The organism is Mesorhizobium sp. M1169 (genome assembly GCF_040318345.1).
In the GTDB taxonomy this organism is placed as follows: Bacteria; Pseudomonadota; Alphaproteobacteria; order Rhizobiales; family Rhizobiaceae; genus Mesorhizobium.
Map to the genome: position 1 here is coordinate 1 of NZ_JAMYME010000010.1, position 112405 is coordinate 112405.

Consider the following 112405-nt stretch of genomic DNA (forward strand, 5'->3'; position numbering starts at 1 on the left):
CCGGCTCGCCCCGCCGCCCGGACCGCCGCATCACCAGCGCCGTTTAAGCGCCCCGCGCAGGATTGCCTAGGGGTTTGGCGGGGGGGTCTATCCGCGGCGGGCCGAACCGGCCAAGGCCATGCAGGAACGCCAGCGCCGCAGCGATCAGGATCGTCAGTGTCAGCGGCAGGAACGGCGGCTCGACCAGGAGCTTGGCGAGGTCATATTTCCGCGCCCCGCCGTGCAGCGTCAGGTCGAACATGACCAGACCCTTGCCAGGCCGCAGCCATTGGATCAGGTCGCGCGCCGCGGCCGCCTTGTCGGCATCTCCAAGCGCGGAATTGTTGATTAGGTCGGGGTCGGTCAGGATGAAAAAGGGTTTGTCTTGGAATTCGATGAGGACGGCCTTGCCGCTGCCTGCCGCAATGATCGGGTGATCGTCGGCAACCCATTGCATGTCTTGCGGCGCGGCGACGAGATGGCCCCGGATCTCGAGTTGCTCGACCGTGCTCCTGCCGACACCGAGCTTGGCCTTGGCGATCCGGCCGAGCCAATCGTTGACTACGGTGTCGGGCAAACGCTCGATTTTCATCTTCCATCCCTCGTGCTGCTGGAGGGGCAAGGTCTGCCATTTGGGCAGCACGAAGAGAGTCTCGCGGTCATCGCGAAGCTCAAGAATGCGGTCAAGCGCCTCCGGATCGCTGTCGGGCGAGATGGTGACGATCAGCAGTATATCTCTGGCAAGATCGTCTTCGGTCCGCGCCATCAAGGGCGCTTCGCCGGTGAGCCGCAGCCATTCCGCCAGGCCGGCGTAGCCGACGCCGCTTTTCGACAGCGGCGTGGCGCCGCCATTGCCGGGTTGCCGGAAATCGGGAGCATAGGTGGACAGCAGGAAGAAACCGGCTGCCGCAAGGAGGCTGGCGAAAATCCCCCAAAACAGTGTCTTTCGATTGAACGGCTCCTGTGCCTCGACCGCCGGTGCACTCACGTCCAGGCATCCCGGAAGGCGAAACGTTCATAGGCGCCGCGCGCCTGCCGCCAGCCTTCCGCGCCGACCGGCCGCCGCGCGAACAGCGCCGCCTCGACGATGCGGGCGATCTCGGTAAACGCGTGGCGCGCCCTTCCCGGCAGGGAAGGGGCATTGGCGATGTCGCGCGCGGTGAGCGACGGGCGCAGGAAGTCCGGCAGCCGGCCGGCAATATCGGCGACGCTGCGCCGAAGCAAAAGGTGAACCGCCTCGTCATAGTCGCCGCGTGCGGCCAGCGCATCCGCTTGCGACAACAGGATCTGCGCGGCGCCGGCGTCGGGGCGCCAGGCTTCTTCGTCTTCGACTTCGGGTCGGGCGCGCTGCCACGGCAGCCGCCAGGCGATGCCTTTCACCTCAAGGAAGACCAAAAGCAGGATGATTGCGACGCCCGATATCACCGCCCCCCAGAACAGATAGATCATGTAGGGACCGAGCCACGACAAAAAATCCTGTAGCGGCTTCAGCCACTCGGGCGGCTTTGGCGGCACATAGGCCGGCAGGTCGAACTGGATCGACTCATCGGCGATCAGCTGCTTGTGCAGATTGGTCAGCCGTTCGGCTTCCGCTGTGCCTGGCTGTGCCACCGCCACCCGCTCCCCTGCAACCTGTGGTTCCCCAGCCGACACTGGCAATGCGGCAAGACAATTGCAAGTGGACTAGACGTCGACCTCCAATGTTGGCACATTTAATGCGGGGATCACCAGCCGATATGCGGTGATTAAGCGGGGGACGCATCATGGTTTCAACGACATTGGAACGGTCGGACAAGTTTCGCATCGGCAGGGTTTTCAGCAACAGTTTTGCGGTTATCGGCCGCAATCCGGGTCTGTTGGTCGGACTAGCGGCTCTTTTTTCCGCCCTTCCGGCACTGGTGCTTAACCTTTGGAATTACAGCAATTTTGCCAACATCAATATTGCTAGTCCCGAAACTATGGCTGTTGCCGATCCCTCGGCGATTCTACGCAACTCGTTAATATCGGTGGCTTTTGGCTTGATATATCTTGTGCTGGCTTTGTTGTTTCAATCATCACTGGTGAGGGCGACGATAGAAGACTTGAACGGCAAGCGCCCGGCAATCGGTGACTGCATCCAAATAGCTTTACGCTGCATATTCCCGACGCTTGGGATCGGGCTGGTGGTCTTTTTCGTCATGGTCCTCGGGGTTGTTGCGATTGCCGTCGCAGGGCTGATTATCCCGATCTTCGGGACGATCGTCGCGTTCGTGATGCTGCTTGTTCCCGGCATCATGTGGTTGCTTGGTATATCGGTTTCCGTACCCGTGCTGATCCAGGAGCGCCTTGGCGTGTTTGGCTCGATGTCGCGGAGCCGCGCCCTGACGAAGGGCAGCCGCTGGTCACTATTCGGCCTTTTGCTGATTCTGTTCTTGGTGGCGATTGCCTTCCAAATGGCATTCGCTTTGGTGTTTGGATTGGCTTTCGCCCTTACCGGCAGCCTCTCGACCGTTGGCCTGATTGTGGGCGCGATTGGAAGCGCCGTTGTGTCAACGGTCGTGTCGACGGTAATATCGGTTGCCATCGCCGTTAGCTATGTCGAGCTACGCCAGGTCAAGGAAGGCACCAGCGTCGAAGACTTGGCGGAAATCTTCTCGTAGCGGCAAGGGATTTGCTGCCTTCATCGCGTCAGGATCGGTCTGGACTGGATAGGTAATATCGTGGCGTCAATAACGCTGGACCAGCCCAACACATTTCGTATCGGCAGGGTTTTCGGCGCCAGCTTTGCGGTCATCGGCCGCAATCTCGCGCTCTGCCTCGGGCTTGCCCTGATTTTCTACACCTTGCCCAGATTCGTGTTTGCGCTCTGGTTCTGGAAATCCGTTACGAATATCGAGCATGGCGTTGCGGAATTCTCGGTTCAACGGCTCGTGCTCACGGTCATTGGCGCGATCGGCTATGTGGTCCTTATGGCTTTCCTGGAGGCGGTGCTGACGCGCGCTGCGATCGAGGATTTGAGCGGCAAGCGGCCGTCGATGCGTGATTGCATGGGGACGGCCGTGGCACTGCTGCTGCCGGCAATCGGCATTTCGCTGATTGTCAACATTGGCTTCACAGTCGGCCTCGTGCTGCTCGTCGTTCCGGGATTTTTGTTGTTGGTTCTCTGGGTTGTAGCGATACCGGTTCTGATTCAGGAAAAACTGGGGGTATTCGCGAGTTTGGGCCGCAGCCGCGATCTTTCCAAGGGCAGCCGTTGGTCTCTGCTCAGTCTCTGGTTCCCCCTATTCGTAGCTTTGGTCGCAACAAATTTCACGTTGGGCCGCGTCCTATCCCACTTAGGCATTCCGCTCGTGTTCTTCCTGGACGCTCTGGCGCGCGCGGTCGAGCAAGTCGTGTTTTCCACTGCCATCGCCGTCAGCTATGTCGAGCTGCGCCAGGTCAAGGAAGGCACGAGCGTCGAAGACTTGGCGGAAATCTTCTCCTGAGGACGGGTGGAGGCTTTTCATCGACGGCTCGGCTCTCGCGTTGCGCTCGAGCAGCCGAGCTTGTTCACAAACCCTGTGTCTGCACCGGCAACGCCGCCGCCAGCCGCTTCGCCCATTCCTCGATGCCGGAGCGGCTCGCCAGCAGGTCCTGCCTGATCTCGATGAGGACCGCGGGAATGCCGCGGTCGTCGCCATGGACCGGTATGGCGTAGTCGCCGTCGCGGCTGATCGCATAAGGCTCGTTTGCCTCGACGTTGAGCGCACCGTCGGCGCGCAGGCCGGCAAGCACTGCCTGGCCGAAATCGACTGCCCGGTCGTAAAGCACGCCGGCGTGCCAGGGCCGCGCAATGCCGAGGAAGACCGGCGTGAAGGAGTGGATCGTCGCGATCCGCGTCGCTCTGCCCTGCTTCGCCCGGTCGTCGAGATGGGCGGCCACGCGGTCATGAAACGGCGCGAACATGATTTCGGCACGCCGGCTTCGTTCCTCCGGATCGAGGCCGACATTGCCGGGGATGCCGGTGTCCTCCGATAGCGCCGGAATGCTGCCGCTGGAACCAAGCGGCCGGTTGAGATCGATCAACAGCCGCGAATAGGAGCTGAGGAAAGCCGGAGCATCGAGCAGTTTCGACAGAGCGCGGGTCACTGCGGCGGCGCCGATATCCCAGGCGATATGGCGCTGCAAATGGCGGCTGTCGAGACCGAGCCGCGCATACTCGGCCGGAATATGATTGGACGCGTGCTCGCATATCAGAACGATATCGGAACGCCCCGTTTCGTTGATTGCGTCGACCGCGGGTGGCCAACCTTCCGGTAGGATGGCGTTGGCAAGCGGCTCAGCCATCAATACAGCGTCCGGTAGAGATCGCAGACCGCCACTGGGTCGAGCCCGGCGAGGCGCTCGGTCTCATGCCGCTTGAGGCCGACAAAAGTCTCGACGAACACCGGCGCGAACCATCCGGTGACGGTCTTGTCGGCAACGAGCGCGTCGAGTGCCGCAGGCAGCGTTTCCGGCAGCCGCACGAGGCCAAGCTTCTTGCGCTCGGCAACGCTCATCAGCGTCGGGTCGCCCGAGACCAGCGGCGGCGCCGGCAGCTCGGCCTTCAGCCCTTCCAGCCCGGCGCGCACGATCGCCGCCAGCGACAAATAGGGATTGCCGGTGGCGTCGGCTGCCCGGTATTCGATGTTGTACTGCCGCGCCGGATCGCGCCCGCCGATGGTCACCGTCGGGCAGATGCGCAGGCTCGCCTCGCGGTCGCGATCGGCAAGCCAGGTGTAGGACGAGCTCCAGCTATGCGGCTTCAGCCGGTAGTAGGACGACACACTCGCCGCCGTCATGGCGGTGATCGGGGGCAAATGGCGGAGCACGCCGGCGCAGAACGAAGCGGCACGGCTGGAAAGGCCGCCCGGCTGTGCCGGATCGTAGGTCGCCGGTTTGCCGGCCTCGTCGACGAAACTGAAATGGATGTGGACGCCGTTGCCGACGGCATCCGGCGCGATCTTGGGTGCGAAGCTCGCCTGCCAGCCGGCCCATCGCGCGACTTCGCGCGTGATCTCGCGGATGGCGACGGCGCGATCGGCCGCGGCAAGCGCATCGGTTGGCTCGCACGTCACCTCGAACTGGTCGGTGCCGAATTCGGCGATCACCACTTCCGGCGCGACGCCGGCTTCCGCCAGCGCCGCCATCAGATTGGCGGCAAACGGGTCGGCGCGGCGCAGTGCTGCCAACGACATCGAATGAGCCGGCCCAAAGTCGCCCTCGATATGGAATTCATGCTCGAAGGCGGCGATGACGGAAAGCCCGGCCGCCGCCTTCAACTCCGCCAGCGCATCCTTGAGCATGGTCCGCGTACAGCCGACCCACGGGCTGCCGTCGAGTTCGACGATGTTGGCGGCGACCATATCGAAGGGCGTCGCCGATCCGGTCAGCGCCGTGCGGAACCGCGCGTTGAGATCGGGAACGAGCCGCACATCGCCTGACGAACCCCACGGATTGGGGTCGACGATGGAGTTGAACGGCGTCAGCGACAGGTTGGCCTGCAGCCAGCCGACACCGGTCGCGGCGATCTTCTGCAGCTTGCTTTCGACGACCGAGCGGCCGCGCGTGATCGCCGAAAGGTCGGTGGTGACGACGGCAACCAGCGGTTCGACGGTCATGCAGCTTTTCCCAAAGCTTCGAAACGGCCCGTAACGATGGCGGTATCAGTGACCCAGCAATAGCCGCCGAAGGCTTTTAGCGCGCCGTCATGACGCTCCTGCGAGGCGGCGGCGCAAGCGTCGGATACGCAGGTAACGAGATAGCCGCGATCGGCGGCATCGCGCACCGCCATGTCGACGCACTGGTCGGTCATGATGCCGGCGACGATCAGATAGCGCACGCCGAGGTTTTTCAAGACATAGTCGATGTTGGTCGAGTTGAAGACACCCGACGATGTCTTCGGCAGCATGATCTCGTCGCCGACCGGCGCCAGCGACGGCACCGGCAGCCCCTCCGGCCGGCTCGGCGCGATATGGATCGGCGTCAGCTTGTGGTCGAGCGAGCAGTCGCGGCCGTCTTCGGTCAGGCTCTGGATGATCGTATGGATCACCTCGACGCCGTTGGCCCGCGCCGCCGCCAGCAGGCGCTCCTGGTTGGGGATCGTTTGCGACGCGGTCTGCCGGTAGAAATAGTGGTCGGGACCGCGCTCCGGATGCGCTGGATCAGCACCCGGCTCCAGCCAGACGCGCTGCATGTCGACCAGCAGCAACGCGGTTTCGCCGGTCCGGAACGGCTCGTTTCGTTTTGGCAGTGCTCGCGCCATGCTTGGGTCCTGTGTGGTGATCACAATCCGGCTGATTTAGCTGATTTTGGTCCACGCGTCCTGCGTGGCGCACACTTATTAGGAGTATTCGAAGTCGCTAATTTGAGGTAAAGTTTGTTTTCGGGAGTGGAGACGGGGGTCTCTGTCATGATCGATTCAGATGTGTTCGACTTTGTCGAACGCTGCAGGAAGCACACTGCAACCGGGCCGCTTCTGGGCGACCTGCTCGAAACCGTGCGAAATCTCGGCTTCGAGCACCTGATCCTGAGCGGCGTGCCGCTCGGTGGGCAGAAGCTTGCACCGATGGTCGAACTGAATGGCTGGCCGGCCGGCTGGTTCGAACGCTATGTCGAGGCCGAGCATGCCGCGGCTGATGGTGTTTGCATTTACTCGGCAAAGACCCTGAAGCCGTTCCTTTGGTCGGAAGTTCCGGCAAGATGGTCGGATACGGAAGGCTCGCGACGCGTCGCCGGCGAGGCGACTGAGTTCGGCATCTGCAGCGGCTTCGCCGTACCGATGCTCAGCGTTCATCATTGGCAATCCGTGCTTTCGTTTGCCTCTTCCGCGAAGGCCTGCGCCCTGTCGCCGCGCCATCAAGTGCAACTGGTGACGATGGCGGTCTACGCGGGCATGTCGATCCAGGCGTTGGCGAATGACGATGATGACCATGAGGGCGTGCTGACCGATCGCGAAAAAGAGGTGCTCTTGTGGGCTGCGGCCGGCAAGACCTCATCGGAAACCTCGCAGATTCTCGGCCTGACCGAGCGTACGGTCAAATGGCACTCGACACGGGCTCGCGAGGCTTTTGGCGTCGCCACGACCACGCAAGCGGTCGTCGAGGCGGTGCGCCGGCGTCTGATCCATCCCTAAACGCGTCAACTGTCCCATCGGACAGGTGACGTATATTAGCGCGACTGCGAGTATCCCGGCGAGAACGATCGGGGGATCGCGCCATGATAACGGCCCACGTAGTCAATGCGCATAACAAGCATCTCTACGAAAACGAATTCGACGAGTTTCTGCGCCGCCGGCACGATTTCTTCGTGCATCAAAAACGCTGGCGCCCTCCGAGCCCGGATGGTCGCGAACTGGATCAATTCGATACAGACGCGGCGACATACCTGCTGGGCATTGAAGACGATCGCGTAGTGACTTCGGCTCGATTGATCCCAACGAGCGAGCCGCACATGGTCTCGGAGGTCTTTTCTCACATGTGCGAAAAATCGGGCGTCCCCAGGCGTCCCGATTGGGCCGAATGGACCCGCACATTCGTCGTTCCCGATAAACGCACTGCCGGACTAAGGGGCACGCTGACGCAGCTGTGCTGCGCGGTAATGGAATATGCTCTCGACGAGGGCCTCAGCGCCGTCGGCGGCATCCAGGAAACCTACTTCATGCCCCACCATGGCGCGCTCAAATGGCGTGCCGAGCCGATGGGCATGGCCAGGGAAGAGAACGGCGAATGGTACATCGTTGCCTATATCGAGGTGAACGAGGCGGCGCTGGCGAGTGTGCGGAAGATACTTGAAATAAATCGTTCTTTGATAGTTAGGCGCGGAATACAATTTCCCTTTGTGTCAAATCGAACGAACAGGACTTCTGATACTACGGAGAAGAGCCACGCTTAACTGATTAGATCTAATATCTAAATATATATATGCAACATGGAGGAAACAAAAATGAGTAATAAATACATCGTGTTATCACTGCTGTCAGCAGTACCGGAAGATATGTTCGGGTGCCACATTATCCCTGAGGGGCAATTGTATCCGATGATTTACCGAATAGCTTACGGTCCGGATATATATTGGAATTGCGCAGAATGGGTCGCGCTGCATTGTAAGCCGATCCAGAAATGGTGGCTGGACGAAAAAGCAGACGCAGAAAAGAGAATGGATACCGCAAGATCCAGAAAAGACTTTGCTGAGTTGCTATTGTCCGAGAATAGAAAAGTTGAACTTGCTCATATTGATGGCGTGCCAGAGTTTAAAGTTGAATGGGAAGGAGGATTCATCAAGTATCCTGTCCTGTATACGCGGACATCAAAAATTACCGCCTATGCAGAATTCTCGGCACCGGACTTAAATAGTATTTGGGGTGACGTTACAAACTGCGCAACCGGTGGCGCCGTGGCGGCCACCCTGGCAGCTATATTTGCCAGCCCGGCAGCGGCACTACCTGCATTCAAGGCGGCCTTTCTGGCGTGCATCGTTCCGAGGGTTGGTGAAAGGGCCAAAGAAATCAGTGTTGCGCTTAGCACGCATCAAGAATCTGGTGACTGGCATCGAGTATAGACGCTATCGGCATTGGGATCGCACCCGCCGGGAACGACGGGTCTTTCTCGTTTGTTGTCCTAAAGTAATAACGTTTCTCACAAACTTAAGTTCGAAATTGACAGGAAGGGGGTTCTACCCCTGGCCGGAGAGTTAGTCTAGCCGGCACTTCGAAAAAGCACTTTGAAGGCGTGAACGCCTTCGCGCCGGGGTAGTCCCAGAAAATTCGTCTAATGGGAGGAAGGCTATGCAATCGCGCATTTATTCAGTTGACAAAGTGCACGTTGAGGGACTTTTGGTAATACCTGAAAATCCGCCGGCGATAGCCGTATCGGCCAGCGGTTGGGTTCCCACAAGCGGGTGGTCGTTGCCCGACCTTACGCCGTGGATTTACATAGTCCCTCCAAAAGATGGCATCCTCGACCTTGATTTTGTGGCAACGCAGCCCACCGGCCGGGTACTCCAGGTCTTCACGAAAATTAGCGTGACCAAGGCGTTTTCGGTCCCGGCCTGGGTGGTAGGGGTCCGAGTTCACACTTCAACCAACGATGTTCAGGCCACAATCGATGGCTCGAATGGGCCGACAAAAGCATCGATGAGCGCAGATGGTATGCCGTCGCCTTGGCCTTTTCCTTTCTGGGCTCCTTGGGGTCGTGACCGATAGCCTGAGTAAGAACTCAGAATCCTACCACACGCGTTCGCCTATTCCTGAGGCCGCCTGGTGTTGGTTGGGGCATGTGGGGCGCCTCGCTGTCACAGCAAGTGGGGGAGTCGGGTAAGATTGGGGAAGGTCATCTCCCTCTGTGTGGTCGGGACACGGCTCTGCCCCTTCTAAAGGCCACTTTCGAGGTGAGTAATTTCACTCGGGAGAAATCCCAATCGATCGGGAAGAGCCGGCCTCATTTGGGCCAACCTGCACAATCTTGTTGCGAAGAAGGATTTCGAAAGGCGGAACGCGAATTACGGTGACAGTGCACTATTTTCTTTTCACCGCCTGCCTCGTTTTTCGGGTTTCACCGCTTTGCCGATTTGCCCGGCGATGCTCTCGGCCCATGGGTGCATCGAAAACCGCGACATCGGCGATACGGCAATACTCGATGAGCAGTTCTTGGGATTACCGTGACAGTGCACCATTTTCTTTTCGCCGCCTGCCTCGTTTTCCGGTTTCATGGCTTTGCCGATTTGCCCGGCGATGGCCCATGGGTGCCTCGAAAACCGCGACATCGGCGACGCGGCAATACTCGATGAGCAGTTCTTGTGGATCACATAGTCTTGGGACGTGAAAACGCTTTGGCTCACCCGTACGACGCCCGCGATGCGGCAGACCGGGAACGCCGGCAAGGTGCACCATGCGGCGGGGGCGACACGGTAAAAAGTGCACTCACCGTAATTCTGATCTATACTCCGGACACCAGCCCGAACGCCTGTGGCAAGGCGAAGGGCGGATGAAGTGCCTGATAGAGTTCTCTTTTTTAGTCATGGGGCGATGTTAAGATGTTAGCCTCCGACCTGACGAAATTTATCGAGCAGGATCATCTGGCCCTGGATGCCTTCGTAAAGGGCGATCCCGAGCCCCTGAAAAACCTCTACTCGCGACAGGACGACGTCATTATTGCCAATCCCTTTGGCCCGCCGGCGAAGGGATGGAGAAAGGCCGCTGAGATCATGGAACGGGCCGCCACCAATTACCGGCACGGCAAGGCCATCGGCTTTGAGCGCATCTCGGAGTATGCGACAGCCGACTTGGGATACATCATCGAGGTCGAGCGGTTCCAATCCAAGGTCGGTGGTGGCAACAAACTGGTGCCGATTGCGCTTCGAGTCACCACCATATTCCGGCGCGAGGAAGGCGCGTGGAGGATCGTCCTTCGTCATGCCGATCCGATAACCTCGGCACGCCCGCCGACGTCCATTGTCGGGGAGTAGAAGGTTGCCGGAGAGGTTTTAGGAATTACGGTGACTGTGCACTAATTTCCTTTCGCCGCCTGCCTCGTTTTCCGGGTTTCGCGGCTTTGCCGATTTGCCCGGCGATGCTCTCGGCCCACGGGTGTATCGAAAAGCCGCGACATCGGCGACGCGGCAATACTCGATGAGCAGTTCTTGCGGAACACATAGTCTTCGGAGGTGAAAACACTTTGGCTCGCCGGTACGGTCCGGGGATGCGGCAGGGCGGGAACGCGGGCAAGGTGCACCATGCGGCGGGGGCGACATGATAAAAAGTGCGCTGTTGCCGTAGTTCGTGGCACAATTGACGTATAGGGGAGGCCAATGCCGCTATCCAGTTCAGACCAGCAGCTTGTGCAAGACATGATAGACTCCGCCACGCGGGCTCAACGGGGAGATTTCAAGGTGAACGCCGAAATGACCCTTTCGAGAGTTAACGCGCTTATGGGAACCAAGCTGTTGTCTGGCCAAGAAAACAAGGCAGGCGAAATCGCTATTGAAATGCTTGTTCGCTTAGAAGCGACGGAGCAAAATAAGCTATTCCGAACAAAAAGGCGCCTTCAACTAGTCCAGATGTATTTGGGAGCGTAGAATGTTCGGGTTTCTCATTGGCAAAGAAGTGAACGACGACGCTGTTCGCCTAAACATGATATGTGAGAATGTTAAGAAAAACATTATGGGCTTATCGGCTGATAGACGGAAGGAAAAAATTGAAAGGGATTTTGAGGAGAAAAATAAAAACCTGGGGGACGATGGAGCAACGGTGGTTTTCGAGGAACTGCCGTCGTTTTTATTTAATTTCCGCTTCAGGAGTCCATTAGAGGACCAGTTCCAGGTAATAGGGCGCGGAAAATACGCCGGATTCTCGTTGCACTGGCAAGAGAATTCAAAAAACGCGAGCGCTCGCGATGGCATTTCATACAGCGCGACCGGCGGTGCTCGAAAACTCGCGCAGGTCATGGCTAAAAAATATGGCTTCACGGATATCTCGCGGATCGTGGACAGGCTGATGCGTCCGTGATCGCGGCCGAATGCCATGTGGATCACACGCTAATATGTAACAGTTGGTGCTTTCTAATATTCTCTAAGTGGTTGAGTCATTGAATAAAAGAAGCTGGCTGGGGAACCTGGATTCGAACCAGGACTAACGGAGTCAGAGTCCGTGGGTCTACCGTTAACCTATTCCCCAGCAGGCGCTTGTCGCGCAGGGTGGGCCGCCAGGCAGCCGCGCGGCCCTTGTAGCCGCCGCCGGAAAATAGTCAACCCTGTGTTGGGGTTCAATCGTCGGCTTCCGGCGCTTCAACTCTCGCTGCGGCTGTATTGCGAGTGCTCGAAGAACAGCACCACACCGAGTGCGATCAGCAGCGGGATGATCAGGTAGAACAGCCGGAATACCAGGAGCGCCGCCAGCACGCCGACCTGGTCCATATGCGACAAGCCTGCCAGGAACACCACCTCGAAGACCCCGAGCCCGCCCGGCGCATGCGAGATCTGCGCGATCGAGAACGACACCAGGAAGACGCCGAGCACGACGAAATAGCCGGGATTGCCGGTGGCGGGCAGGGCGAAGAAGATGATCGCCGCCGCCGCCAGCAGCTCGATCGGGCCGACCAGCAATTGCCGCGCCACGATCGGCAGCGCCGGATAATGCAGCTGAAAGCTGCCGATCCTGAGTGGTCTCAGATGCAGCCAGCTGCCGAATATGTAGGCCGCCACCACGAGCAGCATGGCGAACCCTGCTGCTTGCGACAGCCGGTGATGCGGCGTGCCGGAAAACCGGTCGATCACCTCGGGCTCGAGCAGCAGGACGATGCTTGAGACGAACAGCGTCGACAGCACGAAGGTGATCCAGCAGATCGCCACCAGAATGCCGACGTCCTGCCCGGTCAGGCCCCTGGTGCCGTAGGCGCGGTAGCGGATCACCGCACCGGAAAACACCGAGCCGCCGATATTGTGCGACAGCGCGTAGGTGGTGAACGAGCAGAAGGTGACGAACAGCCACGATACTTGCTTGCCGATGTGCAGCAACGCGATGTGGTCGTATCCGGCGAGCGAGGCATAGGCGATGACCGAACTCAGCGCCGCCAGCACCCAGCCGCGCGCCGGGATGGCGATTATGCCGGCCCAGACATCATCGAGCGAGATGCCGCGCAATTCGTGCAGCAGCAGCCACAGCGAGAACACCACCGCGGCGATGCCGATGACGGGCCAGAAATAGCGCCTCCAGTTCATGGCATGACGATCATGCGTTGCAGCCCGTACCGTTTTCCGGTTCGCAGCAGGCAAACCGCCCGCGTTGCCGAATGATTACCCTCCATTTCAGAAATGCCTCATTGAAGCCGGCTATTCAACCGGGAAGGCGCGCCATCATCGTGGCGAGGGCACTGGCAAGACAATGCCGCCGGCAAAATTCGCCGCGAGCACTCTTGGTGATCCGGCCGTGCGCTGATAGTCTGGCGGCAACTTGAACATGTAAAAGCGCCTGCTGCGTCCGGTCTCCGGTTCGCGCGGCGCCGGAAGGAACGACAGTGGAAGACCACGACGCCGGCGCTGGCGCGCCGGAAGTGGGCGTGTCCAGGGGTTCGCCGACGCCGTCCGGCCAGGCAAATCCATCCACCGGACGCTACGGCCGTCAGGTGCAACCCTGGTCCGGCAACGGACAGGCTGGCGACACGTCCCACGACCACAAGGGCCAGAACGGCTCGCATCAGAACGGCAAACCCAAGAAACGGCGCAAGCGCCGGCGCGGGCGCAAGGTTTTCGCACGCGACGAGACTCGTCCGCTGGCGGCCGGCGCTTCGGTGCCCGCCGCCAACGAGGCCCCGGCCGCGCGCCCGCCCCAGCCAGCGGCTTACGCGCCTCCGCCCTCAGCTCCGCCAAGGCCGGGGCAAGGTGCCCGCACACCGCCGCCGCTGCAGGAATTGCCGGTGTTTGCCGCGCTCGATCTCGGCACCAACAATTGCCGGCTGCTGGTCGCGGTGCCGACGCGCCATGGTCAGTTCCGCGTCATCGATGCCTTCTCGCGCATCGTCAGGCTGGGCGAGGGCCTTACCGCCAATGGCCGGCTCGGCGACGCCGCAATGGACCGCGCGGTCGAGGCGCTGAAGATCTGCGGTGACAAATTGCGCAACCGCAAGGTCAGGAAAGCCAGGCTGATCGCCACCGAGGCCTGCCGAACCGCCGCCAATGGCGTCGAGTTCCTCGAGCGCGTCGAGCGCGAGGCCGGCCTGAAGCTCGAGATCATCGACCGCCAGACCGAGGCGCGGCTGGCGGTGTCGGGCTGCGGTTCGCTGGTCGAGCGCGACACGCAAGGCGTCGTGCTGTTCGACATCGGCGGCGGCTCGTCCGAAATCGCGCTGATCGACCTCACCGGTCAGCGCTCGCCAAGGCTTGCCAACCATATCGTCTCGTGGACGTCGCTGCCGGTCGGCGTCGTCTCGCTGGCCGAGCGTTTTGGCGGCCGCACGGTGACACGCGAGATCTTTGGCGCCATGGTCGAGGATGTCGCAATGCGGCTGCGCGCCTTCGACGGGCGTGATCGGCTGAGCCACCTCCTGGCCAGCCCGAAATTCCATTTGCTCGGCACATCGGGCACGGTGACGACGCTGGCCGGCGTCCATCTCGATCTCGAACGCTATGACCGCCGCCGCGTCGACGGGCTGTGGATGGATCGCGACAGCGTCGACCGCATGGTCGAAAAACTGGTCGGCTGGGATTTCCAGCAACGCGTCGCCAACCCCTGCATCGGCGCCGACCGCGCCGACCTGGTTCTGGCCGGCTGCGCCATACTGGAGGCGATCCGTGCCGTCTGGCCGTCGGAGCGGCTGCGTGTCGCCGACCGCGGCCTGCGCGAGGGCATATTGAGCGAATTGATGGCCGATGACGGCGTCTGGCGGCGAGGCAGAGCATGATCCCGAAAAGTGGCTGCCGGTTTTCGGACAAGATCATGCTCAAACAAGCAATCAAGCAATGACCAAGAAACCGGAAAGACCGAGCTCCGCCGGCATTCGCGTGCTGAAGACAAAGATCAAGAAGAAAAGCGGCTTGAAGGAATCGTCGCGCCGCTGGTTGCAGCGCCACATCAACGATCCCTATGTCCAGCGCTCGAAGGCCGACGGCTATCGCTCGCGCGCCGCCTACAAGCTGATCGAGATCGACGACAAGCACCATTTGCTCAAGCCTGGCATGAAGGTGATAGACCTTGGCGCGGCACCCGGCGGCTGGTGCCAGGTCGCCGCCGCGCGTACCAAGTCGACCGCGGAACACCCGAACGTCGTCGGCATCGATTACCTCGAGATGGACGCCGTGCCGGGCGCCCCGGTGCTGCTGATGGATTTCCTCGATCCGCAGGCACCCGAAAAGCTGGCCGAGACGCTGGGCGGCCAGCCCGACATCGTGCTCTCCGACATGGCCGCACCGACCACCGGCCACAAACGGACCGACCACATCCGCACCATGCATCTTTGCGAGGTGGCGGCCGATTTCGCGCTGTCGGTATTGAAGCCGGGCGGACATTTCCTCGCCAAGACGTTTCAGGGCGGCGCCGAGAACGAATTGCTGGCGAGACTCAAGCGGAATTTCCGCTCGGTCCACCACGTCAAGCCACCGGCCTCACGCGACGAATCGGTGGAGCTGTATTTGCTGGCGAAGGATTTCAAGGGGTAGCGCCCTTTCCTTCTCCCCTTGTGGGAGAAGGTGGCCTCGCGAAGCGAGGTCGGATGAGGGGTGTTCCAGCTTGGCAACACGCTTGCAGTTATCATCGCCTCATTTCTTCCAACACCCCTCAACCGTCTCGGCGCTGCGCGCCGATCCACCTTCTCCCACAAGGGGAGAAGGGAAGGGGTCCTCAACTCCCCGGCGGGCTCACCGGCTCCAGTGTCTTCGGCGGCGTCAACCGGCCATGTCCAGACACGGCATTGCCGGCGTCCGGCGCCAGCCGCATGAACGACAGCGAGGCTGCCGCCGACACCGCCGCTACGATGAAGAAGGCGGTGTGGAAGTCGCTCAGCGTCAGCGGGCCGCCATGGATCTTGGTCGACACTTCGAGGATGCCGCCGGCCAGCGCCACACCGAGCGCGATCGCCAACTGCTGGAACACGGCCGTGATCGGCGTCGCCTTGCTGGTGTCGGCGGCCGAAATCTCGGCGTAGGCAAGCGCATTGATGCCGGTGAAGAACATCGAGCGGATGAAGCCCCCGGCGAGCAGCATGGCGAGGATCAGCCCGTAGGGCGTGTCGGGTGTGAACAGGCCGTTGATGGCGATGGACGCGGCAGCGATGAGCGAGCCTGAAATCAGCACCCGGCGGAAGCCGGCGACCCTGAAGATCAGCGCAGTGACGAATTTCATGCCTATGGCGCCGATCGCCGAGACGAAGGTGATCATGCCGGACTGGAACGGCGTCAGCCCGAAACCGATCTGGAACATCAGCGGCAACAGGAAAGGTACGGCACCAATGCCGATGCGGAACAGTCCGCCGCCGAGCACCGACGAGCGGAACACCCGATTGCGAAACAGCTCGAGCGCCAGCAGCGGGTTCTTGGCGCGGCGCGCGTGCAGCAGGTAAAGCACCGCCGATGCCAGCCCGACGGCAACGGTGATAAAGCCGGCAACTGGCGGCAGAGCCGGCAGGCTGACCACTGACAGGCCGAACACGATGCCCGATGCCGCCAGCCCGCTCAGCACGAAACCGATGAGATCGAGCGGCGGCGTCTGCGCGGCGTCGGTCTTCGGCAGGAAACGCGTGGCCAGCCAGATGCCGATCAGCCCGATCGGCACATTGATCAGAAAAATCCAGTGCCAGGAAAAATAGGTCGTGATGAAGCCGCCGACCGGCGGGCCGACCAGGGGGCCGACCAGAGCCGGGACAGTCAGCCACGACATGGCGGCGACGAGCTCGCTTTTCGGCGTCGCGCGTACCAGCACCAGCCGGCCGACCGGCGTCATCATGGCGCCGCCAATACCTTGCAGGAAACGTGACACCACGAAAGCCGGCAGCGAATTGGAAATGGCGCACGCGACCGAACCGACGATGAACACGGCGATCGCGGCACGGAAGACATTCTTGGCGCCGAAGCGGTCGGCCATCCAGCCGCTGATCGGAATGAAGATCGCCAGCGATACCAGATAGGCGGTCAGCGCCAGCTTGAGCGCGATCGGGCTGGTGTGGATGTCGATGGCGATCGCCGGCAACGATGTCGCAATGACGGTCGAATCCATGTTTTCCATGAATAGAGCGACCGCCAGGATAAGCGGAATGGTGCGGTTCACGATGGATCCGGCCTTGAAATGTGCGTCGCGATTGCTTGCCGGCCCTGGGGCCAAACCGACAGGTAGGGCGGTTATCATGGCTTGGCCCGGATGTCGCATTAATTTGCTGTCACGTTTGTGCGACCGCAAGTCCCGCAGCCCCTGGGGCAAAATGCAGCTTCGCCACTACACAACCATCGGCTTTTCAACGGCCACGGGACGTGTTACGAGCCAGCGCCAATCCTGAAAGGGAAGAAGACGAGTCGGCGCTGTCCATCCAGGGCGAGCGCCTTTCCTGCATTCCGAGGGCTGGCCATGGCAAAAATCATCGAGACGTCCACCGGCGCATTGGCGCTGACCTTTGACGACGTGCTGCTGCAGCCGGGCCATTCCGAGGTCATGCCCGGCGAGACCGACATCCGCACCCGCATCGCCGGCGACATCGACCTCAACGTGCCGATCCTGTCGGCCGCCATGGACACGGTTACCGAGGCGCGGCTCGCCATCGCCATGGCCCAGGCCGGCGGCATCGGCGTCATCCACCGCAATTTCTCGCCGGCCGAACAGGCCGAGCAGGTGCGGCAGGTGAAGAAATTCGAATCCGGCATGGTGGTCAACCCTGTCACCATCGGTCCCGAGGCGACGCTTGCCGATGCGCTGGGTCTGATGCGCACCTACAGCATTTCGGGCATTCCGGTGGTCGAGAACGGCGGCACCGGCGGCCACACGGTCGGCCGGCTCGTCGGCATCCTGACCAACCGCGACGTCCGCTTCGCGTCCGATCCGGCGCAAAAGGTCTATGAGCTGATGACCCGCGAGAACCTGATCACGGTCAAGGAGAACGTCGATCAGGACGAGGCCAAGCGGCTGCTCCATCAGCACCGCATCGAGAAGCTTGTTGTGGTCGATCGGGACGGCAATTGCGTCGGGCTGATCACGGTCAAGGACATCGAGAAGTCGCAGCTCAACCCGCACGCCACCAAGGATGCGCAGGGGCGTTTGCGCGCCGCCGCCGCCACCAGCGTCGGCGATGACGGTTTCGAACGCGCCGAGCGCCTCATCGACGCCGGCGTCGACCTTCTCGTGATCGACACCGCGCACGGTCATTCGCAGCGCGTTCTGGATGCGGTGACGCGGGCCAAGAAACTGTCCAACTCGGTTCGCATCCTGGCCGGCAACGTCGCCACCGCGGAAGGCACCTTGGCGCTGATCGATGCCGGCGCCGACGCGGTCAAGGTCGGCATCGGACCAGGCTCCATCTGCACCACCCGCATCGTCGCCGGCGTCGGCGTGCCGCAGCTCTCGGCGATCATGTCGGCGGTCGAGACGGCGCAGAAATCCGGCGTTTCGGTCATTGCCGATGGCGGCATCAAATATTCGGGCGATCTCGCCAAGGCACTGGCCGCCGGCGCAAGTGCTGCGATGATCGGCTCGCTGCTGGCCGGCACGGACGAGAGCCCGGGCGAGGTCTATCTGCACCAGGGCCGCTCCTTCAAAGCCTATCGCGGCATGGGCTCGGTCGGCGCGATGGCGCGCGGCTCCGCCGATCGTTATTTCCAGGCCGAGGTGCGCGACACGCTGAAACTGGTCCCGGAAGGCATCGAAGGGCAGGTGCCGTACAAAGGACCTGTGTCTGGCGTGCTGCACCAGCTTGCAGGCGGCCTGAAAGCCGCTATGGGTTATGTCGGTGGCCGCGACCTTGCCGATTTCCGCGAGCGCGCCACTTTTGTGCGGATATCCAATGCCGGACTTCGTGAAAGCCACGCCCATGACGTCACGATTACCCGCGAAAGCCCGAATTATCCTGGCGGAGCCTGACCGTCATGCGTCTTGGCGCAATCTGGCGGCAATGATCCTGCGGCTGTCGCGCCACGCGGCCGCACTCTGTGTCGCCACCGTGGTGGTTTTCATCATCATGACGGCAATGGAGTTCCTCTATTTTCGCCAATTGAGCGGCGGTCTGCCGTCGCTCGACATGCGCTATGCCGGTTTCACCCCGGATGAGGGCATGGCCTGGCTGACGGCACTCGGCCGGCGCGGCAGCGAAATTATTCTCGTCTGGCATTACCTGACCTTCGACCTGCTGTTTCCGGCGCTGCTGTCGCTGACGATGGTCAGCCTGATCCTGGCCACGGGCCGGCGGCTGAAGAATTTCCGTGCACTGCCTGCGCAAACCCAGTCGATATTCGCGGTTGTGCTGGTGCTGCCCTACCTGCTTACCGACTATGCCCAGAATATCGCCGTGGCTCGTCTTTTGTCCGATTTTCTGTCGGCCAATCCGGATTCGCTGTCCTTCGCCTCGGCGCTGATCGTCACCAAATTCGCCCTACTGGCGATACCAGTGACCGTCACTGCGGCTTTCACTCTGATGGCTCAGAAACGGTCTTGAAGGCTGGGTGACAGAGACAGGGGGCATCTTGAACCAGACCGCGATCTTCTGGCCGATGCTGGCGCAGGTGCTGCTGGTCTATATCGTCTACGTCGTTATGGGCCGGCGCCGCCATGGTGCGTTCAGATCGGGCGAAGCCAAGGCCGGCCAGTTCAAGACGCGCTCGACGGAGCCTGGTTCCAGCGTCACCGACAATCTGAGCAACCAGTTCGAACTGCCGGTGCTTTTCTACGTCTTATGCTTGACGCTGCACGTGACCAATGGCGTCAATTATCTGACCTTGGCACTGATGTGGATATTTGTCGTCTCCCGCTATCTTCACGCATCGGTCCACTTGACCAGCAATCAGCTGATCCTGCGCAGCAGGGCATTCTACCTGGGCGCGGTGGTTCTTGCACTTGGATGGATATGGCTAGCGCTGCATCTGCTCGGCTTGGTCTGAGCAAGCTCAAGCTTACAAATCGAACACAGCGATCTTGCGCTTGTCGAACCTGATGGCGAGTTCACCGCGCACCAGCTTGAGCGCGGCCTCGCCGAAGACGGCACGCCGCCAGCCTTGCAATGCCGGCACGTCGGCTTCATCGCCCTCGGCAGCGATGCGGTCGATGTCGTCACTGGAGGCGAGTACCTTCGATGCGACGCCTTCCTTTTCGGCAACGATCCGCAGCAGCACCTTCAGCAACTCCGCCGCGGCGCTTGACCCCTCCGGCGGCTGGAAGCTCTTCGGCAGCTTCGGCATCTCTTCCCTGGGCAGGGCAAGGGCAGCGTTTACCGCGCCAAGCAGTGCCGTCGCCGTCGACGAGCGCTCCCAGCCCTTCGGCGTGGTACGCAGCTTGCTCAGCGCCGCAGCGTCGCGCGGCGCCTGCTGCGCCACTTCGTAGATCGCATCGTCCTTGAGCACCCGGCCGCGCGGCACGTCGCGCTCGCGCGCTTCGCGTTCGCGCCAGGCGGCCACCGCCTGCACGATCGCCAGTTCCTGCGGCTTGCGCAGCCGCATCTTGAGCCTCTTCCAGGCATCCTCGGGATGCGGATCGTAGGTCTCGCGCGAGGTCAGCACGTCCATCTCCTCGTTCAGCCAGTGGGCGCGGTTTTCCCGCACCAGCTCGGCGCTGAGATGCTTGTAGACCTCGATCAGGTGGGTGACGTCGGCGAGCGCGTAGTCGAGCTGCTTTTCGGACAGCGGACGGTGGCGCCAGTCGGTGAAGCGCGAGGACTTGTCGAGCCGCGCTCCGGTGATGCGCTGCACCAGCTGGTCGTAGGAGACGCTGTCGCCGAAGCCGCAGACCATTGCCGCGACCTGGGTGTCGAACACCGGATGCGGCACCAGATCGCCGAGATGCACGATGATTTCGATGTCCTGCCGCGCCGCATGGAAGACTTTGACGATCGCCTCGTTGGCCATCAGCCTGAAGAACGGTTTCAGGTCGATGTCGGGCGACAGCGGATCGATCAGCGCGGTCACCCCGGGCGCTGCCATCTGGATCAGGCACAGGATCGGCCAGAAGGTCGTTTCGCGAATGAATTCGGTATCGACGGTGACGAATTCCGCCTTTTCGAAGGCGGCAATAGCGGTCTCGAGTTCTTTCTGGGTGGTGATGACGTGCATCAAATCGCTTTTGGCAAGGGATAGGGTCTCTTTCAATTTCAGCCGCGCGCGCTTTCGTCAAGCGCAAGCACCTCTATCCAGGCTTTGCGGGTTCATCGGGATCGGCATTCCGCTTCGCCAGCCGGGCAAAAACCGTCGAAGTGCGCAAAAGCGCCGTAAAACGGCTGCGATGGGTGGCCGGCACGGCGGAGCGCGCCTGCATCCGGTAAAGGATGACGGCCACGAAGATCGCATAGACGGTGGCGCTGAACACGAACAGCGCGCTCGGCCCGAAAAATTGCATCACCGTCGAGGCTGCGAACGGCCCGCCGATGGCGCCGAAGGAATAAAACAGCATCAAGGCAGCGTTGATCAGCACGAACTCGCCCTTGTCGGCGCGGTCGTTGGAATGCGCCGCTGACAACGAATAGAGCGGCATGGCGAAGCAGCCGAAGATGAAGACGAGCAGGAAGTTGAGAAACGGGCTGCCGCCTGCCACGAATGCCAGCGCCAGTGCCGCCACCATCGCACAGCACGTCGTCATCAGCAGCACCGAGCGCCGGTCCCAGCGGTCGGAGAGATAGCCAAGCGGGTATTGGATGATGGCGCCGCCGAAAATGCCGACGCTGACGAAGGTGACGACGTCGGCGACCGACATGCCGATCTGCTCGGCATAGACCGGCGACAGGGTGCGAAAGGCGCTGTTTGTGACGCCGACGGCGATACAGCCGAAGCAGCCGAGCGGCGAGATCCGCCAGACGCGCGCCAAATCGAGCTTGACGTCTTCCGGCGGCGTCGGATTGGAGCGGTCGCCGAGCGAAACCGGCACCAGCGAAACGGTGATCATCATCGACATGATGGCGAAGATGGCAAAGCCGCCGGCGCCGAAGATCGGGATCAGGAACTGGGCGCCCGTCACCGAGCCGATGTCGACCATCCGGTAGATGGCAAGCACCCGCGCCCGGTCGGTGTTGGTGACGCCGGAATTCAGCCAGGCTTCCATGATGGTGAACAGGCCGGCAAAGCAGAACCCGCCGGCAAAGCGCACGGCGCACCACATCACCGGATCGATGACCAGCACCAGAAGCAGCGTTCCCGCCGAGGCGATCGCCGCGAGTGCCGAAAAGGCGCGCACATGGCCGACGGACTTCATGATGCGGGTCACGGCAAGGCAGCCGAGCAGGAAGCCGGCGAAATAGAACGTGCCCATCAGGCCGATCGAGGAAGCGGGAAAACCTTCCTGCGCACCACGCAGCGCAATCAACGTGCTCTGCAGGCCGTTGCCGCCGAGCAGGATGCCGGCGGCGATCAGGAGGGGGATCAGCGGGCGGATGGAGGACATGAAGGAAAGCCTGTCGTTGATCCTTCTTGAACCATCGGCTTCGCCAATGCCAGCGGCAATTCCCGGTGGCGTTGGGGCCAGCCGGGGGCCTTAATGCATGTCGCGCAAAAGTGCAGCGGTTTTGCGATAACGACATGTATAAAAACAAGGACCTAAAGCGCGTCGCATGAGGCCGATCGAACGCGACACGTTTTAGGTGCATTACCGCGGGAGAACTTGCGCTACCGCGTGGCGCCGGACCCTCCGTGTTGGGAACCAAGGCGTATCTTTGTAGTTCAGTGCTGGTGGGCGAATACGCGTCTTGTGAGCCGCCGGTGTGCGGAGACGGTGTCAGCATCGACGTCGTTTCTGCTGCCCGGCCTGAAGCTCCAAAGGGAGGTCCGCCATCATGAAATTTCATTCCGCATTTGCGGCATTTGCCGTGGCCGCAGTTCTGGCGGCCGGGCCGGCGCGGGCTGTCGACCTCGCCATGGTGTCAGGAGATACCGGCAACGGCCAGAGAATCCTTCGCGAGATCCTCGATCAATACGAGAAGAAGACCGGCAACAAGGTTAGCGTCGTTCCGCTGCCCCCCTCGGCGACGGACCAGTTTGGCCAATACCGGCTCTGGCTTGCCGCCGGAAGCAGCGACGTCGACGTCTATCAAACGGACATCATCTGGGCCCCCCAGCTTGCAAGGCAGTTCATCGACCTGACCGAAGCGACCAAGGATGTCGTTGGCGCCCATTTCCCATCGATCATCAAATCGCAGACCGTGGACGGCAAGCTCGTCGCCTTGCCGATATTCACCGACGCTCCGGCGCTCTACTACCGCAAGGATCTCCTCGACAAATACGGCGCCAGGGTCCCGGCCAGCTGGGCTGAACTTGCCGATACCGCCAAGCTTGTCATGGATAAGGAGCGCGCGGCCGGCAACAAGGACATGTGGGGTTTCGTTTTCCAGGGCAACGCCTATGAGGGGCTGACCTGCGATGCACTCGAATGGGTGAAGTCGAACGGCGGCGGCCAGATTATCGAGCCGGACGGCACCATCTCCATCAACAATCCGCAAGCAGCTGCGGCGCTGGAAATGGCGAGGAGCTGGGTGGGAACCATCTCACCGCCCGGCGTTCTGGCCTACCAGGAAGAAGAGTCGCGCGGAGTCTGGCAGACCGGCAACGCCGTCTTCATGCGCAACTGGCCCTACGCCTACGCGCTTGGCAACAGCGAAAGCTCCCCCATCAAAGGCAAGTTCGAGGTGACGACGCTGCCGCCGGGGTCTGGTGAGGGCGCGCACCCGGCAGCAACGCTTGGCGGCTGGAATCTCGCGGTTTCCAAATATTCGAAGAACCCGGATGCAGCGATCGAGCTGGTCAAATGGATCGCCTCGCCTCAGATGCAGAAGTACCGCGCCTTGAAGGGGGCATATCTGCCGACCATCCAGGCACTCTATGACGATGCCGACATCGCCAGCGCCCAGCCGGTGATTCCGCGCTGGAAGGAAGTCGTCCTCAACGCGGTGCCGCGTCCCTCGGCCCAAGCCAAGAGCCGGTACAATGAGGCATCGAGCGAGTTCTGGACCGCCGTCCACAACACCATTTCCGGCGAGGGCACAGCCGCCGACAACCTTGCCGATCTGGAGTTCTCCTTGACCAGGCTCAAGGGCACCGCCTGGTGACCTCGCCGCGCTCAGGCTCGCTGCTGGCGCGTCAGCGTGTGCGCTCGGCATGGCTGCTGCTTGCTCCGATGCTCATCGTGCTCGCCGCCGTTGCCGGTTGGCCGTTGATGCGCACGATCTATTTCGGCTTCACCGACGCCTCGCTCGCCGACCTCGAAGCCCGCCGCTGGGTTGGCTTCGCCAACTATTTCTCCGTCGTGCAAATGCCGAGCGGCCGCGTCGTCTATGACGGGCTGCTCGCCGATCCGGTCTGGTGGCGCGCCGTCTGGAACACGGTGCGCTTCGCGGTGATTTCGGTGACCTGCGAGACGGTGCTCGGCATGATCGTCGCGCTGGTGCTCAACGCCAGGTTTCGCGGCCGCGGCATCGTGCGCGCCGCGATCCTCATCCCTTGGGCGATCCCGACGATCGTCTCGGCGAAAATGTGGCAGTGGATGCTCAACGACCAGTTCGGCATCATCAACGACGTCCTGCTCAAGCTCGGCCTGATCAGCACCAAGATCGCCTGGACGGCCAGCGCCGACACGGCGATGGTCGCCGTCCTTGTTGTCGACATCTGGAAGGCGACCCCCTTCATGGCGCTTCTCATTCTCGCCGGCCTCCAGATGCTTCCACAAGAAATCTACGAGGTCGCCAAGCTCGACGGCGTCGGCGCGTGGAGAATTTTCTGGAAGATCACTTTGCCGCTCATCCGACCGGCGTTGATGGTGGCCATGATCTTTCGCGGTCTCGATGCCCTGCGCATCTTCGATCTGATCTACGTGCTTACGCCAAACAACATACACACCAAGTCGATGTCGGTGTTTGCCCGCGAGAGCCTGTTTGAGTTCGACAAGTTCGCTTCCGGTTCCGCCGCCTCGACGCTTCTCTTCCTTATCCTCGCTCTGCTGACCATGCTCGTTCTTTGGCTCGGCCGGATAAGACTGGACAAGGACTATTGATCATGGGGGACTACTGACCATGTGGATCGTCAAGCGCACGGCTTTCTACCTCCTCGTCGCCGTTATCGTCGTCGTCGCGGTGTTCCCGTTCTACTACGCCATCATCACCAGCCTGAAATCGGGGACGGCGCTCTTCCAGATCGACTATTGGCCGAAGACGATTATCTTCAGCAATTACAGGACCGTGTTCACCGAGGGGACCTTCCTGCGCAACCTCGTGAACTCGCTGTTCATCTCGAGCGCCGTTGTCGTCATTTCGCTGTTCCTCGGTGTCACCGCTGCCTATGCGCTGGCGCGCATCCGCTTTCGCGGTCGCTCGGCTCTGCTCCTCACTATCCTGTCCGTTTCGATGTTCCCGCAATTGGCGGTGCTTGCCGGTCTTTTCGAGCTGATCCGCATCTTCGGCCTCTACAATTCGCCGTTCGCGCTGATCTTGTCCTACATGATCTTCACCTTGCCGTTCACCGTCTGGGTGCTCACCGCCTTCGTTCGCGACCTGCCGATCGAGCTGGAGGAAGCGGCGATCCTCGATGGCGCCACGCCCTGGATCATCATCAGCCGCGTCTTCCTGCCGCTCATGTGGCCGGCGCTGGCGACCACCGGGCTTCTCGCCTTCATCGGCGCTTGGAACGAGTTCCTGTTCGCCCTTACGTTTACTTCCAGCAACGAGCAGCGAACCGTGCCGGTGGCGATCGCGCTGCTCTCCGGCAGCTCGCAGTTCGAGATCCCGTGGGGCAACATCATGGCCGCATCGGTGATCGTCACCGTGCCGCTCGTCGTCCTCGTTCTCATCTTCCAGCGCAAGATCATTTCCGGTCTCACGGCGGGCGGGGTGAAGGGGTGAGTGCATAGTTGAACTGCGGGCACAGAGCAGCGAACTCAGATTGACGCCTCGAGCATAAATTGATGCCGGTGGGAAAGGGGCGGGAAGAACGCGAACTCGACCCGGCTGCCGCTTGCCTTGACAAATGCACCCTCTCATGTGCTTTTCGCGCAAATTTTCAGGCTGGGCCATCATGCCTTGGCCGCAACCCAACATCCGGACTTTAAGAATGACAATGCATCGTTACCGCAGCCATACCTGTGCCCAATTGAGGAAGCTCGACGTCGGCTCGACCGTTCGCTTGTCGGGCTGGGTGCATCGCGTGCGCGACCATGGCGGCCTGCTGTTCATCGATTTGCGCGACCATTACGGCCTGACCCAGATCGTCGCCGATCCGGATTCGCCCGCCTTCAAGATTGCCGAGACCCTGCGCGGCGAATGGGTCGTCCGCGTCGACGGCGAGGTCAAGGCGCGCCTCGCCGACACCGTGAACCCTAATTTGCCAACCGGCGAGATCGAAGTCTTCGCGCGCGAGATCGAGGTACTGTCGGCCGCCAGGGAATTGCCCCTGCCGGTCTTCGGCGAGCCGGATTACCCAGAGGACATCCGCCTCAAATACCGCTTCCTCGACCTGCGCCGCGATACCCTGCACAAGAACATCGTCGCGCGCACCAAAATCATCGCCGAGATGCGCAAGCTGATGGGCGAGGTCGGCTTCACCGAATTCTCGACGCCGATCCTGACCGCCTCGTCGCCGGAAGGGGCGCGCGACTTTCTGGTGCCGTCGCGCATCCACCCCGGCACTTTCTATGCGCTGCCGCAGGCACCGCAGATATATAAGCAGCTGATCATGGTGTCCGGCTTCGACCGCTACTTCCAGATTGCGCCGTGCTTCCGCGACGAGGACCCGCGCGCCGACCGTCTGCCGGGTGAATTCTACCAGCTCGACGTTGAGATGAGCTTCGTCGAGCAGGAGGATGTGTTCACCACCATGGAGCCGGTGATGCGGGGGGTGTTCGAGACCTTTGCCGCCGGCAAGCCGGTGACGGAGAAGTTTCCGCGCATTGCCTATGATGTCGCCATGCGCAAATACGGCACCGACAAGCCGGACCTGCGTAACCCGATCGAGATGCAGGCCGTCTCGGATCATTTTCGCGGCTCTGGCTTCAAGGTATTTGCCAACATCCTTGCCAACGATCCGAAGGCCGAGGTCTGGGCCATTCCGGCCAAGACCGGCGGGTCGCGCGCCTTCTGCGACCGCATGAACTCATGGGCGCAAGGCGAGGGCCAGCCCGGCCTCGGCTACATCTTCTGGCGCAAGGAGGGCGAGAAGCTTGAAGGCGCCGGGCCGCTGGCCAAGAACATCGGCGAGGAGCGCACCGAGGCGATCCGACAACAACTCGGCCTCGCCGATGGCGATGCCGCCTTCTTCGTCGCCGGTGATCCGAAGAAGTTCGTCTCCTTCGCGGGAGCGGCGCGCAGCCGCGCCGGCGAGGAGCTCAATCTTGTCGACCGCGACCGCTTCGAATTGTGCTGGATCGTCGACTTCCCGTTCTTCGAATGGAACGAGGAGGAGATGAAGATCGACTTCGCGCACAATCCTTTCTCGATGCCACAAGGCGGCATCGATGCGCTTAACGGCGAGGATCTGCTCGGCATCAAGGCGTTCCAGTACGACATGGTCTGTAACGGTTTCGAGATCGCCTCCGGCGGCATCCGCAACCATCTGCCCGAAACCATGGTCAAGGCGTTCGAAACCGTCGGGCTGGACCGCGCGACGGTCGAAGAGCGCTTCGGCGGCCTTTATCGCGCCTTCCAGTATGGCGCGCCGCCGCATGGCGGCATGGCGGCCGGCATCGACCGCGTCGTCATGCTTCTGGTCGGCGCCAGGAACCTGCGCGAAGTGACTATGTTCCCGATGAACCAGCAGGCCTACGACCTGTTGATGAGCGCGCCGTCGGAAGCCAGCCCGCAGCAGCTTCGCGAATTGTCGCTGCGCGTGGTGGCGACGAAGAAAGAGGTTTAAAAAACGCTCCGAACCGGTGCTGTTGATTCATAAAAAAGCCCGGCATCGCTGCCGGGCTTTTTGCTTGAAGCCTGTCTCGGTCAGTCTTCGTTTGCCGTAACCGTCACGCCGAGCGTTTTCGGCAGGTCGAGCGGGTTGGACATGGCGCCCGCCATGATCAGCGCGAACGGCACCGCTGCCGGCGGCTCGGCCGAGACCTCGATGCTTTGCGGATCGTCGAGGAACTTGTTGACCGCGGCCGAAACCTGCGCGGTCAGTTCCGGATTGTTGAGCTGCGCCATGCCGAAGGGCACGATCGCCTTGGCCTGGTTGGCGATGTCCTTGCCGGACATGCCTTGCTGCTTGCCGGCATAATCGAGCACCTTTTTGGTCAACGAATCGTCGTCGAAGCGGATCGAGGCGCTGTTGAACGAAAGCTGCTGCAGCAGCCCGAGCATGGCCATGCCTTGCGCCGAATTGTCGGCGCCTTCGGGCTGCGCCGCCATCTTCTTCTGCATCTCCTGCAGTGATTTGATGACGTCCAGCGTGTAGCCGCCGAGATCGAAGGTCATGCCGAGCGTGCCGGCATTGTCGACCGATATTTCGTATTTCGACAAGTCCATCCTGCCGTCGGTAGGCTGCCAGGTGCCTCCCATCTCAAGATTGCCTGTTATGTTCTGGTAGCCGAGTGCGTTGATGACTTCCTTGGATTTCGGATCTTCGACCAGGGTCAGGTCGGCAGCGAATTTTTCCGTAGTGCCGGAAAACGCCATGGCCTTGCCGTCGGCCGGCGGCGTGATTGCGATGGCAAGCCCGTCCATCGAGAAAGCAGTTTTGTCAGCCACTTTGACTGTCATGTTGTCGAGCTCGGCCGATTTGTACATCATCAGCGAGCCCAGCGGACCGGTTGCGCCTTCGGCCGGAACCGTCATGTCGTGGATGACGAAGGGGCTGAGATTGAGCGTGACGCCATCTTCGCTGTGTTCGAACGGCGACGTCGATACGGTCGCGATTTGATAGCCGCCACTGGCTTCGGTCACACCTTCGAGCTTGACGTCGCCGATCTTGAGCGCCTCCTTTTCGGCCGCCGGTTTGACCGCTACGCCTTGCAGAACCATGCTGGAGGTGTCGCCGGTTACTCCGGTCCAGGAGAGGTCGACACCCTGCGCGGCGAGGGCAGCCTTCAGCCGGTCGGCGACCGCGGTATCCTGCGCGAACGCCGCATTCAGCGGCAGCGTCAGCAAAAAGGTCGAAAAAGCCAGTCTCTTAATAAGTGTCGAGTGTCTGATCGTCATCGAGAGCTCCCCTGAGAGTGTCCTGAAATTCTTTTCAAATCGTCGCGTCGTCACCATTCGGTGACGAACTGGACCGGAAAAAGGCGGGCCTCGGCACAATGGTCGAAAATCGCGGCCAAAGGCAAACCCGATCCATCAGCCTTGCGATAGAAGCAGGATGTAACGGATTGATGTTGGCCGGCGTCGCGACGCTTCCAATCCTGTTGCATAATGGATGTCGCGCAACGGTTTTGCGGTAACGACATGCATCAAAACAAGGGCCTAAAGCGTCGCATGGGCCGGTCGAACGCGATGCGCTTTAGGAGCACGCATACCGGTGTGCCTCTTGCCGCGAATCACCCGCTCGGCTAGTGCCAGCCCATGGGAAAAAGGCTTTTGCCGCCCGAGAGTGGCGGCGGCGACAATATCGAGCCGGTCGATCTGAAGAAGGCGCTGGAAGAGCGCTATCTCGCCTACGCGCTGTCGACCATCATGCACCGGGCGCTGCCGGACGTGCGCGACGGATTGAAGCCGGTGCATCGTCGCATCATGCATGCCATGCGCCTGTTGCGGCTCAACCCCGACCAGGGTTTTGCCAAATGCGCCCGCATCGTCGGCGAGGTGATGGGCAAATTCCATCCGCATGGCGACCAGTCGATCTACGACGCGTTGGTGCGGTTGGCGCAGGATTTTTCGATGCGCTACCCGCTGGTCGACGGGCAGGGCAATTTCGGCAATATCGACGGCGATAACGCCGCCGCCATGCGCTACACCGAAGCGCGCATGACCGAAGTGTCGACGCTGCTGCTGGAAGGCATCACCGAGGACGCCGTCGATTTCCGCCCGACCTACAACGAGGAAGACGAGGAGCCGGCCGTGCTGCCCGGCGCCTTCCCGAACCTGCTCGCCAACGGCTCGTCCGGCATCGCCGTCGGCATGGCGACCTCGATCCCGCCGCACAATGCGGCCGAGCTCTGCGACGCCGCGCTTCACCTGATCGATCATCCGGATGCGCCCGTCACCAAGCTGATGGATTTCGTGCAAGGTCCGGATTTCCCGACCGGCGGCATCATCGTCGACAGCCGAGCCTCGATCCTCGAAGCCTACGAAACGGGTCGCGGCGGCTTTCGCGTCAGGGCGAAGTGGAGCCAGGAGGACCAGGGCAGGGGCACCTGGAACATAGTCGTCACCGAAATCCCTTACGGCGTCCAGAAGGCCAGACTGATCGAAAAGATCGCCGAGCTCTTGATGGCGCGCAAGCTTCCGTTGCTCGAGGATATCCGCGACGAGAGCGCTGAGGACATCCGCGTCGTGCTGGTGCCGAAGAGCCGCTCGGTCGATCCCGGCATCATGATGGAATCGCTGTTCAAGCTGACCGAGCTCGAAAGCCGCTTTCCGCTCAACATGAACGTGTTGTCGCGCGGCAAGGTGCCGAACGTGCTGTCGCTGAAAGGTGTGCTCAAGGAATGGCTGGAGCACCGCCGCGACGTCCTGATCCGCCGCTCCAAGCACCGCCTCGGCGAGATCGAAAGGCGGCTGGAGATCCTCGCCGGCTATTTGATCGCCTACCTCAACATCGACGAGGTGATCAGGATCATCCGCGAGGAGGACGAGCCCAAGCAGGTGATGATGGTGCGCTGGTCGCTGACCGACACCCAGGCTGAAGCCATCCTCAACATGCGGCTGAGAGCGCTGCGCAAGCTCGAGGAATTCGAAATCCGCGAGGAATTCAATGGCCTGACCGGCGAGAAGAAGCAGATCGAGGCACTGCTTGCGTCCGACGCCAAGCAGTGGGCGACGATCAAGTGGGAAGTCGCCAATGTTCGCCAGAAATACGGGCCCGACACCGAGATCGGCAAGCGCCGCACCGAGTTCGCCGACGCACCCGAGCATGACCTGACCGATATCGCCCACGCCATGATCGAGCGCGAGCCGGTCACCGTGGTCGTTTCGGAAAAGGGCTGGCTGAGGGCCATGAAAGGTCATCTGACCGACCATTCGGCCCTGACCTTCAAGGAAGGCGACAGCCTCAAGCTCGCCTTCCACGCCCAGACGACCGACAAGGTGCTGGTCTTCACCACCGGCGGCAAGTTCTACACGATCGGCGCCGACCGGCTGCCGGGTGGGCGTGGCCACGGCGAGCCGATCCGCATCATCGTCGACATGGACAACGACCAGGATATCGTCACCGCTTTCGTCCATGATCCCAAGCGCAAGCTGCTGCTGGTGTCGCATGACGGCAACGGTTTCATCGTGCCGGAAGAAGAAGTCGTCGCCAACACCCGCAAGGGCAAGCAGGTGATGAACGTCAAGGCGCCCGACGAAGCCCAGCGCTGTGTGAGCGTCGCCGGCGACCATCTCGCCATTGTCGGCGAGAACCGCAAGATGCTGGTGTTCCCGCTGGCCGAGATCCCCGAGATGGGACGCGGCAAGGGCGTGCGCCTGCAGAAATACAAGGATGGCGGTGTCCTCGACCTCAAGACCTTCACGCTGGCAAGCGGCCTGTCCTGGCAGGATTCGGCAGACCGCACCTTCACCAAATCGCGTGACGAGCTTGCCGAATGGATCGGCGCCCGCGCCTCGGCCGGCCGCATGGTGCCGAAGGGTTTCCCGAGGACTGGCAAGTTCGGGTGAAGCGGTAATCTCCCCCCTCGAGGGGGAGATGGCCGGCAGGCCAGAGGGGGTCCCCGCGCATGAAGCGCCAGCCTGCTTTGTTCGTGGTAAGGTCGCGTCAGGACGTCCCGACCCCCTCTGTCGCCTTCGGCGACATCTCCCCCTCAAGGGGGGAGATTAGCAGCGCCACCCGAACATTTGGAATGTCGTGACGATTGCTGCACTATATCAGTGCATAAGCGATGCGATGGGCTAGGGAGAATTGGGCGCTTGAAGGAAATCAGGATCCAGAAGCCGGAGCGGCAACAGCGTCTGTTTGGCCTGTCGACGCCGCTCAGGGCCGCTGTCATTCCGCCGCTGTCGGCGGCGCGCTGGCTCCTGGTGCTGATCGTCGCCGCCGGCGTATATTTTTTCCACGGCTTCCTGTTCCCGGTCCTTGCCGCCCTGGTTATCGCTTTCGCCAGTTGGCCGCTCTATCGGCGGCTGCTCGCAGGCGTCGGCGGCAACCGCACGATTGCCGCTACGCTTGCGATCCTGTTCATCCTGACATTCCTGGTGGTGCCGATCGCGCTTGCCGGCACCTACGCCATCAACGAGGTGCGCGAATGGGTCGGCTGGGCTATCGAGACCAACCGCTACGGCGCGCCGACGCCGCACTGGATCGCCACGCTGCCTGTAGTAGGCGAATGGCTCAATGAACAGTGGACGGTCAACGTTGGCCATCCAGGCGGTATCGGCGAACTGATCCAGCTGATCAGCGGCGCCAATATCGGCAGCATCTATCGCGGCGCGCTTGCCGCCGGCGGCAGCGCCTTCGGACTTTTGCTGACGCTGCTGTTCATGATGATCGCATTGTTCTTTGCCTATCGCGACGGCGAGCATTTCGCCGGGCAGGTCGATCGCCTCGGCGAACGCATCCTGCCGGCCAGATGGGAACGGATCTCACGCGTGGTGCCGGCGACGATCTCGTCGACGGTTACCGGTATGACCGTTATCGCCATCGGCGAAGGACTGGTGCTGGGCATCGCTTACTGGTTGGCCGGCGTACCGTCGCCGGTGACGCTCGGCGCGCTGACCGGCATCATGGCGCTTATCCCCGGCGGCGCGCCGCTGTCGTTCACGCTGGTCTCGATCTATCTCGCCGCCAGCGGCTCGCCGATGGCCGGGCTGGCGCTGTTCGTCTGGGGCGCGGTCGAGCTCTTCATCGTCGACAAGACATTGCGCCCGAAGCTGGTCGGCGGGCCGATAAAGCTGCCCTTCCTGCCAACCTTTTTCGGCCTGATCGGCGGCGTCAAGACAATGGGTTTTCTCGGCCTGTTCATCGGCCCGGTGCTGATGGCCCTGCTGGTCGCAATCTGGCGCGAATGGCTGCGCGAGGTGGAACTGACCGATGAACTCGCTGCCGCCGAACCGGCGGAGCAGGAAGATGCACCGCCGCAGATTGAAATTGTTGCCGAACGCGCCGCCGCGAAAAAGAATCAGGCCGGGTGACTGACGGCGAACGTGGCGCGGCGCTTGCGCCCGTCGTGCAACTGCCAGAGCGAATGGCCGATCAAGGTCATGATGAGGATCGCGCCGCCGATCAGGCTGTTGCGCGTCGGTGTTTCGGCGAAGATCATCCACACCCAGACCGGCGCCAGCACGGTTTCAAGCAGGTAGAACATCGCCACCTCCGGCCCGGAGATGTATTTCGGGCCGTTGGCGAGGCAGAAGAACGAGATCGGCATGATGACGGCACCGTTGAAGACGATCCACCATGGCGCGTTGACGTGAAAACCCACCTTGGAAACCATCAGGGTGGCGACGGCCAGCGGCAGGACCACTCCGATCAGCGCCGTGAAACCCATATCCTTGCCGCTGGCGCGCGAGATGGTGATGGCCGCGGCGATCATGAAAGCCGAGCATAGCGCCATCAGGTCGCCGAAGAGATGTCCGGTTCCAACGGAATCGCCGACAATGATCGTCACGCCGACGATCATAAGTGCCAGCGCTGCAAGCGTCAGGGGCCGTGGCCTCTCCTTCAGGAACAGCCATGACAAAAGGGCCGCGAACATGGTTGTGAACGCCAGGATGAAAACGAGGTTGGCTGTCGAGGTATTGTAGACACCGGTGATGAAGGCGATCGAGCCGAGCCCGTAGAGGCCGGCAACGATGAGCCCTGACCAGCCCGGTACAAGCTGCGGTGCCTTTGCGCTCAGCGATCGCCAGGCGGCCCAGATGATAAGCGTGGCGACGAAGGTCGTGCCGGTGCGCAACAGCAGGATCGTCCACGCCTCGCCGTCGGCGAGCCGGATCAGCGGAATGTCGACGGTCAGCGTCAGCCCGCCGATGGCGGTGATCAGAAGGCCTCTCTGGTGGTCGTTGTGGGAAGACATGCGGCAATTCTCGCGTAGGCTTGGCGGCGCAAAATTGACCCGCCCGGTTTCCCAGCCGATCGGCCGGAAGCCCAGCGGCATCCTCCTCGAAACAATTTAAGAGTGAATACCGAAAGCGAAGATCAGCGCGAAACCGCTTCGTGATTGTAGCGTTCCCAGCCTTTCGGGCCGAGATGCTCCTGCGGCTGGAAGCGCATCTTATAATTCATCTTGCGCGAGCCGTTGACCCAGTAACCCAGGTAGACATGGGGCAGGCCCATCGCCCTGGCGCGGGCGATGTGATCGAGGATCATGAAGGTGCCGAGCGAGCGGTCCTCGAAGTCCGGGTTGAAGTAGGAATAGACCATCGACAGGCCATCGGCCATCTTGTCGGTGAGCGCCACGGCGATCAGCTCGCCCTGGCCCTTGCCGGTGATGAAGCTGTCGGGTCCGCGGCGACGGTATTCGATGACCTTGGTGTCGACATGGGTATCCTCGACCATCATGGCGTAGTCGAGCACGGTCATGTCGGACATGCCGCCACGGCGGTGGCGGGCGTCGAGATAGCTGCGAAACAGCGAATACTGCTCGGTGGAGGGCTCGGCGTCGTGCATGGCGCCGACCAGATCCGAATTATGCTGTATGACGCGTTTCATGTTTCGGCTGGCGGTGAATTCCTGCGCCAGGATGCGCACCGACACACAGGCGCGGCAGGTCTCGCAAGCCGGCCTGTAAGCGATGTTCTGCGACCGCCTGAATCCACCCTGCGTCAGCAGATCGTTCATCTCCGGGGCCTTGTCGCCGACCAGGTGTGTGAACACCTTGCGCTCGAACTGGCCCTCGAGATAGGGACATGGCGAGGGCGCGGTCAGAAAGAACTGCGGCGACTGGGTCGGGTGCTGCGTCATCGAGCCTTGGAAACACTCCTGCGAATCGCTCTACCTTTGGCGCGGACGCCGAAAAATTCAACAGGATTGTGAAAGCCTGGTTGATTGGACGTCTTCACATTTGTGCGCAAAGGCTGCGGCCGCGCTTCAAAAGTCTGCTCAGCGGCCGCTGCGGCTGACGACGGTGCCGAGCAGCAGGTCGTGCAGCGTGCGCTTGCGATCGGAAAACAGGCTCACCAGTAGGACCAGCGGCGAAAGGATGACATTGCCGGCCCAAAACAGCACCGAATGCACGACGGCGGTCAGCCCGTCGATGGGGCTGCCGTCGAGTCGGTCGAGCCGGATGCCCATTATCTTCATGCCGGTGGTGGCCTGGTCTTTACTGCCGAGCGTGTTCCAGATGTAGAGGATGGCGACGGCCGGCACGAGAATGGAAAACAGCATCCAGCCGAGGCCGAGCGTCAACAGCCCGAACAGGAACACCAGGATCGCGAATGGAATGGTGAGCAGCGCCACGATGAAATAATCGATGACGAAGGCGAGAATGCGCCGCGTGCGCACGCCCTCATAGGCGCTGATATCTTCGAGCCTGTTGGTGATGATTTCGCCGTCGAGCACGCGAGCGTTCATGTCATTTCCTCGTAATCGAACCCGGGTTAATGCACGGGGCCGCTTGTTGATGAAATGGTGAAGGTTCGCGGCGGAATCAAGATCGAGCCTTTCGCCGCCGTGTAGATGGCGACAGAGCGCCTGGGGCCGTCTGACTTGTTGAATTCACGGCGCGGATAGCGTTAGTTTGCTGCGGCGCACAAAGCGCGCCGAGCCGAGGGGACGGGGCGACATGGACTACGACATGCTGGTCATCGGCAGCGGCCCATCCGGGCGCCGCGCCGCGGTGCAGTCGGCCAAGCTCGGCAAGTCGGTGCTGGTGGTCGACAGGGGCCGGCGTCTCGGCGGCGTTTCGGTGCATACCGGCACTATACCGTCGAAGACGTTGCGCGAGACGGTGCTCAACCTCTCCGGCTGGCGCGAGCGCGGCTTTTATGGACGCGGCTACCGCGTCAAGCAGGACATTTCGGTCGGCGATCTGGTCGAGCGCCTGCACAAGACGCTCGACCATGAGGTCGAGGTGCTGCAGCACCAGTTCATGCGCAACACGGTCAAGAGTGCGCGCGCCGCGGTAAAATTCCTGGGCCCCAACAAGGTCAGCCTGACCACCGACACCGGCGACTACAGCGAGGTTGGCTTCGCCCATGCGCTGATCGCGGTCGGCACCCGGCCGCACCGGCCGCGCGACGTGCCGTTCGACAAGACACGGATCTTCGACAGCGACGAGATGCTGGAGCTCGATCGGCTACCGCGCACGCTGACGGTGATCGGCGCCGGCGTCATCGGCGTCGAATATGCGACAATCTTTTCGGCACTCGACGTTCCGGTGACACTGGTCGAGCCGCGCAACACGATGTTGGATTTCGTCGACCGCGAGATCGTCGACGACTTCATCCATCAGATGCGCGACCGCGGCATGACCATCCGATTGGGCAGTGCCGTCAAGGAGATCGCCTCGAAACCCGACTATGCTGAGGTGACGCTGGCCGACGGCCGCACCATACGTTCCGAGATCGTGCTTTATGCCGCGGGACGCACCGGCAATGTCGGCAATTTAGGGCTCGACGCCGTCGGCATCGAGGCTGATTCGCGAGGCCGCATCAAGGTCGATCCGCAGACCTTCCAGACCAGCGCGCCCAACATCTATGCCGCCGGCGATGTCATCGGCTTTCCGAGCCTGGCATCGACCTCGATGGAGCAGGGCAGGGTGGCCGCCTGCCATGCCTTCGGCGTGCCCTTGCCGCCCCCGCCCGAAACCTTTCCCTACGGCATCTACGCCGTGCCGGAAATCTCCACCGTCGGGCAATCCGAGGAGCAGGTGCGCGAGAGTGGTGCCGCCTACGAGGTCGGCGTGGCGCGGTTCCGCGAGACATCGCGCGGCCACATCATGGGTGTCAACACCGGTTTCCTGAAGCTTCTGTTCTCGATCGAAACACGCCGTCTGCTCGGCGCCCATATTGTCGGCGAGGGCGCGACCGAACTCATCCACATCGGCCAGGCGGTCATCAATCTCGGCGGCACAGTCGACTTCTTCGTCAACAACACCTTCAACTACCCGACGCTGGCGGAAGCCTACAAGATCGCCGGGCTGGACGCCTGGAACCGCATGGGGCGAGGGTAGCTTCGGGGCTCATCGATCCGACGCTGCAACGGCGACCGCAGGATCCGCCAGCCATTGCCTGACGATGTCGGCGTCCGGATCGCCAATTTCATGGCCGGAGGCGACGGTGTGGGCCTCGACCTTGGCGCCATGCGAGTTCAGTAGAGCGGCCAGCACCGGCGCGAATGGCACGTAGGTCAGGTCGGCGGCGCCGGCGATGATCAGCGCCCGCGCCTTCGACAGGTCGGCCGGCGGCACCTCGTCGAGCACCGGCATCGGACGCAGCAATGCGGCGCGCTCGATGAGGCCCGGATGCAGCAGCATGACGCTTGAAACCAAATTGGCGCCGTTCGAATAACCGAGAAAGGTCGCGCGACGGAGATCGAGGCTGTGGCGCTTCGCGACGCCGGCGACGAAGCCCGCGAATGCCTCCGCCTCCGCGCGGATGCTTGCCTGCTCGAATCGCGTCGGGGTGATTCGCGTGAACCAACGGAACCCGTCCTCCTGAGGAATGCGGCCACGGACCGCAACCAGCACAGCATGCGGCGCGATTTGCCGACCAAGCGGCAGCAAGGTCGTCTCGTCGACACCCGATCCATGCAACAGGAACAGCCAGTCACCGGGTAAGTTGGCGGGTCGAAGGAGCCGGTAGAAAAAGCCTGAATTTTCCTGCAGAATACCGTCTTCGAGGCTCTCCTCGGCCATAGTCACATCCTTTTGATTTCGCGTTACTTTCGTTAATTTGCCGGCTTCAAAACGAAATATTTTCAAGCTCCGCGAAAGTTGATTGAACCGGGCGCATTTCAGTCCGTTTCTTTGCCCATATAATCCCCGCGGGGGGATCGAAGCAGTGTGCGCCGGGTGGTCGCCCGAGTGATCGCATGCCGGGCATAAACAACCAGCTTTAAGGCCTTTTATCGATGACCATGCCAGTTTCGCCGGAACGCGATACGCGTATTGACGTGTTCCGGGCTCTCGCCCTCCTGACCATATTCATCGACCACGTGCCGGGCACCGTTTTCGAAACCCTGACCTACAAGAATTTCGGGTTTTCGGATGCGGCCGAGGCCTTCGTGCTGATCTCCGGCATGTCCGTCGCTCTTGCCTACGGCACCAAATTCCAGCCGGGAAACCGGCTGGTCGCAACGCTGAAGATGTGGCGCCGCGCCGGCGTGCTCTATGTCACCCACATCGTCACGACGATGGTGGTCATGGCTATCTTCTGCGCAGCGGCGGTGTTTGCGAAACGGCCGGACCTTCTGACCCTGATCAACATCGAGCCGCTCGTCAGGAACCCGCCGCAAGTCCTCGTCGGCATCGTCACGCTCGGCCATCAGCTCGGTTACAACAACATACTGCCGGTCTATGCGGCCCTGCTGTTGATGGCGCCGGCCTTCCTGCTGTTCATCAGCTACAGGCCGCTGGCGGCGCTTGCCGTATCCGCAGCCCTTTGGCTGATTGCCGGTATCTACCAGATCGCGCCGCCGAACTACCCGGAGCCCGGTTTCTGGTTCCTCAATCCGCTGTCATGGCAATTGCTGTTCAATATCGGCATGGCCAGCGTGTTGCATGTGCGGCGCGGCGGCACCATCCCGGTCAATCGTTGGCTGGTCGGCGCGGCGGCCGCTTATGTGCTGACGGCGCTCGTCTGGGTGCACAGCCCGCTATGGGGGCATGTGTCATGGCTTGACCTGCCGGTGGTGCTGACCGGTTTCGACAAGACGTTCCTGTCGTTGCCGCGGCTGCTGCACATCCTGGCGATGAGCTATCTGGTCGTCGCCTTGCCCTTCGTCTCGAACCTGTTCCGCACCGGCCGCGACAATCCGCTCGCCATATTGGGCAAACGCTCGCTGCCGGTTTTCATTGCCGGCACGGTGATTGCCATGGCGGCGCAGGTGATGAAGCTGATCAACCCGGGCGGCATTGCCTATGACAGTCTGCTGCTCGCCGCCGGCATCGCCATGCAGTTCGCGCTCGCCTTCTATCTAGAGTGGCTGTCCGCCATCGGCTGGTCCGGCAAGGGCAAGCCGGTCCGCAACGAGGCGCCGCCTGTCCGTCCATCCTTTGGCATCGGTCCCATGGCGGCCAATAGGTAAGATTTGGAGCCGATCTGCCCCAGTCAGCCTGTACTTGGCGGCGGTCCGGACGATGCCCTGACGACAAGTTCGACGTCGAGCGTTTCTCGCCGCACGGTGCCGTCGAAGTCGAGGATTCTTCGCGCTGCCCGGCGGCCGATCTCGGCGATCGGCTGGGCGATGGTGGTGAGCGGAGGCTCGCAAGTTGCGGCTTCAGGCACGCCGTCGAAGCCGACAACGGAAACATCGCGGGGAACCGCGATGCCCCGTGCGTTGAGCCATTCCAATGCCACCATCGCGATCCGGTCCGACATCGCCAGGATGGCGGTCGGCGGTTCCGCCGAGGCGAAGATGGTTTCGACACCGGCCCTTGTGCTCGCCTTATCGTTTTCCGTCTCGTAGACCGGCACCTTGGCGGTGTCGACACCAAACCGGGAAAGCTCTTCGAAATAGCCGAGGAGGCGGTCACGGGTTCCGGTATAGACCGCGGTCCGGACCTGCTCGGGCGAGACAAGACCGGTGCTGTCGTCGGCGAAGGCCAGCGACAGCACGGCGAAGCGGCGATGTCCAAGTTCCGCCAGATGGCGCGCCGCGAGCCGGCCGCCGGCAACATTGTCGATACTGATCGCCGAGACCGTCTCGTCCTGCGAGCCGAGCTCGAGCGCGACGAAGGGGAGCTTTCGTTCGCGCGTCAGCTCAACGAGACGCGGACCGCCCTCGATGCAGAAAAGGATGAAGCCATCCACGAGGGCGCTCTGGATATTCCAGGCAAGTTTTTCCTCGTTGCCAGCCGACACGAGGGCTATCCCCGCGCCGGTGGCGTCGCAGGCTTCCGAGATGCCGGCCATCATCACGCGGGCAAACGGGTCGTCGAAGAAATAGGACAGCGGCTCGGTTGTGGCGACGCCGATTGCATTGACCTTGCCGGCGCGCAGCAGCCGGCCCTTGGGATCCGGGCCGGCGTAGCCCAGCGCCTCGGCCGCCGCCTTGACCCGCTCGCGGACTTCCTCGCGCACGATTTCGGGACGGCTGAAGGCATTGGAGGCAGTGCCGTGCGATACGCCCGCGGCTTTGGCGATGTCCGCCAGCCGGATGGGCCTCCTGCTGCCCTCGGTGGGTGATGTCATTTGTTCGTCTCCAGGACTCCTGTCCGACAGTAGTGCCGATTACCTAACATCTTCCTTGGATCGATTCAAATTTTTGCTTGACATTTATGCTGTGACGCATATTCTTGAATCGATCCAAGAGCGGTTTTGCCCGCACATTGGATCGATACAAGAGGAGAGTGCCATGCACCCCGTCAATTATCTGTTCGAGGACATTTACCGGAACGACTGGAGCATCCGCTCGAGCGCGGAGGCCCGCAAGGGGCGCGACAGGACCGGTCCGTGGATTCGCGACCTGCGTTTCCTCGTAGGACGCAAGCGGAGCTGATCGGCGGCCTATTTTTTGTGCCCGCTGATTGGATCGATTCAAAAAGGAGATTAAGCCATGCACCCGATCAAGCATCTGTTCGAAGACATCTATCGCAATTATTGGGGCATATCGCCGGCCACCGAACGGCCGGAGCGGCGGCGTGTGGTCAAAACGGCCAAACGCGACGGCCAAGTCCGGCCCGAACGTCGCCAAGACTGACAGAACCGGCGAACCCGGCTGCCGCGTCAAGGGCGCGGCCGCACCAGCGCCGAGGCGGCCATCATCAGCCAGCCGCCGATGAGCAACGTGCCGCCGATCGGCGCCGACATCGGGAACAGCCGCGAGCCAAGGAAGTCGCGGGCCAAAAGATCTCCCGAGAACAGCAGAAGCCCGACGAGAAGGATGAGGCTTCCGGTTCGCAGGATGCTATTGCCACCGAGCAGCCCGACGGCAAGGAAGACCGGCGCATGCAAGAGCAGGAAGGATGCGGCCGTACCGACCAAAGCGCCGCCGAGATGCGCCGCCGCCGCCGAAAGCGCCACGCCAGCCGCGCCGCATAGGCCGCCGGCAAAAACCAGAATGCGGCCGCCTGCCGCGTGTTCATCCGTGCTCATGTCCACGCCTCCGTGATTCCTGGCGACCGCCTGAGATAGTGCTGCGAACCGTGTCAGGATTTGCCGGCTTCCGCCAGCATGTCGCGCTCGCGGCGCGACTGGACCAGCCAGTTATAGGCCGCTCCGCCCGCCATCAGAATGGATGTGCCGAGAAACACCGAGCGCATACCGAAATGGCCGCCGGCAAAGCCGCCGAGCAACGGTCCGGCGACCTGCCCGACATATTGCGCCGAGATCGACAAGCCCAGCACATTGCCACCGACCCCGTCGGGCACATTGTGGCGGATGACGCTGGTGATGCAGGGCAAAAGACCGCCAAGCGCTAGGCCCATCAGGAAACGCAGGCCGACGAGTTGCCAGCCCTGGGTAACGAAGGCCTGCGGGATCAGCAGCAGCGCCGAGACGGCGAGTGCGGCAACGATGACGTTCCAGTGGCCGATACGGTCGGCGAGATTGCCGAGCCGCGACGCCGACAGGATGGCGCCGAGCGCTGCCGCTGACATGACGATGCCGGAGACCAGCGTGACCTGGCACTGATCTTCGATGAGCTGCTGGACATAGACGGTGATGATCGGCTCGATCGACATGGTGGCGAAACTCAACAGCATGCCGGTCGCCAGCATGGCGACGACGGGGCGCTTGTCGGGAATCTGCGACCAGCTGTCCTTCACTTTTTCTTCTGACGCGGCCTTGGCGGCAACCGGGCGAGGCGCCTCCTTGATCAGCAAGGTGGTTGCCAGAAAAGCCAGGAAAATGACGCCGCCGGCGAGCAGGAATGTGGCGCGTATGCCAATCAGCGGCGGCAGCGCGCCGCCAAGCAGCGGACCGACCAGGGCACCGGCGGTGATACCGGCCGACAGAACGCCCAGCGCCCAGCCGGAGCGATCCTTCGGCGTCTGCATGGCAACCAGGATGGTCGAGCCCGAAGAATAGCCGCCGGCAAAGCCGATCAGCAGGCGCAAGAGCACCAATTGCCAGACAGTCTGCACCATGCCGGTCAGCGACATGCACAGCGCCATGCCGCAACTGGCGCGCACCAGCATCAGTTTGCGGCCGTAACGGTCGCCTAGCCGCCCCCACAGGGGCGCGACCAGCGCGGCGGCAAGGAAGGTGGCGCCGTAGGCGACGCCCGACCACTGCACGATCGCCGCATGGCCCTCTGCGCCCAGCTGCTCGACGTAAAGCGGCAGGAAGGGCAACAGCAGCGTCATCGCTACAAGCGTGCTGAACGAGCCGGCAAAACACACGGCGAGATTGCGGCGCCAGTGGACGTTGTGCGTGGCGCGGTTGGCGTCTTGCGGCATGTCTGTCCTGTCCGGTCAGCTTGCATGAAACTTGCTGTGGATACCAATCTGGGATACCAACCTGGTATCTGTCATGAACGCAAGCCCCGTCGCTGTCAATGCGGGCCTCTCAAACATGATCGACAAAGGCCGGCGTGATCGGCCAACGCCGGCCAGTGACCCGATTGCCGGAACGAATGACCTGAACGGAACGCCAATGTCGCAGATGCAGAACGTCGAAAAGCAGCTTCGCGAGATGATCCTCGGGCTCGAGATTGGTCCCGGCGAGCGGCTGACGGAGCGCTGGGTCGAAAGCCGCTTCGGCGCCTCGCGCACGCCGGTCAGGGCTGCGTTGCTGCGGCTCGAGACAGAAGGCCTGATCTGCCGCGACGGCCGCGGCTGGACGGTCTCGCCAATCAATCTTGCCGAGCTGGAGCAGATCGCCGTCTATCGCGAGGCGGTCGAGGTCGCGGCAGTCAGGCTGACTTGCACCTTGCAGGACAGAAGTGCCGTCGAAATCATCGAGGCGATGCTCGATTCTTGCGACGACAAGACGCCGCGCGAGGAATGGCATCGCGTCGGCAGGGATTTTCATATCGAGCTGGCACGCCTGTCAGGCAACGAGTTCCTGTTCAGAGCGGTTCGCGATGCGATGACGCGCCTGTCGCGCGCCCGCTGGCTCGAGGTTCGCGACGAGGCAGCGCTCGGCCGCGCCTGGGCCGAACACCATGCCATTCTGTCGGCGGTGCGGGCCGGCGATGCCGATACCGCCGCCCGCCTGCTTTCGGCCCATATCATCGGCAGCCGCGACCGGCTGGTGACCTCGCTGCGCAACGACCGGCGCGGCCTGCGCGCCCGGGGATTTGCCGTCGTCGCTTGAGTGAGGATCGGCTGCCATTGATCACGAAAAGAGCAGATGAGCGAAGAATGCTACTTTCGGTCTCGCTTCGCAAATGCCGATGGCGTAAGAGCGGCGATGGAAAACAACCGATTTGACACACCCGTGACCGTCAAGGGCGCGGCGGGAAGCAATCAGCTCTTGCGTACGGCCCGCGAGGCTTCCGACTACCTCCTCAACAATTGGCCCGGCAAGCGCAGCCCCAAGCACCGCGAAGCGTTGCAAGCCTGTCATGATGCGCTGGCCGGCGACAAGCCGGCCATGAACGCAAGACGGGCCTTCATTGCCGCCGCTCGTGAAGTGAACGTCTTCGTCAGCGACAAGGCGCCTGCCTGAGGCATAGCGGGATTTGACCGAGGCCCGGCCCGCCTGGCAGCCCGGATATCATCACTCTGCCGTTTCGGTTTTGGTTTGGGACTCGCTCTCGCCCTCGGGCTTCGATCGCTCCTTGGCTGCGACCTTGGCAGCCTGCTTTTCCGCCTTCTTGGCAGCCTTCTGCCGGTCGCGTTCCTTGCGTTCCTGACCGTAGTTCGGTGCTCGTGCCATATCGTTTCCTTTCGTTGTGCTTGGCCTTTGCCTAGGAGCATTGGACCGCAAACACAACACCGCAAGGCACGATCGGGCTCCATATCTCGGCGCAGTCCGGAGAGCCCGGCTTTTCAGGCGCCGTCGCGGTCGAGAACGAGATCGGCCGGCCCGAACCGGTCCTTTGCCGTGAATTGCTGGTGCCAGTAGGGATAGAGCACGGGCGGCCTGCTGACCACATCGAGCCGTGTGCGCTCCTCATCGGCAAGCACAAGGCTTGCAGCGGCGATATTGTCTTTGAAATGGGCTTCGGTTCGTCCGCCGATCACCAGCGAACTGACAGCGGGCCGGCCGAGCAGCCAGGCAAGCGCCACCTGCGCCGCCGACACGCCGTGATTATTGCCGATATCGATCAGCGTGTCGACGATCCGCCACAGCCGGTCCTCGTCGCGGATCGGCGGTTCCGACCAGCCGCTGAGCTGGCGGGCGGTCGGCTGGTCACGGTGGTATTTGCCGGACAGCAACCCGCCGGCAAGCGGGCTCCAGACCAGCACGCCGAGCCCCTGGTCGACCGAGATCGGCAACAATTCATACTCGGCCTCGCGCGCTTCCAACGTGTAATGGATCTGCTGGGTGACGAAGCGCGGCTGGTGATGACGGTCGCTGATCCCCAGCCCCTTCATCACTTGCCAGCCGGAATAATTGGAGCAGCCGACATAACGGACCTTGCCCTGCGCGACCAGCGTGTCGAGCGCGGCGATGGTTGCCTCAAGCGGTGTCAGGCCATCCCACTCGTGCAGGAAATAGATGTCGATGACATCCGTCCTGAGCCGCTTCAGGCTCCTCTCGCATTCGCGGATCAGATGGTAGCGCGACAGGCCTTCATCATTGGGGCCTTTGCCGATCCGCATGCGCGCCTTGGAGGCGATCAGCACGTCGCCCTTGCGTTTGCCGCCGAGCGCCTCGCCGATGATCTCTTCCGACACGCCGTTCGAATAGACGTTGGCGGTGTCGATGACATTGACGCCGGCATCGATGCAAAGGTCGATCATCCGGCGCGCCTCGTCGAGGTCGGTCTTGCCGACCGCCGAAAACGCGCCGCCGCCGCCGAACGTCATGGTGCCCATGGTCAGCGTTGAAACCTTCAGCCCGGAACGGCCGAGAGTGCGGTATTCCATGTCGTATCCTCACAATTTATCGGGAAAGGGCGTTGCAGACGACAGCCCTCAATGAACCAGCTATTTGTAGGATAATTCGTTCCGCTTGTCGCCCGTTCCGCAGGGCAAGCTCGATCACATCTTGCGGATTGAAACGCACAGCCAGCTCAGTAGTGGCTGCAATAAAACCGTCATTGCCGGCCTATACTAACATCGGTCCAGCGCTTCGATTTCCGGCCGCCGGGCCGGGCGGCAGAGCGCCTGACAGCGGCCGGCAAGGCCTGTAAGCGGAGCAGCGTAAATGACCGAGATAAAACAGAATTCCCCGGCCAGGGACTGGCTGGAAGCGGAACTCGCCGACACGCTGGATGAAGACTATGAGCTGGAAATCTCGGAGCCGGCGCTGTCGATGGAGATCGCCAAGATCTACAAGAATGCACATCCGCCATCGATCGACCGCCTGCAGTATTTTCGCGATCTCATCACGCTGCAATCCGAGTTGATCAAGCTGCAGTCCTGGGTCGCCTATCACAAGAAGAAGCTCGTCGTGGTTTTCGAGGGCCGCGACTCGGCGGGCAAGGGTGGTGTTATCAAGCGCATCACCCAGAGGCTTAATCCGCGCATCTGCCGCGTCGCAGCACTTCCGGCGCCGACCGAGCGCGAGAAGTCGCAATGGTATTTCCAGCGCTACGTTCCGCATCTGCCGGCCGGCGGCGAGATCGTGCTGTTCGACCGCTCCTGGTACAACCGCTCCGGCGTCGAGCGGGTAATGGGCTTTGCCCAGCCGGATCAGGTCGAGGAGTTCTTCCGCGACGTTCCGGATTTCGAACGCATGCTGGTCCGCTCAGGCATTACGCTTGTCAAATACTGGTTTTCGATCACCGACGAAGAGCAGCAGATGCGCTTTTTGATGCGCATCCATGACCCGATGAAGCAATGGAAACTGTCGCCGATGGACCTCCAGTCGCGCGTGCGCTGGGAGCAGTACACCAAGGCCAAGGAAGAAACGTTCGCCCGCACCAATATCCCGGAAGCCCCGTGGTTCATCGTCGAGGGCAACGACAAGAAACGGGCACGGCTGAACTGCATCGACCATCTCCTCAAGCAGATGCCCTATGAGGAGGTGCCGCACGAGGAGATCACACTGCCGGAGCGCGTCTTCAATCCCGAATACGAGCGCCAGGTACTGCCGCGCGAACTGTATGTGCCGGAGAAGTACTGACTAAAGCGGCGAGGAGGGCGCCGCTCCATGGCGGCACCCTGCAACAAGCTAGGTGCGCTCGATGATGACATGCGTGGCCTTCGGCGTCGCGACCTGCTCGCTGCAGCGATAGCCGAGCTTGGGCATGTCGATGCCGGCAAAAAGGCTCTCGCCGGCGCCTAGCAGGACCGGTGAGATCGCCAGATGCATTTCGTCGATGAGCTTTTCCTTGAGATATTGCCGGATCGTAGAAACGCCGCCGCCCAGCCGTACATCCTTACCGTCAGCCACTGCCTTCGCCTTCTCCAGCGCTGAGTGGATGCCGTCGGTCACGAAATAGAAGGTCGTGCCGCCCTCCATGACAATAGGATCACGCGCATGGTGCGTGAGCACGAAGACCGGCACGTGGTAGGGTGGGTTGTCACCCCACCAGCCTTTCCAGCTGTCATCCGGCCATTCGCCGCGGATCGGCCCAAACATGTTGCGGCCGAGGATCCATGCGCCGACATTTTCGAAGCTGCGTGCCGCGAACGCCTCGTCGGTGTCCGTGGTCCCGCCATCCTTGCCGAGGACCATCTTGCGGAAGGTGCGGGTGCCGAACATCCATTCGTGCAGGGCTTCTCCGCCAACACCCAGCGGGTTCTTCAGGTCTTGGTCGGGACCGGCGCCGAAGCCGTCGATCGACAGGGTGAAAGCGCTGACGCGAAGCTTGGACATGAGAGCCTCCTCGATAACCAATTGTGACATGCAAGCAGTTATCGGGGTAGCTTAACTGATTGCATTTTGCAAGCGGTATTTTTGCTGGCGGAGCAATCGCTTCCAAATCATGTTGGAATAACCAATCTCAATGTCGGCGCCGCCCGTCATCCGCCTGCCGGCAGCTTCTCCCTGTATAGTGACGGGGAGAAGGGGCCGGCCGCAACGTCGATGTTTTTGCAACGCTGGAGATTGGTAAAATCTTTTACGAACGCGTCTTTCTCCCTGCCACTTTACGGGGAGAAATACCGGGCAGGGCAACGAGGGGCAGCGTAAACTTGAAGCGATGTCCTGCGGCGTTCCATGTCGCGCTTTGGACGAACGAACACTACTCGATGTAGACGCTACAAAGGCGCATCACCCCTTGAGCATCGCCGCCACTTCCGGCGCGAAGTAGGTCAGGATGCCGTCGCAGCCGGCGCGCTTGAAGGCGAGCAGCGATTCCAGCATCGCCTTTTCGCCGTCGATCCAGCCATTGGCGGCGGCGGCCTTGATCATCGAATATTCGCCCGAGACCTGATAGGCGAAGGTCGGCATCTGCAACTCGACTTTCAGCCGGCGGATGATGTCGAGATAGGGCAGGCCGGGCTTGACCATCAGCATGTCGGCGCCCTCGGCCAGATCCTGCTCGGCCTCGCGCACCGCTTCGTCGGAATTGGCGTGATCGATATAATAGGTCTTCTTGTCGCCCTTGAGCAGGCCGGCGGTGCCGACCGCCTCACGGTAGGGGCCGTAAAAAGCGGATGCGAACTTGGTCGCATAGGACATGATCGCCACATCCTGAAACCCATTGGCGTCGAGCGCATCGCGGATGGCACCGATCCGGCCGTCCATCATGTCCGAGGGGGCAATGATGTCGGCCCCCGCCGCCGCCTGGATGACGGCCGCCGCCGTCACTTGCTCCACCGTTTCATCATTGACGATAATGCCCTCGCGCAAGATGCCGTCATGGCCATGCGAGGTGAACGGGTCAAGCGCCGCGTCGGTGATGATGCCGATCTCCGGCACCGCCCGCTTGATGGCGCGGGTGGCGCGGTTGATGATGTTTTCCGGATCGAGGATGTGCGAACCGGTCTGATCGCGCAGGCCGAGCTCCACATTGGGGAAAGTGGCGATCGCCGGAATGCCAAGCTTGGCCGCGCGCTCAGCCTCCTTGACGGCGAGGTCGAGCGACAGGCGGAACACGCCGGGCATGGCGGCGATCGGTTCGCGCACTTGTCTGCCGTCGACGACGAAGATCGGCCAAATCAGATCGTCGACCGAGAGCCGGTTCTCCTGGACAAGGCGGCGCGACCAATCGGCCTTGCGCATGCGCCGCAGACGCCGGCTGCCGGTGATCTCGTCGACGCTGCGCGCGCCGGCAGGCTTTGCAGGGGTGAATTTGTTCATCGCAAAAACTCCGGATCGGGCGGCTTTTACCACGAGCCTCCGCTGCTGACCAATGCGACACGATTGTGCCAGGGCCCTGTCGGGCGCTATTCTGGTTGGCCATTGCCCGACAGGATCTGCGCAGCACCCCGCATGGCGACGCGGAATGCCTCGTCGAAGCTGACGCCGCGCACTTGCCAATTGTAGCTCTTGCCATTCAAGGCAAGCCGCCAGTCGGCTATCCAGCCCAGTTCCTTGTCGCTCCAGACGATACTGCCGGCGAGCGCCTGGTCGGCTCCGGCCTTCCTGGCAAGCTGGTCCAGCGTCGTGATATCGGCATGGCGCAGGGCCTGGTCGTCAAGCTTCGAGGCCGACAGCAGTGACGCTTCGGGAAACACAATCGGCATGACCAGCGGACCGGTGGCATTGACGAAGGATTCGCGCATCGCCGCCCCGCGCTCATCGTCGGCGGTCAGCACGAACTGCCTTGTGCCTTGCTCCGCCGCCAGGAAAATTGCCAGGCGTGGCCGCTCGCCAAGCCATGGTTTGCTGCCAAGCGCGGCAAGCACCGGATCGATAACGTCAGGCCTGTACAGACAAGTGAGATCATGCGGCCGGTCATGGGTGCCTTGTTCGTCATGGATTGGAATGCCTTCGAGACGGTCGCGATAGCGGAATTCGGCAACGAAGCTGCCGGCCTTGTCGCGCAGCGCCGCCATCTCAGTTCTCTTCGGCAGCCGCTGATCGCCGGACACACGAACCAGCACCGCATCGAGGCAGGCCTTGAAGCCGATCTGCCTGTTGACCTCGCCCTGGCCGGTGACGATGGCCTGCGATTGATAGAGCTCGTCGACGGTTTCGGCCGATACGGGAGGAGTGTTCGCAGCGATCAGGCCGACCACCATAACAGCAAGGCGCGGCAACCAAGGCATGGTTCAACCTTCCGGTTCAAAGCGCCAGCATTAGCACTGGGTGACGCCGACGACCATGCAGCGGATTGGCCGCCGCCATTGACGCGGCCATGCGCCACGCTTTAGCACTTCACTCCCGGCGGGCGCGGGGAGGGATTCTCTGGCGATGGATTTTGGCGGAGGCGACGAGATTCGCTTCGAAAGATTGGGCAGGGCTGGCGTCGTCACGCTGACGCGGCCGCAGGCGCTCAATGCCGTAACCCACCGCATGGTCAAGGCGCTGGACAAGGCGCTGCGCAGTTGGGAGCGCGACGACGGCGTCGACGTTGTCGTCGTCAAGGCCGAGGGCAGGGCATTTTCGGCGGGCGGCGACATCCTCCACATCTACGAAGCCGGCCGCGCAGGAAGGCCTCCGGTCGATTTCTTCGCCGATGAATACCGGCTGAACGCCCGCATCGCCCGCTTCAAGAAACCCTATGTCGCGGTGATCGACGGCATCGTCATGGGCGGCGGCGTAGGTATCTCCTTCCATGGTTCACAGCGAGTGCTGACCGAGAACGCCCAGTTTGCCATGCCCGAGGTCGGCATCGGCTTTTTCCCGGATGTCGGCGCCAGCCATCTGTTGCCGGATCTCGGCGGCAGCTTCGGCATGTATCTGGCGCTGACCGGCAACCGCATCCGCTATGGCGATGCTTTGTGCTCGGGCCTCGCCACCCATACGATCAAGGCGGAGGACCAGGCCGGCTTCCTCGACCGTCTGGCGGAAAGCGGCGACCCGGAATCGGTGCTGCGCGGCTGCTTCATCCCGGCCAGGCGCGAGACCGACAGGCCGACGCTGGAAGCCATCGCCCGGCATTTCGCGCAGCCGTCGCTGGCCGATATCGTCGCCAGTCTGGAGCGGGCAGCCGCTGCCGACGAGTTCGCGGCGAAGACGCTGGCCACCATCCGCACACGTTCACCGACCAGCCTGCATGTTGCATGGCGCCAGATTAGCGCCGGGCAGACGTTGTCGATGGACGAGTGCATGAAAATGGAGTTCCGTATCCTCAACCGCATGCTTGCCGGGCACGACTTCTATGAAGGTATCCGCGCCGCCATCATCGATAAAGGCTCGACGCCGCAATGGCGGCCGGCAGGTATCGATGACGTCAGCGCCGCCAACGTCGACGCCTATTTCGCACCGCTCGGCGAACGGGAACTGAAGCTGTGAGCGAGGTCGCCTCGAGACGCGTGGTGCTGCAGCCCTCGACGATCGAGGTCATCTTCGCCTGGTTCCAGCGCGTCATCGCCGGCTACTGTCTGCTGTTCGGCATCTTGTACTGGATCCGGCTGATCGGCGTTTACCCCGGCCCGTTGTGGCGCTTCGACCTGATGCCGGTACACTGGCAGGTGGCGGCGGTGGTGCTGGCGGTGTTTTTTCCGTTCGCTGCCGCCGGCCTGTGGATGCTGGCGTCCTGGGGGCCGGTGATCTGGTTCATCTGCGCGGTGACCGAGTGCGTCATGTATGCTGGCTTCCCCGAGTTGTTCGGCCACCGGCCGCTGATCGTCGCCTCGCACCTTGCGGTGGCGCTGCTCTACATAGTGTTCCGCGTGGTGATCTGGATCCAGAAGCGGCAACCCCGGCGATAGCAATTCCGGCCAGGATCGTTGGCTAAATCTTTAGGTTAATTATCCTTGCTCGGGTGACCGTCCGTTAAGCCTCTTTCGAAACCCCTTACCGGTAAGCTCTTGTTAGCCTTGGCGTTTAAGTCGAATTTTATGAGTATTCGATAGTGTCGCGATCAAGGTGAAGAACAAAAAATCACCGGGCGACAAACGAGAGGCAAAGACAATGATCAATTCGCGTCCGGCGGCGAAGACCGCCAACGTATCCGATGACCGCCGCGAGGCGATCCGTTCGCTGTACATGGAATCGCTGCAGCTGGTCGAGCGGCTGCATCGCCGTCTGCTTGATGTGATCAAGGACGAATTCGACCGCAACGGTCGCTCCGACATCAACGCCATCCAGGCGCTGCTCCTGTTCAACATCGGCAATTCGGAGCTGACCGCCGGCGAACTGCGCTCGCGTGGCTACTATCTCGGCTCGAATGTCTCCTACAATCTGAAGAAGCTGGTCGATCTCGGCTTCATCAACCACCAGCGCTCGCGCATTGACCGCCGTTCGGTACGGGTTTCGCTGACGCCGAAGGGCAATGAGGTGGCGGAAGTCGTCGCCGGCCTCTACGAGCGCCATGTCGGTTCGATCGAGCAGGTTGGCGGCATCAATACGGAAGAGTTCAAGCAGATGAACCGCGCCCTGCAGCGCCTGGATCGGTTCTGGAACGATACCATCGCCTACCGGATGTAATCGCATCCGCCGCATCTAGATCTGAGGCTGGACTACGGAAGTGCTGCCGCGGAGTGGACCAAAGGCCGGTGCCGAAAAGCACCGGTCTTGCCGTTTCGTCAGGCCGGCCGATCCAAATTCGAGCAACAGCCACGTTGCCGCCATATTCCAATGGAACCGAAGATGCGGGTGATGCTGGGGCCAAAGCCGTGCATTTGTCCTGTGCTCAAGTCACTTCCCATGTGGTTTTACACCGAAGTGATGCGGGCCATGGTTGGCTAATTGTTAAGAAGCCAACTCTAGAGTGCGGGCGAGACCGCCCGGTGGGTTGAATTGTAGCAAGAATGTCTGGAACGTCCATGAGAACCAGTCGCCGTTTCTTCCTTTCAGGAGCCTCCGCGCTCGCAGCCGCAATGGTCGCCGGCCGCGCCAGTGCGCAGGATGTGATCGGGGATATCCTGAAATCCTCGGCGCGCGGCAATTGGGACGACCAATTCGATGCGCGTGCCAGCGAAGGCGGCAAGGTTGCCTCGACGCTGCCGATCTTCAGCCTGCAGACGGTGTCCTTCACCGAGCAGGCGATCATGCAGTATCAGAATATCGTCGCGCAAGGCGGCTGGGAGCAGGTTCCAGACACCAAGAAGCTGCAGCTTGGCGTCGAGGATCCCGATGTGGTGCCGCTGCGCAGGCGCTTGATGATATCGGGCGATCTGGCGCAGAGCGCCGGGCTCTCGGAAGCGTTCGATTCTTACGTCGACTCGGCGCTTAAGCGCTTCCAGTTGCGGCACGGCTTGCCGGCCGACGGAACCACGGGCAAATATACTTTCGCGGCAATGAACGTGTCGGCGCCGGTTCGGCTTGGTCAGCTCCAGACCAATCTGCAACGGCTGCGTGAGCGGGCCGGCACGCTTGGCAACCGCTATGTTCTGGTCGACATCCCGGCGGCGCAGATCGAGGCTGTCGAGAACGACCGCGTTGTGCTGCGCCACACCGCAATCGTCGGCAAGATCGATCGCCAGACGCCGATCGTCAATTCCAAGATCAACGAAATCATCGTCAATCCGTACTGGAACGCGCCGGTCTCGATCGTGCGCAAGGATATCATTCCGCTGATGCGGAAGGACCCCGACTATCTCAAGGATAGCCATATCCGCCTGTTTGCGCCGGACGGCAGCGAGGTCGACCCAATGACGGTCGACTGGTCGACCGATGATGCCGCCAAATACCGCTTCCGCCAGGATCCCGGTTCCGGCAACGCGATGGCCTCAGTCAAGATCAATTTTCCCAGCCCGGACGGCGTCTACATGCACGACACGCCGCAGCAGAGCCTGTTCGGCAAGCTGATGCGCTTCGATTCCTCTGGCTGCGTGCGGGTTCAGAACGTGCGCGACCTCGTCACCTGGATTCTGCGCGACACACCGGGCTGGGATCGCCAGCATTTCGAGGCGGCGATCAAGACCGGGGAGAACACGCCGGTGCAGGTCACCAATCCGGTGCCGGTTTATTTTCTCTACGTCTCGGCCTGGTCGACAGGGCCGGGCGTGGTCCAGTTCCGTGACGACATTTACGGCCTCGACGGGGCCAACGAGCTGCAGATCACATCCGCGCTCTAAGCAGCTGAGTTCATTTGCAAAAAGGCCGCCGGAAGGGCGGCCTTTTTCGTTGCCGGGGTCTTTCGCGGCAAGCTTTGCTGGACTGATTGCCGGCAAAGAACGCGCGGCGCTGTAGTCGGAAATCGCATCATGCATGTCGCAATGTTCATTCTGGTCGTGCTCATCTTCGTCGCCGTTTCGGGCGCGCTGGTCCGGCTGGTGCGGGTGCCGCTGCCGGTACTGCAGATCGCCATCGGCGCGGCACTGGCTTGGCCGGTGCGCGGAATGCATGTCGAGATCGATCCCGAGCTGTTCCTGCTGGTGTTCATCCCGCCGCTGCTGTTCAGCGACGCCTATGGTGCGCCCAAGCGCGAACTGATCGCGCTGCGCGGGCCGATCCTCGACCTCGCCATCGGGCTGGTCTTCTTCACCATTGTCGGCTTCGGCTACGCTTTGCACTGGCTTGTCCCGAGCATCCCGCTCGTCGTCGCTTTCGCACTTGCTGCGGTGCTGTCCCCGACGGATGCGGTGGCCGTCTCCTCGATCGTCGACAAGAGCCTGGTCCCGGCCCGGCTGATGCACATCCTGGAGGGCGAGGCGCTGCTCAACGATGCGTCGGGCCTCGTGATGTTCCGCTTTGCGGTGGCAGCTGCCTTGACCGGCAGCTTCTCCTTCGTCGCGGCATCCGTGACTTTCCTCTATGCCGTCGCTGCCGGCATCCTGGCCGGCGTGGCTGCCTTGTTCGTCGCCGCCAAGGTGCTGCAATTGCTGAACCGTATCGGCGGCGTGCCGTCCGAGGCGCAGGTGCTGGTCATGGTCCTGCTGCCGTTCATCGCCTATCTCGGCGCCGAGAATGTCGGCGCCTCGGGCATTCTGGCGGCGGTCACGGCCGGAGTGCTCACCGGCGGCTCCGGGATTTTCCGCTTTCTCGGCGTCTCGGCGCGCATACAGACCGTATCGCTGTGGACGACGCTATCCTTCGTCTTCAACGGCGCGCTGTTCATCCTGCTCGGGTTGCAGCTTCCCGACATCATCGGCAACGTGCCGTCTGAGCTCGGCAGCCGCTATCCGGTCATCCAGCCAATCGCCACGGTGGTCGCGCTGACACTATGCCTGATCGGGCTGCGCTTCCTGTGGATCTGGGTCGGCGACATCGCGACGCGCGTCTCAGCGCGATTACGCGAGCAGAAGGCCGAGCCGTTCGGGCTGCGCGTCCGGATCGCCGGCTCTGTTGCCGGCGTGCGCGGTGCCATCACGCTGGCCGGCATCCTGTCGCTGCCGCTCACCATGCCGAATGGTTCGCCCTTTCCGGCGCGCGACGTGGTGATCTTCCTCGCCGCAGGCGTCATCATCTGCTCATTGCTCATAGCCAGCCTTGCCTTGCCCAAGGTGGCACGGGGGCTGGTCGAGCCGGGCGAGGATCCTGGCGCTGCCGAGGAGCGTCTTGCGCGCGTGGGCGCGGCCAAGGCCGCCATCGCCCGCATCGAGAGCATGGCCGGCGCGACCGACGGCGATGAAGGGGAAATACCCGGCGCCCGGCTTGCCGCCGCCGACAGCATCGTCGCCGGTTACCGTCGCCGCATCGCTGCCTCCGACGAGGCCGACGAGGCGCGCGCCGAGGCCCGCGAGGCCGGACGGCTGGAGCTCGAATTGAGGCTGGCGGGCATTGAGGCCGAACGCGCAGCGGTTCGCGCAATGTTTCGCAGCGGCCAGATTAACGACCATACGATGCAGGCGCTGTTCACCGAGATCACGCTCACCGAGGCCCTGCTGAAGGGCCGGCAGGCAAGGAAATAGAGGCTGCCAGTCTCTCTGGCGCAATCCGGCCAGCAAATTTCGCGCTGCAAACGTGGCGGGCCGAAAGCAACTGTGTTAATGGCGCGACAGACCCCGAACCTTGAGGATTTCAGCCCATGGCAACAGCAGCGGCAGTGTCGAACAAATTCGAATCCTTTTTCGAAACCACGCTTGCCGATGCCGACCCCGAGATTTTCGGCGCAATCCGCAACGAACTCGGCCGCCAGCGCCACGAAATCGAGCTGATTGCCTCGGAAAATATCGTCTCGCGTGCCGTGCTCGAGGCACAGGGGTCGATCATGACCAACAAATATGCCGAGGGCTATCCGGGCAAGCGCTACTATGGCGGCTGCCAATTCGTCGATGTCGCCGAGGAACTGGCCATCGAACGCGCGAAAAAGCTGTTCGGCTGCAACTTCGCCAACGTCCAGCCGAATTCCGGTAGCCAGATGAACCAGGCGGTGTTCCTGGCGTTGCTGCAGCCCGGCGACACCTTCATGGGCCTCGACCTCAATTCCGGCGGACACCTGACACATGGCTCGCCGGTCAATATGAGCGGCAAATGGTTCAAGGTCGTCTCCTATGGCGTGCGCCGGGACGATCATCTGCTCGACATGGATGCGATCGAGAAGACCGCCCATGAGACCAGGCCGAAATTGATCCTGGCCGGCGGCACAGCCTATTCACGTGTCTGGGACTGGAAGCGTTTTCGCGAGATCGCCGATTCGATCGGTGCCTATCTGATGGTCGACATGGCCCACATCGCCGGCCTGGTCGCCGGCGGCATGCATCCGTCTCCGCTGCCGCATGCCCATGTGGTCACCACCACGACGCACAAATCGCTGCGCGGGCCGCGCGGCGGCATGATCCTTTGCAATGACGAGGATGTTGCCAAGAAGATGAATTCGGCCGTCTTCCCCGGCCTGCAGGGTGGACCGCTGATGCATGTGATCGCCGCCAAGGCGGTGGCTCTGGGCGAGGCGCTGAAGCCGAGCTTCAAGATCTATGCGGAGAGCGTCGTCGCCAATGCCAAGGCGCTGGCCTCCAGTCTGCAGGAAACCGGTCTCGACATCGTCTCCGGCGGCACCGACAACCATCTGATGTTGGTCGACCTGCGTCCCAAGAACGCCACCGGCAAGCGCGCCGAGGCTGCCCTTGGCCGCGCCAACATCACCTGCAACAAGAACGGCATCCCCTTCGATCCGGAAAAGCCTTTCGTGACATCGGGCGTTCGGCTCGGCACGCCGGCCGGCACCACGCGCGGCTTCGGTCAGGCCGAGTTCCGCGAGATCGGCAAGCTGATCGCTGAAGTGCTGGATGGACTGAAGGTCGCCAATTCCGACGAAGGCAATGCGGCCGTCGAGGCAACCGTGAAGGCCAAGGTGGCGGCATTGACGGATCGTTTTCCGCTTTACCCGTATCTTGGTTGACGCAGGGCGTCGGTCCCCAACTGTGACGGCGCCGATCAACTGGCCACGGCTGCATCTCGGAGACGCTTGATGATGATGCGAATTTTCCGTTTCACCAGTGTTGGCGCTGCCTTGCTCACCTTAGCCACCTCTCAGCTACTCGGCGCGGCCTTGGCGCAGACCGAGCCGACGCCGGCAGCACCCAAGACAGAGACCTTCGTCAGGTGGTCCACCACGGTGGACGAGGTCAACACCGGTGAGGACGTGCGCAAGACCTGCGCCGCCTCGACGGTCTTTTTCGACGCTAACGGCACCAGTGGCACCCTCACGCTGGCCATCTCGAATGGCGACGTACTGCCACCCGAGGGCTATCCGAGCCTCATCATCGCCGTGAGAAACAGTGACTTGCCCAAGGGGGACAACATCCCGGCGGTGTTCCGTGACGTCAACGACAAGATCAAGGCTGGTTTTCATATTATCGCCGACGGACAGTGGATGATGGACAACAAACCCGAGACCACGCTTGCCATACTGCGTGCCATGCGCCGTACCAGCGCCCTCGATGTCAGCTTCGCCGACAAGCCGGTCGCGACTATATCGATGGACGGCTTCACCAAGGCCTATCGCTATCTCGGCACGTCCTGCGGCTTCCCGACCGGCGACGTCGCTCCCTGATTGGCGTATTGCCGTCCAACTGATTGCCGCTCTCGCAATTTTCCTCGTGCCTCGCTATCTCTGAGGCGCGATCGGTCATCGGCCATACTTTGCCATCGTGGCAAAAACCTCTAAGCCGTTCGCACTACGAGAATCGCGAACCGAAGGCTCTCCATGCGCTGTCCCTACTGTCAGTCCGAAGATACGCAGGTGAAGGATTCGCGCCCTGCCGAAGACGGTGCAGCGATCCGCAGGCGGCGCGTCTGCCCGGATTGCGGCGGCCGCTTCACCACTTTCGAGCGCGTCCAATTGCGCGATCTCGTCGTGGTGAAGAAGTCTGGGCGCAAGGTGCCGTTCGACCGCGACAAGTTGCTGCGCTCAGTCGAGATCGCGGTACGCAAGCGCAATGTCGACCCGGAACGTATCGATCGGGCGGTGACCGGCATCGTGCGCCAGCTCGAAAGCTCGGGCGAGACCGAGGTGGCCTCGGGGGAAGTCGGCCGGCTGGTCATGGAGGCGCTTAAGTCGCTCGATGATGTCGCCTATGTGCGCTTTGCCTCCGTCTACCGCAATTTCCGCGAGGCCAAGGATTTCCACGACGTGTTGGGCGAACTCAAAGGCGACGAGCTCAAAGCCGACGAGCCCAGGGGCGAAGAGCTGAAGAGCGAAGAGGACGCCAGCTGAGCATGGCAGGGTCCGGACGCAGCACGGCTGAACAAGAGGTCCTCGATCGCCGCTATATGGCGGCAGCCCTCAGGCTGTCGCGCAAGAATGCCGGGCGGACCTCGACCAACCCTTCCGTCGGCACGCTGATCGTGCGCGATGACGGCGACGGGCCGATGATCGTCGGCAGCGGCGTCACCGCCGTCGGCGGCCGGCCGCATGCCGAGACCGAGGCTTTGGCAGAGGCCGGCGAACTGGCGCGCGGCGCCACCGCCTATGTAACGCTGGAGCCCTGCGCCCATCACGGCCGCACGCCGCCTTGCGCCAATGCGCTGGTCAGTGCCGGCGTGGCGCGTGTGGTCGGCGCTGCCAGCGATCCTGACCCGCGTGTTTCCGGCAAGGGCTATGCAATCTTGCGTGCCGCCGGCGTCGAAGTGGTGGAAAAAGTGTTGGCGGCCGAGGCTGCGGAGCAGATGGCCGGCTATTTAATTCGATCTCTGAAAAAACGCCCGGAAGTGATCCTGAAACTTGCGCTTTCGAGCGACAACAAGATCGGCGTCAAAGGCGAGGGACAGCTCTCCATCACCGGCGATATCGCCCGACGCGAAGTCTATCTGATGCGCGCCGAAGCCGATGGCATATTGATCGGCATCGGCACGGCACTGGAGGACGATCCGGCGCTCACGGTTCGGCTTCCGGGACTGGAGAGCCGTTCGCCGGCGCGCATCGTACTCGACCGTCAGATCAGGCTACCCGAGACCTCGAAACTGGTCGCCGGCGTCGATCGTGTGCCGCTCTATGTCGCTGCCTGCGCCGAGGCCGATCCGCACCGGCGCGCCGCGCTCGAACGTGCCGGCGTTCGCTTCATCGGTACTGAGACCTATGAAGGCGATATTGCGCTGCCGGAACTGCTCGAGGATCTGGCGGCGCTCGGCATGGCAAGCGTCCTGGTCGAGGGCGGCGCGAGGGTGGCCAAGGCGTTCCTCGACGAACAACTGGTCGATCGTATCGTGCTGTTTCAGGGGCCGGACGCGATCGGCGAGGGCGGCATTGTATCGCCGATCGATGCCAACAATATCCCGCCGGGATTTCGCAAATTGCGCAACATGCGTTTCGGCGAAGATACATATGCGGAATGGATAAGAGACATCTAGGACCGACCTGATGTTCACGGGGCCAAACTAATGTTCACTGGAATCGTCACCGATGTCGGCACCGTCGCTGCCGTGAAGCCGCTCAGGGAAGGCGTCGGTTTGCGTATCGACACCGCTTACGATCCGCAGACCATTGCCATCGGTGCCTCGATTTCCTGTGGCGGCGTCTGCCTGACGGTGACGGGATTGCCGGAAGACGGCGCCAACGCACGCTGGTTCGAGGTCGAGGCCTGGGAAGAAGCACTCAGGCTGACGACCGCGATGGGCTGGAAATCCGGCACGCGCATCAACCTGGAGCGGGCGCTGAAGATCGGCGACGAGCTTGGCGGCCATCTAGTGTCCGGCCATGTCGACGACATGGCCGAGATCGTGGCGCGCAAGGAAGAGGGCGACGCCGTTCGCTTCACCCTGGAAGCACCGCGCGACCTGGCAAAATTCATCGCCCCCAAGGGCTCCGTCGCGCTCGACGGCACTTCGCTGACCGTCAACAAGGTCGAAGGCAGCCGCTTCGACGTGCTGTTGATCCACCACTCACTGACGGTCACCACCTGGGGCGAACGCCAGGTCGGCGATCGCGTCAATCTCGAGATCGACACCATGGCCCGCTATGCGGCGCGACTGGTGGAGGCGGCTAAAGAGGGGCTTTGAGGCGCTCGTCCATAAAGCCCATTCCCTGGTGCGACCGCCGCCGAGTTGGCCTTGAAAGTTCCTTCGGCAATCTTCCGCTTGCGATCAAACCGGCTTCGGCCTAAGTCACCGGCGATCCCCGGAGACATCTATGGCAGGCACATCCCAACACGGCAAAGCGTTCATCCGTCCGAAGAAGAAGGCCCACCTTCTTGTCATCGAGGCGCGCTTTCACGACGACCTTGCCGACGCGTTGCTCGAAGGCGCGACAAAGGCCCTCGAGGAAGCGGGCGCGACATACGATGTCGTCACCGTTCCGGGCTCGCTCGAAATCCCGGCGGTGATTTCCTTCGCGCTCGACGGTGCCTCCGAAGGCGGGACGAACTATGACGGCTTCGTCGCCCTCGGCACGGTGGTCCGCGGCGACACCTATCATTTCGATATCGTCGCCAATGAATCCAGCCGTGCCCTGATGGACCTGTCCGTGCAGGATGCGGTCTGCATCGGCAACGGCATCCTGACCACCGAAAACGACGAACAGGCCTGGACACGCGCCAGGCGTTCGGAAGGCGACAAGGGCGGCTTTGCGGCGCGTGCGGCGCTGACCATGATCGCTCTAAAGGAACAGCTGGGAGCGCCCTCGTGAGCGAACCCGCTTCGCCCGGCCAGCCCACGGTGCGCCACGCCAACAAGCGCGGTGCTGCCCGTCTGGCCGCCGTGCAGGCGCTCTACCAGATGGATGTCGCCGGCAGCGGCGTCTTCGAGATCACCGCCGAGTACGAGGCGTTCAGGCTCGGCAAGGAAGTCGACGGCGCGCTCTATCGCGAGGCCGACGCGCAATGGTTTCGCGCCATTCTTGCCGGCGTTGTCGAGCACCAGAAGACCATCGATCCAGTCATCCGACAGGCGCTGACCGAGGACTGGCCTCTGTCGAGGCTCGATTCCACATTGCGCGCCATATTGCGCGCCGGCGTCTACGAGCTGATGCAGCGCGAGGACGTGCCGGTGGCGGTTATCGTCTCCGAATATGTCGACATCGCCAAGGCATTTTACGAGGAAGACGAGCCGAAACTGGTCAATGCGGTGCTTGATCGCGTGTCGCGCCGGGTGCGTGGCGAGGGCCGCGGCAAGGACGCCTCATGACTGCTATCGTCGCCGTTGGGGCGGGCAAGGAAGCGCGTCGCACCGCCTTCATCCTCGCAGCCTCGCAGGCGATCATCGGCTCGGCCGCACCCATCGCCATTTCCATGGGCGGATTGGCGGGGCAGTACCTGCTCGATGCTGACAAGTCGCTGGCAACCGCGCCGATCACCGGTTTCAATGTCGGCGTGGCGCTCGGTTCCTTGCCGGCCGCGGCGATCATCCGCCGGCTCGGCCAGCGCGACGGCTTCATGACCGGCACAGCGGTCACGGCGCTTGGCGGGCTGGTCGCCACGCTGGCGCTGTTTCATGCCAGCTTCTGGCTATTCGCTTTCGGCTTGGCCGTGATCGGCATCGGAGGCGCCTTCGTCCAGCAGTTCCGCTTTGCCGCCGCCGACAATGCGCCGCCTGAATTCAAGGCGCGCGCCATCTCCTTCGTGCTGGCCGGCGGCATCGTCACCGCCATCCTTGGACCGCAGATCGTCATCTTCACCGGCGACCTGTTCTCGCCGGTGAAGTTTGCCGGCTCGTTTGCGTCCATCCTGGTGCTGGCGGCGGTCGGCGCCGCCATTCTCTCTTTGTTGCGCATCCCGGCCAAGGCAACCGACAAGGTGGAAATCGCCGACAGCGACGCCCGGCCGCTCTCGGAAATCGTCACCAGGCCGCGCTTCGTCGCAGCGCTGTTTTGCGCCGTCGGCAGCTACGCGCTGATGAGCTTCGTCATGACGGGCGCGCCGCTGGCCATGGTCGGCTGCGGCCTTTCGACCGACGACGCCACGCTCGGCATTTCCTGGCATGTGATGGCGATGTTCGCGCCGAGCTTCTTCACGGGGTCGCTGATCTATCGCTTCGGCGCTGAGCGGATCGTGGCGATCGGCCTGGTGCTGCTGATTGGCTGCGCCACAGTGGCGCTGTCAGGGTTGGCACTGTGGCAGTTCTGGACGGCGCTGATCCTGCTCGGCCTTGGCTGGAACTTCAGCTTCATCGGTGCCACCGCCATGGTGGCCGACAGCTACCAGTCATCCGAAAAAGGCAAGGTCCAGGGGTTTCACGATTTCGTCCTGTTCGGCTCCGTCGCCTTCGCCTCGCTGATGTCGGGGGCGGTCTACAATGCCTGGGGCTGGGAGATGTTGAACTGGATGATTTTCCCGGTCGTCGTGCTGTGCTTCGTGGCACTGGGCGTGTTGAAGATGACGGGCTTGCGCGCGGCCAGCTGACGTCACGCTGTCGGGACGAGGCAACGGCGGAGTCACTCGCATCCGAACAAAATTATTGCGCCCATCCCCTTTCTTATGAAACCGTGTACCCCGACGGGGCATCGAAGCCATGCTCATATGCGGCAGCCGTATTCCGGTTCACAGCAAGGGATTTGTGAGATGTTTTCAATCAAGGTTCTGGCCGGCGCTGTACTGGCGCTCGGAGTTGCGTTGGCCTCGGCGAGTGCCCAGGTGGTGGTGTCGTCGAAGATCGACACCGAGGGCGGCGTGCTCGGCAATATCATCCAACTGGTGCTGAACGCCAACGATATCCAGACCACCGACCGCATCCAACTCGGCGGCACACCTGTGGTGCGCAAGGCGATTACAGCCGGCGAGATAGACATCTATCCGGAATACACCGGCAACGCCGCCTTCTTCTTCGAGAAGGCCGATGATCCGGTGTGGAAAGACGCCGCCAAGGCCTACGAGACTGCCAAGAAGCTCGACTACGACGCCAACAAGATCGTCTGGCTGTCACCGTCACCGGCGAACAATACCTGGGCGATCGCCCTGCGCAAGGAGGTCGCCGATACCAATAAGCTCGTCACCCTTTCCGACTTCGGCAAATATGTCTCGGGCGGCGGCAAGGTGGTGCTGGCGGCCTCCGCCGAGTTCGTCAATTCGGCGGCCGCGCTGCCCGCTTTCCAGAAGACCTATGGCTTCACGCTGAAGCCGGACCAGTTGATCACGCTGTCGGGCGGCGACACGGCGGCGACAATTGCCGCCGCAGCCAACCAGACCAACGGCGCCAACGCCGCCATGGTCTATGGCACCGACGGCGGCATCGCGCCCTCCGGCCTCGTCGTGCTTGAGGACGACAAGGGTGTGCAGCCGGTCTACCAGCCGGCGCCGATCATCCGCGAGGCGGTGCTGAAGGAGCATCCGGAGATCGAGACGCTGCTGAAGCCGGTGTTCGCCAAGCTCGATCTCGTCACGTTGCAGGAGTTGAATGGTCGCGTGCAGGTTGGCGGCGAGCCGGTCAAGGGCGTCGCCGAGGACTTTTTGAAAAAGAACGGCTTCCTGAAGTAAGGCGATTCCGGCGCTCCGCTTTCGAGGTGCGCCGGATCGGCCGATGGGGGAGGGCGTGCGCATCCGGTTCGACAAGCTCGGCGTGGTCATCGCGGCGATATCGGCCTATGCGGCTTTTGCGGCGCCATTCGCCACCTTCCGCGCCAATCGCATCGTACCCGGCGAGGCGCGCTCGATCCTCGAATCTTTGCCTGCGACGGTCGGTCCGCTGTTGATGGCGATTGTCGTCGCAGCGGCGCTCATTGCGCTGCTGAAAACGCCGCTTGCTCTGCGCCTCGCCGCCAGTGTGGTTGCGCTTGCAGCGCTGGCGCTGCTGATCGGCGTCGCCGGCAGTTTCCTGACACCCGCCGGCAACACCTTCGCCCGTATCTCGCCGGCTTCGGGCTTTTGGCTGCTTATCTTCGCCTTCACGCTTCTGCTCGCCGACGTGCTTACGCGGCTGAACCTGTCGCCGCAGGCACGCATCGGCGTGCTTGTTGTCGCCGCCGCGGCGATCGGGCTGCTGCTCGTCTCGGGAAGCTGGAACAGCCTGTCGATCCTCAAGGAATATTTCAATCGCGCTGATAGTTTTTGGGCGGAAGGCTCCAAGCACGTGACGCTGGCGCTGGGTTCGCTGGCGGCTGCGGTGATTATCGGCCTGCCGCTCGGCATCCTCTGCCATCGCGTCGAGAAATTGCGGGCCGGCGTGCTCAACGTGCTGAACATCATCCAGACCATTCCTTCGATCGCGCTGTTCGGCCTCTTGATCGCACCACTCGGCTGGGTCGCTTCGCATGTGCCGGGTGCTGCCGCGCTCGGCATTCGCGGCATCGGCACAGCGCCGGCTTTCGTCGCTTTGTTCCTCTATTCACTGTTGCCGGTAGTGGCCAACACCGTGGTCGGCCTTGCCGGTGTGCCGCGTGCCGCCAACGACGCAGCGCGCGGCATGGGCATGACCGACCGCCAGCGGCTGTTCGGCGTCGAGTTTCCGCTGGCCTTCCCGGTGATCCTCACCGGCATCCGCATCGTGCTGGTGCAGAATATCGGCCTCGCCACGATTGCCGCGTTGATCGGCGGCGGCGGCTTTGGCGTGTTCGTATTCCAAGGGGTCGGCCAGACGGCGATGGACCTGGTGCTGCTCGGTGCTGTTCCGACGGTGGTGCTGGCCTTCGCCGCTGCCATCATCCTCGATGCAGTGATCGAAATGAGCGCAAGCAAGCGCAGGGTTGAGACGGCATGATCGAGATCGAAGGCATCACCAAGCGCTACGGCGAGACGACAGTCGTCGACGACGTGTCGATAGTAATCGAGCCGCGCAGCATCGCCGTCATCGTCGGCACCTCCGGCTCCGGCAAGACGACGCTGCTTCGCATGATAAACCGGCTGGTCGAGCCGACATCGGGCGTGATCAAGCTCGACGGCGTCGACAACCGCTCGGTCCCGGATTATGAGCTGCGCCGCAGCATCGGCTATGCCATCCAGGGCCACGGGCTGTTTCCGCATCGCACGGTGGCGCAGAACATCGCCACTGTGCCGGTATTGCTCGGCTGGGACGCCAACCGCATCAAGGCCCGCGTCGACGAGCTGATGACGCTATACCAGCTCGACCCGCAAGCCTACGGGCCACGCTATCCGCATGAGCTTTCCGGCGGTCAGCAGCAGCGCGTCGGCGTCGCCCGGGCGCTTGCCGCGGAACCCAACGTGCTGTTGATGGATGAGCCGTTCGGCGCGCTCGATCCGATCATCCGCAACAAGGCGCAGGAGGATCTGCTGGCGATCCAGAAACGCTTCGGCACCACCATCATCCTCGTCACCCATGACATGGAAGAGGCCGTTCACATGGGCGACAAGATCGCGGTGATGGATGGCGGCAAAGTAGTGCAATATGCCGCGCCGGCCGAGATACTGGCGAAACCGGCCAGCGCGTTTGTCGAGACCCTGGTTGGCGCCAGTGAAAAACCGTTCCGGCTGTTGTCGCTTGGCCGGGTGCGCGACGCGGTGGAAAAAGGCACGGCCGAAGGCGAGGCGATCCCCGGTGACGCCAGCCAACGCGACGCGCTCGCCGAACTCCTGTGGTCGGGCCGCCCGGCACTTCCGGTGAAAGATACCGACGGCAAGCCACTTGGCCGCGTCACTGTGGACGGGCTGGTTAAGCGAGCGGCGAGGCCGGCATGAAAGCCTGGCTTCCCTTGCTGCTCAGGCTTGCCCTGGTGGTGGTGCTTATTGCCTTCGTCACCAATCCCGGCTGGTTCGAACCGCTGCTGAAGCCGCTGACAGAGAACAACGCGCCGGTAATCTACAATCAGGGCAGCCTTTTGACGTTGACGCTGCTGCATCTGCGGACCGTGCTGATCGCGACCGTTGCCGCGACGGTCGTTGCGGTCGCGCTGGCCATTCTGGTCACCAGGCCAGCCGGCGCCGAATTCCTGCCGCTGTCGCGCAGCCTGGTCAATATCGGCCAGACCTTTCCGCCGGTGGCGGTGCTGGCGCTTGCCGTGCCGGCCGTCGGCTTCGGCGAAAAGCCGACGCTGATTGCGCTGTTTCTCTACGGACTGCTGCCGATCTTCGAGAATGCGCTGACCGGCCTGACGACGCTGCCGGCCAACGTAGTCGAGGCGGCGCGTGGCGCCGGCATGACCGGTTGGCAAAGACTGGTCAAGGTCGAGCTGCCGCTCAGCGCGCCGATCATTCTCGGTGGTATCCGGCTGTCGGTGGTGATCAGCCTCGCCACCGCGACCATCGGCTCGACGGTAGCGGCGAGGACACTGGGCGAGGTGATCATCGCAGGCCTGCTGTCGAACAACCTCGCCTTCATCCTGCAGGGTGGCCTGATCGTCGCCGCCCTTGCCGTGCTGATCTATGACGGGCTGTCGGCGGTCGAGCGCTACACCGCCCGGCGCATGGGACGCGAGCCCGAGTAGCGTCTCGGGGCGAAGTTCGCTCTTTTTTCAGTGGCCGGTCGACCGCGTCGGATGATCGAGCGTCAGTTCCAGCGTTGTGCCCGTCTCGCCGGTGATCCAGCGGCGGCGGATGATGGCGAAATCGTGCTGTGTGTCGGCTCTAACCACAGAGACCAAGTCGCCCACCGCGCAATCACTGTCGAGATCGAGGGCTTCGACAGTCTCGGCAATGTCTTGCTTGCCGGCATAATGTCTCGCGATGGCTGTGAGCACGATGATCACTGGCCCACCCGTTGCGCGATCTTCGGGACTCGGCGATTGATGAGTGCGATGCCCCGATCTTTCAGCAGGAGTTCTTGCCATGACCGCGCGTTTCTCCAAGATCGTCATGTGTTTGTGTCTGGCGGCTTTCGCCTTCCTCGTCGCCTTCGGCAACATCACCGATTACGGCTCAAACTTCGCCTTTGTCCAGCATGTGCTGAGCATGGATACGACCTTTCCCGGCAATGCACTGATGTACCGCTCGATCATCAACCCGTCGCTGTGGACGGCTGGCTACTGGCTGATCATCATTGGCGAGGCTCTGACCTGCCTGCTTTACCTAATCGCCGCCTGGCAACTCTGGCAGGCGCGCAACGCCAGCGGACAGGCTTTCAACGATGCCAAGAAGTTCGCCATCATTGCCGCCACAATGGGCTTCCTCGTTTGGTATTTCGGCTTCATGGTCGTTGGCGGCGAGTGGTTCGCCATGTGGCAGTCTTCGACTTGGAATGGTCAGGAGGCGGCGTTCAAATTTTACATCACCATGCTGCTGGTGCTGGTCTTCGTCGTCCAGCCGGACGGCGACCCGCGTCAAGCCTGACCACTGTTCGCCGATTTCAACCGATCTAACCGGATGGCAGTGTCGACAGGCGCTGCCGTCCAGCCTTTTGGGCGAAACCCGGGATCTTTTGGGCGAAAGCCGGACAGGAACGGAACAATATCTTGACGTTCCGAGCCCTGTTTCGCATAAGCCGCTGCGAAGGGACGGATTCCGGTTGCGGAAAATTCGTCCCCTGTCTCAACGGCCCGGGGAGGGGTTCTTTTGGGCCACCAATCGAGGAAAATTCGGCAATGACCATAATTTCAGCTGTCATCGCCTGCGGTCTGCTTTCAGTCCTTTACGCCATCTGGGCGACACGTTCGGTCCTCGCGGCCGATCAGGGCAATGCACGCATGCAGGAAATTTCCGCGGCCATCCGCGAAGGCGCTCAGGCTTATCTGGCGCGCCAGTACACCACCATCGCCATCGTCGGCGTCGTGGTCCTGCTGCTTGCCTGGTGGCTGCTTTCGATCACCGCCGCCATCGGCTTCCTGATCGGCGCCGTTCTATCGGGTGCCGCTGGCTTCATCGGCATGCACGTCTCGGTGCGCGCTAATGTGCGTACCGCGCAGGCGGCTTCCAACAGCCTCGCTGCCGGCCTCGAGATCGCCTTCAAGTCCGGCGCCATCACTGGCATGCTGGTTGCTGGCCTGGCCCTGCTCGGCGTCTCGATCTACTACCTGATCCTGACCCAGTTCATGGGTCTGCAGCCAAACGATCGCGTCGTCATCGACTCGCTTGTTTCGCTCGGCTTCGGCGCCTCGCTGATCTCGATCTTCGCCCGTCTCGGCGGCGGCATCTTCACAAAAGGCGCCGACGTCGGCGGCGATCTTGTCGGCAAGGTTGAAGCCGGCATTCCCGAGGACGATCCACGCAATCCGGCCACCATTGCCGACAATGTCGGCGACAATGTCGGCGATTGCGCCGGCATGGCCGCCGACCTGTTCGAGACCTATGCGGTGACCGTGGTCGCCACCATGGTCCTCGCCGCCATCTTCTTCGGTGGCACCGACGTTCTCGGCGCGGCCATGCTCTATCCGCTGGCCATCTGCGGCGCCTGCATTCTCACCTCGATCGTCGGCACTTTCTTCGTCAAGCTCGGTTCCAGCGGCTCGATCATGGGCGCGCTCTACAAGGGCCTGATCGTCACCGGCCTGCTGTCAATTGTCGGCCTTGCCGTGGCCACCTCGGCATGCATCGGCTGGGGTGAGATCGGCACCGTCGCCGGCATGACCATCACCGGCACGAACCTGTTCATCTGCGGCCTTGTCGGCCTTGCGGTGACCGGCCTCATCGTGGTGATCACCGAATATTATACCGGCACCAACAAGCGTCCGGTGAACTCCATCGCCCAGGCCTCGGTCACCGGTCACGGCACCAATGTCATCCAGGGCCTCGCGGTCTCGCTGGAAGCGACGGCGTTGCCGGCGATCGTCATCGTCGGCGGCATCATCTCGACATACCAGCTCGCCGGCCTCTACGGCACGGCGATCGCGGTGACGACGATGCTTGGCCTCGCCGGCATGATCGTCGCGCTCGATGCCTTCGGCCCGGTCACTGACAATGCCGGCGGCATTGCCGAAATGGCCGGCCTACCCAAGGAAGTGCGCCAGTCAACCGACGCGCTCGACGCTGTCGGCAACACCACCAAGGCGGTAACCAAGGGCTACGCCATCGGTTCGGCCGGCCTCGGCGCGCTGGTGCTGTTCGCGGCCTACTCTAACGACCTGAAGTTCTTTGCCGCCAATGGCGACAAATACCCCTACTTCCAGGGCATGGGCGACGTCTCCTTCGACCTCTCCAATCCTTACGTCGTCGCCGGCCTGATCTTCGGTGGCCTGATCCCGTATCTGTTCGGCGGCATCGCCATGACCGCCGTCGGCCGCGCCGCGGGTGCTATCGTCCAGGAGGTGCGCAAGCAGTTCCGGGAGGATCCGGGCATCATGGCAGGCACCTCGAAGCCGAACTATGCGCGCGCCGTCGACCTTCTGACCAAGGCAGCGATCCGGGAGATGATCGTTCCGTCATTGCTGCCGGTGCTGGCGCCGCTGGTGGTCTATTTCGGCGTCCTCCTGATCTCCGGTTCGAAGGCATCCGCCTTTGCCGCGCTTGGCGCCTCGCTGCTCGGCGTCATCGTCAACGGCCTGTTCGTCGCCATCTCGATGACCTCCGGCGGCGGCGCCTGGGACAACGCCAAGAAGTCGTTCGAAGATGGTTTCGTCGACAAGGACGGCCTCAAGCACATCAAGGGCTCCGAAGCGCACAAGGCTTCGGTGACCGGCGACACGGTCGGCGATCCCTACAAGGATACCGCCGGCCCAGCGGTCAACCCGGCGATCAAGATCACCAACATCGTCGCGCTGCTGTTACTGGCCGTTCTCGCGCACGGCTAAGCTCGGTCGCTATGGCCTTAAAACAAAACCCGCGGGATCGCTCCCGCGGGTTCTTCATTGCCTGAGATATGCCGCTTACAGGGAAGCGAAAGGAACGGAAGGAAGCCGACACCCTCGGGTGGATCAGCTGCCGCCGAGCGTGCTGCCGCCGCTGGCGCCGGGAATACCAGGCGCCAGCTTGCTGGCGCCACTGATGATCTGGCTGAGGAAGTTCTGGTCCTTGCCGCCGGTCGGCGTGGTGCGCGAGATGAAGTCGAACACCTTGCCGTCCTTCAAGCCGTAATTGGCGATCTGGGTGACGCGCCCGTCATCGCCAAAATAGACCGCCAGCACATGCTGGTCGACCAGCCGCGGCTTGTCGAAGGCGACATAGCGCTTGCGCGTCTGAGAAATGTAATAAAAGGCCTCGTTATCGAAGGTCGCCTTCGTCGAGGGAGTGCCGAGCGCCAGCAGCACCTGTTCGCGGCTTGAGCCGACCGGCACCAGGTCGATCGCCTGCTGGTCTATGACGTAGCCTTGCGTCAGCGTCTCGCTCGGATTGAGATCGCCGATCATCTTGGACGAATTGCAGGCGGAAAGTGCCGCAGCGATCACCAGCAGCGAAACCGCACCGCCGGGCCTGGGCAGGAAAGTCGACTTGAATTTCAGCGCGCGCAACTACAACTCCATAAGCTGGCCGCAACTTGCGCTGGGCCGCAAAACCGGTAAACCAGCTTGCTTGCCGATGCAACAAGGCCACTTCAACAAACGGTCCCGGGAGACCACCCTCAAATGTTCCAGCGCCTCTTTGGCCGCGAACGACATGCCAACCGCGCCATCACCGAGGCGCTTTACGCACAAATCGTGGCGGCGGCGCGGCAAACGGTGTTTTATTCCGCCTGGAACGTACCGGACACGCCGCTCGGCCGCTTCGAGATGCTGTCGTTGCACATGTTCCTGTTCCAGCACCGGTTGCGCGGCGAGGGCGGTGCTGCGGCAGAGGTTGCGCAGGTGCTGATCGACGAGTTCTTCATGGATGTCGAACATTCGTTGCGTGAATTGGGCATTGGCGACGTCGGCGTGCCGAAGCGAATGCGGAAACTGGCGAAAATGTTCTATGGCCGTACCGCCGCCTATGATGATGCGCTGCAAAGAAATGACCATGATGCACTCGCCGTCGCCCTTGCCCGCAATGTCAGGCCGGATGCCGGCGCCTGGCCGCAAGCGTCGCAACTGGCACTCTATGCCGCCGATGCATCAAGGCAACTCGCGGAACAGCCGACCGAATCGATCGTTTCCGGAACGGTGTCATTTCCCGTGGCCAACGCTTGAGCGACGGCAGGCCGATGAAGGTGGCGAAGTGGAGGCGAAGATGAAACACCCTGATACCCACAGCCCAGTGTCATTCCTGGCAAATGTCGCCCGGCTGCCGCAAAAGGGGCTGCCGGTGGTGATCGATGCCGACGCTGGGCAGCGCGCCCTGCTGGCCCTCGAGCACGAGCTGCTTTCGGTCGAGAACTATCGCGCCGAACTCCTGGTCGAGCCCTGGAAACGCAACGGAGTGAAAGTCAGCGGCCATGTCGAGGCCGATATAACGCAGGCCTGCATCGTCACCCTCGACCCGGTCGAGGCGCATATCGACGAGCCGGTCGAAGCGCTGTTCCTGCCGGAGCAATCCAAGCTCGGGCGGCAAGGTTTCGACGGCGGCGGTGAGATTCTGCTCGACGCCGAAGGCCCCGACAGCCCGGAAACCTTTTCCGGCGATGCGATCGACGTCGGGGCGCTTGCCGAGCAGTTCTTTGGCTTGGCGATCGATCCATATCCGCGCAAGCCGGGTGTATCGCTGGAGGCCGCCGGCGATGCCGAGCCTGTGGAGAATGAATTCCAGCAAAAGCTCAGATCACTGTTGGGAAAATCCTGATGGCTGACCCAATTTGAGAAAAGTTGGTTGTGCGGCAGCCCAAAACCGTTATTTTCGCCGAACCTTCGCGAGCCCCGCACCTTGGCAAGCCCGCTGGCCAATCAACCGTGAGATGAACACCGCGTGATCAGGATTTCCATCGATGCCATGGGCGGCGATCACGGGCCAAGCGTGGTCATCCCGGCGCTCATGACTGTCGCCACCCGCCGTCCGGATATACGCTTCGTCATTTATGGGCGCGAAGAAGTGGTACGGCCCGAACTCGCCAAATTCCCCAAGCTGGCGGAAGTGAGTGAGTTCGTGCACTGCGAGATCGCAGTGCGGATGGACGACAAGCCGAGCCAGGCGCTGCGCCATGGCCGCTGGAAGTCATCGATGTGGAAGGCCGTCGAGGCGGTCAAGGCAGGCACTGCCGACGCCTGCATCTCGGCCGGCAATACCGGCGCGCTGATGGCAATGTCCAGATTCTGCCTTCGCACCATGGCGACCATCGATCGCCCGGCAATCGCGGCGCTCTGGCCGACATTGCGCGGCGAGAGCGTAGTGCTGGACGTCGGCGCCACCATTGGCGCGGATGCGCATCAACTGGTTGATTTTGCCATTCTGGGCACCGGCATGGCGCGCTCGGTTTTCGGCATCGAACGGCCGAGCGTCGGGCTGCTCAATGTCGGCGTCGAGGAGATCAAGGGTCAGGAAGAGGTCAAGGAGGCGGGTCGTATGTTGCGCGAGGCCAACATGGCCTCGATGAACTACCATGGCTTTGTCGAGGGTGACGACATCGGCAAGGGCAGTGTCGACGTCGTCGTTACCGAGGGATTTGCCGGCAACATTGCGCTGAAGACGGCGGAAGGCACCGTCAGGCAGATCGCCGGCTATCTGCGCGCGGCGATGAACCGGACGCTGATGGCCAGGATCGGCTATATCTTCGCCAAGACCGCCTTCGATCGCCTGCGCGAGAAGATGGATGTCGGCCGCTCCAATGGCGGCGTCTTCCTCGGATTGAACGGCATCGTGGTGAAGAGCCATGGCGGGGCTGATTCGGATGGCTTCGCGGCGGCGATCGAGCTTGGCTACGACATGGTGCGCAACAATCTGCTTGACCGCATCGAAGCGGATCTCGACCTGTTCCATGCCCGCAATCCGAATGCCCAGACAATCCGGAAATCCGACGTCGTCATCGACGCAAAGGAATAGGAAAGAGCATTGATCAGATCAGTCGTGCGCGGCACGGGCGCCGCGCTGCCCCGCCGCATTATGAAGAATGCCGATTTCGAAGGCATGGTCGAGACGTCGGACGAGTGGATCGTCCAGCGCACCGGCATTCGCCAGCGCCACATTGCGGCCGACGACGAGACGACGGCCTCGCTGGGCGAGGCGGCAGCGCGCGCGGCCCTCGACAGTGCCGGCCTGACGGCTGACGACATCGACCTGATCGTGCTGGCGACCTCGACGCCCAACAACACCTTTCCCGCGACCGCGGTCGAGATCCAGAACCGGCTCGGCATGCACCACGGTTTTGCCTTCGACCTGCAGGCGGTCTGCTCCGGCTTCGTCTATGCAGTGACGACCGCGGACCTCTATATCCGCGGCGGCTTGGCCAGACGGGTACTGGTGATCGGCTCGGAAACATTTTCGCGTATTCTCGACTGGAACGACCGCTCGACCTGCGTTTTGTTCGGCGACGGCGCCGGCGCGATGGTGCTGGAAGCAGGCACGGGGGCAGGCGGCATCGCCGACCGAGGCGTTCTGGCGGCCAGCCTGCGCTCCGACGGCATCCACAAGGACAAGCTTTTTGTCGACGGTGGGCCGTCGACCACCGGAACCGTCGGGTACCTCAGGATGGAAGGCCGCGAAGTGTTCAAGCATGCGGTCGGCATGATCACCGACGTCATCGAGGCGACGTTCGCACAGGCCGGCATCGGCGCCGCCGATCTCGACTGGTTCGTGCCGCATCAAGCCAATAAACGAATTATTGACGCTTCGGCCAAAAAGCTTGGGATAGAGGAGCGGAAGGTGGTGGTGACCGTCGATTTGCACGGTAATACCTCGGCGGCTTCCGTGCCGCTGGCACTGTCCGCAGCCGTCGCCGACGGTCGCATCAGAAAGGGTGACCTGGTACTGCTCGAGGCGATGGGCGGCGGCTTCACCTGGGGTGCCGTCCTGCTCCGCTGGTAAGTGCCGAACTATCGGGTTCGGGTCCTTGACCTTGACGGATCAATTACTTAGGTTCTGCCGTTGCTTGTATCGATTTATGTTTTTGAGCTGATGGGACGGTTCGTATGGGGGGAAAGACACTTACGCGCGCCGACCTCGCCGAAGCCGTTTACCGCAAGGTTGGGCTGTCACGTACTGAATCGGCCGAGCTTGTCGAGGCGGTGCTGAATGAGATCTGCGAGGCGATCGTTCGCGGCGAGACGGTGAAGCTGTCGTCCTTCGCGACTTTCCACGTCCGCTCCAAGAACGAGCGCATCGGGCGCAATCCCAAGACCGGTGAGGAAGTGCCGATCCTGCCGCGCCGGGTGATGACCTTCAAGTCGTCGAACGTACTGAAGAACCGTATCCTGCGCTCCCATCAAAACAGCAAAGCCAAGGGCAGCAAGTAGCCGCCCAATCCCCCTTTGCCAAGAATCATGCTCCAGGCTTCGGTTGAAAAATGAACCCTGCTTTTGCGCCGGGCTTGAATATTGTTTCATAAACCGCTGAAATAAGATGCGATTCGGTAGGCCGGATCGGTATTTGGGTGTGATCCGTTCCGCCGGGACGGAAAGCTACTCTCTTTGTTAAGCGTGATGTCGCCCGAACCCGGTTCCCGCCTTTCGCGATCATGCTCTAGCGTGAGGATTCGTCCATGGACAAGAGCCCTGATGCTTTCCGCACCATCAGCGAGGTCGCGGAGGATCTGGATTTGCCGCAGCACGTGCTGCGCTTCTGGGAGACGCGTTTCAACCAGATCAAGCCGATGAAGCGCGGCGGCGGTCGCCGCTACTACCGTCCGCAGGACGTCGAACTGATCAAGGGTATTCGTCATATGCTCTACGACCAGGGCTATACGATCAAGGGCGTGCAGAAGCTGTTGCGCGAGAACGGCAACCAGTTTCTGATCGCCGTCGGCAGTGGCGACATGGCGGCGGTCGAGGCGATCTCGCAGCGCCGACAGGCCGACACGGTACCGCTGACGCAAGCGGCGCAGCCGCGCGGCCCGGACGACGAAATGCTGGTTGGCCAGCCGAGGGTGAAACCCAGCCGTCGTTTTTTCGGTATAGGCAAGACCGACGAGGAAGGTCCGGTTCCGCCGGACACGTCAAAACTTTCCCGTGACAATCGCGCGTTGCTGCAGGAGGCGCTGTTCGACCTCCTGGAATGCAAGCGCCTGCTCGATCAGGTTCGCTAGAGCCCGCCGGGTTGACCGGAACGGTCTTCAGGGTCATGCGTTAGGCTTCCTTCTGCAGATGAAGGAAGCACGTCATGGCATCGCTTTCGAGCATCTCCGACACCGATCTCAACAAGCAGGTCGCGGCCTTGGCCAGGGAACTGGCCACCTTGAAGAAAGCCGTGTTGAAGCAGGGCGGCGCCTTTTACGAAGACGGGCGCGATACCGCGTCGGATTATTATTCGGATATCACTGAGCGCCTCGGCGACGCCTTGCCGGCAATCAGAAGGCAAAGCCGGGCGATCGAGAAGACCGCCCGAGATCACCCGGCGACGGCGGCCGCTGTCGGGCTGGTTCTGGTCGGGCTCGTCGCCAGTCTGTTCCTCGGCGGCCGGCAGCAACAAGCACCGCGAGCGCGTTCAAGGTCGGCACGTTAAGAAAAGCAAATGGCGGTGGTCAGCGGACCGCCGCCATTTTTCGCCGACACGGCAAACCCGGCAAGCGCGCCGCCCTTGATCCAGGACCAGAACGGCTGACTGCGGGTTGTTCGCCCGAGGGTGTTTTCAGTACTTCTTCGCGACAACCTTCTTGTGATGGTGGCGGTAGTGGTGGGCGCGGTGATGGTAGTGATGGCGGTGATGCTTCTTGACGGTGGTGTGCATCGTCGTCGCATTCGCGCTGCTTGCGCCGATGATCGGCATCGAGAGGGCAAGTGCGATTGCAAGTCCAAGGGCGGAGAGAAGAGGCTTCGTCATGACATCGTTTCCTTTTTGCGCAGGCGGAATTTGAGCGTCACTGATTCAGGTCGGTGACTCGAGCGCTGCGGTTGGGACTATCGCCTTGGAGTTTTTCGGCAGTTTTTCCGGCCTGTAGAATTTCGTTTCCGAACTGTGTCTGCTGACGATCCGGCCAGATGTCAGCTCGCCGGCATCCGCCATCCATTCCGGCGTCGGTTCACGATGCCGTGACGCTATCTTTGATGCTTGGCAAATCACCGCCGAGCGGGCATTCTCCCGATCGTCTCAGGCAACAACATGATTTGATCTAACTCTTTCATCCCACGGAGTTGCCAATGCCCCAAATAGCAAAACGCGAACCTTACTCCGAACTGGCGGCGAGCGCGGTTACGCCTGAACGCAGTGCCGTCCGAACCGCCCGGGAAGCCCGTGGATACAGCATCGAAGAACTGTCCCTGGCGTGCGGGCTGGCAGCCTATGAGATTGCCGACATTGAAAGCGGCAAGGATGCCGATCCCTCGAAACGTCGGCGTATTGCCTCCGCGCTTCAACTTCCGGAAAGCGCTCTGTTTGATGAAGCCGTGTTGCCTGCCAAAAGGCGATCCGTGTCGTAGCGACGTGTCATGCTTTTATTCCACGAGCTCGCCATGGGTCGCCCTGGCGGGCTTCGTTTTTTCGGCCACGTAGTGGACTTGTCGGCCGCCACGGCGACGCCAGACGGAAATTGCCGGAGATGAGCCTCGAATCCGTTCGCGCCTTTTTCGCCGCACACGCGCCCGAAATTGATGTCATCGTCACGGAGGCAAGCTCGGCGACGGTGCCTTTGGCCGCCGAAGCGCATGGCGTAGCGCCGGCGCAGATTGCCAAGACGATCTGCTTGCGCGCCGGCGACCAGACGATGCTGATCGTGGCCAGCGGGATCTCCAGGCTGGACAATCGCAAATTCAAGGACCGGTTTGGTGGCAAGGCGCGAATGCTGGACGCCGAGCAGGTGCTCGCCGCGACCGATCATCCCGTCGGTGGGGTGTGCCCGTTCGGCCTACCGGCGCCGCTCCCGGTCTACTGCGACATCTCGCTGCGCGCCTTTGACGAGGTCGTCCCGGCGGCAGGCGCGACGAATGCCGCCGTGCGGCTCAGCCCGCAACGCCTGGCCGAACTCGTCGACGCCGAGTGGGTGGATGTGTGCCAGTAGCCATTTATCCGGGTCGTGGGATCCGCTGAGCGTTACCGCTATTCGGTCTTCTGTGGCTCTTCTTTCTTGATCGTCTGAGCGTCCGTGACAGTCGACATATCGGCCTTCTCGACGCTTGCTGTCTTCGTCTGCGTGTCGACCGATGCCTGGACCTTGGAATGCGCGGGGCAATCCGCAGAGGCAGCTGATATGGACATGGTCAGTGCCGCGGCTATTGCGAGGAATGTCTTCATGATCATTCTCCTCTTTCGTTCGATGGGTAAAGTTAGCCCGTCTGGCACCGACCGCAAAATCACATTTGTTCACACGCGCTCCTGCGCACACGGAAGCCGACGCTGGGCCAGTAATTCAAATGGTTGCGCGGTAGCCCGCTTGCCGTATCAAAGCCCACTGGTTCCGGCCGGAGGATTTTTGGCGTTAAAGATCTCGCCGCTCAGAGCCAGTCTCAAATCTTCGGCGCTGAGCTGACCACTTTCAAATAAATCCATCACCCTGCGGCCGAGCAGCTCTCTGCCTGGATCTCCATCAGCGAGGCCTAATTCACGGCATCGGGCATCGAGTGCCTTGGTCAACATGGTCAGATCGGCAGGACAGGCAACCCCTTGAAGCGACATTGCATCTCTCCCGGAAAGGGCGAAAGCGCGTGGCATCTTCGAAGCGTCCGCTCGCCCTTACAACTGCGGACGACGGCAGTTCAACTACAGCCAACCTTTTTCGAACTCAACATTCAAACGTACCAAAACGCCGCGCGCTCCAATGGGAGGATCCTGCTACAATACGGTATGGCCGTCCGAATAGCGGTTGTCCTCGCGCTTCTTTTCGCCTTCGCCTACGGTTTCGCAAAACTCGCGGAACATTATCGCAGCGTTGGCGACAGGCCCTCTCCGTGTGAAGAATTGCCCTATCCTGATTGTCCTGACCAAAAAGCTCCTCCCCGGGAAGAAACTGAGCCTTGAGCGCGCGCCTGTTCAGGCCAGGCCAGCCGTCGGGATTGAATTAGTTCTTTCCAACCGACGGTTGGTGGACGCATTGCAGCTGATGCGCCTAGGGTCCAGTACGATCCGCGCGCACCGGGCATGCCCAACCCCCGAGTCACCCTGCCTGATGCAAGGCGCCTGATCGAGTCCCGCCGTTCTGGCATGTGCGGCGGGACCTTTTCTTATTGAAGCTGGAATACGGGCTCACGATAAAGGTTGGCGTACGCAGCAAAGCTTACCTAGCCATTACCGCGCGGTTTCTCGGTGGGCTTCTGGCTAGACGCCAGCCTCCGTGCCTCGCGCACGAGTGATGCGTGATCGGTTCCCTCGATGAGATCACGCGCCTGCGTATGTTGCGCTGGTTGCAGTGCGGCTATTGTCTGTACAGCCAGTTTGGGGGAAAACTGGCTAAGCCTTTGGATTTTAATGGTCGGAGTGGCCGGATTCGAACCGACGACCCCTTGACCCCCAGTCAAGTGCGCTACCGGGCTGCGCTACACTCCGGACCGGTCGCGATGTATCGTGATAGACCGGGTCCGGTCAACCGAATTCGGTTGCTGTCCTGCCTGAAGCAACCGCGACGGGGATTGCCGGTCGCTGCGTCGCCCGCAGCTGCCACTGGTGGCGGTATTCGAGCGCGATGGCACCCCAGATCAAGCCGAGCAGCAGGTAGACATGGCGCCAGTGGTCGATGTCGATGAAGGTGCCGAGCCCGATATTGCCGATGAAGGCGACGTAGGCGCATAGAAGATAAGGCTGCCACGGCCGGTCGCGCAGCAGAATGCGGAAGCCGGCGGCGATCGTCCAGCACGTCAGCGTCAGGAACGACACGAAGCCGGGCCAGCCGTAATCCATCAGCATCTTCAGCCAGATGTCGTGCGTGTCCTCGCCGAAGATCTTGCCGAAGACGAGCGGGCCGATGCCGAAAGGATGCTCCAGTGCCATCTGAAAGCCGATCGTATAGCGGGCGAAGCGGCCGAGCCGGGCGGTGTCGTAGCTTTGTTCGAGCTGTGCGCGGTTCGAGAACATTTCGGCGACGCCTGGCAGTTGCAGGATGACGATCATTGCGATGATCAGCAGTCCGACGGCGGCGAGGGTCATGACGACGACGCGCAGCCTGAACTTGCCGCTGGCGCTCTGCAGGAACAACGCACCGGTCAAAAGGATCGCCGAAACGGCGAACATGCCCCAGGCGCCGCGCGAAAAGGAAAAGAAGATGCCGGCGGTGATGATCAGCAGCGGCATAGCCAATAGAGGCATGCGCGCGACCGAGCCGGTAAGCAGCAGATAGAGCAGGTAGATGCCCGGCAGCACCAGGAACGGACCGAACACGTTCGGGTCCTGGAAGGCGCCGGCGGCACGGTCGTATTTGGTGAAGATCTCCGCTCCTGGAAAGGCATGGAAATAGCCGGCTATGCCGACCAGCGAAGTCAGCACTGCCGATACCACATAGGCGACGAAGATCACCCGGTAGAGACTGGGCCGGACCGCCGTTACCGAAGCGAAAAAAACCGCGGTTAAGGCCAGGAACAGCGAGACGGCGAGATAGAGCGGCGTGCCGGCGAGGTCCGACATCTGCGTCATCGAGATCATGCCGCCGATGTTCATGATCACCAGCAGCACCAGCAGCGGCACCGCCGCGCGTTGTATGCGCAGGCCGAACAAGGGCCACACCACGATCAGCCCGACCATATAGAGGTCGTATGGCGCCGGTTCATCGATGACGAAGCCCGACAGGAAAACACCGAGGAAAACCGCCCCCGAAGCAATCAATGCAATCAGCTTGGCGTTGACCGCCGTCGCGGGCAATTCATAGGCCGTCGCGCTCAATACGCGTTTTCCGTATTGAGCAGGCGGATCGGCGTCAGGAACAGGATTCTGAGGTCGAACAAGAGCGACCAGTTCTCGATGTAATAGAGGTCGTATTCCGTCCGCATGCGAATCTTCTCGTTGGTGTCCATCTCGCCGCGCCAGCCATTGATCTGCGCCCAGCCGGTCACACCGGGTTTGACCTTGTGGCGGGCGAAATAGCCGTCGACCACTTCATTGTAGAGGAGGTTGTGCGACTGCGCGGCAATGGCGTGCGGGCGCGGCCCGACCAGCGACAGCGAACCGAACAGCGAATTGAAAAACTGCGGCAGTTCGTCGATCGAGGTCTTGCGGATGAAGCGGCCGACGCGGGTGACGCGCGGATCGTTCTTGGTCACGGTCTGTTTGGCCGTCGGGTCCGCCTTGTCGGTATACATCGAACGGAACTTGTAGACGTCGATGATCTCGTTGTTGAAGCCGTGCCGCTTCTGATGGAACAGCACCGGCCCCTTGCTGTCGAGTTTGATCGCGATTGCGGTCGCCAGCATCACCGGCGAGAACACGATGATGCCGATGATCGAAAAGACAATGTCGAAGGCGCGCTTGGCGACCGAATCCCAGTCGTTGATCGGCTTGTCGAAAATATCGAGCATCGGCACCGAGCCGATGTAGGAATAGGCGCGCGGCCTGAACTGCAGCGCGTTCGAATGCGCCGATAGCCGGATGTCGACCGGCAGCACCCACAGCTTCTTCAATAACTGCAGCACGCGCGATTCGGCGGTCAGCGGCAGCGATACGATCAGCATGTCGATGCGCGCGATGCGGGCAAATTCGATGAGTTCGGAAATTGTACCGAGCTTGGGATAACCGGCGACAACCGGCGGCGACCGCTTGTCGCCGCGGTCGTCGAAGATGCCGCAGATGCGGATGTCGTTGTAGGGCTGCCTTTCGACCGAGCGGATCAATACCTCCGCCGCCTTGCCGCCGCCGACGATGACGGCGCGGCGCTCCATCCGCCCGTCGCGCGCCCAGCGCCGGATCAGCTTCGACATCACCAGTCGGAGACCCAGGATCAGCACGAAACCGACGACGAACCATGTGCCGAAGAGCAGGCGCGAATAGTCTTCCGACATTTTCATGGTGAAGGCGGTGAGCGCCATCAAGGCGAATGTTCCGGCCCAGACCAGCAGGAGACGGCCGAAATTGGCGATCGGCAGCATCAGCGCGACGATCTGGTAGCGGTCGGTGACGTCGAACAGAACGACCGCGAGGAACGAAGTGGCGGCGATCGTCAGTGAGTATTGCCAGGCAAGATAGTTGAAAAAGCCGACATAATAGAAATAGACGGCAAGACCTGACACCAACAGCAGCGCGAATTCCACCATGCGCAGGACGCCGCTCACCATGATCGGCGACATCGTATCGCGCCGGTATTGCGAGGCGACCTGGCGGGCAACATCGTTCATGCCGCCGGCCGTATTGTTCTCGGCAGGGGCGTCGAATTTGCGCACCGCGTCTAGCGAAAAACGGCGCGCTGGGTCGATTTCGTTCATGGGGCGTCCGCAGGTTTCCCTCAGGTGAATAGCAAAAGAGAGCTAAGAAACCCTTGAAACAACGGATGGCTTTGGAGACGCTTTCACCAGGAGCAGCCCGGTGGAAACCCGTTGCTCTATTTTTTGAGCGCGGCGAAATAGGCCTTTTCGATTTCGGCGGCCATTACATCGGCGCCGAAGCGTGCCTTGAGGTCGGCGAGGCCGGGCATCAGGCCTTTGTAGGTGTCGAGATCGGCCAATGCGGCGCTTATCTTGTCGCCAAGTTCGCGCGGGTCGGGCCGGATCAGGACAGGTGAGCCGGTGTCGAAGATTTCCGGTATGCCGCCGACCGCCGTCGCGATGATCGGCTTGCCGGCGGCGAGCGCTTCCAGAACTATATAGGGCATGGCTTCCGCACGCGAGGGAACGACGACCAGTTCGGCCAGCCTGAAGGCGAGCCTGGCCGGCATCGGCGCCAGGAAGCTGACCTCGAGGCCGAGCTGATTCACCTGGGCGCGATAGCGCGCCAGGTCGTCGCCGTCGCCGACCATCAGCGCTTTCAATGGGCGGCCGAGCCGTGTCGCGGCTAGCCCCAGCGCATCGATGAAGATGTCCGGGCCCTTGAGATCGCGCATCATGCCGATATAGAGGAGGTCAACCGCATTGTGCTCGGTCCGCACCGGCTCGAACTCGGCGGCGCGCAGGCCGTTGTGGACGAGAGCGTTCGGAATGGGCGGCTCGCCGACCTTCCTGCGATAAGTCCGCCGCTCATAATCGGAAACAAACAGCAGGCAATCGGTGAAGCGAGCCATGAAGCGCTCGAGCGCGAAGAACAGCTTCCCCATGGCGGTGGTCTCGTCATAGTGAAGCGAGCCGCCATGCGGCGAATAAAGGCGGGCTACGCGAGACCTGGATACCCGTAACAATGAGCCGAACAGACGGGCATAGGCGCCACCTTTGGCGCCATGCCCGTGCAGCACGTCCGGCCGCAATTCTTTTATGATCCTATAGGTGCGCCGGGCCGAGGCGAGATCGCCTGGCCCGACATGCCGCTGCATCGGGGTGCGGTGAATGCCGAGTGCCAGGCTGCCTTTCATCTGTTCGAACAGCTGTTCCTCGAAATCGCCGCCCGTCGTCGAATCGCAGACGATGCCGACGGCATGGCCGGCGGCGACCTGAGCCTCGGTCAGGTCGCGCACATGCCGGAAGATGCCTCCGACCGGTGAGCGAAAGCAGTGGACGATCCTGAGTGTGTCCGCCACTTTGTCAGCACATCAAAACAGGCGTTCGCGAACATAGACTGTATCGCCGGGCAGCAGCGGGTCGGAGATCACCACGCGTCCGGTTATCACCTTGCCGTTGATGTCGCGGGTAATGTCGACGCTTTCCTGGTTGGCGCGTGGCGTGAACCCGCCGGCGATGGCGACGGCTTTCTGCACGGTCAGGCCTGGAACGTAGGAATACTGCCCCGCCGCACCCACTTCACCCATGACGAAGATCGGCCGGTAGCGATCGATTTCTACCGAAACATCGGGATCCCGCAAATAACCCTGGCGCAGTTTCTCGGCGATCTCGCTTTCAAGCTGTTGGGCGGTGTGGCCGCGCGCCGGCACGTTGCCAACGAGCGGCAGCGAGAGATAGCCGGACTGATCGACGCTGTAGGTATTGGTCAGTCCTTCCTGCTCGAACACGGTTACGCGGACGCGGTCGCCGGCGCCGAGGCGATAGGGCTGGTCGAGAACTTCATGGAATGCGGCCGGCGTCGGCCGGTAGCTGGAGCAGCCCGAAAGCATCGATACGGCAAGCAGCGCGCGGAAAAGGGGAGCAGTGCTTTTCATGAGCGGACACGTACCTTTGAATAGCCGGCGACTCTGCGGCAAACCTTAACGATCGAGCTCGGTTATCATCCTGTTAGGGTTAATGGCCGGTAAAGGCGCGCGGCCGATGCGGGCCGGATCGACGAATGCAGATGGTTTTCAGCCTCTTGTTTGCGGCTTGTTAATAGAGCCTGACAGGTTCTTACCGCGATATTAACGGCTGAGTTACCATAGTTGTTTACGGTGCATGCTGACTCAGTACCGGAGCAGGGATGCATGTCCGTTCAATCCGCGGCCGCAGATGTCGACGTCGATCTCAGGCAGCTTTTCGCCAGCCTGGCGCGAAACTGGCTGCGCATCCTTGTCGTCGCACTGGTTGTAACCGGTCTGGCCTTTGCGCTCGCCTGGCTTGCAACGCCCGAATACAAGGCGGCAGCCAAGCTGGAGATCGGGCCTCGAGAATCGGAGTTCACGCGGCCAGCCGGGGCCAACGGCAACGAGCGGTCGATTCCCGACGAAGAGGCTGTGGCCACCGAGGTCCAGATCATCTCGTCCCCCGACATCCTCAAGCAGGTGGCGGCGAAGCTCAACCTGGCGAAATTGCCCGAATTCGACGAGGCGCTGAAGATGTCGGCGCTGAGCCGCGCCCTTGTCCTTGTTGGCTTGAAAAGCGATCCGTTCGAGATTCCGCTGGAAGAGCGCGTGCTGGACGCAATGCATGAGAAGCTCAACGTCTATGGCGTTGAAAAAACCCGCGCGATCGCAATCGAGTTCTCGTCAGAGGATCCAAAGCTTGCCGCCGCGATCCCGAACGCCATTGCAAACGCCTATATCGCCTCCAAGGGCAATGCCAAGCTCGAATCTAATTCCGCCGCCACCGACTTTCTGGCGCCCGAAATCGCGGATCTGCAGAACCGGGTGAAGGAGGCGGAAGCCAAGGTTGCCGCATTCCGTGCGCAGTCCGATCTTTTGATGGGCGGCAACAATTCGGTGCTTGCCACCCAGCAGCTGTCCGAATTGTCGAGCGAACTGTCACGCGTGCGCGCCAATCGCGCTTCGGCGGAAGCGACCGCTGACAGCGTGCGCAGGGCGTTGCGCAATGGCGGCTCGCTGGATGCCGTTCCGGAGGTGTTGTCTTCCGAACTGATCCAGCGCCTGCGCGAGCGGCAAGTCGAACTCAAGAACAACATCGCCGACCTTTCCACCACCTTGCTCGACAACCATCCGCGCATCCGCGCGCTGAAGTCGCAGCTCGCGGATCTCGACCGCCAGATCCGCAACGAAGCGGAAAAGATCATGAAAGGTCTGATGGCGCAGGCCGAGACGGCGAAGGCGCGAGAGGCTCAACTCGTGGCAGACGTCAACACGCTGAAGGCGGCGTCCGCCCGCGCCGGCGAAGAGCAGGTGGAACTCGATGCGCTGCAGCGTGATGCCGCGACCAAGCGTCAGCAGCTCGATCTCTATTCATCCAGCTATCTCCAGGCGGCCGCACGCAAGGATCGCAACTATCTGCCCGTCGACGCTCGCGTATTTTCGGAGGCCCAGGTGCCGGCCGAACCTTATTTCCCCAAGATTGGTCCGATTGTCAGTGCGGCCTTTGTCGGCTCGTTGCTCATCATGGCGATCGTCACGCTGCTGCAGGAACTGTTTTCCGGCCGCGCCATGCGTCCGGCCGCCGGTGCCCATTTCGAGCGCATCGAGCAGGTTGCGATGCCGGCTGTCCAGGCCGAACGCGTGATGGCCGAGCCCGACCCGTCGGTTGGCCGGTCCGAACCGGCAGTCGTTGAGATCGATGAGGCCGACGACGACAATATCATTGAAAGCAAAGTGGAGCCGGAACCCGTCGCGGTGGCGGAAGCGGCTGCCGAGAAAATCGAACCGGAGTACTCTGAAATGGCAGCTGGAGACATTGAACCGGCACGTTCTATCCTCGGCGAGGTCGACATCGACAAGGCCGCGGAAAAACTGATCGCCACCGGTGCCGCCCGCGCCATATTCGTGTCACCGGAAGGCGACGAGGCGGCCGCCTCGGCAGTGCTGGTGGCGCGCGCAGTCTCCGACGCCGGGCTTCGCGTGCTGCTGCTTGATCTCACCGCTTCGGGTGCTGCCTCGCGGCCGATGCTGGACAGCGGGCTGTTTCCGGGCATCACCGATCTGCTCGCCTCACAAGCGCAGTTCAGCGATGTGATCCACCCCGATCTCTATTCGGACTGCCACGTGATTCCCGTCGGCACAGCCGATCCGGTCCGCGCCATGCGCGCCGCCGACCGGCTGCCGATCATCATGCAGTCGCTGACCACCGCCTATGATTTGGTCGTGGTCGAATGCGGACCGGCCGACGCGCAAGGCATCAGCCGCCTGGTGGGCGAGGGGACCGAGGTTTTGCTCTCCATGCTTGAACCGGACGACGAGGTGACGCAGGCCGCGGTCGCGCTCATCGAGAGTGGCTATCCCGACCTGACGCTGGTCACGCCCATCGGCCATGTGGCGCCGGGCCCAATGCCGGGACGGCGCTCGGCCGCCTGAGGCAGTTTTCTCTCAAATCGAAATCAGCTGTCGTCTTCGCCTGCGGCCGGTGCTGTCCGCCCCACGGCTTTGCGGCGCAGCAGCTTGGTCAGCTTCCAGACCATTGGGCTGTGCTTGATGAATGCCTTCAGGCTTGCTCCCTGCCTGAGCGCCAGCGCCAGCGCACGACCTTTCGGCGTCAGCGGAACCAGCACCTCGAAATGCTGCGTTTCGACATCGCACCACAATCGCTTGTAGGGTTCGTCGCCAACCGAGAAATCATAGATTTCGAAACCCGCCTCGGAGGCTTCCTGGATGTTCTCGAAGAACAGGAAGTCGCCCGGGCTGGTGTGTGCGAGGTCGTCCTCGGCAATCGCCCCGAATTCGCAGATCAGCCGCTTGCCCGAGCGGCTCGACCCGGTGACTGCACGAAGTTTGCCGGCGACTTCCAGCCCATGCAGGACGAAGGACGGATCTTCCTCTTGAAGCGCGTCGGCAAACAGCGAGCGGAAAAAAGCGCGCACCTCCGCCTCACCGAAAACATTGGCGATGCCCATCTTGCGGAAGCGGAATTCCTTCATCTCAAAAAAGGCATCGAGCAGCATGTGCACCTCGTCCGAAGTTCTCGCCTCGATGCGACGATAGCTGCCAACGGCCTCGAACTTGCGCGCCTGCGAGCGATGCTTCTTGCGCCTGCGCTTGCCGCTCACGCGGGTGAGCAGTGCGTCAAATCCTCCCACAAGACCGGCGGCCAGCGACAGATTGGGGCTCGAAAAATGCGGCAAGGCGGAGAGCGGGTTGGCAACGCCGTCGAGATCGGGCAGCAACCGCTCCAGCGCAACAAGATCGATGTCGCGCCGCGCCTTGGCAATCGCAGCCAGCATCGAGCGGATCGCCGCGCTATCGGCATTCGCCAGCCATTGCGGGTCGGCGGCGGCAAAATTGCCGTTTGCATGGCGGCCGCCCATGAAACGGGCGACGCGGAACGCTCCACTGCGAGTGACCTCCAGCGCCAGTGAGAAAACCGGCCTGTCCTCGGCGCGCAGCGTCGCAACGACAACGTCGGCGCCGGTATGTGCGGCCCAGTTCAGGATCCAGCCTGCGCTTTGCGCAGGGGCAAAAAGCGCCGAATGGCAGAATTCTGCGTACGCCGCCAACGCCGCACTATCGGCGACCGAGGTTGACAGGCCGGCTTTGCCGGCCGGCAAGGCACACGGCGACGCCTCGCTGCTTGCCAGCCGATTGCCGTCAAATGACGCGGTGGCGTCAACCATACCTCAATCCTTAGGGCGTATTCGTCGCGATTGGGGGTCCCGCGCAGGCGCATTCCATGCTTGATGAGCTTAGGCGCAAAAGGTGAATGAATGATCGACGGGGGCGAGGCAATCCGCAAACTGGCGCTCAATATCGCCCGCTATTCCGGTCTCGCGCCGCTGGCCAAGCCGTTTATCGGCGGCCTTGGCGCCATCCTGATGCTGCATCGGGTTACCGCGACGCCGGAAAAGCCGAACGGCGTCAACCGCCACTTGAACATCGCGCCCGGGTTCCTCGACACCGTGATCGCCGACATGAAGGCGAACGGCTACAGTTTCGTCACGCTTGACGAGGCGATCGAGCGCATCAAGGCTGGCGACAAGGACGGCCAGTTTGCGACAATCACCGCCGACGACGCCTATCGAGACAACATGACCGAGGCGCTGCCGGTGCTGGAGAAACACGGCGCGCCGATCACCATCTACGTCGCGCCGGGGCTGATCGACGGCGCTGCCGATTTGTGGTGGGACGTGGTCGAGGACATCGTCAATGCGCGCGATCGCCTGACGCTGACGACGCCGGATGGCCCGGTGACAATCGACTGCTCGAGTCCGGGAAAAAAGGTCCAGGCCAATGCGCGCCTGCACGCTCATCTGACGCTGAAGGTGCGCGAGCAGGACCAGCGTGCGGTGTTGCGGGATCTGGCGCGCTCGAACGGCATCGAGTTGGGTGGTCCGCGCCCGAGCACGCTGATGAACTGGGACGAGATCCGCACCATGGCCGGGCACCCGCTGGTGACGATCGGCGCACATAGCGTCAATCACTGCAATCTGAAGCGGCTTTCCGAGAGCGATGCGCGACATGAGATCGGCGATGTCAAGCGCATATTGCAGGCCAAACTCGGCGAGGAGCCGCGCCATTTCGCCTATCCCTACGGTTATGCCAGTGCCGTCGGCCGCCGCGAAGTAGGCCTAGTTCGCGATGCCGGCTACGCCTCGGCGGTGACGACCCGCCACGGCATACTCCGCGCCGAGCATGCCGGCTTCCTGCACGCCCTGCCGCGCATTTCGGTCAATGGCCGTTACCAGAGCGTCGCCCACATCCGAACAATGTTGTCGGGCGTGACGACGCCGCTGGCCAATGCCGGCAAGACGGTGGTGACGATCTAACTGTTGCCTCGCCCCTTCGGCCGCGGCTCCAGGATCAGCCATTTGATGATGCCCATCGCCGGCAGCACCCACAAAAGCCCGCTGAGCAGGAAGAAGATGAAGTGCGCCAGCGGCCCGGACTGCGACAATTGGGCGACCGCCACAATCGAGGCGACCAGCGCATAGACTATGACCAGCACTACCAGCAGGAAGCTTCCGATCAGCTTTTTCAGGCGAATGGGCATGGCGCGATCTCGTTGATCGCTATCGCTTAGGCCGAACAGCCAATACGCGCAACCCGCCAGAAACGGCGCGACGGCGTGCCGCGCTGTCCGGTCTTGCAAGCCGGGTTGCGATGGTTCACCAATCCGCGACTTCAACCGCCGGGACAAATCCATGGCTGCTGCCATATCCGATGCCGCGCCTTTCGCCGCCCGCGATCGCGACCTTCGCAACCGCGCGCTGGTACGCGGTTGGCTCTATGTCGTGCTCCTGGTGCTGTTTGCGCTGGTACTGGTCGGCGGCGCTACAAGGCTCACCAATTCCGGCCTGTCGATCACCGAATGGCAGCCGATACACGGCGTCATCCCGCCGCTCAATGATGCCGAGTGGCAGGAGGAGTTCCTGCGCTACCAGCAGACCCCGCAATATGCCGAACTCAACAACGGCATGAGCATCGAGGCGTTCAAATCGATCTTCTGGTGGGAATGGGTGCACCGCATCCTGGCGCGTAGTGTCGGCGTGGTCTTCGCCCTGCCGCTGCTGTTCTTCTGGGCGACGCGCCGCATCGAGCGGGGCCTCGGCACGAAGTTGTCGGGCATCCTCCTTCTCGGCGCTCTGCAGGGCGCGATAGGCTGGTGGATGGTGGCGTCCGGGTTGGTTGACCGGGTTTCGGTCAGCCAATACCGGCTGGCGACGCATCTGACGCTGGCGGCGCTGATCTTCACGGCGACCATGGTGGTCGCGCGTGGGCTGGCGCCGCACTCGGAACCTGCCGCCGACCGCTCGACGCAACGTCTGGCCGGCTTCCTGGCGCTGCTGGCGCTGGTCCAGATCTATCTCGGCGGGCTGGTCGCAGGGCTAGACGCCGGCTTGAGCTACAACACCTGGCCGCTGATGGACGGCAAGCTGGTCCCCGACGACCTGCTGCTGCTCGAGCCGGCATGGCGCAATTTCTTCGAAAACCCGAAGACGGTGCAATTCGTCCACCGGGTCGGCGCCTACACGATCTTCGCGGTCGCGCTCTGGCACATGATTGCGACACGCCGGCGCCTGCCGGGCACGACGCATGCCCGACGCGCGACGCTTCTGTTCCTGATTGTCGCGGTGCAGGCATCGATCGGCATCGGCACCCTATTGATGCATGTGCCGCTGCACATGGCCCTGACGCATCAGGCATTCGCGCTGGTTCTGCTGGGCTTCGCCGCCGCGCATTGGCGCGGTACCAAGGGCGCTTACCCGCTGCCCCACGAGATCGCTCTCAGAGGCTGAGCCGCACCCGCCGGATGCCGCGGCAATCGCCAGCTCGCGGTTTTCGTCGACCGCATTGCGATCTTCATGATGCCATGCAGCCGACAGGCAGCCATAGGCGATGGCGTGGTCCAGTATCGCGGGCGGCGACTGGCCGAGCGTTGCGGCAAAGACATGCGCCATATGCGCGATCCGCCGCGGATCGATGCAAAGATCGTCTCGGTCGAGTGGGTTGTAGAACACATTGGCGGCATCGAAGCCGGGGTCGCCGAGAACGCCCTTCGGGTCGATCGCCAGCCAGCCGGGCGGACCGTGCATGATGTTGTCGTGATGCAGGTCGCCATGCAGCGGCCGCACGTCGTGCGGATTGGACAACAGCCGTTCCGCGATTTCGGCAGCTTCGACATACAGGCTCTTTTCGCCGGCGGCGCGATCGGCCTTCGCCTTTTTGAACAGGCTGGAAAACCGGGTCCGCAACGGCTGAAGGTCCGGCGGGGCAGGGTGCTTCGACGGCGAGACCAGCCTTGCCATCACCTCCGCCGCGATCGCGGTGGCGGCATTGTCGCCCTGATCCGCAATCATCTGTGACAGCGAGGTTTCGCCGGCATACTCGAGCAGCATGCGGTGGCCATCGCGGCCCAGCAGCCGCACCGCGCCTTCGCCGCGTCGCCAGGCGAGGAAATGCTCGCCGCGCAACTCGTCCTCGACATCGTCGAAAGGCTTTAGATCCTTGACGATTGCCGGTGAGCCGTTTTCGCGAGCAACCTTCCAGATGCGGCTGCTGAACGTTTCGGCGATGAGTTCGGGCGCGCCGACCTTCCAGCGCTTTGGAAATGCCGGCACATCCATTCAGAGGCCGAGCATCAGATCCATGTTCTGCACGGCGGCGCCCGAGGCGCCCTTGCCGAGATTGTCATAGACCGCAAGCAGCAGCGCCTGAGCTCGATCGTCATTGGCGAAGACGTAGAGCTTCATCCGGTTGGTGCCATTATAGATCTCCGGATCGATGTCGGGCATGCGTTCCTGATGCAGATACGGTGCCACCTCGACCACGCCGCCATCGATGGAAGCGAAATGATCGGCGATCGCCGCGTGAAGCTCGGCGCCGGTCGGCACATGGTCGAGGCCGCCGAGTTGCAGCGGCACCACCGTGATCATGCCTTGCGCGAAATTGCCGACCGCCGGCTGCATGATCGGATCGTGCGAAAGCCTGGCATAGGTCCTGAGCTCAGGCACGTGCTTGTGCTGCAGCGTCAGCCCGTAGGGCAGGAATTCCGGCGCATCCTCGCCCTTGCCGACATAATCCTCGATCATCGGCCGGCCGCCGCCGGAATAGCCGGAAATGCCGTTGACGGTGACCGGAAAATCGGCCGGCAGCAGCCCCGCCGCAACCAGCGGCCGCAGCGTCGCGATTGGTCCTTGCGGCCAGCAGCCCGGATTGGCGACGCGCTTCGCCGAAGCGATCTTCTTCGCCTGGTCCTTGTCCATTTCGGCGAAACCATATTCCCACCCATCGGCGACACGATGCGCCGTCGAGGCGTCGATCACTTTGGTGGTGTCATTGGCGATCAGCGAAACGCTTTCCTTGGCGGCTGCGTCCGGCAAACAGAGGATCGCGACATCGGCAGCATTGAGGAACTCGGCGCGCGCTGCCGTTTCCTTGCGGCGCTCGGTCGGGATGGAGATGATTTCCAGGTCGCCACGCTCGGCAAGCAGCGCCCTTATCTGCAGACCGGTGGTGCCGTGCTCGCCGTCGATGAAGATTTTCGGTTTCATTGCTTGCCAAAATTCCTGTTATCTCAAAGCTATATGCCGCTTGCCTGATTCAATCCGGCAACGCCGTGATTGCCCTGGTTCATTTCTTCGAGCCGGGCCTTTCGTTCCGCCAGCAGCCCGAGATAGTGCATGGCCACCATCGAGCCGGCAATCGCCGTTATATCGGCGTGATCATAGGCTGGCGCAACCTCGACGACGTCGGCGCCGACGATATCGAGCTGGTTGATCTGGCGCAGCACCGACAGGATCTTTGCCGAAGACGGGCCTCCCGCGACCGGCGTTCCGGTGCCGGGCGCAAAAGCCGGGTCCAGGCAATCGATGTCGAAAGTGACATAGGTCTTCTTCCCGCCCGTACGGTCGACGATGGCATACGCGATGTCGGACGCACGCATTTCCTCCACTTCATGGCCGTACAGGATCTTGATACCGAACGTGTCGGGCGCATGGGTGCGGATGCCGATCTGGATCGACCGGTCGGGGTCGATGATGCCCTCCTTGACTGCACGGCCGACGAAGGAGCCGTGATCGATGCGCTTGCCGTCGTCGGGCCAGGTGTCCTGGTGTGCGTCGAACTGCACCAGAGCCAGCGGGCCATGGATGGCGGCATGCGCCTTGAGCAGCGGCCAGGTGACGAAGTGATCGCCACCGAGTGACAGCAGAAAGGCGCCGGATTTCAGGATCTTGGCCGCTTCGCGTTCGATCGTGGCAGGCGTCTTCTGGTGATTGCCGCTGTCGAGCAGGCAGTCGCCATAATCGACCACGGCAAGCTGTTCGAACAGATCGCGCGAAAACGGATATTGCGGGTCGTTGTCGAGGATGGCCGAGGCGCGGCGGATTGCCTGCGGCCCGAAACGGGCGCCCGGCCGATTGGTGACCGCAGCGTCGAAGGGAATGCCCCACACCACCGCATCGGCGTCCTTCACGTCCTTCGAATATTTGCGCCGCATGAACGACAGGGCGCCGGCATAGGTCGGCTCGAACGACGCACCCGTCCTGGAGCGGGTGGTGAAGGCATGATCGATGGTCCTTGGCGGCATGAAGCGATCTCCTGTGCGTCGACGCGCAACCTTATTGGACATAATTCTCAGAATTGCGACCCCTGCGGAGGATCATGGCCATTCGATCCGGTCACAAATCCTTGCTCGCCAGGCGAACCCGGCATGGCTCGCCAGGAGATTGCCTGGCAAGCAACCGAAAGTAGCCGCCGAAGACTGCTTCGGCCGGCGCTGACCTGATTTTCCGGCATTTTGCAAGCCGGCTTCGTTCACCTGCCTGTCACGGGCATCGCTTAACCGGGGTGCGATCCCGGTACGGAGCGATTCTCGTGCGAACGACTTGTCTCATGCGAACGATTTGGCTGAGTCTTCTGCTTGCCGCGGCGCTGGCGCTCTCCCTTGGCCAGGCATCGGCAGGCGAAACGCGCGCCAGGCAGATTCTCGACCGCTTCGAGCACGCCAACCAATGGCGCGACCATGTGATAGTGGCCGCGCACCGCGCCGGCGGCATGCAATCCGGCAAGACGCTCTATCCCGAAAATTCGATCGCCGCCGTCGAGGCGTCGATCGCAATGGGCGCCGAAATCGTCGAGGTCGATATCAGGCGCTCGAAGGACGGACAGTTCGTCGTCATGCATGACAGTTGGCTCGACCGCACGACGAATTGCAAGGGTGAGGTCGACAAGCACACATTGGCCGAACTCAAGACGTGCCGGTTGGTGATCGAAGGCACTGGCGCAGTTACGGGCGAGACGGTCTCGACATTGCGCGAGATGTTGATGACGACCAGGGACAGGATCCTCATCAATCTCGACAACAAGCTCGATATCGAAAGCCTCGTCGGCATGGTCGCGGTTGCGCGCGACCTCGACATGGCCGAACAGGTGATCGTCAAGGAGAACCTGTGGAATGCGGAGCGGATTGCCAGCGTCAAGGCCGCCATGGACGCGATCGGCAGCGGCTTCCAGTTCATGCCGATTATCGCCGATGACGCGGTTCGCGACGCCATGTTTGCCGAGAAAGTGGGCCGGGCCTTCCCGATGCGCGCGGTCGAGATGATCAACTGGCGCAGCGGATCAGAGACACTGACCGAGACCGGCGGCCCGCTGTTCAGCCCGCGCATGCGCGCGCTGGCGGTGAGGGGCGACTGGCACATCTGGGCCGACACCTATGCCATCGTCAACAAGCCGGGAGGCTTCCTCGCCGGCGGTCGCGGCGACGAGCTGGCGGTTGCGGCCAGCCTGCCGCGCGAGACTTATGGCTTCTGGGTCGAGCGCGGCGCCACCATCATCCAGACCGACGAACCGAAGGCCGCCATCAGTTGGCTGGCGGCGAACGGTTTTCGCGTGCCCTATGCCGGTGAGAAGCGCCCGGCCGAGCCGGCCAACACGGCCAGCATCAACTAGACCGGCGCGGCGAGAATTGGATCTCCCTCTTGTGGTGACGATGCCCGGCATGGCAGAAGGGCGCTGTCCCGCCGACCCCAGGCCGACAGCGCCAAACTTTCGAAGGAACCCAGAAACAGAAAACCCGCCTCCGTGGGCGGGTCGCTGGAGCCAATTAGCACCATACCCAGATTAGTAGCATAGCTGCCGGCACAAAGCAAGAACAAAATGTGGCGTAGTAGCAGAAAAATGCGACGATCCTTCAGCGCCTCGGCGGTCCCGCCTGCAAGGTCGCGCGCCTTCGCTGTCCTGCCGGCAATCTCCCCCGCAAGGGAACCCACTTGGGGGAGATTGGCTCATCACTGCCTTCGGCAATCTACCCGCAGGCCGCCATTGCCACACCATCCAGCTCCTTGATGACATCGTCCGACAGTTCGAGGTCGGCAGCGGCGAGGTTCTCTCTGAGATGCGCGACGGAAGACGTGCCGGGAATCAGAAGAATGTTGGGCGCGCGGCGAAGCAGCCAGGCGAGCGCGACCTGCATAGGCGTGGCGCCGAGGCGTGCGGCGACCTTGGACAAGGTCGACGACTGCAACGGGTTGAAGCCGCCAAGTGGGAAGAACGGCACATGGGCGGTGCCGTCGCGGGCCAGATCGTCGATCAAGGCATCATCGCCCCGATGCGCCAGATTGTACTGGTTCTGCACGCAGACAATCCTGCAAATCCGGCGGCCTTCGGCGATCTGTGCAGCGGTGACGTTGCTCAGCCCGATGTGGCGCACGAGGCCCTGTCGCTGGAGCTCGGCAAGCGTCGCAAGCGGCGCCTCGATCGACCCTTCGGCGGGGCCATGCGCGTCGAACATGACCCGAAGGTTGACCACCTCCAGCACGTCGAGTCCGAGATTGTGCAGATTGTCTTGCACCGCCTGTGTCAGCTCTTCTGCCGAGAAGGCCGGCAGCCATGAGCCATCCGTGCCACGTCGGGCACCGATCTTGGTGACAATAACGAGGTCGTCTGGATAGGGTGCGAGCGCTTCGCGGATCAACAGGTTGGTCACGTGCGGGCCATAGAAGTCGCTGGTGTCGATGTGGTTGACGCCTTGTGCAACGGCTTCGCGCAGTACGGCCAATGCCGCGTCGTGGTCCTTTGGTGGGCCGAAGACGCCTGGCCCTGCGAGCTGCATGGCGCCGTAGCCGAGCCGTCTCACTGGGCGGTCGCCGAGGATGAATGTGCCGGACTGGTCGACGCTGGACATGGTCTTTCTCCTTCAGGAACGGTGCACAGATAGACGCTGTCCGATCTCATGATAATTGGGTACAATTCGCACGGGCTGTGCGGAACGACGAACAATGCAGATTGATCTCGGGGACCTGAACGCCTTCGTGGCCGTAGCGCGCGCCAAAGGTTTTCGGGATGCGGCACGCGCCAGCGGCGGCAGTGCGTCCGGCTTGAGCGAGGCGGTGCGGCGGCTGGAGACGCAGCTCGGTGTCAGGCTGCTCAACCGGACGACCCGCAGCGTTGTCCTGACGGAAGCCGGCGAAGGCCTGCTGGCGCGGCTCGGTCCTGCCTTGACCGAGGTGGAGTCGGCCCTCGACGTAGTGAACGGCTTTCGCGACAGGCCGGCAGGTACGTTGCGCCTCAATGTGCCGGTCAGCGCGGCGCGGCTGGTACTGCCCAGCATCGTTCCGCCTTTTCTCGCCGCCTATCCGGGCATCCGGTTGGAGGTGATCTCGGAGGAGAGCTTCGTCGATGTGCTGGCGGCGGGGTGCGACGCCGGCATCCGCTATGGGGAGCGGCTGGAGCAGGACATGATCGCTGTGCCGATCGGACCGCGTGTGCAGCGCTTCGCCACCGCCGCCAGCCCGGCCTACCTGGATCGTCATGGCCGGCCGCAACACCCGCGCGACCTGCTCGGCCACGCCTGCCTGCGCGGCCGCTTTGCCAGCCGTGCGATGCCGCCGTGGGAATTCGAGCGCGACGGCGAGGTGGTGCGGGTCGACCCGACGGGGCCGCTTCTCGTGACCCTGGGCGGGGCGACTGACCTCAAAGTCGATGCAGCCATCGCCGGCACCGGCATCATCAGCCTGTTCGAGGATTGGCTACGTCCTCACTTCGAGAGCGGAGCGCTCGAACCGCTGCTTGAACCCTGGTGGCAGAGCTTCTCCGGGCCGTTCCTTTACTATCCCGGCCGGCGCCTCGTGCCGGCGCCGTTGCGGGCGTTCATTGACTTCATCAAGGCGTCCGCCGGCCAGCCCTGACACCCGGGAGAGCCGCGCCCGAAAATAAGCGCGGCTCCCTTCCCTCAGGTGACCCGCCACTACGTTTCGCGGCAGGTCTTGCTTGATCTATTTGACTGGAATCATCAGGTGCGCGTAGGGCGTGTCGGGGAACATGACGTATGGTTGTGTGGGGTTCGGCTCGTGGGGATACAAGGCCATCATGTCTGGTGCGTTCATGACCATCACGTGCGGACCATCATGCAGCCATTCGGCCCCCTCCGGCGGCTTGGTTGCAAAGGGGTCGGTATTGCTGGCCGCATCGCCTCCTTTTAGCATGTAGGCGAAAGCAACTTTCCCTGCAGGCGGCTCCTTCTTGGACATGATCGCGTGCATCCACGCCATCCCGTTCTCATCCGTGCACATTGGGTCGTCGGCGGGAGTGCTCGGGTCGTCCGGGATGCAAGTGAAACCGTTGGTGCCCTTCCTCAACGTTTTCATCTCCCAATTCACGACGGCGGCGTTTTTGCCGACAGCCGCCGGTGCCGCTGTAATCGCATTCTCGATCAGCTGCTCGTCGCTTTTGTCGGCCGCAGGCGCGGCGAATGCCCAAGTGGCGGCGACAGCTGCCAGAAACACACTGCTGGAATGGATGCGCATTGCCTCCTCCTTCGCGAGCGTCGGGTTACCGGCGCGTCGCAACGTGCACAGCTCCCGCTCTGTGGAGTTGGCTGCTGGCCTGGGATCTGGAACGCGCCTGTAATTAAGATACTACTAATATTACGTAGGGTCACCTGAAGATGCGGGATTGCTATGTCGACAAAGAAAAGGGGGCTGCGAATACGCAGCCCCTCTGAAAAAATCGATAGAAAACCGGTCTTTGTTTAACGCTTCGAGAACTGGAAGGAGCGGCGGGCCTTCGCCTTGCCGTACTTCTTGCGCTCGACGACGCGGCTGTCGCGGGTCAGGAAGCCACCCTTCTTGAGCACGGCGCGCAGCGCCGGCTCGTAATAGGTCAGCGCCTTGGAGATGCCGTGGCGCACGGCACCCGCCTGGCCGGAAAGGCCGCCGCCGATGACGGTGGCAACGATGTCGTACTGGCCGGCGCGATTGGCGGCGATAATCGGCTGGTTGAGGATCATCTGCAGCACCGGACGCGCGAAATATTCGGCGAACACCTTGTCGTTGACGACGATCTTGCCGGAGCCGGGCTTCATCCAGACGCGGGCGATGGCGTTCTTGCGCTTGCCGGTGGCGTAGGCGCGGCCCGACTTATCGAGTTTCTGGACGTGGACGGGTGCGGCCGGCTGGGTGTTGGTATTGCCGGTGGCAGCTCCGAGTTCTGCGAGCGAGGAAAGCTCAGCCATCTTACGAAACCTTCTTGTTCTTGGCGTTCAGCTTGGCCACGTCGAGGACGACGGGCTGCTGGGCGACATGCGGATGTTCCGTGCCTGCATAGACGCGGAGGTTCTTCATCTGGCGACGGCCGAGCGGGCCACGCGGGATCATGCGTTCGACGGCCTTCTCGACGACACGTTCGGGGAAACGACCCTCGAGCAGCTGGCGCGCGGTGCGCTCCTTGACGCCGCCGGGATGGCCGGTGTGCCAGTAATAGACCTTGTCGGTGAACTTCTTGCCGGTGAACACCACCTTGTCGGCATTGATGACGATGACGTTGTCGCCGTCGTCGACGTGCGGGGTGAAGGTGGGCTTGTGTTTGCCGCGAAGATGATTGGCGATGACAGTGGCGAGACGGCCGACGACGAGACCCTCGGCGTCGATCAGCACCCACTTCTTCACCACATCCGCAGGCTTCTGCGAAAAGGTTGCCATGGATTGTTGCTTTCGGTTCGGACCTTCAAAAGAAGGCGTTTCTTGTTGCTTGGATTGGCGAAAGGCGCTTGCCCGCCGCCAATAACAAAACGGCGGCCTTTGCGGGCCGCTGTTCCGTGAGGGCTTATAGGAGAGGACGGCGACTGCGTCAAGGCGCGTGAAATGTCGGCGAGCTATCAAAATCCAGCAAAAACAATGCCTTGGATGAAAGGTATTATTTTACCACACCGTCAATCCGCTTTGGCGGGATCGAATAGGTGCCCGTTGCGTGCGCTACCGTGTGTCCCTCCGGGCCGGCGACGATGTCGATATCGAACACCATCAGGCTCTTGCCGAGCTTGAGGATGCGGCAATGGCCGTCGATCGGCCCGGCCTCGGCCTTGCGGACGAAATTGATGTTGAGACTGGTGGTGACCGAAAGCGCATCCGGTCCGGCATGCGAGAGCACGCAGACATAGCCGCCTATGTCGGCCAGCGTGAACAGCGCCGAACCCGACACGGTGCCGCCGGGACGCAAATGGCGCTCGTCGGCGTTGAGCCGCACGACACAGCCGCCTGGAAACACCTCCAACGCCTCGTAGAAGGTGAACTGGTCGTTGAGCTGCGGGAAAATGGTCGCCATCAGCGCGTTGATTTCGGCAGCCGTCAGCACCGGCTTGAGATTGCTGTGGGCGGGCATTTCAGTCTCCCGGTTTGCGCCCTGCATGTATGAACGCGACGTGGCGTTTCTGGCAACACCCCATTCATTATGGCAGAAGCGGACGAGGGAGTTGGACGAAGCGAGGCGGCATACTAGATTAGTCCATCATCGATCCGGAATCGCAGAGGAATGATCATGGCCGAAATCGTCGCCATCAAGCCTGCCGTTGCCGAAGGGCCGGTCGTCTCCAGGCTGGACAACGGCGTGCTGCGCCTGACGCTCGCCAATCCGCCGGCCAATGCTCTTTCGCTTGCAGTGATGGCGGCGCTGACGGCGGAACTCGACCGCGCCAAGGCCGACAAATCCGTCCGCGTCATCGTCCTCGGGGCGGTCGGCAAGGTGTTCTGCGCCGGACACGACCTCAAGGAGTTGAGCGCGCACCGCGCCGATGCCGATCGCGGCAGGGGCTTCTTCGAAAAGACGTTTTCCGCCTGCGCTTCACTGATGCAGGCGATCGTTCGCCATCCTAAGCCGGTGATCGCCGAAGTCGACGGCCTGGCGACGGCGGCCGGGTTGCAGTTGGTCGCCAGCTGCGATCTCGCCATCGCCTCGCACGAGGCGACCTTCTGCACGCCTGGCGTCAATATTGGACTGTTCTGCTCGACGCCGATGGTGGCGCTGTCGCGCAACGTCTCGCGCAAGCACGCCTTGGAAATGCTTTTGACCGGCGAGACGATCGATGCGGCAACCGCCAAGGAATTCGGCTTGGTCAACCGCGTCGTGCCGCGCGAATATCTGAATCAGATTGTCACCAAATACGCGCAAACCATTGCGTCCAAATCCTCTCTGGTCGTCAAGATCGGCAAGGAAGCCTTCTACGAACAGGCAGAAATGGGGCTGGCCGAGGCCTATGATTACACCGGGCGCGTCATGGTCGAGAACATGCTGGCGCGCGATGCGGAAGAGGGCATTGGCGCCTTCATCGGCAAGCGCAAGCCGGAATGGCCGGAGGAGTAGGAGGCGGATATGGAACCGCGCATCTCCATCGTCACCATCGCCACCGACGATCTCGACCGTGCGACGCGCTTCTATGAGGCGATGGGCCTGACCCGCCATGCCGGGATCACCGACGGCGTTGCCTTCTTCCAGATGGGCGGCGCCATTCTTGGCTTGTTTCCGCGCCCAAGCGCCGAAGAGGATTCGGGCGTCAGCTTCTCGAAGGCGCCGTCGGCCGTCTACCTCGCCTACAACACCCGCTCTGACGCCGAGGTCGACGAAGTGCTTGCGGCGGCTGAGAAGGCTGGCGGCAAGATCGTCAAGCCGGCCGGGCGCGCCTTCTGGGGCGGCTGGTACGGCTATTTCGCCGATGCCGACGGGCATGTCTGGGAAGTCGCGCACAATCCGGCCTTTCCGATTGCGGAAGACGGAACGATCTCGCTGCCGGCCTGACGACGTTCTCCCTGGCCCATTGCAAGCCACTTGCTCGGCTGTTGGCACCTCACTCCGAAGCGCTGTATGACGAGGCATGAACCACGACGCCTACGACAACGCCTATATTGCCGGCATCCTCAATTCGGTGAAGACCATCGCCATGGTCGGCGCGTCGGCCAATGACGTGCGGCCGAGCTATTTCGTGCTGAAATATCTACTCGGCAAGGGGTTTTCGGTGTTCCCGATCAATCCCGGCCAGGCCGGCAAGGCGATCCTCGGCCAGATGACCTATGCCAGGCTCGCCGACGTTCCGGAACCTGTCGATATGGTCGACGTGTTTCGCGCTTCCGCTGCCGTGCCGGGCATTGTCGACGAGGTGTTGCGGCTCGATCCGCTGCCGAAGGTCATCTGGATGCAGCTTGGCATACGCCATGACGAGGCGGCCGCACGCGCCGAAGCCGCCGGCATCAAGGTGGTGATGAACCGTTGCCCCAAGATCGAATATGGCAAGCTGTCCGGCGAGATCGGCTGGACCGGCGTCAATTCCGGCGTCTTGTCCTCGAAGAAGCCGCTCATGCGGCCGGGATTCCAGAGTTTCGGCGTTCGCCAGAAGTAGGTAATGAATGGTGAATGGTGAATAGAAGGATTTTTCTGGAAGGCCGGCAAGGCGGCATATGAGCCGCTTGCAATCAAGGTGGGGCTGGCCGACTTTGCCATTCACCATTCACCATTCACCATTCACCATTCACTATTCACCATTGAGGGAGGTTTTTCGATGGCCCGCACGCCCGGTTTCAACACGCTCGCCGTCCATGCCGGCGCCAAGCCGGATCCGGCGACCGGCGCGCGAGCGACGCCGATCTACCAGACCACCTCCTTCGTCTTCGACGATGCCGACCATGCCGCCTCGCTGTTCGGGCTGAAGGCGTTCGGCAACATCTACACCCGCATCATGAACCCGACCCAGGCGGTGCTGGAAGAGCGCATCGCGGCACTCGAAGGCGGCACGGCAGGCCTTGCGATAGCCTCCGGCCATGCCGCGCAGGTGCTGGTCTTCCACAATCTGATGCAGCCCGGCGACAATTTCGTTTCAGCGACAAAGCTTTACGGCGGCTCGATCAACCAATTCGGCCACGCCTTCAAGAATTTCGGTTGGCAGGTGCGCTGGGCCGACACCAATGACATCTCGACCTTCGAGAGCCAGATCGACGACAGGACCAAGGCAATCTTCATCGAGAGCCTGGCCAATCCGGGCGGCGTCTTCGTCGATATCGAGAAGATCGGCGACATTGCCCGCAAGCACGGCCTGCCGCTGATCGTCGACAACACGCTGGCCTCGCCCTATCTGCTGCGGCCGATCGAACATGGCGCCGACATCGTCGTGCATTCGCTGACCAAGTTCATCGGCGGTCACGGCAACTCGATCGGCGGCGCCATTGTCGACGGCGGCACCTTCGATTGGTCGAAGTCGGGCAAATATCCGATGCTGTCGGAGCCGCGCCCCGAATATGGCGGCCTCGTCCTGCACGAGACCTTCGGCAATTTCGCCTTCGCCATCGCTGCTCGCGTGCTCGGCCTGCGCGACATCGGCGCGGCGATTTCGCCGTTCAACGCATTCCTTATCCTGACCGGTCTGGAAACCTTGCCGCTCAGGATGCAGCGCCACTGCGACAATGCGGCGGCGGTCGCCGGATGGCTTTCCAATCATCCCAAGGTCGCCTGGGTGTCCTATCCCGGGCTGCCCAGCGACAAAAACAATGCGCTGCAGAAGAAGTACTCGCCGCTTGGCGCCGGCGCGGTGTTCACATTCGGGCTGAAGGGCGGCTATGCGGCGGGCATCAAGTTCGTCGAGGCGCTCGAACTGTTCTCGCATCTGGCCAATGTCGGCGACACCAAGTCGCTGGTCATCCACCCGGCATCGACCACGCATCGCCAGCTTTCCGACGAGCAGAAGATCAATGCCGGGGCAGGACCGGACACGGTCAGGCTTTCGGTCGGCATCGAGGACGTCAACGACATCGTCGCCGATCTGGAACAGGCTCTCGCCAAGGTTTGATCGCCATGACCACGCCGAAATTTCTTTCCGTCGGCGTCGACACCGTCGAACCGGAACTTGGCGCACCAGCGCCGGATCGCCTGATTTCGGGCGATCCGAAATTCCGCACCTGGAATGTCGAGGAACAGGACGGTGGCCTTTATGCCGGCATCTGGGAAGCAACGCCGGGCAAATGGCGCATCGAATATGATGAGTGGGAGTTCTGCCACATCCTGTCAGGGGTTTCGGTGATCGCCGAAGACGGCGGCGATGCGCGCACCGTCAGGGCAGGCGACAGCTTCGTGCTCAGGCCGGGCTTTAGAGGAAGCTGGGAAGTGCTTGAAACGACGCGCAAGGAGTATGTAATCAAGCTTTGATCTCGCATCGCGCCGGACTTTACAAAAGGCGATCGATGTCCGCGTCGGAAAATCCGTATCGGCTCATCATGTCGCGGTGCCATGAAACTGCAGGGTGAATGTGACCGTCACGTTCGATCCGTTTCCGGCCGCGGGCCGGTGTAGCGGACAATCCAGAGCCCCTGGTTCTTGTCAGTTATGTAAATGAAGCCGCGCCGGTCCACGACCACGTCCTCGGTCTGAACAACCAGCTTGTCTTCCGGCATAGGGCCGTAGCGTCGGACTGGCTCCGGCGGGATGAAGTAGCCGACCTCGCGCGGAAGCCGAGTATTCGAGACGTCATAGACCCTGAGCCCAGCGTTGAAGTGCGCGATATAGAACAGATCGCCTTGTTTCTGGACATCGGGATGATGCTGGTGGTGGTTGATGTTGTGCGGTCCGCGCCAGCCGCCACGAGTTGTGAAATCCGAATAGGGAGCGCCTTCGGGTGGCACTGGTTCGGGCAACAGCGACAGCAGAAAGGGTTCACTGGAATCGGAAATATCGACGATCGAAGCGTGATGCATCGGACCACGTCCATAGGTGACGTTCTCCGAATTGGCGAAGGCAATGCCGCGCTCTGGAATCGGCAGCACGCTATGCACACCGAAGCGCGAGTGAAACGGAGGGCTGAAGCTCAGGCCGCCGACCTGCCTCGGCTGGGAGACATCGCTAATATCGAGCACAACGATTCCCGCCGCACCATAAGGCAAATAGACAAGATCGCCAGTGACATAAGGCGGGCCGTGCAGCGAGACATCTTCGCCCGTGCTGGCGCAGAAGGCGCCGCACATGCATTGCGGCTTCAGTCGCAACCGGTAGCGATCGGCGGTCTCCTGGTCGGCGGCGGGCTTCGCAGCCGCAAAGCTCTCGCCGCCGGCCTCGTGCTGGCCCGGCACCCACCAGCGTCCGGCTTCGCGCGGATTCGAGCGATCCGAAATATCGAGGATGACGTAGATGTTGCCCCTGTAACCCGGCATGTCGGCGGCAAGGTGGACATAACGTCCACCGGGATAGAGGTTGCGATGCGTGCCGTTTCCGCCGGCGCGGTAGTGACTGAGTTGTTTCGGATTGATGGGGTCTGCGATATCCCAGATCAGAACGCCTTCGCCGAACGGTGCGTCGGGGTCACCGCCGAAATTAGCAAAGGGCTTTTCGAGGGCGGTCACCATCGTGTCGCCGGACAAATCTATTTGTAGAGTCCAAGTATTCGTGCCGAGATAGGGCACGAACTTGACCGCCTCGGGCTTGGCCGGGTCGGTCACGTCCACGATGCTCCAGCCGGAGTGCCAGAAGTGCCCAGTGTAGAGATACCAACGTTCGCCAACCTGCCTGATCGCCATTTTGAAGGCTGGGCGATGATCGAGATCGGTATAGCCCACTGCTTCGACATTGTGGGCGAAAGCGCCAGGGGGCGCTGGCGACGAAGCTGGAACGGGTTGGGCAAGGGCCTCGCAAACAAGACCGGATTGAGATGTCGCGGCGATCGTCGCGCCGATGAGCGGCACTTTCAGCATCTGGCGGCGTGAAATCTCGGAATTTTTCAAAGCGCGTCTCCCGGATTTTGCAGCTTTCCGGATTTTGCAGATTCCGATACTTTCCCTCCAATATCGTTTGAGCCATGGGTAATTCTATTTGGGAAATTAAAGGCTGAAGATGAACCACAAGCTGATGCAGTCCTTCATGGCCGTCGCCGAAGAGCTGCATTTCGGGCGCGCGGCAGCGCGCTTGCATATCTCACAGCCGCCCCTGACAAAGCAGATCCAGCAACTGGAACAGGCGATGGGTGTGCGCTTGCTGGAGCGCACCAAGCGCAAGGTCGAACTGACTGCGGCGGGGCGTGTGTTCCTTGATGAGGTTAGGGCCGTGCTTCAGCAGACAGAGCAGGCGGTGGAGCTTGCTCGCAAAGCCGATCGTGGCGAAACCGGCCATCTTGCTGTCGGATTCATCGACGCGGCTATCTACAGCGTGGTGCCGTCTGTCGTCCAACGCTTCACCAAGCGCTATCCCGAGGTCGAGTTGAGCCTGACCGACCTGCGCATTCCCAATCAAGTCAGGGCTGTGGCCGAACGCCAGCTCGATATCGGTTTTGTTCATCCTCCCGTCGTTCACAACGCATTGAAGGTCGAAAGCATACTGGTCGAACCCCTGATCGTGGCCTTGCCGGAAACGCATCGGCTGGCCTCGGAAGCAGAGGTCGCGCTAGCCGACTTGGCCTCCGAAGCGTTGATTCAGTTCCCGCGCAGCATCAATCCATCCCTCTATGACGAGATCGTCGGGTTGTGCCGTTCATCCGGGTTCAGCCCGAGGATCGTTCGAGAAGCAACGCCGAAGCAGACAATCATCGGACTTGTATCCGTCGGGCTGGGCGTCTCGCTGCTGCCCGCCTGTCTGCAAAATTTGCGCCGGAGCGGCGTCGTTTATCGCCCTATCCAGGGACGAACCTTGTCTATCGACACTTCAATCATCTACCGGCATGAACAACCCTCGCCGGTGCTGAAGGCCTTCCTCGACATCGTCCGCGAGACGACGCAAAAAGATTCAAATCCCGTCTCTCTTCAAGCTTCATGACCGAATTTCTATAGGCATCCGGGATTGTTAGTGTGAGGTCCTGCTTCCGGTAGCTTCATCGTTCAATCAGCGATTATTTGGCACTCGCGGCCTTGAGATGTTACCTATTTGACCGGAATTCGCCGGAGCCGGCTTCGAAGCCTGTCGTCGGAAGCCGTCCTCAGATTCTGACGGCAAGCGTTTCCAGCCCGTGGAAATGATACGTGTCACGGAAGCGCGGCTGTTCGGCCATTTGGAGCCGCGGCAGGCGTTCGAACAAGGTTTTCAGCGACACCTGCAGTTCGAGCCGGGCGAGCGGCGCGCCGATGCAGAAATGGATGCCGGCGCCGAACGACACGTTCTTCTGGTCGGCACGGTCCGGCCTGAAGGCGAGGGGCTCGGCAAACGCAGTAGGGTCGCGATTGGCCATGCCGAGCAGCAGACCGATCGTCTCGCCCGGCTGGACGATGATCCCCGGCCCGGCCTCGACCTCCTGATAGGCGTAGCGCGTGAACATGTGTAGCGGCGCGTCGAAGCGCAGGCACTCTTCGACCGTCGCGGCTGTTGCTTCCGGTGAGGCGAAAAAGCGGCGCGGGTCGCCGCCTTGCGCAAGGATCGAGCGCACCGCATTGCCGGTCTGGTGGACAGTTGCTTCATGGCCGGCATTGAGCAAAAGGATGGCCGAGGATACCAGCTCGTTCTCCGACAGTTTCTGGCCGTCCTCCTGTGCCGCAATCAGCAGCGACAGAAGATCCTCGCCCGGCCTCTTTCGCCGCTCGGCGACGTAGCCGCGCAGAAAATCGGAAAAGTCGCGCGCGGCGCGATTGGCCGTGTCCTCCGTCTCGCGGGTGCGGCCATGCATGTACATGGCGACCATCCGATGCGACCAGTCGAGCAGCTGCGGCCCCATGTCGACCGGCACGCCGAGCATTTCCGCAATGATGGTGATCGGCAAGGGAGCTGCGAATGCCGGCAGCAGGTCGACTCCTCCTGGTTCGAAACGGTCGATCAGTTCGTTGGCCAGCGCCTCGACACGTGGCCTGAGCCGCTCGACCTGGCGCGAGACGAAGGCGCGGTTGACCAGCATTCTGAGCCGTGTGTGGACAGGCGGCTCCAGCTCCAGCATCGAATTGGCCTCGATGCCGTCGAACGCGCTGAGGTGCGTGCGGTCCTGACCGATGCCTCGGCTGTCCGGAATGCCGGCCGGGTTCTGCCGGCCGAAGCGGCGATCGCGCAGCAGCCGGTTGACGTCGTCGAAGCCGCCAAAGCACCAGAAACCAAACTCCTCCCAGAAGAAGGCGTTCGATGCGCCATGCAGGAAGGCGTAGGCTTCGTACGGATTCTGGAAGAACGCCGGCTCGTGCGGATCGAGCCGCAGGCGACGCGTGGCTGGATCAAAAGCAAGGTAGGGCGGCTTCAATTCGGTCATGCCAGATCATTAGCGCGGCTTGCCAGTCTGGTGCCAGACCGTATGTTGGCCCTCCAGTGAGGTGAGCCGCCGAAGCGGTTGCGGAAGGACGGTTTTCATGAATGTGATCGTGGTCGGTGCAGGCATTGCCGGGCTATCCACGGCGTGGTCACTGGTCAGGGCCGGGCACCTCGTCTCGATCGTCGAGCAGGGACCGATCCCCAATCCGCTCGCCGCCTCGGGCGATCATCACCGCATCATCCGCCGCGCCTACCGGGCCGGAACGGGCTACGGCCGGCTGATCACCGAAGCCTATGAAGCCTGGGATGAGATGTGGGCCGATCTCGGCGAAAGCCATCTCGATCCGCGCGGCTTCATCTGCATTTCGCGCCAGCCGGGAGATGAGGCCGAGGAATACCGAGAAGGCATGGAAGCCGGGAACTACCCGTTCGAATTGTTCGAGCCGGATGCCGCGGTCGAACGCTGGCCGTTCCTGGAACCTGGTTCATTCCGCTATGCGTATTTTTCGCCGGACGGCGGCGCGCTGCACTGCCGCAAGATCGCCGCCGGCCTCGCCAGGTGGCTGCGCGCGAACGGCGCCAATGTCTACGAGAACAGCAAGGTGGTCGAGATCGACGCCGAGGCCGGGCATATCGTGCTGGCAGGCGGCGAAACGATGCAGGCCGACCGGATCGTCGTCGCTGCCGGCGCCTGGGTGCTGAAACTGTTCCCGGAGCTGGACGGCGAGCTGAAAACCTGGCGCACCGCGCTCGCCTATGTCGAACCGCCAGCGGATCTGCAGGCAGCCTGGCAGGCAGCGCCGGTTGTCCTCGACATTGGCGGCACTGTCGACGGCTACGCAATCCCGCCGACAGGCGGCGCCGGCATGAAATTCGGCTCGGGCCTGCACAGGGTGCCGACCAGCGATGCCGACTGGAACCGTCAGCCGGTGCCGGGCGAGGGTGAGGCGATCCGCAACCTGTTTTCGCCGCCGCTTGCCCGTATCGAGGAGTATAAGGTCACCGAGGTGGTCACCTGCGCCTACACATTCACCGCCGACGAGAAATTTCTGGCACACCAGAAAGGCAGATGCCTGGTCGTCTCGGCCTGCTCCGGCCACGGCTACAAGTTCGGCGCGGCAGTCGGCAGAAGGGTTGCGGCCTGCGTCGGCAATGGCGATGTCGACGGCCTGAAGAAATGGCTCAGGGCAGAGGTGGCCTGAGCGGCTGCTAGTACCGGCAGTGGCGTGGGATGTGCACGCGCCGCCAGCTGGATGAGCCCTCCCTGACCACCACGCGGCGAGCCACTGTCTGATAAGACGCCGGAATGTCGACGATGCGCTGTTGCTCCGGCCGCACGAGAACCTCTTCGGCGACGCTCTCGTATTCGGCGGGCAGGACAACGCGCCGCCGGCGTTCCGGCTCAATCACGACGATCTCGGCCACGCGTTCATAGCGCGCCTTGTGCCTGACCTTGCACAGCACCTTGCGGCCATTGATGATGCGCCATTCCCAGGAATAGCCGCCGTCATCGACCCTCACGGACCGGTAGATGGTGCGGGTGATGGCGGGCACGATCTCGTAGCTGACGCGCGCCGGCGCGATCTGCACCACGCGCTCGCGCGTCCCGTAGATTGGCGCCTCGTATTCCACCTGCTGGCCGGCTGGGCTGACGAGCACATCCTCGTAGACGGTGTCGTAGACGGCCGGCCGATTGACCTGCTCGTAGCATTCGACCGCGCGTCCGCCGGCCGCCGTTTCCGACATTGTGCCGAGCATGGTCAGGCCGGCAATGGCGAAGGAAGAAGCTTTCCTGGTCATGGAACTCCCCCTGTTCGAACCGCATGAAGCGGGTTCAACGTTGAACTGTAGGGAAAGCCATGTCGTGGAAAAGGCGATTCATCAAACTTCGTTAATTCGACTACCTGAGTCCGACACACAAATTCTTGCTGCCAATTAAGCATCCGCTAACAATCAACGAATAACATTTGACGTATTCGAGTTGATTGACTTGGTCGCTGGTCAGGAACGTCGTGGGGGGACGTAGCTGGCCATCCGGTGTCGCATGCGATCCCGCGTTTTCCGCATATCTCGTCCTGCAACAATCCTTTCAGTAAATGTGACGTTGCCCTTGGATCCTCCACCCAGGCTGCAAGTCGTACCTGTGGCGGCGTTCCTTTGCGAGCGCCGGGCAAATGGAGGCCGACATGCCCGCAGAACCTGTTGCGAAATCCGTTGTGCAACTGCCGGCACCGACGGCTTCCACCGCAAGCCATGAACTCACCGACCTTTGCCTGGCACTCTGGGCCAGAATGGGATTGTCCTGGAAGCCTGCCGTCGAATGGTTCCCACGCGTGGTCGTTCTGCATTCGGCGATCTACCGCACGATGTTCGACTCCTCGTCGGAAGGGGACATCGATGCCGTTCTTCTGGCCGATGAGCGGCGTAACTCGCCGCTGGACAACCTGCGTGACCACATTCCGCTGGCGATGGTGCCTGTCATCGATCTGGGCGGCCGTGCCGGCCGGTTCGCGGATGTACATTTCGATCTGATGCAGCAAACGACTTGGGCGGAGACGGCAAAATGCATTCTCGATTTTCGCCGCCGCCGCGAACAGCTTGCCGCGCACATCCGTTCGACAAATACGCCCGAAACGCGCTTTCTTGCGCATGCCTTCGTCGCCGGCAGAAGCATCGAAGCCAAGCGCTATCCGATGACGTCGGCCTCCATAAGCTATCCGGGCTTTCCGTCGGCGGCCAAGACGATCCCGATCGCCGAAGATCTCTCCCATCGCGGACTTCTGCTTAAGACCTTCTTCGACCGCGTGCATGAGTGCGGCGCCTGCGGGTCGCGGCGGCTTACCGTTCGCGAGGAATGTCCCTCCTGCCGTTCGGCCGATATGTTCGAGGCCGAGCTTATTCATCATTATCGTTGCGCGGCTCTTCGTCCTGAAGGCGATTTTCGGCAGGGAAGCGCACTGGTCTGCCCCAAATGCAGCCAGCAATTGCGTCACTATGGAAAGGACTATGACAAGCCCGGCCACTCGCAAATCTGCAGGAGGTGCAAGGATTCGACATCGGAGCCGGCTGTTGGATTCGTCTGCCAGGATTGTGATGCGCGGGCTGATGGCGACAGCGTTAAACGTATCGACTTTTTTTCCTACGCACTCACGGATCAGGCGCTGTCTCTGCTCACCAGTCCGGAGAAAAAGCTGCCAACGTCCTTGTTGGGGTTGCCGCCATCCCTGGTTCAGGAACTCGACCGCGCACGCATGACCGGAGCGAAGGGCCCGCCGTTGGCGGTCACGGAATTGCGTTACGGAGCACGAGATTCGCTCATAAAATCAAAGGGCCAGGACGTGTTTGAGAAACTGCGCCGTCTCTTCATCGAAAACCTGAGCAATTACCTTGCGGAGACAGGATCGGTGCACAAAGGCGCCGCCGCCGACTATTTCATCATGACGGCGAAGGGCGACGAGACATTGTCGGAGCAGATATCGGCAATGCTTTCAATCTGCGAGGCGTCTTTGGGCGAAAAGCTTGACCCTCGCCCTCGGGTGGCGACCAAAACGGGGCAAGCCTCGCGTTGAATGATCTCGAACTCGGATTTGCGTTCCTGCTAGCTCAATCGACGGCGAGCCTGGCCTCCGTTTTCTGGTACACGCTGGTCTTTGAGTTCCCCCGCTACATCATTCCGTTCGTCGCGGCCGCTGTGACCATGCGTTCGCGTGATGCCGCGGGTTCGATTGAGCATGAGCGACCATTACGGCCCAATGTAAGCATCATTCTGGTTGGCCATAATGAGGCTGAGTCCATCGAAACCTGCGTCCGCTCGTTGCGGGAACAGTCTTTCAATGACTTCGAAGTTGTCATTGTCAGTGATGGTTCGACCGATCGGATGAGCAGGGTCTCGCAAGCTCTGGTCAAGAAAGGTTATGCCTCGCGCATCATTTCGACGGATCTGAGGGGCGGCAAGGCGAGCGGGATCAATCTGGCGTGCCGCGTAGCCAAAGGCGACATACTGATCAATGTCGATTGCGACTGTTCGTTTGATCGGTACGCGATCGAGAATATTCTCGGTCCCTTTTCGGATCCAGCGGTTGGAGCGGCATGCGGCGATATTGCACCGCGCAACGGCCACGCGAGTATCGTCGCCCAGTTTCAGGAGATCGAATATTTACAGTCGATTTCGGTCGGAAAGCGTATTGCTGGAGCTCTCGATCAGGTCGTTTGCATTTCGGGAGCGTTCAGCGCCTTCAGGCGCAAAGCCCTTTTGGGGGTTGGGGGGTTCGACGTAGGCGGTGGCGAGGATCTGGATGTCACGCTGAGATTGCGGCGGGCCGGCTGGCGCATGGCCTATGTCCCGGATGCGATCTGCTATACGGACGTCCCGATAACCGCATACCAATATATCCGCCAGCGATTGCGCTGGGAACGCGATGCCATTTGGCTACGCTTTCGCAAACACTACCGCCTGTTTCGTGTCTCGGACTCGGGTTTCCGGCTTCCGGAGGCCCTACACCAATGGGATTTCCTCCTTTTCAACGTCGTTGGTGCCGCGATATTCCCGCTCTATCTCGTCTGGCTTGCCCTCCAGTACGGCTCTTTCACGCCCGCGATCCTCATCGGCATGCAGTGCGGCCTCCTGGTTCTCGACGTGTTTGTGCTGGCGCTGGCCAGTTGGACCACCGAGCGACGGGGGTTCTGGCGAAGCATATGGTTCCTGCCCGGCTACTCCCTGTTCATGACCTATGTGATGAGACCCGTTCGATTGATCGCCTATATCGATGAATGGGTGTTCTCAGGTTCACATCGCGACAACTACACGCCGATCAAAGTTCGGCTAGAGCGGCCCTGGTAGAGAACGAGCTTCAGATGAAATACATTCGAAAACATGTCCGAGTGGACAATCTGGGAAAACAGCAGCGCGCGAGTGTGGGAAGTTGGGGTCGCATCGTTTACCTCGCTCTCCTCGGTTTGTTTTCCTCTTCGATCGTCTACTACCTCATTGGTGATGCGGTCGTCTTGTCAGCGGACGGTATTGTCCTGAAGGATCGGTATGCCGTCGATGCCGCCTATCCGGCCAAGGTAACGCATGTCTTTGTCAAGGCGGGAGACCAGGTCGAGCCCGGTACATTGCTCGTCGAGCTTGAATCGTTCGACATGGTCAAGGAGCTCGCGGAGCTGCTGTTGCGACAGGGTGAACTCGCCGTTCGCGAGGGCCAGCTCCACAGCCGACACGAAGCGATACAGTCCGTGATGCTGCTGGCCGAGCGGACAGCGCGTGAAACCAGGACGACACTTGCTAGAATCGACACCATCGTCACGGCAGGCATCGTCTCGACTTCGACGAAGGACGAAGCCGTTCGTGGCAGCTTCCAGGCCGCCGAACATCTGGCTGATCTGACCGGTCAATTGCAAGCGACCAAATCCGAACTCGCCCTGGTGGCGCAATTCCGTGCGAGATCGGGCGAGGCTATGGATGAGGTAAAGGCCATATATGACGGCGGAAACATCCGCTCGGTCACGGAGGGGGTCGTTGGCGCCAAGGTGCCGGTCCCTGGCCAGGTGCTGCGGTTCGGCGATCCGCTTCTACAGATCGACGGCGGCAAGTCCTACGTCCTCGCCTATCTGCCGGACAACTATCTGTTTTCGCTGCGCGAAGGAATGGCGGTCGACGTGGGTAACGGAACCGAGCGTGCAAGAGGAACAGTCGAAAAGATTCTGTCGGTCGCAGACGCGTTGCCGGACGAGTTTCAGAACATGTTCCGGCCCCGCGACAGGTCAAGGCTGATCCGTATCGCACTCGATGAGTCGAATTCCTTCGCGGTCTCGCAAAAAGTATCAGTGAGTGGTTGCGCGTTCGGCTTCTGTTGGGCCAGGTAATGCCTGCTTAATCTTGCGGAGGCAGCTACTTAGCCGTCCCGGGAACGCAGTCAATCTTCCTCGCCCGATACGATGTTCCAGGCCCTTGGCGTTGCGAGCGACGCCAGTGCCACCATGGCCGCGCGAAACCGTGGGATCAAAGAGGTGAAGTCAATCCACCAGGATCCGTGCCGCGTCCTCCGGGCACCGTCGGCAAGCTTGATTCGTTTTAACCAAGTGGCTAGGAGAGGCGGCCTTGCGCTAGGGTGAGCCGGCATCCTATTTACACAACAACGATCCAGAACCGATTCTGCCCGATTGCAAATCTCCGGCGCCGGAATCCCATCCTCAAAAAGGGATAGTCCATGAAGAACCCCGTCGAAACCTACATGAACCTCGTTCCGATGGTGGTCGAACAGACCAATCGCGGCGAGCGGGCCTATGACATTTTCTCGCGGCTCCTCAAGGAGCGCATCATTTTCATTACCGGTCCGGTCGAGGATGGCATGGCGACGCTGGTCTGCGCGCAGCTGCTGTTCCTCGAGGCGGAGAATCCGAAGAAGGAAATCAACCTCTATATCAACTCGCCCGGCGGCGTCGTCACCTCCGGCATGGCGATCTATGACACCATGCAGTTCATCAAGCCTGCCGTGTCGACGCTCTGCATCGGTCAGGCCGCCTCGATGGGCTCGCTGCTCTTGACGGCGGGCCACAAGGACATGCGCTTTGCCACGCCGAACGCCCGCATCATGGTCCACCAGCCTTCCGGCGGCTTCCAGGGCCAGGCTTCCGACATCGAGCGCCATGCCCAGGACATCATCAAGCTGAAGCGTCGCCTCAACGAGGTTTACGTCAAGCACACCGGCAAGAGTTATGATGAGATTGAAAAAACGCTCGACCGTGACCATTTCATGACTGCCGACGAGGCCAGGGATTTCGGCCTCATCGACAAGGTCATTTCGTCACGTGAGCCGGTCGAAGGTATTGCCTTATAGGTCCGCGGTGGCCCCGCGGTGGCAATGAGTGGCGGGATCACGCGCTTTTGGCGCAGCTTGCGGCATTTCGGCCACAATTGGCTGTTCCCTCGACGGGTGCAATTGCCTACGTTAAGGCTATGTTGATTTTCGACGGCTTAGCTTTGCGTGGGGTTGTTCGAATCATTGCCCCGTTTTCCGATTTGTGTTTCGTACGGAATGCGTTGCGGGAGCCGGGGCACTGGCGGCGGCGGATTCCCGCGATAGATTGAATATGCGCCCTTTCAACCAGACCATCGGCGGGCGGCCATGAAAGGACATGAAAATGAGCAAGGTCGGCAACAACAGCGGTGATTCCAAGAACACGCTTTATTGCTCGTTTTGCGGCAAAAGCCAGCACGAAGTGCGCAAGCTGATCGC

114 protein-coding genes, 2 tRNA genes and 1 pseudogene (1 of these 117 cut by a window edge) are annotated in these 112405 nt (G+C 61.9%); 70 read left to right on the forward strand and 47 right to left on the reverse strand.

Features of this window, described 5'->3' with window-relative positions:
- Positions 1 to 43: 43 nt before the first annotated feature.
- Complete coding sequence (locus tag NKH41_RS12520; protein WP_352932723.1) at positions 44 to 967, reverse strand: DUF4350 domain-containing protein; 924 nt, start codon at positions 965 to 967, stop codon at positions 44 to 46.
- Complete coding sequence (locus tag NKH41_RS12525) at positions 964 to 1590, reverse strand: DUF4129 domain-containing protein (RefSeq protein WP_352458749.1); 627 nt, start codon at positions 1588 to 1590, stop codon at positions 964 to 966. Before NKH41_RS12525 ends, NKH41_RS12520 begins: the two co-directional genes overlap by 4 nt.
- Positions 1591 to 1742: 152 nt before the next feature.
- Here NKH41_RS12525 and NKH41_RS12530 point away from each other — a divergent pair, with 152 nt between their 5' ends.
- Complete coding sequence (locus tag NKH41_RS12530; protein WP_352492976.1) at positions 1743 to 2618, forward strand: DUF7847 domain-containing protein; 876 nt, start codon at positions 1743 to 1745, stop codon at positions 2616 to 2618.
- 60 nt (positions 2619 to 2678) lie between these two features.
- The gene (locus NKH41_RS12535) at positions 2679 to 3443 is read left to right on the forward strand and encodes a hypothetical protein (RefSeq protein WP_352932726.1); all 765 of its coding nucleotides are present in this window, start codon (positions 2679 to 2681) and stop codon (positions 3441 to 3443) included.
- A gap of 64 nt (positions 3444 to 3507) precedes the next feature.
- On the opposite strand, the gene NKH41_RS12540 is transcribed toward NKH41_RS12535, so the two are convergent.
- The 3 genes from NKH41_RS12540 to NKH41_RS12550 are packed head-to-tail and all read right to left on the reverse strand — an operon-like array spanning position 3508 to position 6241.
- Positions 3508 to 4284 carry an N-formylglutamate amidohydrolase gene (locus tag NKH41_RS12540; RefSeq protein WP_352932729.1) on the reverse strand — a complete coding sequence of 259 codons (777 nt, stop codon included), beginning with the start codon at positions 4282 to 4284 and terminating at the stop codon, positions 3508 to 3510.
- Positions 4284 to 5597: a type I glutamate--ammonia ligase gene (locus tag NKH41_RS12545; protein ID WP_352932732.1), complete on the reverse strand. Its 1314-nt coding sequence runs from the start codon at positions 5595 to 5597 to the stop codon at positions 4284 to 4286. The genes NKH41_RS12540 and NKH41_RS12545 overlap by 1 nt, the downstream gene beginning before the upstream one ends.
- The gene (locus tag NKH41_RS12550) at positions 5594 to 6241 is read right to left on the reverse strand and encodes a cysteine hydrolase family protein (RefSeq protein WP_352932735.1); all 648 of its coding nucleotides are present in this window, start codon (positions 6239 to 6241) and stop codon (positions 5594 to 5596) included. Before NKH41_RS12550 ends, NKH41_RS12545 begins: the two co-directional genes overlap by 4 nt.
- Positions 6242 to 6388: 147 nt before the next feature.
- Here NKH41_RS12550 and NKH41_RS12555 point away from each other — a divergent pair, with 147 nt between their 5' ends.
- The 3 genes from NKH41_RS12555 to NKH41_RS12565 all read left to right on the forward strand — a co-directional run bounded on the left by NKH41_RS12555 (position 6389) and on the right by NKH41_RS12565 (position 8535).
- The gene (locus NKH41_RS12555; protein ID WP_352932738.1) at positions 6389 to 7111 is read left to right on the forward strand and encodes a LuxR family transcriptional regulator; all 723 of its coding nucleotides are present in this window, start codon (positions 6389 to 6391) and stop codon (positions 7109 to 7111) included.
- Positions 7112 to 7194: 83 nt separating this feature from the next.
- Entirely contained in the window at positions 7195 to 7869 is a 675-nt protein-coding gene (locus NKH41_RS12560) for an acyl-homoserine-lactone synthase (protein WP_352932741.1), read from the forward strand.
- 51 nt (positions 7870 to 7920) lie between these two features.
- A complete protein-coding gene (locus NKH41_RS12565; RefSeq protein ID WP_352932742.1) occupies positions 7921 to 8535 on the forward strand; it encodes a hypothetical protein in 615 nt (204 codons plus the stop codon).
- 966 nt (positions 8536 to 9501) lie between these two features.
- On the opposite strand, the gene NKH41_RS12570 is transcribed toward NKH41_RS12565, so the two are convergent.
- Complete coding sequence (locus NKH41_RS12570) at positions 9502 to 9855, reverse strand: hypothetical protein (RefSeq protein WP_352932744.1); 354 nt, start codon at positions 9853 to 9855, stop codon at positions 9502 to 9504.
- 153 nt (positions 9856 to 10008) lie between these two features.
- On the opposite strand from NKH41_RS12570, the gene NKH41_RS12575 reads away from it, so the two are divergent.
- On the forward strand, positions 10009 to 10440 hold the full coding sequence (locus NKH41_RS12575) for a YybH family protein (RefSeq protein ID WP_352465494.1): 432 nt from the start codon (positions 10009 to 10011) through the stop codon (positions 10438 to 10440).
- Positions 10441 to 11050: 610 nt separating this feature from the next.
- A complete protein-coding gene (locus tag NKH41_RS12580) occupies positions 11051 to 11479 on the forward strand; it encodes a hypothetical protein (RefSeq protein WP_352932746.1) in 429 nt (142 codons plus the stop codon).
- A gap of 94 nt (positions 11480 to 11573) precedes the next feature.
- Here NKH41_RS12580 and NKH41_RS12585 read toward each other — a convergent pair.
- Positions 11574 to 11647 (reverse strand) — tRNA-Gln (locus NKH41_RS12585).
- A 110-nt stretch (positions 11648 to 11757) separates the two neighbouring features.
- Positions 11758 to 12690 (reverse strand): lysylphosphatidylglycerol synthase domain-containing protein, encoded by a 933-nt coding sequence (locus NKH41_RS12590; protein ID WP_352932749.1) that lies wholly within the window; start codon positions 12688 to 12690, stop codon positions 11758 to 11760.
- A 296-nt stretch (positions 12691 to 12986) separates the two neighbouring features.
- On the opposite strand from NKH41_RS12590, the gene NKH41_RS12595 reads away from it, so the two are divergent.
- Both NKH41_RS12595 and NKH41_RS12600 read left to right on the forward strand, forming a co-directional pair.
- A complete protein-coding gene (locus NKH41_RS12595; RefSeq protein ID WP_352932752.1) occupies positions 12987 to 14369 on the forward strand; it encodes a Ppx/GppA phosphatase family protein in 1383 nt (460 codons plus the stop codon).
- Between the two features lie 58 nt (positions 14370 to 14427).
- On the forward strand, positions 14428 to 15123 hold the full coding sequence (locus NKH41_RS12600) for an RlmE family RNA methyltransferase (protein WP_023674449.1): 696 nt from the start codon (positions 14428 to 14430) through the stop codon (positions 15121 to 15123).
- A 181-nt stretch (positions 15124 to 15304) separates the two neighbouring features.
- Here the strand turns inward: NKH41_RS12600 and NKH41_RS12605 are convergent, their stop codons facing one another.
- Positions 15305 to 16726: an MFS transporter gene (locus NKH41_RS12605; RefSeq protein WP_352501491.1), complete on the reverse strand. Its 1422-nt coding sequence runs from the start codon at positions 16724 to 16726 to the stop codon at positions 15305 to 15307.
- 294 nt (positions 16727 to 17020) lie between these two features.
- On the opposite strand from NKH41_RS12605, the gene guaB reads away from it, so the two are divergent.
- The 3 genes from guaB to NKH41_RS12620 are packed head-to-tail and all read left to right on the forward strand — an operon-like array spanning position 17021 to position 19536.
- The gene (guaB, locus tag NKH41_RS12610; RefSeq protein WP_352458563.1) at positions 17021 to 18523 is read left to right on the forward strand and encodes an IMP dehydrogenase; all 1503 of its coding nucleotides are present in this window, start codon (positions 17021 to 17023) and stop codon (positions 18521 to 18523) included.
- Positions 18524 to 18554: 31 nt separating this feature from the next.
- On the forward strand, positions 18555 to 19094 hold the full coding sequence (locus NKH41_RS12615) for a hypothetical protein (protein WP_352932917.1): 540 nt from the start codon (positions 18555 to 18557) through the stop codon (positions 19092 to 19094).
- 28 nt (positions 19095 to 19122) lie between these two features.
- On the forward strand, positions 19123 to 19536 hold the full coding sequence (locus NKH41_RS12620; protein ID WP_352918880.1) for an MAPEG family protein: 414 nt from the start codon (positions 19123 to 19125) through the stop codon (positions 19534 to 19536).
- 12 nt (positions 19537 to 19548) lie between these two features.
- Here the strand turns inward: NKH41_RS12620 and rnd are convergent, their stop codons facing one another.
- Together rnd and NKH41_RS12630 are read right to left on the reverse strand one after the other, a co-directional pair.
- Positions 19549 to 20700: a ribonuclease D gene (rnd, locus tag NKH41_RS12625; RefSeq protein WP_352472045.1), complete on the reverse strand. Its 1152-nt coding sequence runs from the start codon at positions 20698 to 20700 to the stop codon at positions 19549 to 19551.
- Between the two features lie 73 nt (positions 20701 to 20773).
- Positions 20774 to 22021 (reverse strand): MFS transporter, encoded by a 1248-nt coding sequence (locus NKH41_RS12630; RefSeq protein ID WP_023674455.1) that lies wholly within the window; start codon positions 22019 to 22021, stop codon positions 20774 to 20776.
- A gap of 388 nt (positions 22022 to 22409) precedes the next feature.
- On the opposite strand from NKH41_RS12630, the gene NKH41_RS12635 reads away from it, so the two are divergent.
- The 4 genes from NKH41_RS12635 (at position 22410) to aspS (ending at position 27468) form a co-directional block, all read left to right on the forward strand.
- Positions 22410 to 23678 carry an ABC transporter substrate-binding protein gene (locus NKH41_RS12635; protein WP_352926119.1) on the forward strand — a complete coding sequence of 423 codons (1269 nt, stop codon included), beginning with the start codon at positions 22410 to 22412 and terminating at the stop codon, positions 23676 to 23678.
- A 68-nt stretch (positions 23679 to 23746) separates the two neighbouring features.
- Complete coding sequence (locus tag NKH41_RS12640) at positions 23747 to 24619, forward strand: carbohydrate ABC transporter permease (protein ID WP_352472057.1); 873 nt, start codon at positions 23747 to 23749, stop codon at positions 24617 to 24619.
- Between the two features lie 19 nt (positions 24620 to 24638).
- Positions 24639 to 25463 (forward strand): carbohydrate ABC transporter permease, encoded by an 825-nt coding sequence (locus NKH41_RS12645; RefSeq protein WP_352932756.1) that lies wholly within the window; start codon positions 24639 to 24641, stop codon positions 25461 to 25463.
- 214 nt (positions 25464 to 25677) lie between these two features.
- Positions 25678 to 27468: an aspartate--tRNA ligase gene (aspS, locus tag NKH41_RS12650; RefSeq protein WP_352932920.1), complete on the forward strand. Its 1791-nt coding sequence runs from the start codon at positions 25678 to 25680 to the stop codon at positions 27466 to 27468.
- An 80-nt stretch (positions 27469 to 27548) separates the two neighbouring features.
- Here the strand turns inward: aspS and NKH41_RS12655 are convergent, their stop codons facing one another.
- A complete protein-coding gene (locus NKH41_RS12655) occupies positions 27549 to 28742 on the reverse strand; it encodes an aq_1923 C-terminal domain (protein ID WP_352932759.1) in 1194 nt (397 codons plus the stop codon).
- Between the two features lie 360 nt (positions 28743 to 29102).
- On the opposite strand from NKH41_RS12655, the gene parC reads away from it, so the two are divergent.
- Both parC and NKH41_RS12665 read left to right on the forward strand, forming a co-directional pair.
- Positions 29103 to 31355: a DNA topoisomerase IV subunit A gene (parC, locus tag NKH41_RS12660; protein ID WP_352682070.1), complete on the forward strand. Its 2253-nt coding sequence runs from the start codon at positions 29103 to 29105 to the stop codon at positions 31353 to 31355.
- 249 nt (positions 31356 to 31604) lie between these two features.
- Complete coding sequence (locus NKH41_RS12665) at positions 31605 to 32825, forward strand: AI-2E family transporter (RefSeq protein ID WP_352542394.1); 1221 nt, start codon at positions 31605 to 31607, stop codon at positions 32823 to 32825.
- On the opposite strand, the gene NKH41_RS12670 is transcribed toward NKH41_RS12665, so the two are convergent.
- The 3 genes from NKH41_RS12670 to NKH41_RS12680 form a co-directional block, all read right to left on the reverse strand.
- A complete protein-coding gene (locus NKH41_RS12670) occupies positions 32813 to 33709 on the reverse strand; it encodes a DMT family transporter (protein ID WP_352472036.1) in 897 nt (298 codons plus the stop codon). The two genes, NKH41_RS12665 and NKH41_RS12670, sit on opposite strands and share 13 nt — an antisense overlap.
- A gap of 122 nt (positions 33710 to 33831) precedes the next feature.
- Positions 33832 to 34596, reverse strand: coding sequence for an arginyltransferase (locus NKH41_RS12675; protein WP_023717252.1), 765 nt, complete (start codon positions 34594 to 34596; stop codon positions 33832 to 33834).
- A 138-nt stretch (positions 34597 to 34734) separates the two neighbouring features.
- The gene (locus NKH41_RS12680) at positions 34735 to 35205 is read right to left on the reverse strand and encodes an RDD family protein (protein ID WP_352649947.1); all 471 of its coding nucleotides are present in this window, start codon (positions 35203 to 35205) and stop codon (positions 34735 to 34737) included.
- A 211-nt stretch (positions 35206 to 35416) separates the two neighbouring features.
- Between NKH41_RS12680 and sthA the strand changes: the two genes are divergently transcribed.
- Complete coding sequence (gene sthA, locus NKH41_RS12685) at positions 35417 to 36805, forward strand: Si-specific NAD(P)(+) transhydrogenase (RefSeq protein WP_352472033.1); 1389 nt, start codon at positions 35417 to 35419, stop codon at positions 36803 to 36805.
- Between the two features lie 9 nt (positions 36806 to 36814).
- Here the strand turns inward: sthA and NKH41_RS12690 are convergent, their stop codons facing one another.
- Positions 36815 to 37489: an alpha/beta hydrolase gene (locus NKH41_RS12690; protein ID WP_352501500.1), complete on the reverse strand. Its 675-nt coding sequence runs from the start codon at positions 37487 to 37489 to the stop codon at positions 36815 to 36817.
- A 215-nt stretch (positions 37490 to 37704) separates the two neighbouring features.
- On the opposite strand from NKH41_RS12690, the gene NKH41_RS12695 reads away from it, so the two are divergent.
- Positions 37705 to 38880: an OpgC family protein gene (locus tag NKH41_RS12695; protein WP_352501501.1), complete on the forward strand. Its 1176-nt coding sequence runs from the start codon at positions 37705 to 37707 to the stop codon at positions 38878 to 38880.
- A 23-nt stretch (positions 38881 to 38903) separates the two neighbouring features.
- On the opposite strand, the gene NKH41_RS12700 is transcribed toward NKH41_RS12695, so the two are convergent.
- Positions 38904 to 39986, reverse strand: coding sequence for a LacI family DNA-binding transcriptional regulator (locus tag NKH41_RS12700; protein ID WP_352501502.1), 1083 nt, complete (start codon positions 39984 to 39986; stop codon positions 38904 to 38906).
- 163 nt (positions 39987 to 40149) lie between these two features.
- Between NKH41_RS12700 and NKH41_RS12705 the strand changes: the two genes are divergently transcribed.
- Both NKH41_RS12705 and NKH41_RS12710 read left to right on the forward strand, forming a co-directional pair.
- Positions 40150 to 40293 carry a hypothetical protein gene (locus tag NKH41_RS12705; RefSeq protein WP_352472030.1) on the forward strand — a complete coding sequence of 48 codons (144 nt, stop codon included), beginning with the start codon at positions 40150 to 40152 and terminating at the stop codon, positions 40291 to 40293.
- A gap of 57 nt (positions 40294 to 40350) precedes the next feature.
- Positions 40351 to 40494, forward strand: a complete 144-nt coding sequence (locus NKH41_RS12710) for a hypothetical protein (RefSeq protein WP_352472029.1) — start codon at positions 40351 to 40353, stop codon at positions 40492 to 40494.
- A gap of 26 nt (positions 40495 to 40520) precedes the next feature.
- Here the strand turns inward: NKH41_RS12710 and NKH41_RS12715 are convergent, their stop codons facing one another.
- Both NKH41_RS12715 and NKH41_RS12720 read right to left on the reverse strand, forming a co-directional pair.
- Positions 40521 to 40889, reverse strand: a complete 369-nt coding sequence (locus NKH41_RS12715) for a DUF423 domain-containing protein (RefSeq protein ID WP_352542399.1) — start codon at positions 40887 to 40889, stop codon at positions 40521 to 40523.
- A 53-nt stretch (positions 40890 to 40942) separates the two neighbouring features.
- Positions 40943 to 42193 (reverse strand): multidrug efflux MFS transporter, encoded by a 1251-nt coding sequence (locus NKH41_RS12720; protein WP_352501505.1) that lies wholly within the window; start codon positions 42191 to 42193, stop codon positions 40943 to 40945.
- A gap of 196 nt (positions 42194 to 42389) precedes the next feature.
- On the opposite strand from NKH41_RS12720, the gene NKH41_RS12725 reads away from it, so the two are divergent.
- Positions 42390 to 43052, forward strand: coding sequence for a GntR family transcriptional regulator (locus tag NKH41_RS12725; RefSeq protein WP_352472024.1), 663 nt, complete (start codon positions 42390 to 42392; stop codon positions 43050 to 43052).
- Between the two features lie 96 nt (positions 43053 to 43148).
- The gene (locus NKH41_RS12730; protein WP_023674477.1) at positions 43149 to 43406 is read left to right on the forward strand and encodes a DUF982 domain-containing protein; all 258 of its coding nucleotides are present in this window, start codon (positions 43149 to 43151) and stop codon (positions 43404 to 43406) included.
- Between the two features lie 51 nt (positions 43407 to 43457).
- Here the strand turns inward: NKH41_RS12730 and NKH41_RS12735 are convergent, their stop codons facing one another.
- Together NKH41_RS12735 and NKH41_RS12740 are read right to left on the reverse strand one after the other, a co-directional pair.
- Entirely contained in the window at positions 43458 to 43616 is a 159-nt protein-coding gene (locus NKH41_RS12735) for a hypothetical protein (protein WP_254817539.1), read from the reverse strand.
- A 113-nt stretch (positions 43617 to 43729) separates the two neighbouring features.
- Positions 43730 to 44773, reverse strand: coding sequence for an aldo/keto reductase (locus NKH41_RS12740; RefSeq protein WP_352932765.1), 1044 nt, complete (start codon positions 44771 to 44773; stop codon positions 43730 to 43732).
- A gap of 280 nt (positions 44774 to 45053) precedes the next feature.
- Between NKH41_RS12740 and ppk2 the strand changes: the two genes are divergently transcribed.
- Positions 45054 to 45974 carry a polyphosphate kinase 2 gene (gene ppk2 / locus NKH41_RS12745; RefSeq protein WP_352472021.1) on the forward strand — a complete coding sequence of 307 codons (921 nt, stop codon included), beginning with the start codon at positions 45054 to 45056 and terminating at the stop codon, positions 45972 to 45974.
- A 48-nt stretch (positions 45975 to 46022) separates the two neighbouring features.
- Here ppk2 and NKH41_RS12750 read toward each other — a convergent pair whose 3' ends face one another.
- The 3 genes from NKH41_RS12750 to NKH41_RS12760 form a co-directional block, all read right to left on the reverse strand.
- Positions 46023 to 46670, reverse strand: a complete 648-nt coding sequence (locus NKH41_RS12750; protein ID WP_352472020.1) for a dihydrofolate reductase family protein — start codon at positions 46668 to 46670, stop codon at positions 46023 to 46025.
- A gap of 396 nt (positions 46671 to 47066) precedes the next feature.
- Positions 47067 to 48098, reverse strand: coding sequence for a porphobilinogen synthase (gene hemB, locus NKH41_RS12755; RefSeq protein ID WP_352542426.1), 1032 nt, complete (start codon positions 48096 to 48098; stop codon positions 47067 to 47069).
- Positions 48099 to 48184: 86 nt separating this feature from the next.
- Positions 48185 to 49009, reverse strand: a complete 825-nt coding sequence (locus NKH41_RS12760) for a DUF8605 domain-containing protein (protein WP_352932769.1) — start codon at positions 49007 to 49009, stop codon at positions 48185 to 48187.
- Between the two features lie 145 nt (positions 49010 to 49154).
- Between NKH41_RS12760 and NKH41_RS12765 the strand changes: the two genes are divergently transcribed.
- The 17 genes from NKH41_RS12765 (at position 49155) to NKH41_RS12845 (ending at position 65538) form a co-directional block, all read left to right on the forward strand.
- The gene (locus tag NKH41_RS12765) at positions 49155 to 50198 is read left to right on the forward strand and encodes an enoyl-CoA hydratase/isomerase family protein (RefSeq protein ID WP_352817666.1); all 1044 of its coding nucleotides are present in this window, start codon (positions 49155 to 49157) and stop codon (positions 50196 to 50198) included.
- Complete coding sequence (locus NKH41_RS12770; RefSeq protein ID WP_352932772.1) at positions 50195 to 50617, forward strand: DUF6163 family protein; 423 nt, start codon at positions 50195 to 50197, stop codon at positions 50615 to 50617. Before NKH41_RS12765 ends, NKH41_RS12770 begins: the two co-directional genes overlap by 4 nt.
- A 202-nt stretch (positions 50618 to 50819) precedes the next feature.
- Positions 50820 to 51335: a transcriptional regulator LdtR gene (ldtR, locus tag NKH41_RS12775; RefSeq protein WP_023674486.1), complete on the forward strand. Its 516-nt coding sequence runs from the start codon at positions 50820 to 50822 to the stop codon at positions 51333 to 51335.
- A 338-nt stretch (positions 51336 to 51673) separates the two neighbouring features.
- A complete protein-coding gene (locus NKH41_RS12780) occupies positions 51674 to 52927 on the forward strand; it encodes a L,D-transpeptidase family protein (RefSeq protein WP_352820055.1) in 1254 nt (417 codons plus the stop codon).
- Between the two features lie 129 nt (positions 52928 to 53056).
- Positions 53057 to 54703 carry a Na+/H+ antiporter gene (locus NKH41_RS12785; protein ID WP_352932775.1) on the forward strand — a complete coding sequence of 549 codons (1647 nt, stop codon included), beginning with the start codon at positions 53057 to 53059 and terminating at the stop codon, positions 54701 to 54703.
- 116 nt (positions 54704 to 54819) lie between these two features.
- Complete coding sequence (glyA, locus tag NKH41_RS12790; protein ID WP_352932778.1) at positions 54820 to 56133, forward strand: serine hydroxymethyltransferase; 1314 nt, start codon at positions 54820 to 54822, stop codon at positions 56131 to 56133.
- Positions 56134 to 56202: 69 nt separating this feature from the next.
- The gene (locus tag NKH41_RS12795; RefSeq protein WP_352932781.1) at positions 56203 to 56787 is read left to right on the forward strand and encodes an invasion associated locus B family protein; all 585 of its coding nucleotides are present in this window, start codon (positions 56203 to 56205) and stop codon (positions 56785 to 56787) included.
- Positions 56788 to 56940: 153 nt separating this feature from the next.
- Complete coding sequence (gene nrdR, locus NKH41_RS12800) at positions 56941 to 57450, forward strand: transcriptional regulator NrdR (protein WP_352472013.1); 510 nt, start codon at positions 56941 to 56943, stop codon at positions 57448 to 57450.
- A 2-nt stretch (positions 57451 to 57452) separates the two neighbouring features.
- Entirely contained in the window at positions 57453 to 58583 is a 1131-nt protein-coding gene (gene ribD / locus NKH41_RS12805) for a bifunctional diaminohydroxyphosphoribosylaminopyrimidine deaminase/5-amino-6-(5-phosphoribosylamino)uracil reductase RibD (protein WP_352932784.1), read from the forward strand.
- A gap of 30 nt (positions 58584 to 58613) precedes the next feature.
- A complete protein-coding gene (locus NKH41_RS12810; protein ID WP_352766897.1) occupies positions 58614 to 59231 on the forward strand; it encodes a riboflavin synthase in 618 nt (205 codons plus the stop codon).
- A 130-nt stretch (positions 59232 to 59361) separates the two neighbouring features.
- The gene (ribH, locus tag NKH41_RS12815; protein ID WP_023674495.1) at positions 59362 to 59856 is read left to right on the forward strand and encodes a 6,7-dimethyl-8-ribityllumazine synthase; all 495 of its coding nucleotides are present in this window, start codon (positions 59362 to 59364) and stop codon (positions 59854 to 59856) included.
- Positions 59853 to 60353: a transcription antitermination factor NusB gene (gene nusB, locus NKH41_RS12820; protein WP_023674496.1), complete on the forward strand. Its 501-nt coding sequence runs from the start codon at positions 59853 to 59855 to the stop codon at positions 60351 to 60353. The genes ribH and nusB overlap by 4 nt, the downstream gene beginning before the upstream one ends.
- Positions 60350 to 61567: an MFS transporter gene (locus NKH41_RS12825; RefSeq protein ID WP_352501517.1), complete on the forward strand. Its 1218-nt coding sequence runs from the start codon at positions 60350 to 60352 to the stop codon at positions 61565 to 61567. The genes nusB and NKH41_RS12825 overlap by 4 nt, the downstream gene beginning before the upstream one ends.
- Before the next feature lie 159 nt (positions 61568 to 61726).
- The gene (gene osmF, locus NKH41_RS12830; RefSeq protein WP_352682048.1) at positions 61727 to 62638 is read left to right on the forward strand and encodes a glycine betaine ABC transporter substrate-binding protein OsmF; all 912 of its coding nucleotides are present in this window, start codon (positions 61727 to 61729) and stop codon (positions 62636 to 62638) included.
- A gap of 43 nt (positions 62639 to 62681) precedes the next feature.
- Positions 62682 to 63857, forward strand: a complete 1176-nt coding sequence (locus tag NKH41_RS12835; RefSeq protein ID WP_352501519.1) for an ABC transporter permease — start codon at positions 62682 to 62684, stop codon at positions 63855 to 63857.
- Positions 63854 to 64792, forward strand: coding sequence for an ABC transporter ATP-binding protein (locus tag NKH41_RS12840; RefSeq protein ID WP_352932789.1), 939 nt, complete (start codon positions 63854 to 63856; stop codon positions 64790 to 64792). Before NKH41_RS12835 ends, NKH41_RS12840 begins: the two co-directional genes overlap by 4 nt.
- Positions 64789 to 65538, forward strand: coding sequence for an ABC transporter permease (locus tag NKH41_RS12845; protein WP_352472006.1), 750 nt, complete (start codon positions 64789 to 64791; stop codon positions 65536 to 65538). Before NKH41_RS12840 ends, NKH41_RS12845 begins: the two co-directional genes overlap by 4 nt.
- A 27-nt stretch (positions 65539 to 65565) precedes the next feature.
- Here the strand turns inward: NKH41_RS12845 and NKH41_RS12850 are convergent, their stop codons facing one another.
- Complete coding sequence (locus NKH41_RS12850) at positions 65566 to 65799, reverse strand: hypothetical protein (protein WP_023674502.1); 234 nt, start codon at positions 65797 to 65799, stop codon at positions 65566 to 65568.
- 79 nt (positions 65800 to 65878) lie between these two features.
- Between NKH41_RS12850 and NKH41_RS12855 the strand changes: the two genes are divergently transcribed.
- Positions 65879 to 66379, forward strand: a complete 501-nt coding sequence (locus tag NKH41_RS12855; RefSeq protein ID WP_352932792.1) for a DUF2165 family protein — start codon at positions 65879 to 65881, stop codon at positions 66377 to 66379.
- Between the two features lie 251 nt (positions 66380 to 66630).
- Positions 66631 to 68772 carry a sodium-translocating pyrophosphatase gene (locus NKH41_RS12860; RefSeq protein ID WP_352501522.1) on the forward strand — a complete coding sequence of 714 codons (2142 nt, stop codon included), beginning with the start codon at positions 66631 to 66633 and terminating at the stop codon, positions 68770 to 68772.
- 123 nt (positions 68773 to 68895) lie between these two features.
- Here NKH41_RS12860 and NKH41_RS12865 read toward each other — a convergent pair whose 3' ends face one another.
- Positions 68896 to 69429, reverse strand: a complete 534-nt coding sequence (locus NKH41_RS12865) for an outer membrane protein assembly factor BamE (RefSeq protein WP_352682041.1) — start codon at positions 69427 to 69429, stop codon at positions 68896 to 68898.
- Between the two features lie 114 nt (positions 69430 to 69543).
- Between NKH41_RS12865 and NKH41_RS12870 the strand changes: the two genes are divergently transcribed.
- The 7 genes from NKH41_RS12870 (at position 69544) to NKH41_RS12900 (ending at position 74479) form a co-directional block, all read left to right on the forward strand.
- Complete coding sequence (locus NKH41_RS12870; RefSeq protein WP_352501523.1) at positions 69544 to 70083, forward strand: ubiquinol-cytochrome C chaperone family protein; 540 nt, start codon at positions 69544 to 69546, stop codon at positions 70081 to 70083.
- Between the two features lie 40 nt (positions 70084 to 70123).
- Positions 70124 to 70672 carry a YceD family protein gene (locus tag NKH41_RS12875; RefSeq protein WP_352926085.1) on the forward strand — a complete coding sequence of 183 codons (549 nt, stop codon included), beginning with the start codon at positions 70124 to 70126 and terminating at the stop codon, positions 70670 to 70672.
- 123 nt (positions 70673 to 70795) lie between these two features.
- Complete coding sequence (plsX, locus tag NKH41_RS12880) at positions 70796 to 71866, forward strand: phosphate acyltransferase PlsX (protein ID WP_352472001.1); 1071 nt, start codon at positions 70796 to 70798, stop codon at positions 71864 to 71866.
- Between the two features lie 9 nt (positions 71867 to 71875).
- Complete coding sequence (locus tag NKH41_RS12885; protein ID WP_352932795.1) at positions 71876 to 72847, forward strand: beta-ketoacyl-ACP synthase III; 972 nt, start codon at positions 71876 to 71878, stop codon at positions 72845 to 72847.
- Positions 72848 to 72951: 104 nt separating this feature from the next.
- The gene (locus tag NKH41_RS12890) at positions 72952 to 73275 is read left to right on the forward strand and encodes an integration host factor subunit alpha (protein ID WP_023717292.1); all 324 of its coding nucleotides are present in this window, start codon (positions 72952 to 72954) and stop codon (positions 73273 to 73275) included.
- Positions 73276 to 73520: 245 nt separating this feature from the next.
- Positions 73521 to 74063 (forward strand): MerR family transcriptional regulator, encoded by a 543-nt coding sequence (locus NKH41_RS12895; RefSeq protein ID WP_023674511.1) that lies wholly within the window; start codon positions 73521 to 73523, stop codon positions 74061 to 74063.
- Positions 74064 to 74137: 74 nt separating this feature from the next.
- Positions 74138 to 74479: a hypothetical protein gene (locus NKH41_RS12900; RefSeq protein ID WP_352932798.1), complete on the forward strand. Its 342-nt coding sequence runs from the start codon at positions 74138 to 74140 to the stop codon at positions 74477 to 74479.
- A 126-nt stretch (positions 74480 to 74605) separates the two neighbouring features.
- Here NKH41_RS12900 and NKH41_RS12905 read toward each other — a convergent pair whose 3' ends face one another.
- A complete protein-coding gene (locus NKH41_RS12905) occupies positions 74606 to 74797 on the reverse strand; it encodes a hypothetical protein (RefSeq protein WP_352932800.1) in 192 nt (63 codons plus the stop codon).
- Between the two features lie 317 nt (positions 74798 to 75114).
- Between NKH41_RS12905 and NKH41_RS12910 the strand changes: the two genes are divergently transcribed.
- Entirely contained in the window at positions 75115 to 75393 is a 279-nt protein-coding gene (locus NKH41_RS12910; protein ID WP_023674515.1) for a helix-turn-helix domain-containing protein, read from the forward strand.
- A gap of 119 nt (positions 75394 to 75512) precedes the next feature.
- The gene (locus NKH41_RS12915; RefSeq protein WP_352456594.1) at positions 75513 to 75971 is read left to right on the forward strand and encodes a YbaK/EbsC family protein; all 459 of its coding nucleotides are present in this window, start codon (positions 75513 to 75515) and stop codon (positions 75969 to 75971) included.
- 38 nt (positions 75972 to 76009) lie between these two features.
- On the opposite strand, the gene NKH41_RS12920 is transcribed toward NKH41_RS12915, so the two are convergent.
- The 7 genes from NKH41_RS12920 to NKH41_RS12950 form a co-directional block, all read right to left on the reverse strand.
- A complete protein-coding gene (locus NKH41_RS12920) occupies positions 76010 to 76204 on the reverse strand; it encodes a hypothetical protein (protein WP_023674517.1) in 195 nt (64 codons plus the stop codon).
- A 147-nt stretch (positions 76205 to 76351) separates the two neighbouring features.
- The gene (locus NKH41_RS12925) at positions 76352 to 76585 is read right to left on the reverse strand and encodes a hypothetical protein (protein WP_352932803.1); all 234 of its coding nucleotides are present in this window, start codon (positions 76583 to 76585) and stop codon (positions 76352 to 76354) included.
- Between the two features lie 790 nt (positions 76586 to 77375).
- Positions 77376 to 77452: transfer RNA gene (locus tag NKH41_RS12930), tRNA-Pro, on the reverse strand.
- Positions 77453 to 77488: 36 nt separating this feature from the next.
- Complete coding sequence (locus NKH41_RS12935; RefSeq protein ID WP_352932806.1) at positions 77489 to 78778, reverse strand: O-antigen ligase family protein; 1290 nt, start codon at positions 78776 to 78778, stop codon at positions 77489 to 77491.
- On the reverse strand, positions 78775 to 80310 hold the full coding sequence (locus NKH41_RS12940) for an undecaprenyl-phosphate glucose phosphotransferase (protein ID WP_352932809.1): 1536 nt from the start codon (positions 80308 to 80310) through the stop codon (positions 78775 to 78777). Before NKH41_RS12940 ends, NKH41_RS12935 begins: the two co-directional genes overlap by 4 nt.
- Positions 80311 to 80426: 116 nt before the next feature.
- On the reverse strand, positions 80427 to 81551 hold the full coding sequence (locus NKH41_RS12945) for a glycosyltransferase family 4 protein (protein WP_352932812.1): 1125 nt from the start codon (positions 81549 to 81551) through the stop codon (positions 80427 to 80429).
- Between the two features lie 12 nt (positions 81552 to 81563).
- Complete coding sequence (locus tag NKH41_RS12950; RefSeq protein WP_352682029.1) at positions 81564 to 82127, reverse strand: polysaccharide biosynthesis/export family protein; 564 nt, start codon at positions 82125 to 82127, stop codon at positions 81564 to 81566.
- 255 nt (positions 82128 to 82382) lie between these two features.
- Here NKH41_RS12950 and NKH41_RS12955 point away from each other — a divergent pair, with 255 nt between their 5' ends.
- Entirely contained in the window at positions 82383 to 84632 is a 2250-nt protein-coding gene (locus NKH41_RS12955; protein WP_023674626.1) for a GumC family protein, read from the forward strand.
- 23 nt (positions 84633 to 84655) lie between these two features.
- On the opposite strand, the gene NKH41_RS12960 is transcribed toward NKH41_RS12955, so the two are convergent.
- A complete protein-coding gene (locus NKH41_RS12960) occupies positions 84656 to 85885 on the reverse strand; it encodes a GNAT family N-acetyltransferase (RefSeq protein WP_352932815.1) in 1230 nt (409 codons plus the stop codon).
- A gap of 90 nt (positions 85886 to 85975) precedes the next feature.
- On the opposite strand from NKH41_RS12960, the gene NKH41_RS12965 reads away from it, so the two are divergent.
- A complete protein-coding gene (locus NKH41_RS12965) occupies positions 85976 to 87034 on the forward strand; it encodes a polysaccharide deacetylase family protein (RefSeq protein WP_352449326.1) in 1059 nt (352 codons plus the stop codon).
- On the opposite strand, the gene NKH41_RS12970 is transcribed toward NKH41_RS12965, so the two are convergent.
- The gene (locus NKH41_RS12970) at positions 87031 to 87258 is read right to left on the reverse strand and encodes a DUF2842 domain-containing protein (protein WP_023674629.1); all 228 of its coding nucleotides are present in this window, start codon (positions 87256 to 87258) and stop codon (positions 87031 to 87033) included. The genes NKH41_RS12965 and NKH41_RS12970 overlap by 4 nt on opposite strands.
- 151 nt (positions 87259 to 87409) lie before the next feature.
- On the opposite strand from NKH41_RS12970, the gene NKH41_RS12975 reads away from it, so the two are divergent.
- Positions 87410 to 88504: a COX15/CtaA family protein gene (locus tag NKH41_RS12975; protein ID WP_352932818.1), complete on the forward strand. Its 1095-nt coding sequence runs from the start codon at positions 87410 to 87412 to the stop codon at positions 88502 to 88504.
- A 15-nt stretch (positions 88505 to 88519) separates the two neighbouring features.
- On the opposite strand, the pseudogene NKH41_RS12980 reads toward NKH41_RS12975, so the two are convergent.
- From NKH41_RS12980 to speB, 3 genes and pseudogenes are all read right to left on the reverse strand, one after another.
- Positions 88520 to 89332: pseudogene (locus tag NKH41_RS12980) on the reverse strand (aminoglycoside phosphotransferase family protein); the annotation flags it as partial.
- The gene (gene argC / locus NKH41_RS12985; protein WP_352619204.1) at positions 89333 to 90259 is read right to left on the reverse strand and encodes an N-acetyl-gamma-glutamyl-phosphate reductase; all 927 of its coding nucleotides are present in this window, start codon (positions 90257 to 90259) and stop codon (positions 89333 to 89335) included.
- Positions 90260 to 90288: 29 nt separating this feature from the next.
- Positions 90289 to 91296, reverse strand: a complete 1008-nt coding sequence (speB, locus tag NKH41_RS12990) for an agmatinase (protein ID WP_352449331.1) — start codon at positions 91294 to 91296, stop codon at positions 90289 to 90291.
- 305 nt (positions 91297 to 91601) lie between these two features.
- On the opposite strand from speB, the gene NKH41_RS12995 reads away from it, so the two are divergent.
- Positions 91602 to 92660: a glycerophosphodiester phosphodiesterase family protein gene (locus NKH41_RS12995; protein WP_352932821.1), complete on the forward strand. Its 1059-nt coding sequence runs from the start codon at positions 91602 to 91604 to the stop codon at positions 92658 to 92660.
- 355 nt (positions 92661 to 93015) lie between these two features.
- Here NKH41_RS12995 and NKH41_RS13000 read toward each other — a convergent pair whose 3' ends face one another.
- On the reverse strand, positions 93016 to 93894 hold the full coding sequence (locus tag NKH41_RS13000; protein ID WP_352932824.1) for an aldo/keto reductase family oxidoreductase: 879 nt from the start codon (positions 93892 to 93894) through the stop codon (positions 93016 to 93018).
- A 94-nt stretch (positions 93895 to 93988) separates the two neighbouring features.
- Between NKH41_RS13000 and NKH41_RS13005 the strand changes: the two genes are divergently transcribed.
- Positions 93989 to 94897: a LysR family transcriptional regulator gene (locus NKH41_RS13005; protein WP_352932827.1), complete on the forward strand. Its 909-nt coding sequence runs from the start codon at positions 93989 to 93991 to the stop codon at positions 94895 to 94897.
- A gap of 87 nt (positions 94898 to 94984) precedes the next feature.
- On the opposite strand, the gene NKH41_RS13010 is transcribed toward NKH41_RS13005, so the two are convergent.
- From NKH41_RS13010 to NKH41_RS13025, 4 genes are all read right to left on the reverse strand, one after another.
- Positions 94985 to 95515, reverse strand: coding sequence for a hypothetical protein (locus NKH41_RS13010; RefSeq protein ID WP_352542425.1), 531 nt, complete (start codon positions 95513 to 95515; stop codon positions 94985 to 94987).
- 224 nt (positions 95516 to 95739) lie between these two features.
- Positions 95740 to 96222, reverse strand: coding sequence for a 30S ribosomal protein S9 (gene rpsI, locus NKH41_RS13015; protein WP_352932830.1), 483 nt, complete (start codon positions 96220 to 96222; stop codon positions 95740 to 95742).
- Position 96223: 1 nt separating this feature from the next.
- A complete protein-coding gene (rplM, locus tag NKH41_RS13020) occupies positions 96224 to 96688 on the reverse strand; it encodes a 50S ribosomal protein L13 (protein WP_023674645.1) in 465 nt (154 codons plus the stop codon).
- Between the two features lie 214 nt (positions 96689 to 96902).
- A complete protein-coding gene (locus NKH41_RS13025) occupies positions 96903 to 97367 on the reverse strand; it encodes a PaaI family thioesterase (RefSeq protein WP_352471978.1) in 465 nt (154 codons plus the stop codon).
- A 156-nt stretch (positions 97368 to 97523) separates the two neighbouring features.
- Between NKH41_RS13025 and NKH41_RS13030 the strand changes: the two genes are divergently transcribed.
- The 5 genes from NKH41_RS13030 (at position 97524) to NKH41_RS13050 (ending at position 101171) form a co-directional block, all read left to right on the forward strand.
- On the forward strand, positions 97524 to 98345 hold the full coding sequence (locus tag NKH41_RS13030; RefSeq protein WP_352833301.1) for an enoyl-CoA hydratase: 822 nt from the start codon (positions 97524 to 97526) through the stop codon (positions 98343 to 98345).
- Positions 98346 to 98354: 9 nt separating this feature from the next.
- Positions 98355 to 98777, forward strand: a complete 423-nt coding sequence (locus tag NKH41_RS13035) for a VOC family protein (RefSeq protein WP_352542617.1) — start codon at positions 98355 to 98357, stop codon at positions 98775 to 98777.
- A 76-nt stretch (positions 98778 to 98853) separates the two neighbouring features.
- Positions 98854 to 99375, forward strand: a complete 522-nt coding sequence (locus NKH41_RS13040) for a CoA-binding protein (protein WP_352542616.1) — start codon at positions 98854 to 98856, stop codon at positions 99373 to 99375.
- A gap of 159 nt (positions 99376 to 99534) precedes the next feature.
- Positions 99535 to 100815, forward strand: coding sequence for an O-acetylhomoserine aminocarboxypropyltransferase (locus tag NKH41_RS13045; RefSeq protein ID WP_352932835.1), 1281 nt, complete (start codon positions 99535 to 99537; stop codon positions 100813 to 100815).
- 5 nt (positions 100816 to 100820) lie between these two features.
- Positions 100821 to 101171 (forward strand): cupin domain-containing protein, encoded by a 351-nt coding sequence (locus NKH41_RS13050; protein WP_352542614.1) that lies wholly within the window; start codon positions 100821 to 100823, stop codon positions 101169 to 101171.
- Between the two features lie 107 nt (positions 101172 to 101278).
- Here NKH41_RS13050 and NKH41_RS13055 read toward each other — a convergent pair whose 3' ends face one another.
- Complete coding sequence (locus tag NKH41_RS13055; RefSeq protein ID WP_352932838.1) at positions 101279 to 102736, reverse strand: LVIVD repeat-containing protein; 1458 nt, start codon at positions 102734 to 102736, stop codon at positions 101279 to 101281.
- A 109-nt stretch (positions 102737 to 102845) separates the two neighbouring features.
- On the opposite strand from NKH41_RS13055, the gene NKH41_RS13060 reads away from it, so the two are divergent.
- The gene (locus NKH41_RS13060; protein WP_352682001.1) at positions 102846 to 103760 is read left to right on the forward strand and encodes a LysR family transcriptional regulator; all 915 of its coding nucleotides are present in this window, start codon (positions 102846 to 102848) and stop codon (positions 103758 to 103760) included.
- Between the two features lie 160 nt (positions 103761 to 103920).
- Here the strand turns inward: NKH41_RS13060 and NKH41_RS13065 are convergent, their stop codons facing one another.
- Complete coding sequence (locus NKH41_RS13065; RefSeq protein WP_352932841.1) at positions 103921 to 105168, reverse strand: cytochrome P450; 1248 nt, start codon at positions 105166 to 105168, stop codon at positions 103921 to 103923.
- 97 nt (positions 105169 to 105265) lie between these two features.
- Between NKH41_RS13065 and NKH41_RS13070 the strand changes: the two genes are divergently transcribed.
- Complete coding sequence (locus NKH41_RS13070; RefSeq protein WP_352614130.1) at positions 105266 to 106369, forward strand: NAD(P)/FAD-dependent oxidoreductase; 1104 nt, start codon at positions 105266 to 105268, stop codon at positions 106367 to 106369.
- A 7-nt stretch (positions 106370 to 106376) separates the two neighbouring features.
- On the opposite strand, the gene NKH41_RS13075 is transcribed toward NKH41_RS13070, so the two are convergent.
- Entirely contained in the window at positions 106377 to 106967 is a 591-nt protein-coding gene (locus NKH41_RS13075) for a hypothetical protein (RefSeq protein ID WP_352542611.1), read from the reverse strand.
- A 374-nt stretch (positions 106968 to 107341) separates the two neighbouring features.
- Here NKH41_RS13075 and NKH41_RS13080 point away from each other — a divergent pair, with 374 nt between their 5' ends.
- The 5 genes from NKH41_RS13080 to clpX form a co-directional block, all read left to right on the forward strand.
- Positions 107342 to 108736 (forward strand): TackOD1 domain-containing metal-binding protein, encoded by a 1395-nt coding sequence (locus NKH41_RS13080; protein ID WP_352614129.1) that lies wholly within the window; start codon positions 107342 to 107344, stop codon positions 108734 to 108736.
- Positions 108733 to 110007 carry a glycosyltransferase family 2 protein gene (locus NKH41_RS13085; RefSeq protein ID WP_352471966.1) on the forward strand — a complete coding sequence of 425 codons (1275 nt, stop codon included), beginning with the start codon at positions 108733 to 108735 and terminating at the stop codon, positions 110005 to 110007. The genes NKH41_RS13080 and NKH41_RS13085 overlap by 4 nt, the downstream gene beginning before the upstream one ends.
- A 14-nt stretch (positions 110008 to 110021) precedes the next feature.
- Positions 110022 to 111032, forward strand: coding sequence for an HlyD family secretion protein (locus NKH41_RS13090; RefSeq protein WP_352614128.1), 1011 nt, complete (start codon positions 110022 to 110024; stop codon positions 111030 to 111032).
- Positions 111033 to 111376: 344 nt separating this feature from the next.
- Positions 111377 to 112006, forward strand: coding sequence for an ATP-dependent Clp protease proteolytic subunit (locus NKH41_RS13095; protein ID WP_023674655.1), 630 nt, complete (start codon positions 111377 to 111379; stop codon positions 112004 to 112006).
- Between the two features lie 304 nt (positions 112007 to 112310).
- A protein-coding gene (clpX, locus tag NKH41_RS13100; RefSeq protein WP_006332719.1) for an ATP-dependent Clp protease ATP-binding subunit ClpX crosses the window boundary here: on the forward strand, positions 112311 to 112405 show its start. It continues 1180 nt past the right edge of the window; 95 of the gene's 1275 nt are visible here — the first part of the coding sequence; the start codon lies at positions 112311 to 112313; its stop codon lies off the right edge, out of view.

Bases quoted from the DNA above. Each gene is read 5' to 3' on its own strand.
- guaB (WP_352458563.1), top strand. From the start codon at position 17,021: ATGGCAAAAATCATCGAGACGTCCACCGGCGCATTGGCGCTGACCTTT.
- NKH41_RS12765 (WP_352817666.1), top strand. From the start codon at position 49,155: ATGGATTTTGGCGGAGGCGACGAGATTCGCTTCGAAAGATTGGGCAGG.
- NKH41_RS12750 (WP_352472020.1), bottom strand. From the start codon at position 46,670: ATGTCCAAGCTTCGCGTCAGCGCTTTCACCCTGTCGATCGACGGCTTC.
- NKH41_RS12530 (WP_352492976.1), top strand. From the start codon at position 1,743: ATGGTTTCAACGACATTGGAACGGTCGGACAAGTTTCGCATCGGCAGG.
- sthA (WP_352472033.1), top strand. From the start codon at position 35,417: ATGGACTACGACATGCTGGTCATCGGCAGCGGCCCATCCGGGCGCCGC.
- NKH41_RS12640 (WP_352472057.1), top strand. From the start codon at position 23,747: ATGCTCATCGTGCTCGCCGCCGTTGCCGGTTGGCCGTTGATGCGCACG.
- NKH41_RS12695 (WP_352501501.1), top strand. From the start codon at position 37,705: ATGACCATGCCAGTTTCGCCGGAACGCGATACGCGTATTGACGTGTTC.
- NKH41_RS12540 (WP_352932729.1), bottom strand. From the start codon at position 4,284: ATGGCTGAGCCGCTTGCCAACGCCATCCTACCGGAAGGTTGGCCACCC.
- NKH41_RS12890 (WP_023717292.1), top strand. From the start codon at position 72,952: ATGGGGGGAAAGACACTTACGCGCGCCGACCTCGCCGAAGCCGTTTAC.
- NKH41_RS12920 (WP_023674517.1), bottom strand. From the start codon at position 76,204: ATGAAGACATTCCTCGCAATAGCCGCGGCACTGACCATGTCCATATCA.
- NKH41_RS12735 (WP_254817539.1), bottom strand. From the start codon at position 43,616: ATGGCACGAGCACCGAACTACGGTCAGGAACGCAAGGAACGCGACCGG.
- NKH41_RS12975 (WP_352932818.1), top strand. From the start codon at position 87,410: ATGGCTGCTGCCATATCCGATGCCGCGCCTTTCGCCGCCCGCGATCGC.
- NKH41_RS13080 (WP_352614129.1), top strand. From the start codon at position 107,342: ATGGAGGCCGACATGCCCGCAGAACCTGTTGCGAAATCCGTTGTGCAA.
- ribD (WP_352932784.1), top strand. From the start codon at position 57,453: ATGGCAGGGTCCGGACGCAGCACGGCTGAACAAGAGGTCCTCGATCGC.
- NKH41_RS12560 (WP_352932741.1), top strand. From the start codon at position 7,195: ATGATAACGGCCCACGTAGTCAATGCGCATAACAAGCATCTCTACGAA.
- aspS (WP_352932920.1), top strand. From the start codon at position 25,678: ATGCATCGTTACCGCAGCCATACCTGTGCCCAATTGAGGAAGCTCGAC.
- NKH41_RS12675 (WP_023717252.1), bottom strand. From the start codon at position 34,596: ATGACGCAGCACCCGACCCAGTCGCCGCAGTTCTTTCTGACCGCGCCC.
- osmF (WP_352682048.1), top strand. From the start codon at position 61,727: ATGTTTTCAATCAAGGTTCTGGCCGGCGCTGTACTGGCGCTCGGAGTT.
- NKH41_RS13065 (WP_352932841.1), bottom strand. From the start codon at position 105,168: ATGACCGAATTGAAGCCGCCCTACCTTGCTTTTGATCCAGCCACGCGT.
- NKH41_RS12730 (WP_023674477.1), top strand. From the start codon at position 43,149: ATGGAAAACAACCGATTTGACACACCCGTGACCGTCAAGGGCGCGGCG.
- NKH41_RS12845 (WP_352472006.1), top strand. From the start codon at position 64,789: ATGAAAGCCTGGCTTCCCTTGCTGCTCAGGCTTGCCCTGGTGGTGGTG.
- NKH41_RS12590 (WP_352932749.1), bottom strand. From the start codon at position 12,690: ATGAACTGGAGGCGCTATTTCTGGCCCGTCATCGGCATCGCCGCGGTG.
- NKH41_RS12780 (WP_352820055.1), top strand. From the start codon at position 51,674: ATGAGAACCAGTCGCCGTTTCTTCCTTTCAGGAGCCTCCGCGCTCGCA.
- NKH41_RS13075 (WP_352542611.1), bottom strand. From the start codon at position 106,967: ATGACCAGGAAAGCTTCTTCCTTCGCCATTGCCGGCCTGACCATGCTC.
- NKH41_RS12995 (WP_352932821.1), top strand. From the start codon at position 91,602: ATGCGAACGATTTGGCTGAGTCTTCTGCTTGCCGCGGCGCTGGCGCTC.
- NKH41_RS12840 (WP_352932789.1), top strand. From the start codon at position 63,854: ATGATCGAGATCGAAGGCATCACCAAGCGCTACGGCGAGACGACAGTC.
- rpsI (WP_352932830.1), bottom strand. From the start codon at position 96,222: ATGGCTGAGCTTTCCTCGCTCGCAGAACTCGGAGCTGCCACCGGCAAT.
- NKH41_RS12950 (WP_352682029.1), bottom strand. From the start codon at position 82,127: ATGAAAAGCACTGCTCCCCTTTTCCGCGCGCTGCTTGCCGTATCGATG.
- NKH41_RS13060 (WP_352682001.1), top strand. From the start codon at position 102,846: ATGAACCACAAGCTGATGCAGTCCTTCATGGCCGTCGCCGAAGAGCTG.
- NKH41_RS12895 (WP_023674511.1), top strand. From the start codon at position 73,521: ATGGACAAGAGCCCTGATGCTTTCCGCACCATCAGCGAGGTCGCGGAG.
- NKH41_RS13010 (WP_352542425.1), bottom strand. From the start codon at position 95,515: ATGCGCATCCATTCCAGCAGTGTGTTTCTGGCAGCTGTCGCCGCCACT.
- NKH41_RS12760 (WP_352932769.1), bottom strand. From the start codon at position 49,009: ATGCCTTGGTTGCCGCGCCTTGCTGTTATGGTGGTCGGCCTGATCGCT.
- nrdR (WP_352472013.1), top strand. From the start codon at position 56,941: ATGCGCTGTCCCTACTGTCAGTCCGAAGATACGCAGGTGAAGGATTCG.
- NKH41_RS12575 (WP_352465494.1), top strand. From the start codon at position 10,009: ATGTTAGCCTCCGACCTGACGAAATTTATCGAGCAGGATCATCTGGCC.
- NKH41_RS13095 (WP_023674655.1), top strand. From the start codon at position 111,377: ATGAAGAACCCCGTCGAAACCTACATGAACCTCGTTCCGATGGTGGTC.
- NKH41_RS12720 (WP_352501505.1), bottom strand. From the start codon at position 42,193: ATGCCGCAAGACGCCAACCGCGCCACGCACAACGTCCACTGGCGCCGC.
- NKH41_RS12645 (WP_352932756.1), top strand. From the start codon at position 24,639: ATGTGGATCGTCAAGCGCACGGCTTTCTACCTCCTCGTCGCCGTTATC.
- NKH41_RS12925 (WP_352932803.1), bottom strand. From the start codon at position 76,585: ATGTCGCTTCAAGGGGTTGCCTGTCCTGCCGATCTGACCATGTTGACC.
- NKH41_RS13050 (WP_352542614.1), top strand. From the start codon at position 100,821: ATGACCACGCCGAAATTTCTTTCCGTCGGCGTCGACACCGTCGAACCG.
- NKH41_RS12580 (WP_352932746.1), top strand. From the start codon at position 11,051: ATGTTCGGGTTTCTCATTGGCAAAGAAGTGAACGACGACGCTGTTCGC.
- NKH41_RS13035 (WP_352542617.1), top strand. From the start codon at position 98,355: ATGGAACCGCGCATCTCCATCGTCACCATCGCCACCGACGATCTCGAC.
- NKH41_RS12655 (WP_352932759.1), bottom strand. From the start codon at position 28,742: ATGACGATCAGACACTCGACACTTATTAAGAGACTGGCTTTTTCGACC.
- NKH41_RS12855 (WP_352932792.1), top strand. From the start codon at position 65,879: ATGACCGCGCGTTTCTCCAAGATCGTCATGTGTTTGTGTCTGGCGGCT.
- NKH41_RS13040 (WP_352542616.1), top strand. From the start codon at position 98,854: ATGAACCACGACGCCTACGACAACGCCTATATTGCCGGCATCCTCAAT.
- NKH41_RS12870 (WP_352501523.1), top strand. From the start codon at position 69,544: ATGTTCCAGCGCCTCTTTGGCCGCGAACGACATGCCAACCGCGCCATC.
- argC (WP_352619204.1), bottom strand. From the start codon at position 90,259: ATGAAACCGAAAATCTTCATCGACGGCGAGCACGGCACCACCGGTCTG.
- NKH41_RS12550 (WP_352932735.1), bottom strand. From the start codon at position 6,241: ATGGCGCGAGCACTGCCAAAACGAAACGAGCCGTTCCGGACCGGCGAA.
- NKH41_RS12545 (WP_352932732.1), bottom strand. From the start codon at position 5,597: ATGACCGTCGAACCGCTGGTTGCCGTCGTCACCACCGACCTTTCGGCG.
- NKH41_RS12670 (WP_352472036.1), bottom strand. From the start codon at position 33,709: ATGTCTTCCCACAACGACCACCAGAGAGGCCTTCTGATCACCGCCATC.
- hemB (WP_352542426.1), bottom strand. From the start codon at position 48,098: ATGAACAAATTCACCCCTGCAAAGCCTGCCGGCGCGCGCAGCGTCGAC.
- NKH41_RS12915 (WP_352456594.1), top strand. From the start codon at position 75,513: ATGAGCCTCGAATCCGTTCGCGCCTTTTTCGCCGCACACGCGCCCGAA.
- NKH41_RS12835 (WP_352501519.1), top strand. From the start codon at position 62,682: ATGGGGGAGGGCGTGCGCATCCGGTTCGACAAGCTCGGCGTGGTCATC.
- NKH41_RS13045 (WP_352932835.1), top strand. From the start codon at position 99,535: ATGGCCCGCACGCCCGGTTTCAACACGCTCGCCGTCCATGCCGGCGCC.
- NKH41_RS12940 (WP_352932809.1), bottom strand. From the start codon at position 80,310: ATGAACGAAATCGACCCAGCGCGCCGTTTTTCGCTAGACGCGGTGCGC.
- rnd (WP_352472045.1), bottom strand. From the start codon at position 20,700: ATGCACGTCATCACCACCCAGAAAGAACTCGAGACCGCTATTGCCGCC.
- NKH41_RS12740 (WP_352932765.1), bottom strand. From the start codon at position 44,773: ATGGAATACCGCACTCTCGGCCGTTCCGGGCTGAAGGTTTCAACGCTG.
- ldtR (WP_023674486.1), top strand. From the start codon at position 50,820: ATGATCAATTCGCGTCCGGCGGCGAAGACCGCCAACGTATCCGATGAC.
- NKH41_RS12965 (WP_352449326.1), top strand. From the start codon at position 85,976: ATGATCGACGGGGGCGAGGCAATCCGCAAACTGGCGCTCAATATCGCC.
- NKH41_RS12860 (WP_352501522.1), top strand. From the start codon at position 66,631: ATGACCATAATTTCAGCTGTCATCGCCTGCGGTCTGCTTTCAGTCCTT.
- NKH41_RS12825 (WP_352501517.1), top strand. From the start codon at position 60,350: ATGACTGCTATCGTCGCCGTTGGGGCGGGCAAGGAAGCGCGTCGCACC.
- NKH41_RS13005 (WP_352932827.1), top strand. From the start codon at position 93,989: ATGCAGATTGATCTCGGGGACCTGAACGCCTTCGTGGCCGTAGCGCGC.
- ppk2 (WP_352472021.1), top strand. From the start codon at position 45,054: ATGACCGAGATAAAACAGAATTCCCCGGCCAGGGACTGGCTGGAAGCG.
- NKH41_RS12785 (WP_352932775.1), top strand. From the start codon at position 53,057: ATGCATGTCGCAATGTTCATTCTGGTCGTGCTCATCTTCGTCGCCGTT.
- NKH41_RS12635 (WP_352926119.1), top strand. From the start codon at position 22,410: ATGAAATTTCATTCCGCATTTGCGGCATTTGCCGTGGCCGCAGTTCTG.
- NKH41_RS13030 (WP_352833301.1), top strand. From the start codon at position 97,524: ATGGCCGAAATCGTCGCCATCAAGCCTGCCGTTGCCGAAGGGCCGGTC.
- NKH41_RS12630 (WP_023674455.1), bottom strand. From the start codon at position 22,021: ATGTCCTCCATCCGCCCGCTGATCCCCCTCCTGATCGCCGCCGGCATC.
- NKH41_RS12795 (WP_352932781.1), top strand. From the start codon at position 56,203: ATGATGATGCGAATTTTCCGTTTCACCAGTGTTGGCGCTGCCTTGCTC.
- NKH41_RS12565 (WP_352932742.1), top strand. From the start codon at position 7,921: ATGAGTAATAAATACATCGTGTTATCACTGCTGTCAGCAGTACCGGAA.
- NKH41_RS12600 (WP_023674449.1), top strand. From the start codon at position 14,428: ATGACCAAGAAACCGGAAAGACCGAGCTCCGCCGGCATTCGCGTGCTG.
- NKH41_RS12955 (WP_023674626.1), top strand. From the start codon at position 82,383: ATGTCCGTTCAATCCGCGGCCGCAGATGTCGACGTCGATCTCAGGCAG.
- NKH41_RS12970 (WP_023674629.1), bottom strand. From the start codon at position 87,258: ATGCCCATTCGCCTGAAAAAGCTGATCGGAAGCTTCCTGCTGGTAGTG.
- rplM (WP_023674645.1), bottom strand. From the start codon at position 96,688: ATGGCAACCTTTTCGCAGAAGCCTGCGGATGTGGTGAAGAAGTGGGTG.
- NKH41_RS12810 (WP_352766897.1), top strand. From the start codon at position 58,614: ATGTTCACTGGAATCGTCACCGATGTCGGCACCGTCGCTGCCGTGAAG.
- NKH41_RS12715 (WP_352542399.1), bottom strand. From the start codon at position 40,889: ATGAGCACGGATGAACACGCGGCAGGCGGCCGCATTCTGGTTTTTGCC.
- NKH41_RS12710 (WP_352472029.1), top strand. From the start codon at position 40,351: ATGCACCCGATCAAGCATCTGTTCGAAGACATCTATCGCAATTATTGG.
- NKH41_RS12875 (WP_352926085.1), top strand. From the start codon at position 70,124: ATGAAACACCCTGATACCCACAGCCCAGTGTCATTCCTGGCAAATGTC.
- NKH41_RS12900 (WP_352932798.1), top strand. From the start codon at position 74,138: ATGGCATCGCTTTCGAGCATCTCCGACACCGATCTCAACAAGCAGGTC.
- NKH41_RS12960 (WP_352932815.1), bottom strand. From the start codon at position 85,885: ATGGTTGACGCCACCGCGTCATTTGACGGCAATCGGCTGGCAAGCAGC.
- NKH41_RS12905 (WP_352932800.1), bottom strand. From the start codon at position 74,797: ATGACGAAGCCTCTTCTCTCCGCCCTTGGACTTGCAATCGCACTTGCC.
- NKH41_RS12725 (WP_352472024.1), top strand. From the start codon at position 42,390: ATGTCGCAGATGCAGAACGTCGAAAAGCAGCTTCGCGAGATGATCCTC.
- parC (WP_352682070.1), top strand. From the start codon at position 29,103: ATGGGAAAAAGGCTTTTGCCGCCCGAGAGTGGCGGCGGCGACAATATC.
- speB (WP_352449331.1), bottom strand. From the start codon at position 91,296: ATGCCGCCAAGGACCATCGATCATGCCTTCACCACCCGCTCCAGGACG.
- ribH (WP_023674495.1), top strand. From the start codon at position 59,362: ATGGCAGGCACATCCCAACACGGCAAAGCGTTCATCCGTCCGAAGAAG.
- NKH41_RS12680 (WP_352649947.1), bottom strand. From the start codon at position 35,205: ATGAACGCTCGCGTGCTCGACGGCGAAATCATCACCAACAGGCTCGAA.
- NKH41_RS13000 (WP_352932824.1), bottom strand. From the start codon at position 93,894: ATGTCCAGCGTCGACCAGTCCGGCACATTCATCCTCGGCGACCGCCCA.
- NKH41_RS12690 (WP_352501500.1), bottom strand. From the start codon at position 37,489: ATGGCCGAGGAGAGCCTCGAAGACGGTATTCTGCAGGAAAATTCAGGC.
- NKH41_RS13090 (WP_352614128.1), top strand. From the start codon at position 110,022: ATGAAATACATTCGAAAACATGTCCGAGTGGACAATCTGGGAAAACAG.
- NKH41_RS12555 (WP_352932738.1), top strand. From the start codon at position 6,389: ATGATCGATTCAGATGTGTTCGACTTTGTCGAACGCTGCAGGAAGCAC.
- NKH41_RS12910 (WP_023674515.1), top strand. From the start codon at position 75,115: ATGCCCCAAATAGCAAAACGCGAACCTTACTCCGAACTGGCGGCGAGC.
- NKH41_RS12705 (WP_352472030.1), top strand. From the start codon at position 40,150: ATGCACCCCGTCAATTATCTGTTCGAGGACATTTACCGGAACGACTGG.
- NKH41_RS12615 (WP_352932917.1), top strand. From the start codon at position 18,555: ATGATCCTGCGGCTGTCGCGCCACGCGGCCGCACTCTGTGTCGCCACC.
- NKH41_RS13025 (WP_352471978.1), bottom strand. From the start codon at position 97,367: ATGCCCGCCCACAGCAATCTCAAGCCGGTGCTGACGGCTGCCGAAATC.
- NKH41_RS13070 (WP_352614130.1), top strand. From the start codon at position 105,266: ATGAATGTGATCGTGGTCGGTGCAGGCATTGCCGGGCTATCCACGGCG.
- NKH41_RS12700 (WP_352501502.1), bottom strand. From the start codon at position 39,986: ATGACATCACCCACCGAGGGCAGCAGGAGGCCCATCCGGCTGGCGGAC.
- glyA (WP_352932778.1), top strand. From the start codon at position 54,820: ATGGCAACAGCAGCGGCAGTGTCGAACAAATTCGAATCCTTTTTCGAA.